This is a genomic window from Novacetimonas cocois (assembly GCF_003311635.1).
Taxonomy (GTDB): domain Bacteria; phylum Pseudomonadota; class Alphaproteobacteria; order Acetobacterales; family Acetobacteraceae; genus Novacetimonas; species Novacetimonas cocois.
Genome location: NZ_QEXL01000001.1, coordinates 1 through 115,343, shown reverse-complemented (window position 1 = coordinate 115,343; position 115,343 = coordinate 1). Strand labels below are relative to the sequence as shown.

At 63.2% G+C, this 115,343-nt stretch carries 102 protein-coding genes, 1 other RNA gene and 1 pseudogene (1 of these 104 running past the window's edge); 35 read left to right on the top strand and 69 right to left on the bottom strand.

Annotation, left to right across the window (positions count from 1 at the left end):
* From rpsC to NJLHNGOC_RS00395, 23 genes and pseudogenes are all read right to left on the bottom strand, one after another.
* A protein-coding gene (gene rpsC / locus NJLHNGOC_RS00505; protein ID WP_110525696.1) for a 30S ribosomal protein S3 crosses the window boundary here: on the bottom strand, nt 1-141 show its 5' portion. 537 nt of this gene lie to the left of the window's left edge; the window shows 141 of its 678 coding nt (coding positions 1-141); it begins with the start codon at nt 139-141; its stop codon lies off the left edge, out of view.
* Between the two features lie 3 nt (nt 142-144).
* Complete coding sequence (rplV, locus tag NJLHNGOC_RS00500) at nt 145-552, bottom strand: 50S ribosomal protein L22 (protein ID WP_110525693.1); 408 nt, start codon at nt 550-552, stop codon at nt 145-147.
* Nucleotides 553-554: 2 nt separating this feature from the next.
* Nucleotides 555-833, bottom strand: a complete 279-nt coding sequence (gene rpsS, locus NJLHNGOC_RS00495; RefSeq protein WP_003621102.1) for a 30S ribosomal protein S19 — start codon at nt 831-833, stop codon at nt 555-557.
* Between the two features lie 12 nt (nt 834-845).
* Nucleotides 846-1,676, bottom strand: coding sequence for a 50S ribosomal protein L2 (gene rplB, locus NJLHNGOC_RS00490; protein ID WP_048858898.1), 831 nt, complete (start codon nt 1,674-1,676; stop codon nt 846-848).
* A gap of 16 nt (nt 1,677-1,692) precedes the next feature.
* Entirely contained in the window at nt 1,693-1,989 is a 297-nt protein-coding gene (locus NJLHNGOC_RS00485) for a 50S ribosomal protein L23 (RefSeq protein WP_206059681.1), read from the bottom strand.
* 35 nt (nt 1,990-2,024) lie between these two features.
* Nucleotides 2,025-2,639: a 50S ribosomal protein L4 gene (gene rplD, locus NJLHNGOC_RS00480; RefSeq protein WP_110525687.1), complete on the bottom strand. Its 615-nt coding sequence runs from the start codon at nt 2,637-2,639 to the stop codon at nt 2,025-2,027.
* Nucleotides 2,640-2,651: 12 nt separating this feature from the next.
* A complete protein-coding gene (gene rplC / locus NJLHNGOC_RS00475; RefSeq protein WP_110525684.1) occupies nt 2,652-3,335 on the bottom strand; it encodes a 50S ribosomal protein L3 in 684 nt (227 codons plus the stop codon).
* A gap of 10 nt (nt 3,336-3,345) precedes the next feature.
* Nucleotides 3,346-3,654, bottom strand: coding sequence for a 30S ribosomal protein S10 (rpsJ, locus tag NJLHNGOC_RS00470; RefSeq protein WP_007282720.1), 309 nt, complete (start codon nt 3,652-3,654; stop codon nt 3,346-3,348).
* Between the two features lie 107 nt (nt 3,655-3,761).
* Nucleotides 3,762-4,952: an elongation factor Tu gene (tuf, locus tag NJLHNGOC_RS00465; RefSeq protein WP_113594624.1), complete on the bottom strand. Its 1,191-nt coding sequence runs from the start codon at nt 4,950-4,952 to the stop codon at nt 3,762-3,764.
* Between the two features lie 94 nt (nt 4,953-5,046).
* Complete coding sequence (rpsG, locus tag NJLHNGOC_RS00460; protein WP_003621106.1) at nt 5,047-5,523, bottom strand: 30S ribosomal protein S7; 477 nt, start codon at nt 5,521-5,523, stop codon at nt 5,047-5,049.
* Between the two features lie 14 nt (nt 5,524-5,537).
* A complete protein-coding gene (gene rpsL, locus NJLHNGOC_RS00455; RefSeq protein ID WP_003621118.1) occupies nt 5,538-5,909 on the bottom strand; it encodes a 30S ribosomal protein S12 in 372 nt (123 codons plus the stop codon).
* 445 nt (nt 5,910-6,354) lie between these two features.
* On the bottom strand, nt 6,355-10,548 hold the full coding sequence (gene rpoC / locus NJLHNGOC_RS00450; RefSeq protein ID WP_113594623.1) for a DNA-directed RNA polymerase subunit beta': 4,194 nt from the start codon (nt 10,546-10,548) through the stop codon (nt 6,355-6,357).
* A gap of 105 nt (nt 10,549-10,653) precedes the next feature.
* The gene (rpoB, locus tag NJLHNGOC_RS00445; protein WP_113594622.1) at nt 10,654-14,826 is read right to left on the bottom strand and encodes a DNA-directed RNA polymerase subunit beta; all 4,173 of its coding nucleotides are present in this window, start codon (nt 14,824-14,826) and stop codon (nt 10,654-10,656) included.
* A gap of 288 nt (nt 14,827-15,114) precedes the next feature.
* Nucleotides 15,115-15,489 (bottom strand): 50S ribosomal protein L7/L12, encoded by a 375-nt coding sequence (gene rplL, locus NJLHNGOC_RS00440; protein ID WP_110525671.1) that lies wholly within the window; start codon nt 15,487-15,489, stop codon nt 15,115-15,117.
* Nucleotides 15,490-15,591: 102 nt separating this feature from the next.
* Nucleotides 15,592-16,110, bottom strand: coding sequence for a 50S ribosomal protein L10 (gene rplJ, locus NJLHNGOC_RS00435; protein ID WP_113594621.1), 519 nt, complete (start codon nt 16,108-16,110; stop codon nt 15,592-15,594).
* Between the two features lie 298 nt (nt 16,111-16,408).
* A complete protein-coding gene (gene rplA, locus NJLHNGOC_RS00430; RefSeq protein ID WP_113594620.1) occupies nt 16,409-17,104 on the bottom strand; it encodes a 50S ribosomal protein L1 in 696 nt (231 codons plus the stop codon).
* Nucleotides 17,105-17,108: 4 nt separating this feature from the next.
* On the bottom strand, nt 17,109-17,543 hold the full coding sequence (gene rplK / locus NJLHNGOC_RS00425) for a 50S ribosomal protein L11 (RefSeq protein WP_113594619.1): 435 nt from the start codon (nt 17,541-17,543) through the stop codon (nt 17,109-17,111).
* 106 nt (nt 17,544-17,649) lie between these two features.
* Nucleotides 17,650-19,278, bottom strand: coding sequence for an efflux transporter outer membrane subunit (locus NJLHNGOC_RS00420; RefSeq protein ID WP_113594618.1), 1,629 nt, complete (start codon nt 19,276-19,278; stop codon nt 17,650-17,652).
* Nucleotides 19,275-20,573, bottom strand: coding sequence for an efflux RND transporter periplasmic adaptor subunit (locus NJLHNGOC_RS00415; RefSeq protein WP_113594617.1), 1,299 nt, complete (start codon nt 20,571-20,573; stop codon nt 19,275-19,277). Before NJLHNGOC_RS00415 ends, NJLHNGOC_RS00420 begins: the two co-directional genes overlap by 4 nt.
* Nucleotides 20,570-23,748, bottom strand: a pseudogene (locus tag NJLHNGOC_RS00410) (efflux RND transporter permease subunit). Before NJLHNGOC_RS00410 ends, NJLHNGOC_RS00415 begins: the two are co-directional and overlap by 4 nt.
* 186 nt (nt 23,749-23,934) lie before the next feature.
* Nucleotides 23,935-25,341: a sensor histidine kinase gene (locus tag NJLHNGOC_RS00405; RefSeq protein WP_113594789.1), complete on the bottom strand. Its 1,407-nt coding sequence runs from the start codon at nt 25,339-25,341 to the stop codon at nt 23,935-23,937.
* Nucleotides 25,328-26,065: a response regulator transcription factor gene (locus NJLHNGOC_RS00400; RefSeq protein ID WP_113594616.1), complete on the bottom strand. Its 738-nt coding sequence runs from the start codon at nt 26,063-26,065 to the stop codon at nt 25,328-25,330. The genes NJLHNGOC_RS00405 and NJLHNGOC_RS00400 overlap by 14 nt, the downstream gene beginning before the upstream one ends.
* A gap of 52 nt (nt 26,066-26,117) precedes the next feature.
* Nucleotides 26,118-27,458 (bottom strand): DNA recombination protein RmuC, encoded by a 1,341-nt coding sequence (locus tag NJLHNGOC_RS00395; protein WP_239021240.1) that lies wholly within the window; start codon nt 27,456-27,458, stop codon nt 26,118-26,120.
* Nucleotides 27,459-27,708: 250 nt separating this feature from the next.
* Between NJLHNGOC_RS00395 and NJLHNGOC_RS00390 the strand changes: the two genes are divergently transcribed.
* Together NJLHNGOC_RS00390 and NJLHNGOC_RS00385 are read left to right on the top strand one after the other, a co-directional pair.
* A complete protein-coding gene (locus tag NJLHNGOC_RS00390; RefSeq protein ID WP_113594615.1) occupies nt 27,709-29,049 on the top strand; it encodes a dicarboxylate/amino acid:cation symporter in 1,341 nt (446 codons plus the stop codon).
* Between the two features lie 43 nt (nt 29,050-29,092).
* Complete coding sequence (locus NJLHNGOC_RS00385) at nt 29,093-30,394, top strand: MFS transporter (RefSeq protein ID WP_113594614.1); 1,302 nt, start codon at nt 29,093-29,095, stop codon at nt 30,392-30,394.
* Between the two features lie 71 nt (nt 30,395-30,465).
* Here the strand turns inward: NJLHNGOC_RS00385 and NJLHNGOC_RS00380 are convergent, their stop codons facing one another.
* Nucleotides 30,466-33,828, bottom strand: a complete 3,363-nt coding sequence (locus NJLHNGOC_RS00380; protein WP_239021239.1) for a DUF3971 domain-containing protein — start codon at nt 33,826-33,828, stop codon at nt 30,466-30,468.
* Between the two features lie 20 nt (nt 33,829-33,848).
* On the opposite strand from NJLHNGOC_RS00380, the gene NJLHNGOC_RS00375 reads away from it, so the two are divergent.
* Entirely contained in the window at nt 33,849-36,905 is a 3,057-nt protein-coding gene (locus NJLHNGOC_RS00375; RefSeq protein WP_113594613.1) for a bifunctional [glutamine synthetase] adenylyltransferase/[glutamine synthetase]-adenylyl-L-tyrosine phosphorylase, read from the top strand.
* Between the two features lie 106 nt (nt 36,906-37,011).
* A complete protein-coding gene (locus tag NJLHNGOC_RS00370) occupies nt 37,012-37,512 on the top strand; it encodes a peroxiredoxin (RefSeq protein WP_113594612.1) in 501 nt (166 codons plus the stop codon).
* A 24-nt stretch (nt 37,513-37,536) separates the two neighbouring features.
* Here the strand turns inward: NJLHNGOC_RS00370 and NJLHNGOC_RS15810 are convergent, their stop codons facing one another.
* From NJLHNGOC_RS15810 to aat, 4 genes are all read right to left on the bottom strand, one after another.
* Nucleotides 37,537-37,836, bottom strand: a complete 300-nt coding sequence (locus tag NJLHNGOC_RS15810; protein WP_408890350.1) for a hypothetical protein — start codon at nt 37,834-37,836, stop codon at nt 37,537-37,539.
* A gap of 172 nt (nt 37,837-38,008) precedes the next feature.
* Nucleotides 38,009-38,611, bottom strand: coding sequence for a hypothetical protein (locus NJLHNGOC_RS00360; RefSeq protein ID WP_239019402.1), 603 nt, complete (start codon nt 38,609-38,611; stop codon nt 38,009-38,011).
* Between the two features lie 86 nt (nt 38,612-38,697).
* The gene (locus tag NJLHNGOC_RS00355; RefSeq protein ID WP_408890400.1) at nt 38,698-39,324 is read right to left on the bottom strand and encodes a hypothetical protein; all 627 of its coding nucleotides are present in this window, start codon (nt 39,322-39,324) and stop codon (nt 38,698-38,700) included.
* Nucleotides 39,325-39,448: 124 nt separating this feature from the next.
* Complete coding sequence (gene aat / locus NJLHNGOC_RS00350) at nt 39,449-40,117, bottom strand: leucyl/phenylalanyl-tRNA--protein transferase (protein ID WP_113594610.1); 669 nt, start codon at nt 40,115-40,117, stop codon at nt 39,449-39,451.
* Between the two features lie 119 nt (nt 40,118-40,236).
* On the opposite strand from aat, the gene NJLHNGOC_RS00345 reads away from it, so the two are divergent.
* Nucleotides 40,237-41,211, top strand: coding sequence for a 2-hydroxyacid dehydrogenase (locus NJLHNGOC_RS00345; protein WP_113594609.1), 975 nt, complete (start codon nt 40,237-40,239; stop codon nt 41,209-41,211).
* A gap of 14 nt (nt 41,212-41,225) precedes the next feature.
* Nucleotides 41,226-41,417: a hypothetical protein gene (locus tag NJLHNGOC_RS00340; RefSeq protein WP_113594608.1), complete on the top strand. Its 192-nt coding sequence runs from the start codon at nt 41,226-41,228 to the stop codon at nt 41,415-41,417.
* Nucleotides 41,418-41,478: 61 nt separating this feature from the next.
* On the opposite strand, the gene NJLHNGOC_RS00335 is transcribed toward NJLHNGOC_RS00340, so the two are convergent.
* The 4 genes from NJLHNGOC_RS00335 to NJLHNGOC_RS00325 form a co-directional block, all read right to left on the bottom strand.
* Entirely contained in the window at nt 41,479-42,321 is an 843-nt protein-coding gene (locus tag NJLHNGOC_RS00335) for an EcsC family protein (protein WP_113594607.1), read from the bottom strand.
* 98 nt (nt 42,322-42,419) lie between these two features.
* Nucleotides 42,420-42,542, bottom strand: coding sequence for a hypothetical protein (locus tag NJLHNGOC_RS16550; RefSeq protein ID WP_275399371.1), 123 nt, complete (start codon nt 42,540-42,542; stop codon nt 42,420-42,422).
* Entirely contained in the window at nt 42,539-42,973 is a 435-nt protein-coding gene (locus NJLHNGOC_RS00330; protein ID WP_113594606.1) for an EVE domain-containing protein, read from the bottom strand. Before NJLHNGOC_RS00330 ends, NJLHNGOC_RS16550 begins: the two co-directional genes overlap by 4 nt.
* Nucleotides 42,970-43,263: a YciI family protein gene (locus tag NJLHNGOC_RS00325; RefSeq protein WP_110525625.1), complete on the bottom strand. Its 294-nt coding sequence runs from the start codon at nt 43,261-43,263 to the stop codon at nt 42,970-42,972. The genes NJLHNGOC_RS00330 and NJLHNGOC_RS00325 overlap by 4 nt, the downstream gene beginning before the upstream one ends.
* A 179-nt stretch (nt 43,264-43,442) precedes the next feature.
* On the opposite strand from NJLHNGOC_RS00325, the gene NJLHNGOC_RS00320 reads away from it, so the two are divergent.
* From NJLHNGOC_RS00320 to NJLHNGOC_RS00285, 8 genes are all read left to right on the top strand, one after another.
* Nucleotides 43,443-44,231 (top strand): heme ABC transporter permease, encoded by a 789-nt coding sequence (locus NJLHNGOC_RS00320; RefSeq protein ID WP_110525622.1) that lies wholly within the window; start codon nt 43,443-43,445, stop codon nt 44,229-44,231.
* Nucleotides 44,228-44,389 carry a heme exporter protein CcmD gene (gene ccmD, locus NJLHNGOC_RS00315; RefSeq protein ID WP_113594605.1) on the top strand — a complete coding sequence of 54 codons (162 nt, stop codon included), beginning with the start codon at nt 44,228-44,230 and terminating at the stop codon, nt 44,387-44,389. Before NJLHNGOC_RS00320 ends, ccmD begins: the two co-directional genes overlap by 4 nt.
* On the top strand, nt 44,386-44,919 hold the full coding sequence (ccmE, locus tag NJLHNGOC_RS00310; protein WP_110525619.1) for a cytochrome c maturation protein CcmE: 534 nt from the start codon (nt 44,386-44,388) through the stop codon (nt 44,917-44,919). Before ccmD ends, ccmE begins: the two co-directional genes overlap by 4 nt.
* A gap of 8 nt (nt 44,920-44,927) precedes the next feature.
* On the top strand, nt 44,928-46,907 hold the full coding sequence (locus NJLHNGOC_RS00305; protein WP_113594604.1) for a heme lyase CcmF/NrfE family subunit: 1,980 nt from the start codon (nt 44,928-44,930) through the stop codon (nt 46,905-46,907).
* Nucleotides 46,904-47,482 carry a DsbE family thiol:disulfide interchange protein gene (locus tag NJLHNGOC_RS00300; protein WP_113594603.1) on the top strand — a complete coding sequence of 193 codons (579 nt, stop codon included), beginning with the start codon at nt 46,904-46,906 and terminating at the stop codon, nt 47,480-47,482. Before NJLHNGOC_RS00305 ends, NJLHNGOC_RS00300 begins: the two co-directional genes overlap by 4 nt.
* Nucleotides 47,479-47,958, top strand: coding sequence for a cytochrome c-type biogenesis protein (locus NJLHNGOC_RS00295; RefSeq protein ID WP_113594602.1), 480 nt, complete (start codon nt 47,479-47,481; stop codon nt 47,956-47,958). The genes NJLHNGOC_RS00300 and NJLHNGOC_RS00295 overlap by 4 nt, the downstream gene beginning before the upstream one ends.
* 7 nt (nt 47,959-47,965) lie before the next feature.
* Nucleotides 47,966-48,688: a c-type cytochrome biogenesis protein CcmI gene (ccmI, locus tag NJLHNGOC_RS00290; protein ID WP_113594601.1), complete on the top strand. Its 723-nt coding sequence runs from the start codon at nt 47,966-47,968 to the stop codon at nt 48,686-48,688.
* A gap of 239 nt (nt 48,689-48,927) precedes the next feature.
* Nucleotides 48,928-49,104, top strand: a complete 177-nt coding sequence (locus NJLHNGOC_RS00285) for a DUF1674 domain-containing protein (protein WP_113594785.1) — start codon at nt 48,928-48,930, stop codon at nt 49,102-49,104.
* A 47-nt stretch (nt 49,105-49,151) separates the two neighbouring features.
* On the opposite strand, the gene NJLHNGOC_RS00280 is transcribed toward NJLHNGOC_RS00285, so the two are convergent.
* Together NJLHNGOC_RS00280 and NJLHNGOC_RS00275 are read right to left on the bottom strand one after the other, a co-directional pair.
* A complete protein-coding gene (locus NJLHNGOC_RS00280) occupies nt 49,152-49,667 on the bottom strand; it encodes a hypothetical protein (protein ID WP_113594600.1) in 516 nt (171 codons plus the stop codon).
* Nucleotides 49,668-49,739: 72 nt separating this feature from the next.
* Nucleotides 49,740-50,909: a serine hydrolase domain-containing protein gene (locus tag NJLHNGOC_RS00275; protein WP_113594599.1), complete on the bottom strand. Its 1,170-nt coding sequence runs from the start codon at nt 50,907-50,909 to the stop codon at nt 49,740-49,742.
* A 114-nt stretch (nt 50,910-51,023) separates the two neighbouring features.
* Here NJLHNGOC_RS00275 and NJLHNGOC_RS00270 point away from each other — a divergent pair, with 114 nt between their 5' ends.
* Entirely contained in the window at nt 51,024-53,720 is a 2,697-nt protein-coding gene (locus tag NJLHNGOC_RS00270) for a M16 family metallopeptidase (protein ID WP_165837809.1), read from the top strand.
* Between the two features lie 206 nt (nt 53,721-53,926).
* On the opposite strand, the gene rpsA is transcribed toward NJLHNGOC_RS00270, so the two are convergent.
* Together rpsA and cmk are read right to left on the bottom strand one after the other, a co-directional pair.
* Entirely contained in the window at nt 53,927-55,642 is a 1,716-nt protein-coding gene (rpsA, locus tag NJLHNGOC_RS00265) for a 30S ribosomal protein S1 (RefSeq protein ID WP_110525595.1), read from the bottom strand.
* Nucleotides 55,643-55,926: 284 nt separating this feature from the next.
* A complete protein-coding gene (cmk, locus tag NJLHNGOC_RS00260; RefSeq protein WP_113594598.1) occupies nt 55,927-56,565 on the bottom strand; it encodes a (d)CMP kinase in 639 nt (212 codons plus the stop codon).
* Between the two features lie 296 nt (nt 56,566-56,861).
* On the opposite strand from cmk, the gene NJLHNGOC_RS00255 reads away from it, so the two are divergent.
* Nucleotides 56,862-57,197, top strand: a complete 336-nt coding sequence (locus tag NJLHNGOC_RS00255; RefSeq protein ID WP_113594783.1) for a TIGR02300 family protein — start codon at nt 56,862-56,864, stop codon at nt 57,195-57,197.
* 61 nt (nt 57,198-57,258) lie between these two features.
* Here the strand turns inward: NJLHNGOC_RS00255 and NJLHNGOC_RS00250 are convergent, their stop codons facing one another.
* The 9 genes from NJLHNGOC_RS00250 to NJLHNGOC_RS00210 all read right to left on the bottom strand — a co-directional run bounded on the left by NJLHNGOC_RS00250 (nt 57,259) and on the right by NJLHNGOC_RS00210 (nt 65,675).
* Nucleotides 57,259-57,663, bottom strand: coding sequence for a dihydroneopterin aldolase (locus tag NJLHNGOC_RS00250; RefSeq protein ID WP_110525588.1), 405 nt, complete (start codon nt 57,661-57,663; stop codon nt 57,259-57,261).
* Complete coding sequence (locus NJLHNGOC_RS00245; protein WP_408890345.1) at nt 57,660-58,469, bottom strand: SDR family oxidoreductase; 810 nt, start codon at nt 58,467-58,469, stop codon at nt 57,660-57,662. Before NJLHNGOC_RS00245 ends, NJLHNGOC_RS00250 begins: the two co-directional genes overlap by 4 nt.
* 11 nt (nt 58,470-58,480) lie before the next feature.
* Complete coding sequence (recR, locus tag NJLHNGOC_RS00240) at nt 58,481-59,074, bottom strand: recombination mediator RecR (protein ID WP_165829302.1); 594 nt, start codon at nt 59,072-59,074, stop codon at nt 58,481-58,483.
* A gap of 28 nt (nt 59,075-59,102) precedes the next feature.
* A complete protein-coding gene (locus tag NJLHNGOC_RS00235; RefSeq protein ID WP_110525580.1) occupies nt 59,103-59,426 on the bottom strand; it encodes a YbaB/EbfC family nucleoid-associated protein in 324 nt (107 codons plus the stop codon).
* Nucleotides 59,427-59,448: 22 nt separating this feature from the next.
* Nucleotides 59,449-61,446: a DNA polymerase III subunit gamma/tau gene (locus NJLHNGOC_RS00230; protein WP_113594596.1), complete on the bottom strand. Its 1,998-nt coding sequence runs from the start codon at nt 61,444-61,446 to the stop codon at nt 59,449-59,451.
* 71 nt (nt 61,447-61,517) lie between these two features.
* Nucleotides 61,518-61,614, bottom strand: an RNA gene (gene ffs / locus NJLHNGOC_RS00225) — signal recognition particle sRNA small type.
* Nucleotides 61,615-61,689: 75 nt separating this feature from the next.
* A complete protein-coding gene (gene ggt / locus NJLHNGOC_RS00220) occupies nt 61,690-63,495 on the bottom strand; it encodes a gamma-glutamyltransferase (RefSeq protein WP_113594782.1) in 1,806 nt (601 codons plus the stop codon).
* A 40-nt stretch (nt 63,496-63,535) separates the two neighbouring features.
* Nucleotides 63,536-64,345, bottom strand: coding sequence for a type I methionyl aminopeptidase (map, locus tag NJLHNGOC_RS00215; protein ID WP_113594595.1), 810 nt, complete (start codon nt 64,343-64,345; stop codon nt 63,536-63,538).
* Nucleotides 64,346-64,544: 199 nt separating this feature from the next.
* A complete protein-coding gene (locus NJLHNGOC_RS00210; protein WP_113594594.1) occupies nt 64,545-65,675 on the bottom strand; it encodes a D-alanyl-D-alanine carboxypeptidase family protein in 1,131 nt (376 codons plus the stop codon).
* A gap of 352 nt (nt 65,676-66,027) precedes the next feature.
* Between NJLHNGOC_RS00210 and clpS the strand changes: the two genes are divergently transcribed.
* Together clpS and clpA are read left to right on the top strand one after the other, a co-directional pair.
* Nucleotides 66,028-66,396: an ATP-dependent Clp protease adapter ClpS gene (gene clpS / locus NJLHNGOC_RS00205; protein WP_113594781.1), complete on the top strand. Its 369-nt coding sequence runs from the start codon at nt 66,028-66,030 to the stop codon at nt 66,394-66,396.
* Nucleotides 66,397-66,554: 158 nt separating this feature from the next.
* Nucleotides 66,555-68,894 (top strand): ATP-dependent Clp protease ATP-binding subunit ClpA, encoded by a 2,340-nt coding sequence (clpA, locus tag NJLHNGOC_RS00200; RefSeq protein WP_113594593.1) that lies wholly within the window; start codon nt 66,555-66,557, stop codon nt 68,892-68,894.
* Between the two features lie 115 nt (nt 68,895-69,009).
* On the opposite strand, the gene NJLHNGOC_RS00195 is transcribed toward clpA, so the two are convergent.
* Nucleotides 69,010-69,579 (bottom strand): YqgE/AlgH family protein, encoded by a 570-nt coding sequence (locus tag NJLHNGOC_RS00195; RefSeq protein WP_408890343.1) that lies wholly within the window; start codon nt 69,577-69,579, stop codon nt 69,010-69,012.
* 245 nt (nt 69,580-69,824) lie between these two features.
* On the opposite strand from NJLHNGOC_RS00195, the gene NJLHNGOC_RS00190 reads away from it, so the two are divergent.
* From NJLHNGOC_RS00190 to NJLHNGOC_RS00180, 3 genes are all read left to right on the top strand, one after another.
* Nucleotides 69,825-70,583, top strand: a complete 759-nt coding sequence (locus NJLHNGOC_RS00190) for an SDR family NAD(P)-dependent oxidoreductase (RefSeq protein WP_113594591.1) — start codon at nt 69,825-69,827, stop codon at nt 70,581-70,583.
* Nucleotides 70,584-70,592: 9 nt separating this feature from the next.
* A complete protein-coding gene (locus NJLHNGOC_RS00185; RefSeq protein WP_113594590.1) occupies nt 70,593-71,495 on the top strand; it encodes a polyphosphate kinase 2 family protein in 903 nt (300 codons plus the stop codon).
* A 113-nt stretch (nt 71,496-71,608) separates the two neighbouring features.
* Nucleotides 71,609-72,097 carry a DUF3465 domain-containing protein gene (locus tag NJLHNGOC_RS00180; RefSeq protein WP_113594589.1) on the top strand — a complete coding sequence of 163 codons (489 nt, stop codon included), beginning with the start codon at nt 71,609-71,611 and terminating at the stop codon, nt 72,095-72,097.
* 169 nt (nt 72,098-72,266) lie between these two features.
* Here NJLHNGOC_RS00180 and NJLHNGOC_RS00175 read toward each other — a convergent pair whose 3' ends face one another.
* From NJLHNGOC_RS00175 to NJLHNGOC_RS00145, 7 genes are all read right to left on the bottom strand, one after another.
* A complete protein-coding gene (locus tag NJLHNGOC_RS00175; RefSeq protein ID WP_113594588.1) occupies nt 72,267-73,145 on the bottom strand; it encodes a TIGR01459 family HAD-type hydrolase in 879 nt (292 codons plus the stop codon).
* Nucleotides 73,142-74,218, bottom strand: a complete 1,077-nt coding sequence (locus NJLHNGOC_RS00170) for a quinone-dependent dihydroorotate dehydrogenase (RefSeq protein WP_113594587.1) — start codon at nt 74,216-74,218, stop codon at nt 73,142-73,144. The genes NJLHNGOC_RS00175 and NJLHNGOC_RS00170 overlap by 4 nt, the downstream gene beginning before the upstream one ends.
* A gap of 74 nt (nt 74,219-74,292) precedes the next feature.
* On the bottom strand, nt 74,293-75,504 hold the full coding sequence (locus NJLHNGOC_RS00165; protein WP_113594586.1) for an L-dopachrome tautomerase-related protein: 1,212 nt from the start codon (nt 75,502-75,504) through the stop codon (nt 74,293-74,295).
* Between the two features lie 92 nt (nt 75,505-75,596).
* Nucleotides 75,597-76,940, bottom strand: coding sequence for a c-type cytochrome (locus tag NJLHNGOC_RS00160; RefSeq protein WP_113594585.1), 1,344 nt, complete (start codon nt 76,938-76,940; stop codon nt 75,597-75,599).
* On the bottom strand, nt 76,937-78,721 hold the full coding sequence (locus NJLHNGOC_RS00155) for a GMC family oxidoreductase (RefSeq protein ID WP_113594584.1): 1,785 nt from the start codon (nt 78,719-78,721) through the stop codon (nt 76,937-76,939). The genes NJLHNGOC_RS00160 and NJLHNGOC_RS00155 overlap by 4 nt, the downstream gene beginning before the upstream one ends.
* A 1-nt stretch (nt 78,722) precedes the next feature.
* A complete protein-coding gene (locus NJLHNGOC_RS00150; RefSeq protein WP_239021238.1) occupies nt 78,723-79,418 on the bottom strand; it encodes a gluconate 2-dehydrogenase subunit 3 family protein in 696 nt (231 codons plus the stop codon).
* 234 nt (nt 79,419-79,652) lie between these two features.
* Nucleotides 79,653-80,600, bottom strand: a complete 948-nt coding sequence (locus tag NJLHNGOC_RS00145; protein WP_113594583.1) for a hypothetical protein — start codon at nt 80,598-80,600, stop codon at nt 79,653-79,655.
* Between the two features lie 499 nt (nt 80,601-81,099).
* Between NJLHNGOC_RS00145 and cbiB the strand changes: the two genes are divergently transcribed.
* Nucleotides 81,100-82,128: an adenosylcobinamide-phosphate synthase CbiB gene (gene cbiB / locus NJLHNGOC_RS00140; RefSeq protein WP_113594582.1), complete on the top strand. Its 1,029-nt coding sequence runs from the start codon at nt 81,100-81,102 to the stop codon at nt 82,126-82,128.
* On the opposite strand, the gene NJLHNGOC_RS00135 is transcribed toward cbiB, so the two are convergent.
* Both NJLHNGOC_RS00135 and cobU read right to left on the bottom strand, forming a co-directional pair.
* Nucleotides 82,115-83,581 (bottom strand): cobyric acid synthase, encoded by a 1,467-nt coding sequence (locus NJLHNGOC_RS00135; protein WP_113594581.1) that lies wholly within the window; start codon nt 83,579-83,581, stop codon nt 82,115-82,117. The genes cbiB and NJLHNGOC_RS00135 overlap by 14 nt on opposite strands.
* A gap of 163 nt (nt 83,582-83,744) precedes the next feature.
* The gene (gene cobU / locus NJLHNGOC_RS00130; protein WP_113594580.1) at nt 83,745-84,287 is read right to left on the bottom strand and encodes a bifunctional adenosylcobinamide kinase/adenosylcobinamide-phosphate guanylyltransferase; all 543 of its coding nucleotides are present in this window, start codon (nt 84,285-84,287) and stop codon (nt 83,745-83,747) included.
* Between the two features lie 53 nt (nt 84,288-84,340).
* On the opposite strand from cobU, the gene cobT reads away from it, so the two are divergent.
* Together cobT and cobS are read left to right on the top strand one after the other, a co-directional pair.
* Nucleotides 84,341-85,399: a nicotinate-nucleotide--dimethylbenzimidazole phosphoribosyltransferase gene (cobT, locus tag NJLHNGOC_RS00125; protein WP_113594579.1), complete on the top strand. Its 1,059-nt coding sequence runs from the start codon at nt 84,341-84,343 to the stop codon at nt 85,397-85,399.
* Nucleotides 85,396-86,163, top strand: coding sequence for an adenosylcobinamide-GDP ribazoletransferase (gene cobS / locus NJLHNGOC_RS00120; protein WP_113594578.1), 768 nt, complete (start codon nt 85,396-85,398; stop codon nt 86,161-86,163). The genes cobT and cobS overlap by 4 nt, the downstream gene beginning before the upstream one ends.
* A 9-nt stretch (nt 86,164-86,172) precedes the next feature.
* Here cobS and NJLHNGOC_RS00115 read toward each other — a convergent pair whose 3' ends face one another.
* Nucleotides 86,173-86,745 carry a histidine phosphatase family protein gene (locus NJLHNGOC_RS00115; protein WP_113594577.1) on the bottom strand — a complete coding sequence of 191 codons (573 nt, stop codon included), beginning with the start codon at nt 86,743-86,745 and terminating at the stop codon, nt 86,173-86,175.
* Between the two features lie 336 nt (nt 86,746-87,081).
* On the opposite strand from NJLHNGOC_RS00115, the gene NJLHNGOC_RS00110 reads away from it, so the two are divergent.
* Both NJLHNGOC_RS00110 and NJLHNGOC_RS00105 read left to right on the top strand, forming a co-directional pair.
* Nucleotides 87,082-88,377 (top strand): restriction endonuclease, encoded by a 1,296-nt coding sequence (locus NJLHNGOC_RS00110; protein WP_133258650.1) that lies wholly within the window; start codon nt 87,082-87,084, stop codon nt 88,375-88,377.
* A gap of 156 nt (nt 88,378-88,533) precedes the next feature.
* Nucleotides 88,534-88,830 (top strand): putative quinol monooxygenase, encoded by a 297-nt coding sequence (locus NJLHNGOC_RS00105; RefSeq protein ID WP_113594575.1) that lies wholly within the window; start codon nt 88,534-88,536, stop codon nt 88,828-88,830.
* Between the two features lie 20 nt (nt 88,831-88,850).
* Here NJLHNGOC_RS00105 and NJLHNGOC_RS00100 read toward each other — a convergent pair whose 3' ends face one another.
* The gene (locus NJLHNGOC_RS00100; RefSeq protein ID WP_239021237.1) at nt 88,851-89,894 is read right to left on the bottom strand and encodes a hypothetical protein; all 1,044 of its coding nucleotides are present in this window, start codon (nt 89,892-89,894) and stop codon (nt 88,851-88,853) included.
* Between NJLHNGOC_RS00100 and NJLHNGOC_RS00095 the strand changes: the two genes are divergently transcribed.
* The 3 genes from NJLHNGOC_RS00095 to NJLHNGOC_RS00085 all read left to right on the top strand — a co-directional run bounded on the left by NJLHNGOC_RS00095 (nt 89,893) and on the right by NJLHNGOC_RS00085 (nt 93,477).
* The gene (locus NJLHNGOC_RS00095; RefSeq protein WP_165837808.1) at nt 89,893-90,687 is read left to right on the top strand and encodes a GntR family transcriptional regulator; all 795 of its coding nucleotides are present in this window, start codon (nt 89,893-89,895) and stop codon (nt 90,685-90,687) included. The two genes, NJLHNGOC_RS00100 and NJLHNGOC_RS00095, sit on opposite strands and share 2 nt — an antisense overlap.
* Nucleotides 90,684-92,090: an amino acid permease gene (locus NJLHNGOC_RS00090; protein ID WP_113594573.1), complete on the top strand. Its 1,407-nt coding sequence runs from the start codon at nt 90,684-90,686 to the stop codon at nt 92,088-92,090. Before NJLHNGOC_RS00095 ends, NJLHNGOC_RS00090 begins: the two co-directional genes overlap by 4 nt.
* 412 nt (nt 92,091-92,502) lie before the next feature.
* Nucleotides 92,503-93,477, top strand: a complete 975-nt coding sequence (locus NJLHNGOC_RS00085; protein WP_113594778.1) for a hypothetical protein — start codon at nt 92,503-92,505, stop codon at nt 93,475-93,477.
* A gap of 190 nt (nt 93,478-93,667) precedes the next feature.
* Here the strand turns inward: NJLHNGOC_RS00085 and NJLHNGOC_RS00080 are convergent, their stop codons facing one another.
* From NJLHNGOC_RS00080 to NJLHNGOC_RS00065, 4 genes are all read right to left on the bottom strand, one after another.
* Entirely contained in the window at nt 93,668-94,681 is a 1,014-nt protein-coding gene (locus NJLHNGOC_RS00080) for an asparaginase (protein ID WP_113594572.1), read from the bottom strand.
* A 39-nt stretch (nt 94,682-94,720) separates the two neighbouring features.
* Complete coding sequence (locus NJLHNGOC_RS00075; RefSeq protein ID WP_113594777.1) at nt 94,721-95,809, bottom strand: anhydro-N-acetylmuramic acid kinase; 1,089 nt, start codon at nt 95,807-95,809, stop codon at nt 94,721-94,723.
* A gap of 314 nt (nt 95,810-96,123) precedes the next feature.
* The gene (locus NJLHNGOC_RS00070; protein ID WP_113594571.1) at nt 96,124-97,389 is read right to left on the bottom strand and encodes an acyl-CoA dehydrogenase family protein; all 1,266 of its coding nucleotides are present in this window, start codon (nt 97,387-97,389) and stop codon (nt 96,124-96,126) included.
* A 47-nt stretch (nt 97,390-97,436) separates the two neighbouring features.
* Nucleotides 97,437-98,534, bottom strand: coding sequence for an MFS transporter (locus NJLHNGOC_RS00065; protein ID WP_239021236.1), 1,098 nt, complete (start codon nt 98,532-98,534; stop codon nt 97,437-97,439).
* On the opposite strand from NJLHNGOC_RS00065, the gene NJLHNGOC_RS16215 reads away from it, so the two are divergent.
* On the top strand, nt 98,533-99,030 hold the full coding sequence (locus tag NJLHNGOC_RS16215; RefSeq protein ID WP_239021235.1) for a hypothetical protein: 498 nt from the start codon (nt 98,533-98,535) through the stop codon (nt 99,028-99,030). The two genes, NJLHNGOC_RS00065 and NJLHNGOC_RS16215, sit on opposite strands and share 2 nt — an antisense overlap.
* A gap of 289 nt (nt 99,031-99,319) precedes the next feature.
* Nucleotides 99,320-99,658 carry a DUF4870 family protein gene (locus NJLHNGOC_RS00055; protein ID WP_133258649.1) on the top strand — a complete coding sequence of 113 codons (339 nt, stop codon included), beginning with the start codon at nt 99,320-99,322 and terminating at the stop codon, nt 99,656-99,658.
* 700 nt (nt 99,659-100,358) lie between these two features.
* Here NJLHNGOC_RS00055 and NJLHNGOC_RS15805 read toward each other — a convergent pair.
* The 7 genes from NJLHNGOC_RS15805 to NJLHNGOC_RS00025 all read right to left on the bottom strand — a co-directional run bounded on the left by NJLHNGOC_RS15805 (nt 100,359) and on the right by NJLHNGOC_RS00025 (nt 109,252).
* Complete coding sequence (locus NJLHNGOC_RS15805) at nt 100,359-100,829, bottom strand: hypothetical protein (protein WP_165837805.1); 471 nt, start codon at nt 100,827-100,829, stop codon at nt 100,359-100,361.
* A gap of 120 nt (nt 100,830-100,949) precedes the next feature.
* Nucleotides 100,950-102,644 (bottom strand): alpha-keto acid decarboxylase family protein, encoded by a 1,695-nt coding sequence (locus NJLHNGOC_RS00050; RefSeq protein ID WP_239021234.1) that lies wholly within the window; start codon nt 102,642-102,644, stop codon nt 100,950-100,952.
* 383 nt (nt 102,645-103,027) lie between these two features.
* Nucleotides 103,028-103,612: a helix-turn-helix domain-containing protein gene (locus tag NJLHNGOC_RS00045; RefSeq protein ID WP_113594567.1), complete on the bottom strand. Its 585-nt coding sequence runs from the start codon at nt 103,610-103,612 to the stop codon at nt 103,028-103,030.
* A gap of 214 nt (nt 103,613-103,826) precedes the next feature.
* On the bottom strand, nt 103,827-105,761 hold the full coding sequence (locus NJLHNGOC_RS00040; RefSeq protein ID WP_113594566.1) for a Hint domain-containing protein: 1,935 nt from the start codon (nt 105,759-105,761) through the stop codon (nt 103,827-103,829).
* Between the two features lie 428 nt (nt 105,762-106,189).
* On the bottom strand, nt 106,190-106,987 hold the full coding sequence (locus tag NJLHNGOC_RS00035; RefSeq protein ID WP_113594565.1) for an N-formylglutamate amidohydrolase: 798 nt from the start codon (nt 106,985-106,987) through the stop codon (nt 106,190-106,192).
* An 88-nt stretch (nt 106,988-107,075) separates the two neighbouring features.
* Entirely contained in the window at nt 107,076-107,945 is an 870-nt protein-coding gene (locus NJLHNGOC_RS00030) for a MurR/RpiR family transcriptional regulator (protein WP_165837807.1), read from the bottom strand.
* Nucleotides 107,942-109,252: a M20 family metallopeptidase gene (locus NJLHNGOC_RS00025; protein WP_113594563.1), complete on the bottom strand. Its 1,311-nt coding sequence runs from the start codon at nt 109,250-109,252 to the stop codon at nt 107,942-107,944. The genes NJLHNGOC_RS00030 and NJLHNGOC_RS00025 overlap by 4 nt, the downstream gene beginning before the upstream one ends.
* Nucleotides 109,253-109,482: 230 nt before the next feature.
* Here NJLHNGOC_RS00025 and NJLHNGOC_RS00020 point away from each other — a divergent pair, with 230 nt between their 5' ends.
* From NJLHNGOC_RS00020 to NJLHNGOC_RS00005, 4 genes are all read left to right on the top strand, one after another.
* On the top strand, nt 109,483-110,079 hold the full coding sequence (locus NJLHNGOC_RS00020) for an isochorismatase family cysteine hydrolase (protein WP_239021232.1): 597 nt from the start codon (nt 109,483-109,485) through the stop codon (nt 110,077-110,079).
* Complete coding sequence (locus NJLHNGOC_RS00015; RefSeq protein WP_239021231.1) at nt 110,072-111,397, top strand: type I glutamate--ammonia ligase; 1,326 nt, start codon at nt 110,072-110,074, stop codon at nt 111,395-111,397. The genes NJLHNGOC_RS00020 and NJLHNGOC_RS00015 overlap by 8 nt, the downstream gene beginning before the upstream one ends.
* Before the next feature lie 141 nt (nt 111,398-111,538).
* Nucleotides 111,539-113,854, top strand: a complete 2,316-nt coding sequence (locus NJLHNGOC_RS00010) for a TonB-dependent receptor (RefSeq protein ID WP_165837806.1) — start codon at nt 111,539-111,541, stop codon at nt 113,852-113,854.
* A gap of 11 nt (nt 113,855-113,865) precedes the next feature.
* Entirely contained in the window at nt 113,866-115,053 is a 1,188-nt protein-coding gene (locus tag NJLHNGOC_RS00005) for an MFS transporter (protein ID WP_113594559.1), read from the top strand.
* Between the two features lie 73 nt (nt 115,054-115,126).
* Here NJLHNGOC_RS00005 and NJLHNGOC_RS16110 read toward each other — a convergent pair.
* Nucleotides 115,127-115,343: hypothetical protein (locus NJLHNGOC_RS16110; RefSeq protein WP_206059674.1), on the bottom strand; the 217-nt coding region annotated here is incomplete at its 5' end.

The following is a 115,343-nucleotide window of genomic DNA, read 5'->3' as shown; positions in this document are numbered from 1 at the left end:
CGACAGCTTGCGACGCAGGTAGGAACGCAGCTTCAGGTCGTCATGCAGCAGGCGCGCATAGTCCGCGTCGGCGTACCAGCGGCTGTCCCAGGTACGGTTGATGCCGAGCCGCAGCCCGATAGGATTGACTTTATGTCCCATGGATCAGGCCGCCTTCTTTCCGGTTGCCGCTTCTGCCTCGGGCTGACGCTCTGCAACGATGATCGTCAGATGGCTGAAAAACTTCTCGATACGGGCCGAACGACCACGTCCGCGGGCATGGAAACGACGCATGACGATCGACTTGCCAACTTCCGCGCGCGCCACCACCAGCTGGTCGACATCCAGCTGATGGTTGTTTTCGGCATTCGCAATGGCGCTTTCCAGCGTCTTCTTGACCTGCTGCGCAATGCGACGCTTGGAGAACGTCAGCGTCGCAATGGCCTGTGCCGCAGGCTTGTTGCGGATCAGACCCGCAACAAGGTTCAGTTTACGCGGGCTGATGCGGATATTCCGCGTGGTGGCCTGCGCTTCGGTTTCCGCGAGCGTACGCGGATGCTTAGGCTTGCTCATGATCAGCCCCGCTTCGCTTTCTTGTCCGAGGAGTGACCCGTGAAGGTGCGGGTCGGCGAAAATTCACCGAACTTGTGCCCCACCATGTTTTCGGTCACCTGCACGGGCAGGAACTTGTGCCCGTTATAGACGCCGAATGTCAGTCCCACGAACTGCGGCAGAATGGTTGAGCGACGCGACCAGATCTTGATCACCTCGTTACGGCCCGACGCGCGCGACGCATCGGCTTTGTTCAGTAGATACCCGTCCACGAACGGGCCCTTCCAGACGGAACGTGCCATCTTGTATGCCCCTTACTTGCCGGTCTTCCGGCGACGGATAATCAGACTGTCCGTACGCTTGTTGACCCTGGTCTTGTAACCCTTTGTCGGCTTGCCCCACGGCGTGACCGGATGACGTCCACCCGAAGTCCGGCCTTCACCACCACCATGCGGATGGTCGACCGGGTTCATCACGACGCCACGGTTGTGCGGACGACGTCCCAGCCAGCGGGCGCGGCCTGCCTTGCCCATGTGCTGGTTCATGTTGTCCGGGTTGGACACCGCACCGATCGTCGCCATGCACTCGGCGCGCACGACACGCAGCTCACCGGACTGCAGCTTGATCTGGGCATAGCCCATGTCCTTGCCCACCAGCTGCGCATAGGTTCCGGCGGAACGCGCGATCTTGCCACCTGCACCGGCCTTGAGCTCGATGTTGTGGATGATCGTGCCGACCGGCACCGCGGACAGCGGCATCGCGTTGCCCGGCTTGATGTCGGCGCGGAGACCGGAAACCACCTGATCGCCAGCCTGCAGACGCTGCGGCGCGATGATGTAGGCCAGTTCGCCGTCCGCATACTTCACCAGCGCGATGAAAGCCGTGCGGTTGGGGTCATATTCCAGACGCTCCACCGTGCCGACGACGTCGAACTTGCGACGCTTGAAGTCGACATAACGGTAGGACTGCTTGTGACCGCCACCGATGAAACGCGAGGTGGTGCGGCCGTGGTTGTTACGACCGCCGCTCTTGTTCTTGCCCTCGGTCAGCCCCTTGACGGGCTTGCCCTTCCACAGCTCCTTGCGGTCGATCAGAACCGTCCCGCGCAGGCTGGGGGTAACCGGGTTAAAGTGCTTCAATGCCATTTCTTGTCACCCCGCGTCAGGACAGCTTGGCGGTCAGGTCAATGGACTGACCATCGGCAAGCTGCACAAACGCCTTCTTCACATCAGACCGCTGGCCGGGACGTCCCTTGAAGCGCTTAGCCTTGCCCTTCTGGATCAGGGTGTTGACACCCAGAACCTTGACGCCAAACAGTGTTTCCACCGCGACCTTGATCTCGAACTTCGACGCGCCCGAAGCGACCTTGAAGGCCACCTGATTCTTTTCGGAAAGGGCGGTCGCCTTTTCCGTGATCAGCGGCGCACGAATGATATCGTACATCGCCTCACGCGACATACGTTCCGCCTTCTTGCGGAGTGCGAGGATGTTGGTCATGCCAGACGCTCCTTCAGACCCTCAAGCCCGGCGCGCGTGATGGCCAGCACCTCGTGATTGAGGATATCATAGACATTCGCGCCGATCGTCGGAAGGATGTCGATCTTCGGCAGGTTGCGTGCCGCACGACCGAAGTTTTCCTCAACCGCCGCATCAACGATCAGGGCCGACTTCCAGCCAAGCACCTTCAGCTTCTTCGCCAGCTCGGACGACTTGCCGGATGCCGTGGCGGCATCGAGAACCACCAGCTTACCTTCCGCCGCCTTTTGCGACAGCGCGGAAATCAGACCGAGGCGACGCACCTTCTTGGGCAGGTCATATCCGTGGTCGCGTACGACCGGACCATGAACCACGCCACCCGTACGGTACTGCGGCGAACGCAGCGAACCCTGACGGGCACTGCCGGTGCCCTTCTGCCGGTAGGGCTTCTTGGTCGTGCCGGAGATTTCCCCCATGCCCTTGACCTTGTGCGTGCCCGCGCGGCGCTTCGCCAGCTGCCAGTGAACGACGCGCGCCATGATGTCCGCGCGCGGCTCGACCTTGAAAATCTCGTCGGGAAGCGTTGCCGTACCGGCGCTTCCATTCTCGAGGGTTTTGATCTCGTAATCCATTGCCCTCTATCCTCAGCCCGCTACCGGGGTCAGGGCAGCCGGATACGGCGCCTCGGCATGACGGGGCTTCTTGATCGCATCACGAACCAGAATCAGCTCATTCTTGCCGCCCGGGACCGAGCCGCAGATCATCAGCAGATTCTTCTCGGGGTCCACGGCGGCCACTTCCAGATTCAGGGTGGTCACGCGTTCCGAACCGAGATGTCCGGCCATTTTCTTGTTCTTGAAGACCTTGCCCGGATCCTGACGGTTACCCGTCGACCCGTGCGAACGGTGACTGATCGAGACACCATGCGAGGCTTCGAGACCGGCAAAGTTCCAGCGCTTCATCGCACCGGCAAAACCTTTACCCTTGCTGGTGCCGGTCACATCCACTTTCTGCCCGACGACGAAGTGGGCGGCAGACAGCGTGGCGCCAACTTCCAGGACGGCATCGTCTGCCACCCGGAATTCCGCCAGCTTCTTCTTCGGCTCCACCTTCGCCTTGGCAAAATGGCCACGGCACGGCTTCGTTACATTCTTGACCTTGGCCTTGCCCGATCCAAGCTGGACGGCGGAATAGCCATCACGTTCCTTGGTGCGGACATCAACCACCTGCAGGTCATCCACCTGCAGGACAGTCACCGGCACATGTGTGCCGTCTTCCTTGAACAGCCGGGTCATTCCCAGCTTTTTTGCGATCAATCCGGTGCGCATCGTCTGGACCTTAGAGTTTAATCTCGACATCCACGCCAGCGGCGAGGTCGAGTTTCATGAGAGCGTCCACGGTCTGCGGGGTCGGCTCGACAATGTCGAGCAGCCGGCGATGGGTCCGAATTTCGAACTGCTCGCGGCTTTTCTTGTCCACATGGGGAGAACGGTTGACAGTGAACCGTTCGATATGCGTCGGCAGCGGGATAGGACCCCGAACCCGCGCACCCGTACGCTTCGCCGTATTGACGATCTCTTTTGTGCTGTTATCGAGCACCCGATGATCGTACGCCTTCAGGCGAATGCGGATGTTCTGGTTGTCCATCTTTCTGTTTCAGTCCAACTTTAACTGGTTCGGGGGAACCCGATCCGCCAATGATATCCCCGGCCAGATCGCTCCGACCGGGGCATCATCACTTCAGTTACTTACAATCACGCAGTGATCGAAGCGACCACGCCAGCACCGACCGTGCGGCCACCTTCGCGAATAGCGAAGCGCAGGCCTTCATCCATGGCGATCGGGGCAATCAGTTCGACATCCATGGCGACGTTATCGCCAGGCATGACCATTTCCGTGCCTTCCGGCAGGTGAACGACGCCGGTGACGTCGGTCGTGCGGAAATAGAACTGCGGACGATAGTTGGTGAAGAACGGCGTGTGACGGCCACCCTCTTCCTTCGTCAGGATGTAGGCTTCCGCCTTGAACTTCGTGTGCGGGGTGATGGAACCCGGCTTCGCCAGGACCTGACCACGCTCGACGTCTTCACGCTTCGTGCCACGCAGCAGCGCGCCGATGTTGTCGCCGGCTTCGCCGCGATCCAGCAGCTTGCGGAACATTTCGACGCCCGTCACCGTGGTCTTCTGCGTCGGACGCAGACCAACGATTTCGATTTCGTCGCCCACGTTCACCGCGCCACGCTCGACACGGCCGGTCACGACGGTGCCGCGGCCGGAGATCGAGAACACGTCTTCGATCGGCATCAGGAACGGACGGTCGATCGGACGTTCCGGCTGCGGGATGTAGTCGTCCACAGCGTTCATCAGGTCCAGGACGCGCTTTTCGCCGAGTTCCGGATCACCGTCTTCCAGCGTCACCAGGGCCGAACCCTTGATGATGGGGATATCGTCGCCGGGGAACTGGTAAGCGGACAGAAGTTCGCGAACTTCCATTTCCACCAGTTCCAGCAGTTCCGGATCGTCAACCTGGTCAACCTTGTTCAGGAAGACGACCAGCGCGGGAACGCCAACCTGACGGGCAAGCAGGATGTGCTCACGCGTCTGGGGCATCGGGCCATCGGCAGCCGACACGACCAGGATCGCGCCGTCCATCTGCGCCGCACCCGTGATCATGTTCTTCACGTAGTCGGCGTGACCGGGGCAGTCAACGTGCGCGTAGTGACGCTTCGCGGTCTCGTATTCAACGTGAGCGGTGGAGATCGTGATCCCACGAGCGCGCTCTTCCGGCGCCGCGTCGATCATGTCGTAAGCCTTGAACTCCGCACCACCAGCCTTGGCAAGCGTCTTGGTGATAGCAGCGGTCAGCGAGGTCTTGCCGTGATCGACGTGACCGATCGTGCCGATGTTGCAGTGCGGCTTATTCCGCTCAAATTTAGCCTTTGCCATCGTTTTCTCCGTTACTTCGGCCTCATGCCGAAAGTCGGGTTAGTAAAGTTCCGTGTCGGAAGCCCAGCCGGTGAATATACCGACCGGCAATCCTTTACCAGCGGTAATGACTGAACGCCTTGTTGGCTTCAGCCATCCGATGCGTGTCTTCGCGCTTCTTGACGGCCGCGCCACGGTTATTGACCGCGTCCAGCAGCTCGTTGGACAGACGTTCCTGCATCGTGTTCTCACCGCGCTTGCGCGAGGCGTCGATCAGCCAGCGGATCGCAAGCGCCTGACGACGCTCGGCCCGAACCTCGACCGGAACCTGGTATGTTGCACCACCCACGCGGCGCGAACGCACCTCGACGGCGGGCTTTACGTTATCCAGCGCGCCGTGGAACAGCACCACCGGATCGGCAGCAGCCCCACCGCGACGACGCAGCACCTCGAGGGCGCCATAGACGATCCCTTCGGCGGTGGACTTCTTGCCGTCGTACATCAGGGCGTTCATGAAACGCGTGATGACGACATCACCAAATTTCGGATCGGGAAGAATCTCGCGCTTAACAGCGCGATGACGGCGACTCATGCCTGGTATTCCTTTTACTTGGGACGCTTCGCGCCATAGAGCGAGCGACGCTGACGACGCTTGGCGATACCCTGGGTATCCAGCACGCCGCGCAGAATGTGATATCGCACGCCAGGAAGATCCTTGACGCGACCGCCACGGATCAGGACGACACTATGTTCCTGAAGGTTGTGGCCCTCACCCGGAATATAGCTCACAACCTCATAACCGTTCGTCAGGCGCACCTTCGCAACCTTACGCAGAGCCGAGTTCGGCTTCTTCGGTGTGGTTGTGTAAACACGAGTACAAACGCCACGCTTCTGCGGACATCCCTGCAGGGCAGGTACCTTGTTGCGTTTGGCTGCGGGCTCGCGGCCTTTCGCGATCAACTGGTTGATGGTCGGCATACGCCTTTCCCGATCCTTACAAATTTCGGCCGGCCAACCCCAAAGTCTGGTTGCCGACTGTCGTTCACAACAAAACCCCAACGAATGAAGATCACTCGTTCGGGCATCATATATGCATCCGGCCTGGGCCACCCGATTCCCGGGAGGCGGTACCGCATGCGAGCATGCTGCATTCGACGGCCAACGACGTCATTCAGACAGGGCTAGCCGAGGGCGCGGAACCTACGAAGAGAATGGCCCAAAGTCAAGCCTTCCCCGAGGATTCGGCCATGCGCATGACATGACCGTTCCACATGGGGCATGAAAATGCCCCGTCAGTATCGTGAAACGGGATGATTCGGCACCTGACGCGCCGAGTCCCGAATCGGGAGTCACTTCATGGATGACGCCCGGTGCAGCACAGAGCTGATGGACGGAGACCTTCGCCCCCATCCATCAGCCAGTATCATTCGGCCGCCTTGGGGGCGACCGCAGGCTTGGCCTGGGCCAGTCGCTGCCGGTCCTGTCCGGCGGCCACGGCCCGCAGCTTGTTCATCACGCTGCCCGTTCCCGCCGGGATCAGGCGCCCGACGATTACGTTTTCCTTCAGCCCGTTGAGCGTATCCTTCTTGCCCGCCGTGGCGGCTTCCGTAAGGACGCGCGTCGTCTCCTGGAAGGACGCGGCGGAAATGAACGACTGCGTCTGCAGGGAGGCCTTGGTGATCCCCTGAAGGACCGGCATGGCCACTGCGGGACGTTCGCCCATGTTCAGGCGCTTCGTGTTTTCCGTCTCGAACTCGATCCGGTCCACCGTTTCGCCAATCAGGTAGGTCGTGTCGCCCGGCTCCAGGATCTCAACCTTCTGGAGCATCTGGCGAACGATCACCTCGATGTGCTTGTCGTTGATCTTCACGCCCTGCAGTCGATACACGTCCTGGATCTCGTTCACGAGATAATCGGACAGGGCCTCGACCCCAAGCACCTTCAGGATGTCATGCGGCACGCGCGGACCATCGACCAGCGGATCGCCAACCTGCACGAAGTCGCCTTCCTGAACCGAGACGTGCTTGCCCTTGGGGATCAGGTAATCCGTTTCCTCGCCCGTCTCGTCGTTCTTCACGATAACCCGGCGCTTGGACTTGTAGTCCTTGCCGAATTCGACGCGACCTTCGGTCTCGGAAATGATGGCGTGATCCTTGGGACGCCGTGCCTCGAACAGTTCGGCCACACGCGGCAGACCACCGGTAATGTCACGCGTCTTCGAACCTTCGCGCGGGATACGCGCCAGCACGTCACCCGCATTCACATGTGCGCCGTTTTCAACCGACAGCAGTGAATCCGGGGACAGGAAGTAGCGCGCGTCGTTGCCGTTCGCCAGCTTCACCACATCGCCCTTGGCATCCTTGAGCTGCAGGCGGGGACGAAGGTCGACCCCCTTGGATGCCTGCTTATAGTCAACGACGACCTTGGACGTCAGGCCGGTGACCTCATCCATGCGCTCGACAAGCGTGATGGAATCGATCAGGTCGAGATATTCGACCGTGCCCGCCTGTTCGGTGATGATCGGCAGGGTGTAGGGATCCCACTCGGCCAGCTTCTGGCCACGCGTGACCTCGACACCATCCTCGATCAGCAGACGCGCGCCATAGGGCACGCGATAGCGCGCACGCTCCGTCCCCTTGTCATCCGTCAGCAGGATTTCGCAGTTACGCGACATCACGATGGGAACGTTCTGGCTGTTCTGAACCACGTTGCGGTTGCGGATCGTCACCTTGCCGTCACGCGACGCCTCGACCATCGACTGCTCCGCGCCACGCTGCGCGGCGCCGCCGATATGGAAGGTACGCATCGTCAGCTGGGTGCCGGGTTCGCCGATCGACTGCGCGGCAATGACACCGACGGCCTCGCCGATATTGACCGGCGTGCCACGGGCAAGGTCGCGGCCATAACAGTGACCGCAGACGCCGACGCGGCTGTCGCAGGTCAGGACCGAACGGATCAGGATGCTTTCCACCCCGGCCTTCTCGATCTGCTCCGCCTGCGCTTCCTCGATCAGGGTGTTGCGCTTGAACAGCACCTCACCCGACGTGGGATCCAGCACGTCGGCCGCCAGCGTCCGGCCCAGCATGCGCTCGGACAGGGAGGCGACGACCTCGCCCCCGTCCATGACGGCGCGGACCGTCAGGCCACGTTCGGTGCCGCAATCGTCCTCGACGATGATGCAGTCCTGCGCCACGTCCACGAGACGGCGCGTCAGGTAACCGGAGTTCGCGGTCTTCAGCGCCGTATCGGCCAGGCCCTTGCGCGCGCCGTGGCTGGACGTGAAGTAATCGAGGACCGACAGGCCTTCCTTGAAGTTGGCGATGATCGGCTGCTCGATGATCTCGCCCGACGGCTTGGCCATCAGGCCGCGCATGCCGGCCAGCTGCTTCATCTGCGCTGGCGACCCACGGGCACCGGAGTGGCTCATCATCCAGACCGAGTTGGTCGGCTTGCCGATTTCCTGCTTGGAAATCTCCTTCATCATCGCGGCCTGCACTTCGTCCGTGCAGCGCGACCATGCGTCGACCACCTTGTTATAGCGTTCGCCCGCGGTAATCAGGCCGTCCTGATACTGCTGCTCGAACTCCTTCACCTCGTTGGCGGTGCGCTCGACCAGTTCCTTCTTCTCCTTCGGCACGATCATGTCGTCCTTGCCGAAGGAAATGCCGGCCTTCGCCGCATGCCTGAAGCCAAGCCCCATCAGGCGGTCACAGAAGATAACGCATTCTTTCTGCCCGCAATGACGGTAAACCGCGTCGATGACGTCCGACACCGTCTTCTTGGTCAGCTGCTTGTTGATCAGGGAGAACGGCAGCGCCGCGCTGCGCGGCAGGATCTGCGCGACCAGCATACGGCCCGGCGTGGTGATCACCGTCTCGCGGGTGACCTTGCCATCAGCATCGATATTCTCGATGCGGGCACGGATCTTGTCATGCAGCTTCACTGCCCCCGTGGTCAGGGCGTATTCGACCTCGCCCACGCTGGAAAACGACGGCGCGCCGGTGACGGTCAGGTGCCCCTGCGCGTCATACTCGTTGCGATCCGGGGTGGCGCGGAATTCCGGGGTCTCAAGGCTCAGGTAATACAGGCCCAGCACGATATCCTGCGACGGCACGATGATGGGCTTGCCGTTCGCGGGGCTGAGGATGTTGTTGGTGGACATCATCAGCACGCGTGCTTCCAGCTGCGCCTCGAGGCTCAGCGGGACATGCACGGCCATCTGGTCGCCGTCAAAGTCCGCGTTGAAGGCGGTGCAGACCAACGGATGCAGCTGGATCGCCTTGCCTTCGATCAGGATCGGCTCGAACGCCTGGATACCCAGCCGGTGCAGCGTCGGCGCACGGTTCAGCATCACCGGATGTTCGCGGATGACTTCCTCAAGGATGTCCCAAACCTCGGGACGTTCCTTTTCAACCATCCGCTTCGCGGCCTTGATGGTCGTGGCGTGGCCGTACTTCTCCAGCTTGGAGTAGATGAACGGCTTGAACAGCTCCAGCGCCATCTTCTTCGGCAGGCCGCACTGGTGCAGCTTCAGTTCCGGGCCGACCACGATGACCGAACGGCCGGAATAATCGACGCGCTTGCCCAGCAGGTTCTGACGGAAACGTCCCTGCTTGCCTTTCAGCATGTCGGACAGCGACTTCAGCGGACGCTTGTTCGCCCCCGTGATCGCGCGGCCACGACGTCCGTTATCGAACAGGGCATCGACCGATTCCTGCAGCATGCGCTTTTCGTTACGCACGATGATGTCGGGCGCGCGCAGTTCGATCAGCCGCTTCAGACGGTTGTTACGGTTGATGACGCGACGGTACAGATCGTTCAGATCGGACGTGGCGAAACGGCCGCCATCCAGCGGCACCAGCGGACGCAATTCCGGCGGGATGACCGGGATCAGCTCCATGATCATCCATTCGGGACGCGATTCGCTTTCGGAAAACGCCTCGATCAGCTTCAGCCGCTTGACCAGCTTCTTGCGCTTGGCCTCGGACGTGGTTTCCTTCAGTTCCTGACGCAGCTCGACCTTTTCCTGGTCACAGTCGATGCGTTCAAGGATCTTCTTGATCGCCTCGGCTCCGATGCCGACCTCGATCCCCTCGTCGCCATGCTCGTCCATGACGTCGAGGTACTGGTCCTCGGTCAACAGGCTGTACTGCTTCAGCGGCGACGTGCCCGGCTCAAGAACGACATAGCTTTCGAAATACAGGATCTTTTCCAGATCCTTCAGCGTCATGTCGACCATCAGGCCGATACGGCTGGGCAGCGATTTCAGGAACCAGATGTGCGCGACCGGGCTGGCGAGTTCGATATGGCCCATGCGTTCGCGACGCACCTTGGCCAGCGTGACCTCGACGCCGCACTTTTCGCAGATGATCCCGCGGAATTTCATCCGCTTGTATTTTCCGCACAGACATTCGTAATCCTTGATCGGACCGAAAATCCGCGCACAGAACAGACCATCGCGCTCCGGCTTGAAGGTGCGATAATTGATGGTCTCGGGCTTCTTGATCTCGCCATACGACCATGAACGGATCTGCTCGGCCGAGGCCAGCTGGATCTTGATCTGGTCGAAGGTCATGGCCTGGCCGGTCTGGCCAAGGATCTTCATGAGTTCATTCATGCGCCGCAAACCCCCTGAGGGAAGAGGACGGGGGCAGAATGACGATCTGCCCCCATCCCTGAAAATAAAACGTATGGACGGGTCGTTACCTGACTCATGGAACGATCAGGTGCCGCTCTGTTCCAGGTCCACGTTCAGGCCCAGTGACTTCAGTTCCTTGATGAGGACGTTGAAGCTTTCCGGGATGCCTGCCTCGAAATCATCCTGCTCACGCACGATGGCTTCATACACCTTGGTGCGTCCGGACACGTCATCGGACTTCACCGTCAGCATTTCCTGCAGGGTGTAGGCCGCGCCGTAGGCCTCGAGCGCCCAGACTTCCATCTCGCCGAAGCGCTGTCCGCCGAACTGCGCCTTACCACCCAGCGGCTGCTGCGTAACCAGCGAGTAAGGACCGATCGAACGGGCATGGATCTTGTCATCGACCAGGTGATGCAGCTTCAGCATGTAGATGTAGCCGACCGTCGTCTTGCGCTCGAACGGCTCGCCCGTGCGTCCGTCGATCAGCTGCGACTGCCCCGACTTGTCCAGGCCGGCCTTTTCCAGCATGGCCTCGATATCGGGGATGGAGGCGCCATCGAACACCGGCGTCGCAATGGGCACGCCCTTGCGCAGGTTGTTCGACAGTTCCAGCAGCTGGCCATCCGTCATGTCGGCGATGGTGGAGGCAAAGGCTTCCTCCCCATAGACCGAGCGGAGTTCATCCAGCAGTTCCTGACGCTTCTCGCCCGTCTTCTGGTAGGTATCGACAAGCTGCCCGATCTGGCGACCGATATTGGCGCAGGCCCAGCCCAGATGGGTTTCAAGGATCTGCCCCACGTTCATGCGCGACGGCACGCCCAGCGGATTGAGCAGCAGGTCAACCGGGGTTCCGTCCTCAAGGAACGGCATGTCCTCCACCGGCACGACGCGGGAGACGACACCCTTGTTGCCGTGACGGCCGGCCATCTTGTCACCCGGCTGCAGCTTGCGCTTCACCGCGACGAAGACCTTGACCATCTTCATCACGCCCGGCGGCAGTTCGTCACCGCGCTGCAGCTTTTCGACCTTGTTGTCGAAACGCGCCTGGATGCGCGACACGGCCGTATCGAACTCGCGACGCAGGACTTCGAGTTCCGCCATCACCGCGTCGGATGCCACCGTGATGTTGCGCCACGCGCCACGCGGATGTTCCGACAGGACCTCGTCAGTGATCAGGGTACCCGAACGGATGCCCTTGAATCCCGCGCCCGCCGTCTGCCCGATCAGATGTTCGCGCAGGCGGTTGTAGAAGGAACGTTCCTGGATGGCGCGTTCGTCATCGCGGTCCTTTGCCAGACGCTCGATTTCCGCGCGCTCGATCGCCATCGCGCGTTCGTCCTTGTCCACGCCACGGCGGGAGAAGACGCGCACGTCAACGATCGTGCCGCTGGTGCCCGGCGGCAGCTTCAGCGAGGTGTCGCGGACATCGGACGCCTTTTCACCGAAGATGGCGCGCAGCAGCTTCTCTTCCGGCGTCATCGGGCTTTCGCCCTTCGGCGTCACCTTGCCGATCAGGATGTCGCCCGGGTTCACCTCGGCCCCGACATAGACGATGCCGGCCTCGTCAAGGTTGCGCAGCGCCTCTTCGCCGACATTGGGAATGTCGCGGGTGATTTCTTCCTGACCCAGCTTGGTATCGCGGGCCATGACCTCGAATTCCTCGATATGGATCGAGGTGAAGACGTCGTCACGCGCAATACGCTCGGAAATCAGGATCGAATCTTCGAAGTTGTACCCGTTCCACGGCATGAACGCGACCAGCACGTTACGGCCCAGCGCCAGTTCGCCAAGTTCGGTGGAAGGACCGTCGGCGATGATCTCGCCCGCCGAAACCTGATCGCCCACGCGGACCAGCGGACGCTGGTTGATGCAGGTGGACTGGTTCGAACGCATGTATTTGCGCAGGCGGTAGATATCGACACCCTGCGTCGCGCCTGCATCGTCGGTGGCACGCACCACGATACGCGCGCCGTCGATCTGGTCCACGATGCCACGACGCCGCGCCACGATGGTCGCGCCCGAGTCATGGGCAACGGCGGCCTCCATTCCCGTGCCGACCAGCGGCGCGTCGGAACGCACCAGCGGCACCGCCTGACGCTGCATGTTCGAGCCCATCAAGGCGCGGTTCGCGTCATCGTTTTCCAGGAACGGGATCAGCGCCGCGGCGACCGACACCAGCTGCTTGGGCGAAACGTCACAGGCCGTCACCTCGTCCGGCAGGACCTGGCGGAAATCGCCGCCACGACGCACGGACACCAGTTCGCCGGTCAGGTTGCCCTGCGCGTCCTGCTTCGCGTCGGCCTGCGCCACGACAAGCTTATCCTCCTCCATCGCGGAGAGGTATTTCCACCCGCTCTGCAGGACGCCATTTTCCACCATGCGATACGGCGTTTCGATGAAGCCGTACTTGTTGACCTTCGCATAGGTCGCAAGCGAGTTGATCAGGCCGATGTTCGGGCCTTCCGGCGTCTCGATCGGGCAGATCCGGCCATAATGGGTCGGATGGACGTCACGGACCTCGAAGCCCGCGCGCTCACGCGTCAGCCCGCCCGGGCCAAGCGCCGAAAGACGACGCTTGTGCGTGACTTCCGACAGCGGGTTGGTCTGGTCCATGAACTGGCTGAGCTGCGAGGAGCCAAAGAACTCCCGCACGGCCGCAGCCGCGGGCTTCGCGTTGATGAGGTCATGCGGCATGACCGTATCGATATCGACCGAGCCCATGCGTTCGCGGATGGCGCGCTCCATGCGCAGCAGGCCGACGCGATACTGGTTTTCCATCAGTTCGCCGACGGAGCGGACACGACGGTTACCAAGGTTGTCGATATCGTCGATCGCGCCGCGGCCGTCCTTCAGCTCGCACATGATCTTGACCGTGCGCAGGATGTCTTCCTTGCGCAGGACGCGCACCGTGTCGGGCACGTCCACGCCAAGGCGCATGTTCATCTTCACGCGGCCAACGGCGGACAGATCGTAACGGTCCGGATCAAAGAACAGGCCGGAGAACATCGCTTCGGCCGTTTCCGGCGTCGGCGGCTCACCCGGACGCATGACGCGATAGATGTCGGTCAGCGCCTCGTCACGCGACGTGTTCTTGTCGATGGCCAGCGTGTTGCGGATCCACGGACCGTTGGTCGCGTCGATCGCCAGCGTGACCAGCTTGGTGACGCCCTGGGCCTCGAGCTCCTCCAGACGGGTCTCGGTCAGTTCGTCGCCGGCCTCGGCAAAGATTTCGCCGGTTTCGGGATTGACCATGTCGAAGGCGACGAAACGGCCGATCAGGCCGGCCGGCCCCACCAGGACATCCTTCGTCGTCTCGGCGATCTTGCGGACCATGCGGGCCGTCAGCTTGGTGTCGACCTGGGCGACGATTTCGCCCGTATCGGCATCCACCAGCGGCTCCAGCAGCTTCTGCCCACGGAATGCCTCGGGGTCGAAGCGGCGGGCCCACCCCTTTTCGCTCTTGATGAACTCGACCTGACCATAGAAGTAGCCAAGGATTTCATCAGGGGTCATCCCCTGGATTTCCATGGACTCGACATCGCCGCCTTCCGCCGCCTTGGCGTCGCGCGCGGCGCGGGATTCCTCGCCCTCCAGGGCGTACAGCAGCGTCGTCACCGGCAGCTTGCGCTTGCGGTCGATGCGGACGTAGATCAGGTCCTTGCTGTCGAATTCGAAGTCGAGCCATGAGCCGCGATAGGGAATGACGCGCGCGGCGAACAGGAACTTGCCCGACGAATGGGTCTTGCCCTTGTCATGGTCGAAGAACACGCCGGGGCTACGGTGCATCTGACTGACGATGACACGCTCGGTCCCGTTGATGATGAACGTGCCGTTGTCGGTCATAAGCGGCATATCGCCCATATAGACGGGCTGTTCCTTGATATCGCGGATCGAGCGCGATCCCGTATCCTCATCCACGTCCCACACGATCAGGCGCAGGATCACCTTCAGCGGCGCGGCAAAGGTCAGCCCGCGCTGGATGCATTCCTCAACATCGTATTTCGGCTCTTCGAGTTCATAGCTGACGAATTCGAGTCGCCCACGTCCGGCAAAATCATTGATCGGAAAGACGGAACGGAACACTTCCTGCAGCCCGGTCGGCGTCCGGCTGTCGGGTGCCACGTTCATCTGCAGGAATGCCTCGTAACTGGCACGCTGCACGTCGATCAGATTGGGCATCGGAGCGATTTCGGGTATACGCCCGAAGCTCTTGCGGATGCGTTTGCGTCCCGTGAACGATTTCGTAATCGCGTTCATCGCCTATCCAGCCCCCATCCACACAGACCTGCTTCCCATCCGTCGCCAGCGCCTTGCGCCACGGAAAAGCACAGATCCAGAAATTCTTTCAGGCCGCCCATCACCACGGACCAGCCCCAGACCCGTCCCTTACATGACTTGAGGACGACCCCTTCTACCGCCAAAGGCACCCGAGACCTTGCGGTCAGGGTGCCTGTAACGCCCAAGGGGGCGGAGATCGCAGCGATCTCCACCCTCACCTGAATATCATCTCAACATCCGCAAGCGGGAATGTTGACAGGATACATCTTATTTGATTTCGACAGAAGCACCGTTGTCTTCAAGGGACTTCTTGATCTTCTCGGCTTCATCCTTGCTGACGCCTTCCTTGACGGTCTTGGGCGCACCCTCAACCAGGTCCTTGGCTTCTTTCAGGCCCAGACCCGTGATGCCACGGATTTCCTTGATGACGTTGATCTTCTTGTCGCCAGCCTTCGTCAGAACGACGTCGAACTCGGTCTTTTCTTCAGCCGGAGCAGCAGCAGCACCAGGAGCAGCAGCAGCAACAGCAACCGGAGCAGCAGCGGAAACACCCCACTTTTCTTCAAGCAGCTTCGACAGCTCGGCTGCTTCCAGAACGGTCAGAGCGGACAGTTCGTCAACAAGTTTGTTCAGATCGGCCATGATTCAGTCTTCCTAATTTATACACTGGTTGGCGCGACACAATCCCGAAATTTCGAAAATGTGCCATTTTGTTGATATTCCGGCGCACCGGAACATAATTGGCTAGGCTGCCTCGCCCGTCTTGGCATAGGCGCCGAAAACCCGCGCAAGCTGTCCGGCCGGCGCCTGGAGCACACCCGCGACGCGCGTTGCCGGCGTGGAGATAAGCCCCACCAGCTGCGCCCGGAGCGTATCCAGGGACGGCAGTTCCGCCAGCGCCTTGACACCCTCGACATTCAGTGTCTGGGAGCCAAGCGATCCGCCGAGCAGAACAAGCTTTTCGTTGGTTTTGGCGAACTCGACCAGCACCTTTGCAACTGCCACGGGTTCTTCCGACCACGAAATCGCGGTCGGCCCCTTCAGCAGCGGCGCGATGCCTTCGAACTGGGTCCCTGCCAGGGCGAGATGGGCCAGCCGGTTCTTCGCGACCTTGTAAGTCGCTCCGGCCGCGCGCACACGCCGCCGAAGATCCGTCACATCAGCCACCGTCAGCCCGTCATTACGGGTGACAACGACCATGGACGTTTCAGCGAACACGGCCGCGAGGGAGGCAACAAACTCCCGCTTCTCCGTACGGTCCAAATCCCGTCTCCATCGTCATCCATCAGGAAACCTGACGGATTGGGTTTACCCTTGGTGCGCACCCGGCATGGGCACGCCCCGGTTCGCCTGTCCTTTGCAAACGGAACAACCAGTGTCAGGCGACATGCACCTGCTGATCCGGCATCCCCGTCTTCCGGCTGCAGCCCGGGGAACAGGTTCCCCGGACAATCAAGGCACAAGGCCGCATCCGGTCATGGACAGGTTCGGAACACGACCCGCGCGAACGCGGGCCGCCTCCTCCATCCCTCCCCCATCAGGGGGCGGGACAATCCTTCATTCAGGATGCGGCGAGTGCCGCCACATCCAGATGCACGCCCGGTCCCATCGTGGACGACAGGGACACCTTCTTGATGTAGGTGCCCTTCGCGCCCGTGGGACGGGCCTTCTGCACCGCGTCGACGAACGCGCGGATATTCTCGGCCAGCTTGCCTTCCTCGAAGGAAGCCTTGCCGATGCCGGCATGCACGATACCGGCCTTTTCCGCGCGGTATTCGACCTGACCGGACTTGGCGGCGGTGACCGCGCCCTTCACGTCCATCGTGACGGTGCCCAGCTTCGGGTTGGGCATCAGGCCACGCGGGCCAAGGATCTTGCCCAGACGACCGACCAGCGCCATCATATCCGGCGTGGCGATGCAGCGATCGAACTCGATCTCGCCAGCCTGCACCTTGGCAGCCAGGTCCTCGGCACCGACGATGTCCGCACCGGCGGCCGTCGCTTCCTCGGCCTTGGGGCCACGGGCGAACACGCCAACACGCAGGGTCTTGCCCGTGCCGTTGGGCAGCGACAGCAGGCCGCGGACCATCTGGTCGGCATGACGCGGGTCAATGCCCAAGTTCATGGAAATTTCGACCGTTTCGTCGAACTTCGCCGTCGCACCCTGCTTCACCAGCGCGATGGCCTCGTCCAGACCATACTGCTTGGATGCATCGACTTTGGCGCGCGCTGCGGCCAGACGCTTGTTCTTCGCCATGGGATCAGCCCTCCACCACATCAATGCCCATGGCGCGTGCCGAACCGGTCAGCATGCGCACGGCGCCATCGATGTCATTGGCATTCATGTCTTTCATCTTCACTTCGGCGATCTCGCGCAGCTGCGCGATGGTCACCTTGCCGACGCTCGCGGCCTTTCCGACGGTGGAACTGCCCTTGTTGATCTTGGCAGCCTTCATCAGGAAGTAGGTGTTCGGCGGCGTCTTGGTAATGAAGCTGAAGGTACGATCCGCATAGGCGGTGATGACCACGGGAATCGGCATCCCCGGTTCCATGCCCTGCGTCTTGGCGTTGAACTCCTTGCAGAACTGCATGATGTTCAGGCCGCGCTGACCAAGGGCCGGACCAACCGGCGGAGAGGGATTCGCCTTGCCGGCGGGGATCTGCAGCTTGATGTAGCCAACGATTTTTTTGGCCATATCCGGGGCTCCTGACTGTTTCACCCGGACCGCGGTTCAGGCGGTCACCCTTGCCTGCATGAGACAGGGGCAAGAGACCTCCCGCGTTCCGATAAGAGGCGCGCACCTACCGTTGATTCGGGGTAGCTGTCAAGCCCTGCGAGGAAAATGCTGGCATGTCGAGGTTCTGCGAATCAGGCCCATTGTCCACGTTTACGCCCCCGGCGCTCTTGGGAATCCGCAGGTGCGAATATTGCAGCGGACCAAAGGGACGGATCTGCTTGTGGTTGGGCAGCTGGCTGGTGTCCCATCCGCCGCCAAGGGCACGGATCAGTTCCACCTGCGCCTGCATGTAGCGGGTTTCGACCTGCACCTCCGCGATGCGGGCGGTCAGGGCAGCAACCTGCGCCACCACCACGTCAAGGTAATTGGTCAGCCCGCCCGTATAAAGCTGCATGGTCATGTTCTGCGTGCGCAGCGAGGCCTTGACCGCATCGCCTTCCTGCGCGGCCTCACGGTCAAGGTCGCGGGTCAGGCTCAGCCCATCCTCCACATCCTTGAAGGCGGCGAGAACGGTGGCGCGGTAACGGTCCTCGGCCTGGCGGTACTGCGACCAGCTGCGCTGCAGTTCCGCGCGCCGCATGCCCCCCTGGAACAGCGGCAGCACCGCCTGCGCGGCATAGTTGTACATGCCGTTGGCGAACTTATCGAGGGTGAAGCCATTATCCATGAACCCCGCCATGGCGCTGAAGGTCACATGGGGATAGAAGGCGGCCCGCGACACGCCGATCGCGCGGTTGGCCTGCGCCATCGCGCGTTCCGCACTGGCAATATCGGGGCGGCGTTCCAGCAGGGTGGAAGGAATCCCCGTGGCGATCTTCACCTTTGGGAAGCGGATTTCAGACGTTGGCGTGATATGGAACGCCGAGGGCGAGACATTCACCAGCACCGCGATCGCGTGTTCCATCACCGCGCGGCGCGCCAGCAGATCGGTATCGGATGCCTGCGTGGCCGAAAGCTGAGTCTGCGCGCGGGAGACGTCAATCCCCGCGGCAATCGCGCCAGCCTGGCGCATCTTGGTGATCTGCACCGCCTTTTCGTAATAGCGGATCGAATCCTGATACACCGCATGCTGCGCGTCCATGCCGCGCAGCTGCATGTAATCATTCGCCAGTTCCGACTGGATGCTCAGCCGCGCCACGGCAAAATCGGCGGCGGAAGCCTGTGCCTGCTGCTGGCGCATGCGCTTGCGGTTGCGGATCGCGGACCAGAAATCCGGCTCCCACCGCACGGTCGCGCCCCATTGCTGCGACGACATGTAGGTCGGGCCCTGGGACCCCGCGCCACGCCACAGCCGGTGCTGCGATGCCTGGTTGTTGGACGCCCCGGCATTGCCGCCGATCTGGGGATAGAGTTCGGATGCCGCCTCGGCCGACAGGTCGCGCGCCTGGGTAAAGGTCTCGGCCGCGGACTGCAGGTCGGGGTTCAGGCGTCCCGCCCGTTCCTCCAGATCGTTGAGAAGGGGATCGTTGAAGACCATCCACCAGTCCCCACGGGGGGCGTCATCGGCGGGCACGCCATAATGCATGAAGCCCTCCCCCTTCCAGTTGTCGGGATAGAAGTAATGCGCATGCTTGTATTTCGGCGCCAGATCGACACACCCCGCAAGGCCCAGAGCCATCATCGCGCATCCGGCAAGGCAGGCCGCCCGCGCCGGCCAGTGGCGGTTACGCATCAATATGGAACTGCCCTTCATCGACGCGCCCCGGTATCCGCCGCCCCCTGATCGGCCGGCATGGCCCGGACATCGTCGTCATCTTTCGTATTTTCCGTAACCGGCGCCTTTGCCATGGCCGAGGCCCCGGCATCGTTATAGCCGGGGGTGGAACCGACCAGATACACCTCCTGCCCTTCCAGCAGGCCGGAGGAGGGATTGTTGACGACCCGATCATGCAATCCCACGCCCGCAAGGATCTGCACCTTGGTGCCAAGGTTCGTCCCCACGGTGACATTCCTGAGCCTGACGCGGTTATGGTCATCGACCACCGCCACCTGCATCCCCTGCGCGCGGAATAGCAGCGCCCCTTCGGGCAGGATCAGGATATCGGGATCGCCCGGCGCGGTGAAATGCACCGTGGCATAGGAATCGGGCCACAGCTCACGCTTGTCATTATCGACCACCAGTTCGGTCGTCACGGTGCGGGTCGCGGCATTGAACGCCTTGGCCGTGGCAAGGAACTTCGCCTTGAACACGCGTCCCGGATACTGCGGCACGGTGATGTCGCCCGTCAGCTTCGGCCCGATGATGTCGGCATAATCCTGCGGCACGGACACGAACACGCGCATGCGGTGCACGTCGGCCACGCTGAACAGTTCGGTCGCCGTCCCGCGGGAGGACACATCGCCACCGCCCGCGTTCACGTAATCGCCCACATCGGCAAGGCGCGACGTCACCACGCCGTCAAACGGGGCGACGATCTGCTTGAACCCGATCAGCGCGGCATAGCGCGAGACCTCGTGACGGGCGGCCTCCACCTCGGCGGCCTGCGCCTCCGCATTGGCGGCCTGCACGTCGACTTCCTGCTGCGAGACGGCCTGCGTGCCCTGCAGCGCCTTCCAGCGTTTCGCCGTGATCTGCGCCAGCTTGTAACGCGCCATCGCCACGTCGAAATTCGCCTTGGAGGCGGCGTACTGGGCATCCAGGCCCGGCGTGTCGATGGTGGCGAGGATTTCGCCCGCTTTCACCTTCGCGCCGATATCCTTGTACCACATCTGCACATAGCCCGAGACCTGGGCATAGATCGGGGCCTGGTACCACGCGGAAATATTGCCCGGCAGGTCCAGCGTGCGCGTCTTTGGCCCATGTTCGGGCGAAATGACCTGCACGCGTGGGATGGATGCGTCGGCGGTCTGGCGGCTCAGGCTTTCGACATGCATGCGCCGTTCGACGATCCCGCCCACCACGACGACGGCCACCACGACCACGCCCAGTCCGACCCAGATCCTGCTGCCGCGCCCGCGCTGGCCCTTGCTATCATCAGCGCCCGTCATGCGCGTTCTCCCTCGGCAGTCGTGGTCTTGGATTTTCTTGAATGAATAAGCGCGAACACGCACGGCACGAACAGCAGCGTGGCGCAGGTGGCCACCATCAGCCCGCCCATCACCGCGCGGCCCAGCGGCGCATTCTGCGAATTGCTCAGCGACATGGGCAGCATGCCGATGATCATGGCCGACGCGGTCATCAGGACGGGGCGGATACGTTCATATCCCGCCTCGATCGCCGCCTTGATCGCATCGCCATGCAGGTCCATCCGCTCCCGCGCGAAGGCGACCACAAGGATGGAGTTCGCCGTCGCCGTGCCCATGCACATGATCGCCCCCGTCAGGGCGGGCACCGACAGGGCGGTATGCGTCAGGAACAGGCTCCACGAAATACCGGCCAGTGCGCCCGGCAGGGCGGTAATGATGATGAAGGGATCAAGCCACGACTGAAAATTGACGACGATGATCAGGTAAACCAGCAGGATCGACATCGCCAGGCCGGAAATGAGCTGCACATAGGCGCCGTTCATGGTCGTCGCCTGACCACGGACATACAGGCTTGAACCACGCGGCAGGGATGCGCGTTCCTCGTTCACCACGCGCTCCACCTCGCGCGAGACGGTGCCAAGGTCCAGCCCCTCGTTCGTGGCATAGATGTTGAAGACCGGCATGATGTTGTAATGCGCGACCTCCCCCGGCGTGCCCGTCTGCACGATCTGGCTCAGCCCGCCAAGGATCTGCGGCGGCAGGTTCTGCGGGTTGCCGTCGCCCCGGTCGATGGGGATCGTCTCCAGGTCGTTCATCGTCTGCAGGAACTGCAGCGGCGTCTGGATGTCCACCAGATGCGACACCCCGGTCTTGGGGTCCAGCCAGTAGGTGGGCGAGACCTGCCCGCTGCCCGACAGGACGGCAAGGGCGTTGTTCGCCACGTCCGATTCCGTAAGGCCGGTGCCCAGCGCATAGGTCCGGCGGGCATTCACGCGCAGGGTCGGGGTATTCATCGGTTCCTGCACCGTGACATCGGTCACGCCGGTAATCTTGCGCAGGCGGCTGGCAAGGTGCTGCGCGAAATCGAAATTGCCATACAGGTTGCGTCCCGACACCTGCACGTCGATCGGCGCGGGCAGCCCGAAATTGAGGATCTTGGCCGTCAGGTCGGCGGGCATGAAGGTGATTTCGGTGCCGGGGAATTTCTCCGCCAGTCCCTTGCGCAGGATGGCGCGGTACTGCGCGACCGGCGCCTCCTCGTCCTTCAGCGTCACGGTCAGGTCGCAGTCCTGCGTGCCGACGGTGGGCGTGGGAATGAATGCCTGGTTCAGCGGACTGAACGGCAGGCCGCAGTTATTGACGATGCCCTCCACCTCGCCGGGCAGCAGGCGTCCGATTTCGTCATTCACCAGCATGGAAATCTTGCCGGCCTCGGCGATCTTGGTGCCGAGCGGCGCGCGCATGTGAATCGCAAGCGCGTTGGAATTGATTTCGGGGAAGAAATCCTGCCCCGCGAAATACAGCAGCCCCAGCGAGCAGAACGCCAGCACCGAGAACAGCGGCACGAAACGCCGGCGCGTCGCCAGCAGGTGCATCAGCAGGTTGCGGTAGCGGTTGCGGAAAATCACGAAATAGGCTTCGAACCCGCGCTGGAACCGCGCAAAGATGCTCTGCGATGGCTGGGCCTTTCCACTGGCCAATGCCTGATGGGCGGCGACCTGCGCGGCGAGCATGTATTTCGCCATCGTCGGCACCAGCGTGCGCGACAGGATGAAGGAGGCGATCATCGCGAAGATGATGGCTTCGGCCATCGGCATGAACAGCCAGCCCGCAACCCCCGTCAGCTGGAACAGCGGCATCCACACGATACAGATGCACAGGGTAGAGACAAAGGTCGGGATGACGATCTGGTTCGCCGCGTCGATGATCGCGGTTTCCAGATCCTTTTNTCCAGATGGGCGTCGATATTCTCGATCATGACGGTGGCGTCATCGACAAGGATACCGACCGCGAGCGCCAGGCCGCCCAGCGTCATGACGTTGATCGTCTGTCCCGCCGCGCCAAGCCCGATGACCGAACACAGCATCGCCAGCGGGATGGAGGTCGCGATGATGACCGTCGATCGCCACGACCCGAGGAACAGCAGCACGACAAGGCTGGTCAGCAGGGCGGCGGTGCCCATTTCCTGCACCACGTCGCGCACCGCCTCCTTCACGAAGGTGGAGGCATCGCCCAGCACGGTGATGTTCACCCCGGGGGGCAGCGTCTTTATGATCCCGGGCAGCAGCGCCTTGATCCCGCTGACCACCGACAGGGTGGAGGCGTCACCGCTTTTCATGATGACGATCAGGACCGCCTGATGCCCCTTGACCAGCACCATGTTGGTCTGGGGCGGGCCGCCGGCATGCACCCACGCCACGTCACGCAGGTAAACGACGGAATTCCCCTCCTGCTTGATCGGCATGTTGTTGAAGGTGTCGATCTCCTCCGGCGAGGCATTGGTCTGCACCATGTAGTCGAAGGCGCCGATCTGCTGGTCACCGGCGGGCAGGACGATGTTCTGCTTGCCCAGCGCGTTGCCGATGTCGGTGGCCGACAGGCCGTGCGCCAGCAGCTTCGTCTGGTCAAGATCGACCATGATGTTGCCGGGCTGACCGCCATACGGGTTGGGAATGGCCGCCCCCGCGACCGACACCAGGGCCGGGCGGATCAGGTTGGACGACATGTCGTAAATCTGCGAGGCGGTCATCGATTCAGACGAGACCTGCAGCGTCAGCACCGGCACGGACGAAGCGTTATAGGTCAGCACCAGCGGCGGGGTCATGCCCGCCGGCATCTGTTTGATGACGGTCTGCGAAACGGAGGTGATCTGCGTCTGCGCCACGGCGGTATCGGTGCCGGGCTGGAAAAAGACCTTCACGATGCCACGCCCGTAATAGGACTGGCTTTCGATATGTTCGATGTTGTTGACCGTCGCAGTCAGCGCGCGTTCGTAATAATAGACGACGCGCCCGGACATGTCCTCCGGCATCAGGCCGGTATAGGTCCAGCAGATGGCGACGACGGGAATGTTGATGCTGGGGAACACATCGGTGGGGGTACGCAGCAGCCCGCGCACACCGAAAACCACAATCAGGATGGACAGGACGACAAACGTGTAAGGCCGCTTGAGCGCGGTAACAACGATACCATTCATACGCGGCTTGTTTCCCCCGGCGCTGGAGCAGGGCCGCCAGCTTCATGTCCCATCGCGGACATGGACGGGAATTCCCCCCCGCCCGCGTCCGGCAATGTGTTCGTGTACATCGTCATAATTTCTCCGTCCCCCTTCGGTGTTAAAATGGGGGACGCCCCAGACAAATGAAATTTCTGTTTAATGTCTTCACGCCGCCTCGTCCGGCGGGGGCAGCGCATGCGATGCGGCAACGAAACAGATTGTAAAAACGGCACCCGGCAGATCGGGGTCGCGCCGCGCGGCGCCAATGCGCAGTACGGCATTGTGAAGCTGCACGATCGCCAGCACCAGACTGAGGCCCAGCCCGCTGCCGGGGACGTGCCGGCTTTTGTCGGAGCGGTAGAAACGCCCCGTCACCGCCTTGCGTTCCTGCGGCGGGATGCCGATGCCCGTATCCTCCACCTGCAGCGACACGCCATCGGCGTCCTCATAGGTCCGGATGGTGACGTGGCCACCTTCGGGCGTGAACTTCATGGCATTGTCGACAAGGTTGGCCAGGACCTCGATCAGCAGGTCACGATCCCCCAGCACCTGCATGACGCCATGTCCGGGGGTGTGGCGCAGCACGATTCCCTTGCTTTCGGCAATGGGTTCGTAAAGGTCGATGATGTCGGCCGCCAGACCGTCGAGGTCCACCGTCCCGAATCCCACCCGGCGGCGTCCGTTCTCGATCTCGCCAATGCGCAGCAGCGCGGTGATGACGGCGAACGACTGATCGAGATCGTCGATGGCGCGCGCGATCACGTTGCGCAGTGCCTCGGCCGAATGCCCGGCGGAACGCGCGCGATCCAGCCGCGCCCGCACCCGCGTCAGCGGCGTGCGCAGGTCGTGGGCGATATCGTTGCCCACGTCACGTATCTCGTCCATCAGGCGTTCGAGGCGATCGAGCATCCTGTTGACGCTGCCCGCCAGGCGCTGCAGGTCGTCGCGCTGCCGACCCGCCGGCAGACGTTCATGCAGGTCGCCTTCCATGATGCGGTCAATGGCCTCGTGCATGTCCTTGACGCGCGCCAGGGCGCGATGGCTCAGCACGATGCCGGTCATCAGGGCGAACAACACGGTCGGCACGATGGAAACCAGCAGCGAGTGGCGCATCATCAGGCGCAGTTCGCTGCGCATGTGCCAGCTTCGCCCCAGCACAAGGAAACGTCCCCCCCGCACGCTGACCGCCAGCATGCGCAGGACGCCGGGGGAATGGTCGGTGTTCTGCAGGCTGATTTCATGGACATGACCGTCGGCCACCAGCCCTTCGGGCCAGTCATGCAGGTCGCCGACAATGTAAAGATGGTCATGATCGAACAGCGTCGTGACATTCATGATGACACGTAGGTCATCCGTCGCGCGGTCGCGGACCTTGCGTTCAAGGTCCTCCTGACTTTCGGTCTGCAACAGGGCGGCTTCGCGGTAGAGCAGCGTGTCCGAACGCCGCGCCTCGAACACCGTGGCCTGACTGTAGCCAAGGAAGAACTGGAACGCGGCGGAGCCGATCATGGCCGCGACAACCGCCAGCGTCAGGCGGAATGTCGCGGTCCGGAACAGTTCATTTAGAAACACGAAGCATGAACCCTGCGCCACGTATGCTCTGGATCAGGGAAGGTCCGCCATTTTCGTCCACCTTGCGCCGCAGCTTGCCGATATGGACGTCAACAAGGTTCGTCTGCGGGATGAAGCGGTAATTCCACACATCCTCCAGCAGCATGTTGCGCGTCAGCACCTGATCGGGGCGGCGCATCAGGTATTCCAGCAGCCTGAATTCGCGCGGCAGCAGGTCGATCCGCTCCCCGTTGCGCGTCACGGTGCGCTCGATCAGGTCCATCGTCAGCGGACCGGCGCGCAGCATTGTCTCGCGCGAGTTGGTGGGACGGCGCAGCAGGGCCTCCAGCCGCGCTGCGAGTTCCTCCATCGCGAAGGGCTTGGTCAGGTAATCGTCGCCCCCCGCCTTCAGGCCGCTGACCCGGTCATCGACCGCCGACAGCGCGGACAGCACCAGCACGGGTGCGCGCACCTGACGTTCGCGCAGGGTTTCGATCAGGCTGAGCCCGTCGAGTTCGGGCAGCATGCGGTCGACGACCATCACATCGAAGTCGTGCGTCAGCCCGACCTCCAGCCCTGCGGAGCCCGAGGATTCGTGCCGCACCCTGAAGTTCCGGCTTTCCAGTTCCTCCGCCACTTCCTGCGCGATCTTGACGTCATCTTCCACCAACAGGACACTGGGCCCGGTCGGGATGACGGGAGAAGCCGCGTTTTCAACGCGATCGGATGTGTCGGGACCTGTCATGACAACTCCGAATATGCGGGAGGATGGATACCCGCAGCTATTAAAATCCCTTTCACTCGAAAGGAAGCGGCACGGCGCGGTGACCGGCCGCGGGCGCATCCTGCCCACCCGCCGCATCGGGTTCCGCCCCCGCCCCGTGCCCGTCGGGCGCCACGGGGTCGTCAGCGGACGCGTCTGGCGCGAAGGACGCGGTGTCCAGATCGCGCAGCTGTCGCGTGACGGCGCCGGTGCGACGCCGGGCCTCGTCGATCGAACTGCTCATGGCCGAGGCATTGCGCGCCAGTTTTTCCAGCACCCCGTCCATACGCAGCATTTCCTGACGCGTTGCCCCCAACAGGCGCGCGATGTCGTCGGTGCGTTTCTCCAGCGCCAGCGTGACATAGCCAAGGTGGATCGTGCGCAGCATCGCGGGCATCAGCCCCGGCCCCATGATGATGACGCGGCTGGTGCGTCCGATTTCATCGATCAGGCCGGGAATGCGCGCGACCTCGGCATACAGCCCGTCGGTCGGCAGGTAAAGGACCGCGAATTCCACCGTGACGGGGGGCAGGATGTATTTGGCGGCGATCTTGCGCGCCTCGATCCGGACCGTCGTCTCCAGCGCGCGGCGCGCGGCGCGTTCGGCGTCGGGATTTACATCCTCCACCGCCTGCAACAGCCGCTCGTACGCCTCGGTCGGGAACTTGGAATCGATGGCGAGCACGGGGGGAACGGAGGCCTTGACGGGCATGCGCACCGCGAATTCCACTACCTCCCGGCTCTTGTCGCTCAGGCGGCAGTTCGCCTCATACGCCCCTTCGGGCAGGACGTCGTCCAGGATGGCGCGCAGCTGCGCCTCCCCCCATCCGCCACGCGTCTTGACATTGGAAAACAGGCGCTTGAGGTCGCCGACCTGCGCGGTCATGGCCGAAACCTCGCCCATTGCCTGCTGCATGGAGGCCAGCTGTTCCAGCACACGGCGGAAGGATGTCTGCATCTGGCGTTCCACCGCCTCGTGCAGGCGTTCGTTGACCGCCTCGCGTATGGCCTCCAGCTGGGTGGCGCTGTCGGCGGTCATGGCGCGCAAGGCCTCCGACAGGCTCAAGCGCATGTCGCCCATTTCCCGGCTGACGATGCTGGCGATGCGGCCCAGCCCCTGCGACGTGTCCTGATGACGCTGTTCCAGACGGGCGGTCAGCACACGCTCGATTTCCGCAAGGCGCGCGCGCTGGGCCTCGGCATCGGCCATGCGGGCGGCACTTTCGCGTTCGACCATGACATACAGCCGCGCCAGCAGGTCCTCCTCCGCCCGGCCGCCATCGCGCTGGCGCAGCAGCGCGAAGAGAAGCAGGCAGGCCGTCACCGCGCACAGCGCCGAGGTCCATATCGCGATCGTGGTCAGCGTGTCGAACAAGACGGATGTCCCCCCAAGCCCATATCCTTCCTCAAAAAAGAACAAAACATGTCCACAGCCTGTAATGCAGATACAGCAGCCCGACCATACATTTTTGGAATATCAGCCCTTCATGCTATGCCGGAACCGTTCCGCCCTCCGGCGGGTCACCAGCTTTTCAATCCCGCACACGCCACGGGCGCGATAGGCTGCCCCTCCATCCTGTTTCCCCGGCATGGCCGGACCGTTTCCTCACCAGGGCCTCAACCGCATGATCCACGTTTCCCCGACGACGACGGCGCCGCGTCCGCGCTCCCTGTTCCGAAGCCTGTATTTCCAGGTGATCGTCGCGGTGATCGCCGGCATTGCGATCGGCCATTTCTGGCCGCAGGCGGGGACCGCGCTGAAACCGCTTGGCGATGGTTTCATACGGTTGGTGAAAATGATCATCCCGCCGGTCATCTTCCTGACGGTGGTGACCGGGGTGGCCGGCCTGTCGGACCTGGGCAAGGCGGGGCGCCTCGCGGGGAAGGCGATGGTCTATTTCCTGACCTTCTCCACCCTTGCGCTGGTGGTGGGGATGCTGGTCGCCAATATCGTGCGGCCCGGTGCCGGCGTGCATGCCGATCCCGCGCTGATGGACGGACAGGCCGTGGCGTCCTTCGCCGCGCAGGCCAAGGCCCATACCTTCAGCGGGTTCATGCTGAACATCATCCCCGACACCGTCATCAGCGCCTTCGTGTCGGGCGATATCCTGCAGGTGCTGCTGATCGCGATCCTGTTCAGCATCAGCCTGTCGCACATGGGGCCGCGCGGGCATGCGATCCTGTCGCTGTTCAAACAGCTGACGGAGCTTGTCTTTGGCGTCGTGCGGCTGGTCATGCTGGCGGCCCCCATCGGGGCGTTCGGGGCCATGGCGTTCACCATCGGCCGCTTCGGCATCGGTTCGGTGCTGGACCTCGCCTTCCTCGTGCTGACATTCTACGCGACCTCGGCACTGTTCATCATCGTCGTGCTGGGGCTTGTCGCGCGCTATAACGGCTTTCGCATCCTGCCCCTTCTGGCCTACCTGCGCGAGGAACTGCTGATCGTGCTGGGGACGAGTTCGTCGGAATCCGCACTGCCGTCACTAATGACCAAGATGGAAAATGCCGGGTGCGCGCCATCGGTTGTCGGGCTGGTGATCCCGATGGGATATTCCTTCAACCTTGATGGCACCAACATCTATATGTCGCTGTGCGCCCTGTTCATCGCGCAGGCAACCGGCGTGGACCTGGGGCTGGGGCAGCAGATATCCCTGCTGCTTGTGGCGATGATCAGTTCGAAGGGGGCCGCGGGTGTGACCGGGGCGGGGTTCGTGACCCTTGCCGCGACGCTGGCGGTGGTGCCGGACGTGCCCGTCAGCGGCATGGCCCTGATCCTGGGGATCGACAGGTTCATGTCGGAATGCCGGTCGCTGACGAACATCATCGGCAATGCGGTGGCCACCATCGTCCTCGCCCGCTGGGAAAGGGAGCTGGATACAAAGCGCCTCCATGCCGCGATGGCCGGCCTGATCCCCGAAGAAGAGGCCGAACGCCCCATCATCGCCGGCAGCGCCGAAAACGCCTGATCCCCCTTCCCCCGCCCTTCATGGACGCAAGACACCCCAATCCATGCACATTCCCCCTTCCCCCGACGTCACGCTGACGACGCGCCAGCGGATACGCAGCATCGTTGCCGGTTCATCGGGCAACCTGATCGAATATTACGACTGGTACGTCTATGCGGCGTTTTCGCTGTATTTCGCCCACGCGTTCTTCCCTCATGGCAGCCAGACGGCGGAGCTGCTGCGCACGGCCGCGATTTTCGCCATCGGCTTCCTGATGCGTCCGATCGGGGGATGGATCATGGGGCTGGTGGCCGACCGCCACGGCCGCCGCTTTGCGCTCAGCATATCGGTGCTGGCGATGTGCGCGGGATCGCTGACGATCGCGCTATGCCCCGGCTATGACAGCATCGGCATCGCGGCCCCCGCCATCCTGCTGCTGGCGCGGCTGGTGCAGGGGCTGAGCCTTGGCGGGGAATACGGGGCCAGCGCCACGTACCTTTCGGAAATCGCCCCCCCGGCGCAGCGCGGATTTTACGCCAGTTTCCAGTATGTCACGCTGGTGGCGGGGCAGCTTCTGGCGCTGGTGGTGCTGCTTTTGCTGCAGTTCGTCATCCTGACCCCGCAACAGCTCGGGGCATGGGGGTGGCGCGTTCCCTTTGGCATCGGCGCGCTGCTGGCGCTTTCGGTCCTGTGGTTCCGGCGCGGCATGGCCGAAAGCGAACAGTTCCGCCACGCCACCCGCGATCCCGGCGCGACAGGCGGCCTGCGCGTGCTGCTGCGTCACCCGCGGGAGGTCATATCGGTCTGCGGGCTGACCCTTGGCGGGACGGTCGCGTTCTATACCTTCACCATCTACATGCAGAAATACCTCGTCAACACGACGGGGCTGAGCCGGGAACAGTCAACGGTCGTCTCCACCACGGCACTTGCGATCTTCGCGCTGGCGCAGCCGGTATTCGGCGCGCTGTCGGACCGCGTGGGGCGGCGGCCGCTGCTGCTGTCGTTCGGGGTCATCGGCTGTATCGTCACCGTTCCGCTGATGCACGCGCTGGGACAGGCGCACTCCCCGCGCATGGCGCTGCTGCTGGTGGTGATCGCGCTGCTGTGCATTTCGGGATACACCTCGATCAACGCGGTGGTGAAGGCGGAACTGTTCCCCACCCGCATCCGGGCACTGGGGGTGGCGCTGCCTTACGCGCTGACCGTTTCCATCTTTGGCGGCACGGCGGAATATGTCGCGCTGTGGTTCAAGGAAGCCGGGCATGAGGAATGGTTTTACTGGTACGTCACGGGCTGCATCGCCTGTTCCCTGCTGACGGTCCTCTTCCTTTTACCCGCGCGTGACAGCATCACGCCCGATACGTAAGGCACGCCCCACATAAATGCGTAGCGGCCCGCCGCACAGGCTGAGGGCACACTGGTTCAGCGCACGCCGGTTCAGTGCAGGTGGGCCAGATTCCGCAGGAAACCGGGCAGCAGCAGGGCATACGGGTTGACGTGCACGCTCGGGTTATCGAACGACCCGCTGATCTGGTACGTGGCCGAGACCACGCCGCCGTTCTTTTCAGGACTGAACAGCCATCCCAGCACGCCGGGCAGATGGCCGGGCGCGGCATTGACGGCAAATGCCGGAATGATCGTCCCGTCCAGATCCAGCGTCGCCTGGTCGAGGTTGATGCGTCCGGCCACCGTCGCCCCCAGCGAGGCATTGCTGACCAGCCCGTCCGTGATATTGACCACGCCGTCGCGGAACGTCAGGGGCACCTTGACATGCTCCACCTGGAATTCCGGCGCATGCGGCGCCTTCATCCAGCCGTAGATGGAGGCATTGTTCACCATCCGCACGATGGAGGGCACCTGCCGCAGGACAAAGGGGCCGGTACTCAGCTGTCCCGAAAACGGCGCGCTGGCGTCCACATCGTCGAATGATCCCTCCAGATCGACCTGCCCGCCTTCCATCTGGTCGCCAAGCTTCATGGCCTTGAGCAGGCTGCCCAGATCGGCGATGTGCATCGACAGGACGCGGCTCTGTCCATGCGGGACCAGCGTCGCGGTGGCGGCGGTCGGGCCTGTCATGGAAAATGTCCCGCGCATCAGGCGGACACCGTCATCCTCCAGATGGCTATGCACGCCCTGGATCGACTGCGTCCTGTTATAGAAGACGGTACGGGCATCGACATTGATGTTCCAGCTGCGGCCCGGCGCGCTCTTGACGCGTCCGCTGGCGGCTTCGGGCATGTGGTATCCCTTTGCCGGCGGCTTCGCGGCCGCTCCATCCGCCGCCTTCTCGTTCTGTTTCTGGTATTCCAGCAGCGGCGACAGGTCGAGCACGCGGGCTGCGACCGATACGCCATAGGGATCCTTTTCCCCGGCCGGGATGGTGATGATCGCGTTGCCGTTCGAACGCCCCACGCGGAACCCGTGCAGGATCAGGCGGCGGCTCATCCCCTCGGCCGTTTCGGCATGCCCGTCAATCAGCAGTTCCGGCCCCACCGCGCGTATGTCCTCGATCGAGGCGACGCGCCCGTGATCGAGGTTTATGACGACAGAGGCATTCGCGTCCTCGCCCACCCGCTTGCTCCAGATCGGGATCGTCAGGGCCGAACGCTTGAGGTCGAGGTCAACGTCCACCTGCGCCTTTCCGCCCGGATAACGGTCATAATCCACATCCAGCGCGGCGCTGCCGCCGAAATGCTCCCCGGTGTCCAGACCGGCGCGACGCACGCCGGCAGGCGTCAGGTATCCCTGTACGCTCGCGCTTTCGACCGCATGGTCGGGCGCCCCGGCACGGAAATCCATGGTATAGAGGATCGTTGACGGAATGCCCGACAGATTGCCCGTCCCCTTGAGCAGCAGCCCGTCGATCGATGCGTCGATCCCGAAGCGCCCGGCATCAAGGGACCGCCCCATCACCACATTGCCCAGATGCACCTGCGCCAGGTCGGTATGCGTGCGCAGGTCGATCTGTGCCAGCTTGACATGGGCATCCAGCGGAAGCGCGATATGCAGCGAGACGTTGGCCCTGCCCGCAGGAGAGGTAAAGGTCATCGGATGGCGCGACAGGACGTTGAGCCGGGGTTCGGCCAGAAGGGCCAGGATATCGCGCGCATTGCCCTGAAGGGTGGTGTTGATGTCCCCCATCTGGACCTTTTTCATCAGGCCGGTAATCAGCATCGAACCCGGCCCGACCTCGATACGCCCGACCCCCGTCGCGTTGACGTGGCGGTCGGTGCGGTCAACCAGCTGGTACGCATGGTCAAAGCTGATCGCGATTTCGTCCGGTCCCTCGAACGTCAGGTGGGCGTCCATGTCATGCAGCGGCGGGATCGGGCGCAGCCAGTACAGCTCCATCCCGTCGGCGCGGATGTCGCCGGTCAGCGATGTCAGGTCGAGGTTGTTCCACCCGTCATGGCTGACCAGCCCCACACGCGCCTGAAGCTCGCTGACATGTCCCTTCGTAATGTTGGTCGTGACCCAGCGCCGCGCGCCCTTCATCGCGCCCGCCGGCCAGAAATCCCCCAGCGTCGAGAAATCGAGCGCCAGCGCCTCGGCCGAGATGCCGATGCCCAGATCACGCGGATGCACGAGGGAGGAGGCATGCAGGCTTGCCGTCGCCGTCAGTGTGGGGCCGCTGCCGTCGTCATCGGGATGGCCCGGCGCGCGCAGGTGCACGACCATCTTTTCCAGCGTGGCGCGGAACGGACCATCGAACGGCGCATCCTGCCCCCCCGGATCGAACGAGGCGACCAGATGCGCCTCCCCGTCGCCAACCAGCAGCTTTCCGCTCCTGCGCGTGGTAATGGCGCCATTGCCGACCTTCAGGTCAACGCCCAGCGTCCGCGGCGTCATGAACTGTCCCGCCCCGCCGGACGCCAGCGACAGCTGCAGCGTCCCGCCCACCGGCAGGTCCAGCGCCGCCACGTCCTTCTGTCCCGGCACGAAGGCCGAGGGACTGACCGGATCAAGCTTCACCGTCCAGTCGATATGACCGGGGGAGACCTCGTTCCCTTCCCCCCTCATGATAAGGCGCTTGCCACTGCCCTCCAGCATGAAACCGGCCGAGCCACTCGCCCCGATCTGCCCGTCATGCGACACGATATGCAGGTTCGCGGAGGCATCGCGCGTCTGCCATACCTGTCCCGAGATGTGGTCGGTGAATTTGATCTGCGCATCCGAGACGATCAGCCGCCGCAGGCGCGACAGATCCACCGGATGGCTGTGGGAATGGCTGTTATCGTCGGGCATGTCGGGACCGAGGTCGATCCCGATTTCCCCGTCCGTGCCCCGTTCCAGCGTCAGGTGGACGTCACTTACCGACAGGTGGCGCAGCACCACGTCCCCGTGGACCAGCGCGGGCGTATTGACCACGACATGCCCGTGACTGATGCGGTTGGAGATGGTGCCATCCGCGTTCATGATGGTCACGTTGCTCGCCCAGACTTCCAGCGGCGCGCGGATCCCCGCATGCAGCGCGTTCCACCCCACCAGCACGCGGCCTACCGTCAGGCGGCCCAGCCGTCCGGTGGGATCGGGCGTATGCACGACCGACAGCGGCGTCATCAGCCGCACGACCGGCGTCACGTCGATCGGCCCGGTGGACAGGCGCAGCGTCAGGACCAGCAGCAGTGCGGCAGGCAGGACGATGCTGGCCAGCAGCGTCCATATGACCACCCGCAGCACCCGCAGCCCGATCAGGCGCAGCCGTCCATCCGGGGCGGGGGGGGGCGGTGACGTATCTTGACCGTCGCGCGTCATGGCGTCCACGTTGCACCCGCGTGCCCGTGCGCGCGATGTCGCCATTGCTGCCCAGGTTGTTTCATATGTCCCAGCGCCCCGTCACCCCGGACACCCGCCCCGGAGAGATTCATCCCGGATGGCGGAACTGCGCATGGCCCCCGGCGGCCGATGCGCGGGCCGCGGGACACCTGCACGAGGACCTGGAAAAGGCGCTGTCCGGGCATGGGCTGGATGCGGCGGTGCTGTCGGTCCCGACGGTGGCGGCAATGGTCCGGGCGATGGGGGGAAACAGCCCCTACCTTTCCGATCTGGCGCGACGTGATGCGGATGCCTTCGCCCGCCTGCTGCGCGCAGGCCCCGAACGCGTGATGGCCGACATCCTGGCGGACCTGCGCGCGGAGGCGCCACAGCAGCCCCGCCACGACATCGCGCACGTCCTGCGCACGGCCAAGCGGCATGCGGCGCTGGCCATCGCGCTGGCCGATATCGGGGGCGCATGGTCGCTGCAGCAGGTGACGCACGCCCTCAGCCATCTGGCCGAGACGACCCTGCATCTCGCGGTCAGACATCTGCTGCGCACGGCCCATGATACAGGCCATCTGGTTCTGCCTGACCCGGACGACCCCGCGCGATGCAGCGGCTTTGTCGTCCTGGCCATGGGAAAATTGGGCGCGCGGGAACTGAACTACTCCTCCGATATCGACCTGATCGTCCTCTACGACCCAGCCTGCCACCCCGAACACGAGGACCTGCGGCGTATCTTCGTGCGCATGACTAGCGACCTTGTCGGCCTGATGGAAGCACGCGATGCAGATGGTTACGTTTTCCGTACCGACCTGCGCCTGCGTCCCGATCCATCCGCCACCCCCATGGCCGTGTCCTTCCCCACGGCGATCACCTATTATGAAAGCATGGGCCGCACATGGGAACGCGCCGCCATGATAAAGGCCCGCCCCGTCGCTGGCGATATCGCGGCGGGACAGCGTTTCCTGGCCGCCATCCACCCTTTCATATGGCGACGGCACCTTGATTTCGCCGTCATCGACGACATCCATGACATGAAAGCACGCATCGACCGCCACCGGAATGCCGGAAAAGGCGGACTGCTGGCGCTTTGTGGGGAAAATCCCGCCTCCGACGACGCCATGCGCGACTGGCTGCTGGGCCATGACGTGAAACTGGGCCAGGGCGGCATCAGGGAGGTGGAGTTCGTGGCGCAGGCGCTGCAACTGGTCTGGGGCGGCCGCAGACCGGACCTGCGCGATCCCACCACGCTGGGCGCACTGCGCCGGCTGGCGCGGGCGGACCTGATTTCGCATGCACAGCACACAATCCTGTCTCGCAACTATCACATGATGCGGCAGGTCGAACACCGGCTGCAGATGCGCGCCGATCACCAGACGCACCGGCTGCCGGAAACGCCCGACAGATTCGATCATTTCGCCATCTTCATGAACGCGGCGGACGGCCCCGCCCTCGCCCACGCCATCGTGCCGAGCATGCGCCATTCGCGCCGGATATTCGAACGGCAGTTCGCCGAACCGGGACACCCCGACGACACCATCGCCCCCGATGACGCGGAAGTGGGAGAGCGCCTGGAACAGGCCGGGTTCCCTGCCGATACCCTCGATAACGCCCGCACCATCCTGCAACGGTGGAACACGAACCGCCTGCGCGCGCTGCGCTCGGACCGCGCCCGCATGCTGCTGCACCGGCTTCTGCCCGGAATATTGCGCGAAATCGGGTCGCGGCGCGATCCGCTGACGGTGCTGCGCCGTTTCGACACGCTGCTGGAACGGCAATGGGCGGGGGTGCAGTTCCTCTCGCTGCTGGAACGCAATCCCGCGCTGGTGCACCGGATCATGACCGTGCTGGACTGTTCCCCCTTCCTTGCCAACCATCTGGCGCAGGCGCCCTCCGCGCTGGATGGCCTGCTTGACGCCAGCACGACGGAGGCGACGGATGACACCGCGCGCGCCGCCGTGGCGCTGGTGCGCCAGCACGTGGCGCAGGACATGGGGACCGAACGCCTGCTGCCGGTCCTGCGCGGTTTTGTCTGCGGAGAGGAATTCCGCCTGTCCGTCGCGCGTCTTGAACACCGCATGAGCGAGGACCGCGCCGCGCGGGTGCGCACCGCAATGGCCGACGCGGTGATGCGCGGCCTTCTGCGCACGGTCACGGCGGAACATCGCGCGCGTCACGGCCACGTGCCGGGCGGCGCGATGGCGGTCGTGGCGATGGGCAAGGCCGGATCGCGGGAAATGATGCCCGGATCCGACCTCGACCTCATGCTGGTGTTCGACCATCCCGACGACGTGATGGAAAGCGTCGTGCCGCGCCACGCGCACACACCCGGCGCGCGACCGCTGGGGGCGGGGACGTATTTCGTACGGCTGGCGCATGCCTTCATCGCCGCCCTGACCGCGCCGGGGGCCGAAGGGCCGCTGTATGAGGCGGACATGCGCCTGCGCCCGTCGGGGTCGAAAGGGCCGGTCGCGGTGTCGCTGGCGTCGTTCCGGCGTTACCACGCGGAATCGGCATGGACATGGGAACGCATGGCCCTGACGCGCGCGCGCGTCGTCGCCGGGCCGCCCGCGCTGGCCCGCCGCCTGCGCGATGCCATCGACGTGGCGCTGGATGGCGGCGCGGACGACGGACGCGACATCGCCGCCGACACGGTGCGCGAGGACGTGCGGGCGATGCGGGTGCGCCTGATGCGCGAACTGCCGCCGCAGGGGCCTTGGGATATCAAGCGCCGGGCAGGCGGTCTGATGGAAGTGGAGTTCATCGCGCAGGGACTGCAACTGCTGTGCACCCGGCGCGACGTGCGCTCCACCTGCACGCGCGTCGCGTTTACGCGGCTGGCGCGCGCGGGCATGCTGTCGGCCACTGACGCGCGGATGCTGCGCCGCGCGGACCTGTTCTGGCGTTCGGCGCAGAGCATGCTGCGCATCCTGATGGGCACCGAAATCCCCGAACGCCTGCCCCCCGCCGCGATGGAAATCATGCAGCGCGAACTCGCCGCCGACAGCGAGGACGACATGCTGGCCCGCATGGACGACATGGCCTGTCACGTGCGTGACGCGTTCAGCCGCCTGATCGCCTCCCTGCCACCCGCGCAGGACATCCAGACTACCTGATTGCGCATGAAGATATTGCACGTCCGCGCAAAGCCCCACACAAACGGCAGGACATGATGCGCGGGCACCCCGACCTTTCCCGCGCGATATTTCCCAAAGGCATTCCATGATGAACGAGACGTCTCTTCCCACCTTTCCCGAACCCGGCGCGCCCGTCCCCGATTTCGACATGCCCGCAAGCCACGGCCGCCATGTCAGCCTGTCGATGCTGCGCGGAAAGCCGTTCGTGCTGTATTTCTATCCCAAGGCGAACACATCGGGCTGCACCAAGGAAGCCTGCGGCTTTCAGGAGGCGCTTGGTGAACTGGACAGCGAAGGCGTCACCGTGATCGGCGTGTCGCGCGACGCGATGCCCGCCATCGAGAAATTCGCCGCAGCACAGCACCTGACCTTTCCGCTGGCGTCGGATACGACCGGCGCGGTGACCGAGGCCTATGGCGTATGGGTCGAAAAATCGATGTATGGCCGATCCTACATGGGAATCGAACGCGCCACCTTCCTGATCGACGGGCAGAGCCGGCTGGTGCAGGCATGGCGCAAGGTAAAGGTCACGGGTCACGTCGCCGCGGTGATGAAGGCGGTTCACGCCCTGCGCGGCGACGGCTGATCCCTTACGCCGTCACACCTTTCGTCAGTATCCCGGCGGTCCGTAATACCCACCCCCGTAAGGCCCCGGCGGCGGGGGTGGCGGAGGCGGTCCATAATAGGCCTGCGGCTGCGGCCTGTAATACATCGGAGGGGGCGGTGGCGGAGGGGGCGGAGGAGGCGGCGGTCCGTAGGCATTCATGATGACGCCATCGACCATGCCGCCCACCATCCCGCCGACAAGGCCGCCCACGAACGCGTCCCCCGCGCCACGATGCGCCTGGGCGGCGGGAACAAGGGCGAACATCAGCCCACCCACCACTGGCGCAACCATCAATGCTCGCATGAAACCACGCATGTTCCTGAAACTCCCTGTTTCCGTGCCGCCAGCAACGGACCACCTGTGACGGCCCGCCATAACGGCGCAGGACCCAGGAAACAGCGCCGTCATGGCGATTTGCAGGCAGCCTGCGCCCCTTTCACGCCATAATGCGCAACGATCCGCGGCAGGCAGGGGGTCAGGGATGGGCGGCGTGGACTTCCTTCAGTCCGGACGGCACGTCGAAAACGGCTGAATCCTGCGGGGTGGTGGCAATGCTTGTGGCCTCCACCATCACCTTGCCGTCACGCACGACCTCCAGCATCACGCCATCATCGGTATAGCAGATCTCGCTTGGACGCTGGTCGGTATCGCTGGTCTGCCACAGGGTGCAGGCATGCCCCGCCACCGTGGCGCTGCCGGTACGCAGCCATGATCCCTCCGCCCGGCGGGACGGATCGACCGAAGCCGCGCCCGGCGCGGGGATCACGGTTTTCATGCGCCGGTCGGGGTCGATCACGGTCAGGGTCCTGTCCCGGTAATCGGTAATCATGTAGGTGCCGGTATTCCCCGGGTCGATACGCTGCGTCATCTTCGCCTCGGACCAGCGCATGCGCTGCGTCATCGTGGCCTGCGCGTCATGGGGGGGATAGATCGTATAGGTCACGTCCACATCATGCTGCGGCGTGACGAACGGGGCTTCCCCTGCCGATGCCGCCGCAGGCTTTTCCCCAGCGGCATCGGCGGCGCGCGCCGCACCATGGACCATGACGGCCGATGCCAGCAGGAGGATACCCATCATCCCCCTGCCTGTCCGTCCCCTGCCCGTCCGTGTCCCGATCGATCCACGCGCAAATCCCATGAAACGGTCTTTCCCTGATATGATGTTCATTTCTGTTCCGATGTCTTTGGGGTGCCGGAGGGGCTGCCGGGCGGCGGGGGCGGATCGACGCGCCGGTAATCGGCGGGGGGCTGGAACATGCTGTCGGCGATCGGTTCATACGAAACGTGCGTCGCCTCCAGCCGTCCCTTCAGCCCGTCGCCATCGACCCCGATTTCGCGCAGGATCACCCCGTCATCCGTCACGCAGGCGACCGCCGTGCCCTGATCGGTGCGCACGTCCCATTCCGTGCAGGACACGCCCGCCACGCTGGACGTACCCTTGCGCGAAAACGACATGGACAGGTCCAGCAGGAACGGGTTGCGGATGCCATAGCGGGCGTCGAGCTGGCTGTAGATCTTCTGCGGGTTGATGATGATCGTGACCTGACGGTTCATGCGGTTGAGAATCGTCTCGCCCATTCCCTGCGGGCTGTCGATTCGCATCAGGCCGCCGTTATAGGCGAACCATGTCCGCACCTTCTTGGGTTCCGGCACGCCGTCGGGCTGCACGTCGTAATCCACCTGCACGTCGCGCGTCGGGGTCAGGGGGGGATGGGCCGCGGGCGGGGACGGATCCTGCGCCCATGCCATGCCACAGCCCGCGCCCGATGCCACCAGAACGGCCAGCGCCATCCGCCGCACGCGTCCGCCCTGCATGCCGGGGATGCGGGCCGCGCCGTCATGCATAAACACTGGATCTGTCATGGCTTCCCCCATCATCGTCTCGCGCTGACCCAAACCCGGCGACCGGGTCATGTCAACCTCCGGCGCGGATCGCACGCATGGCTGCCACGATTTGGGAACTTTTCCCATCATCCGGCCAGCAGGCCGGCATGGCGATGGCATGGCGCAGGCGGCGCTTGTAATCCCCCGCCGGGATCTCGATCCCGCCAAAGGTCGCAAGATGCGCGGTGCCGAACTGCGTATCCAGCAGCCCGTATCCCCCGACCCGCAGGCGCGCCACCAGATGCACCAGCGCCACCTTGGACGCGTCGCGTTCGCGGCTGAACATGCTTTCGCCAAAAAATGCCCCGCCGATGGAAACGCCATACAGCCCGCCCACCAGCCTGCCGTCGCGCCATGTTTCCACGCTGTGGGCGTATCCCATGTCATGAAGCCGGCAGAACAGGTCGATGATCTGGTCATTGATCCATGTCTGCTCCCGCCCCGGCGCGGGTTGCGCGCAGGCGGTGATGGTGGCGTGGAAATCGCGATCGGACACGATTTCAAAGCGGTCGGACATGACGGTCCGGTACAGCCTGCGTGGAACATGAAAGGCATCCAGCGGCAGGATGCCGCGCATCGGCGGGTCGTACCACTCCAGCTCCGTGGCGTCCGCATCGGGCGCCATGGGAAACAGCCCGACCGCATAGGCACGGATCATCAGATCCGGCGTGATCTCCACCACTTCCCCTTGACCCGTCATGTTCTTCGGATAACCCTCCCGTTACGCCAGTTCCAGACCGTGCACCGCGTCATAGGACCAGAGCCGCCTTACAGACAACAGGCCATCTCCCACTCTGCTGCAAGGGAAGACGTTTTACCATGACCTCTCCTCGTCCCCGCCTGCTTCTGACGCAGCGCCAGACGCCAGCCGTCATGGCGCGCGCGCAGAAGGATTTTACCGTTTTCCCGGTGCCCGAAACACAGATGACGACGGCCCGGATGCTTGACGCGGCGGCGCAGTTCCAGCCCGACGCCATCATGGTGTCCACCTCCCTGCCGGTACGGGCGGCGGACGTGGCGCGGCTGCCATCGTGCGTGCGCGTCATCGCCACCGTCAGCGTCGGCACCGATCACCTCGACATTCCCGCCATCGCCGCGCGCGGCATCGCGCTGAGCAATACGCCCGATGTCCTGACCGACTGTAACGCCGACCTTGCGCTGATGCTGATCCTTGCGGCATCGCGACGGGCGGCGGAATACCTCGCGCTGATGAAAAAGGGGTGGGGCCGGGGGCTGGCCATGGATGAAATGCTGGGCTGCCGCGTGACGGGCAAGACGCTGGGGATCATCGGCATGGGACGGATCGGTCGCGCGGTGGCGCAGCGCGCCCGGGGCTTCGACATGAAGATCCTGTATTCCAACCGCCGCCGCCTTCCCCCCGATCAGGAAAAGGGCGCGCGGTATTTCGCAACGCCCGAGGAAATGCTGCCGCATTGCGATATCCTGTCGCTGCACATGCCGGCGTCGGCCGCGTCGGACGGGATGATCGACGCGCGGATGCTGGGCCTGCTGCCACGCGGGGCGATTTTCATCAATGCCGCGCGCGGCGCGCTGGTGGATGAGGACGCCCTGATCGCCGCCCTGCGCGACGGGCACCTGGCGGCGGCGGGGCTGGATGTCTTTCGCAACGAACCCACGCCGGACGCGCGCCTGCTGGAACTGCCCAACGTCTTTGCCACGCCGCATATCGGCAGCGCCACCATGGAGACACGCACCGACATGGAGATGCTTGCCCTCGACAATGTCGAGGCCGCACTGCATGGCCGTCCGCTGCTGACGCCCGTTAGGGCCTGAGGAGGAACATTCCCATGGGAATAGCCGGAATATTCCTGATTTTCGCGGCACTGTGCTACGGGGTGGAGCTCATTTTCCCGTACATGGCCGGCTATTGCGAAACGCTGGAGGTCTTCTACCTGCTTTTCGCGGCCGTGACGCTCGTCCTTCAGATCCTGCGCCGCGATCCACCCCCGCCCCCCGTGACCGCCCCGCCTGCGAAATAGGCTGCGGCCGCGCTGACGCAGGATGGATGGGGACAATCGGTGGAGGGCGAAGCGGCAGGGGTCAGAGCTGGCTGTTTTCCGCCTGTCCCGCGACATGGGTGCGCAGGTCCTGCGCGGTGCGGCGCACTTCGGGCCCGAATTCGCGTTCCAGACGGCGGATGGTGAAATGGGCCTGCGCCACGGCGCGGTAATGCGCCAGAAACGCGGCGTTCAGCGACGCGCCGCACAGGGCGCCGGCCACCGGCATCATCTGCACCGCCAGTTTGCGTGACAGGCCCAGCCCGTAATGGGTCGCGACCTCGCTGATCAGCATCACGACCGGACGTCCCCGCAGCATCGCGCGGGCCGAGAAATAGCCAAGCTCACTTTCCGGATCGCGCGCGGCGAACGGGAACGCGCGCAGGGCGAATACCTCCAGACAGGCGGTGCGCGCGTCGGCAGTGGACAGGTCCTCGCCCTGTTCACGGGCGATGCGCGCGATTTCGCGCATGATGGTCATGGTGGTGAACCCGACATCCCCCACAAGGCCGGGCAGGCCAGTAAACCCGCCCACTGCGCCGGAAACCGCGACCGCAGCACGGACCGCCGGATCGCGCCACTGCGCCATGGCACCGGGTTCGGCGCGCGCGTCCTCGGTCGGGCGCATCCCAAGGACCGCCACGTCAAAGGCACGGGTGATCGCACTTTCCGCCACGGACTGGAGTTTGGTCTGAAACGCCGGCGCCAGCCCGAGGCTGCGCATGCCCAGACGCGCGGCCTGCCCCACGGCGCCCCCCATCAGGTCGGCAAGGCGGACAATGACCCCACGCCCGCTTTCCACCCGCTCAAGCGCCTGCTGGAGTTCGGTCATCGACGTGCTGTCCAATGCCATCGGCGCCAACTCGCTTCCGGTACCTGTACTCATTGCAATGCCCTCTTGCCTGATGGTGCCTGCCGGTTCCCGCGCCCATGCCCTCCTGCATCAGGCGGCATGCGCGCGGACCGTTCTGGTGGTTTTGAACATCATAACATGCCTTTGGCAATTCGCGTGCCGCCGGTCCGCCCCGCGTAAAAAGCCTGACCGCGCAGCAGCGTGGCGGCCTGCGCGGCAGGCGGTGCAACGCCGCTGCGCGCCGCCTTCCTCATGCCGCGTCCGTCGCATCGGCCGCGTCCCACCGCCCCATCCGGCACAGCCGCGTCCAGTGCGCCTGCGACACGGGCACGACCGACAGCCGCGACTGCCGCACGAGGGCAAGGTCCGCCAGCGTGGAATCGGCCTTGATTTCCGCCAGCGTGACCGGACGGGGCATCGGCCCCACCGTGCGGACATCGACACAGATCCAGCGTCCCTGCGGGTCGGTCGGATCGGGATAGGCCGCGCGCGCGACCTCCACCACGCCCACGATTTCGCGCCCGACGTTGGAATGGTAGAAAAATGCCCGATCATCCACCTGCATCGCCATCAGGTTCTTTTTCGCCTGATGGTTGCGCACGCCTGTCCACGGCTCCACGCCATTGGCGACCTGTTCGTCCCATGAAAACGCATCAGGTTCGGATTTTATCAGCCAGTAGTTCATTCCACCCGCGCGCCATCACGAAAAACTGAACGGAACGGCCGGATGACGACGCTTTCGAACAGGTCGGCCTTTGCATACGGATCGCCCGCGGCGAACCCTTCCGCCGCGGCGCGGTCGGCCACGTCAATCAGCAGAAGACTGCCGCACGGACGGTTGTCCGCATCAAGGACCGGCCCCCCCTGGACCAGCCGTTCGCGATAGGTTTCAAGATAGGCCAGATGCCGGGTGCGGGTGGCCTGACGGGTTTCATGGGATCCGGGCTTGTCAGTACAAATAATCGCGAACAGCATGCTTTTCTCCTCTTTGGCTCGGCCCCGCGCATTGTCCGGACAGGACTGGCCGTGTCTTTTTTGACACGATAGTGTAGAGCAGGAAAACAGATGCACACGCAGATGTGCCAAGAGACTGGTTTTTTGCGGATCCCTTTCCCTTATTGACGGGTGCCCCCACGGCACGGATGGACTTAACCTTGAACGCGACGCAGAGCCTTACCGCACGGACAGGCAACCTCTTTCATCGCTATGCCAACCCCGGCCGCTTCCTGCGGCTTGGCGCGCGCCTTCAGCCATGGCTGACATGGCCCGCGCTGCTGCTGTCCGTCACGGGACTGGTGTGGGGACTGTTCTTCTCCCCCGCCGACTGGCAGCAGGGCGACAGCGTACGGATCATGTATGTACATGTTCCCACCGCATGGCTGGCATCCTCAGGATATATGGCGCTGGCGGTATGCTCGCTCCTTTCCCTGGTGTGGCGCCATCCGCTGGCCGATCTTGCCGCCGTGGAAATCGGTCCCGTGGGGGCCTCCATCACCGCCGTATGCCTTGCCACCGGATCGCTGTGGGGCAAGCCCATGTGGGGAACATGGTGGGTGTGGGACGCGCGGCTGACATCGGTGCTGGTTCTGTTCTTCCTCTATCTTGGTCATATTGCCCTGATTCGCGCGTTTGACGAACCACAACGTGGTTACCGCGCCGCCGCGATCCTGGGGCTTGCCGGGGCGGTGGACCTGCCGATCATCAAGTTCAGCGTCCAGTGGTGGAATACCCTGCACCAGCCCGACAGCATCACCGTCACCGGCGCGCCGACCATGTCCACCTCCATGCTGTGGCCACTGGCGATCGTGACGCTGGGCTTCACGCTGGGATTCGGGGCCATCGTGCTTGCGCGGCTGCGCGCCGCCGTGATGGAAAGCCGCATCCGCACCGCCCTGGCCGCGAACCGGGGACGTCAGGACACCAGCACCGGTAACGCCGCATGACACATCTTCCCTATATCATCGCCGCCTACGGCCTGACGCTGGTGGTGGCCGTGACCCTTTCCCTCAACGCCGCGATCCGCCTGCGCCGCGCCCGCGCGCGCCTTGCCACGATCGAACGTCCCGGACGCAACGCGAACACGGCAGGGCGGCGGGCATGACGCGCAAGACGCGCCGGCTGTGGCTGGTGATCGCGTGCCTGATCGGACTGGGTTCGGCGGCCGCGCTGACGCTGAACGCGTTTTCCTCCAACATCGTCTTTTTCATGGCGCCGTCGCAGGTCCATGCGAAACCGCCGCCAAAGGACCGTACGATCCGCCTGGGCGGCATGGTGGTGGCCGGCAGCGTCCGGCGCGAGAAGGTGAAGGATACGCCTGTCGCGATCTTTGACGTCACCGACGGACAGGACGCCGTGACCGTGCGTTACGAAGGCATCCTGCCCGACCTGTTCCGCGAGGGACAGTCCGTGGTGGCCGTGGGCACGATCAATCCCGACGGCACGATGCGCGCGACCGAGGTGCTGGCCAAGCATGACGAGACCTACATGCCCAAGGAAGTGGCCGAGGAACTGCGCCGCACCGGCAAATGGGACCCGCGTTACGGCAAGGCCCCCGACGCCGCAAGCTGGAACACCATGACGGCCAGGGACGCATCCGCGAACACGTCCGGTCCCACGCAGCACGGAAGCTGATAGCAGCCATGAATCCGGAACTTGGAAATTTCGCCCTTGCGCTGGCCTGCGGAATCGCCGCGGGGCAGGCCATCCTGCCACTGATCGGGGCACAGCGTCGTGACCCGCGCCTGATGGGCCTTGCCCCCGCCCTGGCGGTGGGGCAGATGCTGTGCCTGATCACGTCCTTCGCCTGCCTGATCCATGCGGCGATCACCAACGACTTCTCCGTCCAGAACGTCGCGGCCAACAGCGCGGTGGACAAGCCGCTGCTGTACAAGATCACCGGCGTATGGGGCAATCATGAGGGATCGGTCCTGCTGTGGGCGATGATCCTGTCGATCTGCGGGGGCGCTGTGGCGCTGTTCGGGCGCAACCTGCCATCGGCGTTGCAGGCACGCGTGATCGCGGTGCTCGGCGGGGTCGCGGCGGGGTTCGAACTGTTCTGCCTGCTGACCTCCAACCCGTTTGCCCGCGTCTGGCCCGCGCCGATGGACGGGCAGGGCATGAACCCGCTGCTGCAGGATCCCGGCCTCGCGTTCCATCCGCCCATTCTCTATACCGGCTATGTCGGTTTCGCCGTGCCGTTTGCCTTTGCCATCGCCGCCCTGATCGAGGGACGGGTCGACGCGGCATGGGGCCGGTGGGTGCGCCCGTGGGCCGTCGCGGCATGGTGCTTCCTGACCTGCGGCATCGCGCTGGGGTCATGGTGGTCTTACTACGTGCTGGGCTGGGGCGGTTACTGGTTCTGGGACCCGGTGGAAAATGCCTCCCTCATCCCGTGGCTGACGGGCACCGCGCTGGTGCATTCGGCCATCGTGGTCGAAAAGCGCGAGGGACTGAAGATCTGGACGGTACTGCTGGCGATCGGCACCTTCTCCTTCTCCCTGTCGGGCACGTTCCTCGTGCGTTCGGGCATCCTCAATTCCGTGCATGCATTCGCCAACGACCCGGCACGCGGCATCTTCATCCTCGGGCTGCTGGCGCTGGTCATCGGCGGGTCCCTGCTGCTGTTTGCCATGCGCGCGCCGCAGCTGACGACCGGCGGCCTGTTCGCCCCCGTCTCGCGCGAGGGGCTGCTGGTGCTGAACAACATCCTGCTGTGTTCCATCTGCGCCGTGGTGCTGACGGGCACGATGTATCCGCCATTCATGTCCCTGCTGTTCGGCAAGACGATATCCGTGGGCAAGCCGTTCTTTGACGCGACCACCATTCCGCTGGCGATCCCGCTGATGGCGTTCATGGGCTTTGGCCCGATGATGCCGTGGAAGCGCGCGCACATGTGGCCGGTCCTGCGCCGCCTGTGGTGGGCGGCCGGCCTGTCGCTGGTGGCGCTGGTGGTGGCGGTCATGCGGATGCGCGACATCCTGCCCATCCTTGCCACCGCGATGGCGGTATGGGTGATCGCCAGCAGCGCGACCGACGTCATCGAACGCCTGCGCCTGTTCCGTCAGCCCCTGTCCGCCAGCATCCGGCGCGCGCGCAGCCTGCCGCGCGCGGTGTTCGGCGCGGCGCTGGCGCATGCGGGCGTCGGGGTGACGGTCCTTGGCCTTGCCGGCATGTCGCAGGCCAGCCACCGCATTGTCGAGGTGCATATCGGCCAGACCGAAATGCTGGCGGGCGATGCGTGGACCCTGACGGACGTGCGCAATGCGAAGGGTCCCAACTATGACGCGATGATCGCCACGATCGAGGTACGCCATAACGGCCGCCTGATCACGACGCTGCATCCGGCCAAGCGGACATTTGCAAGCCAGCACCAGACCACGACGGAGGTCGCGATCCATACCAACCTGATTTCCGACACCTATGGCGTGCTGGGCGACAAGCATGGCACGGATGCGGACCCCACCTATGTCCTGCGCCTGCATCACAACCCGCTGGCGCCGTGGATGTGGCTGGGCGGGCTTGTCATGGCCATTGGCGGCGCCCTGTCGCTGTCGGACCGCCGGGTGCGCGTGGGTGCGCCACGCCGGGCGCAGGCGGCGAACATGGTGACACCGGCATGAGCGGCAACACTTCCCCCTCCTCCCCCACGCGGCGGCGGCTGCTGATGGCGACCCCCCTTGTCCTTGCGGGGGCGACGGGCGTGGCCTTCTGGCGGATGCTGTCGGGCATGACGCACGGCTCCTTCGATCCGCATGACATTCACGCGCCGGTCCTCAACCGTGCGGTGCCGGACTTCAACCTGCCGGACCAGGCCCCGTCGCAGGGCTTTGGCGCGGCCGACCTGCGGGCGCTGAAGACGCCGGTGCTGGTCAATTATTTCGCGTCATGGTGCATTCCCTGCGTGGCGGAGATGCCGACGCTGAACGCGCTGAAGGCACAGGTGCCGATCTGGGGCATCGCGTACAAGGACAAGCCGGAGCACGCCATGGGCTTCGTGCAGCGCGCGGGCAATCCCTATGCCCGCATCGCGGCCGACCGCGACGGCCTTGCGGCCATCGACTGGGGTGTCTCTGGCGTGCCGGAAACCTTCCTGATCGGGCCGGGGGGGATCATACGCTGGCACACCGCAGCCCCGATTACCGAGGAACTGATCCGCACGACCATCCTGCCACTGGTGGACCGCCTGAAACAATGACAGCCCGTATCCTGCGACGCGCGCTGATCGCGCTGGCCCTGTGCTTCATGCTGGCCCCGCTGGTGGCGGGCGCGGTCGATGACCCGTCCGAAATGCTGCCTGATCCCGCGCAGGAACAGCGCGCGGAGGCCATCGGTTCGCAACTGCGCTGCCTTGTCTGCCAGAACGAATCGATCGAGGACAGCAGCGCCGACCTGGCCCGCGACCTGCGCCACGTGGTGCGCGAACATGTCGCCAAGGGTGAAAGCAACAGGCAGGTCATGGACTGGATGGTGGACCGGTATGGCAATTTCATCCGGCTGCGCCCGCCCCTGACGGCCGGCACGCTGCTGCTGTGGCTGATGCCCATGCTGGCGCTGCTGGTGGGCATGGCGGTGGCGTTGCGCGCGTTCCGCCGCCCCAGGACGACATCATCCCCCCCGCCCCTGACCGACGCAGAGCGTGCGCGGTTGGACGACCTGACCCGACCGCGCTGAGAAAATTATGATCTGGATTGGTATCTGCCTGCTCAGCGTGATTGCGCTGCTGCCCTGTCTTATCTCCTTTCGCAGGACCACCCTGCTGCGCGATGAACGCGAAAGCGCCTTTGCCCTGCATCAGGCGCAGATGGTCGAACTGGACCGCGACCTTGCCGAAGGGCTGATCGCGCCATCCGAACATGACAGCGCCCGGCTGGAAATCCAGCGCCGTCTTCTGGGGTCCGACAGCATGCCGCTCCCCCCCGTGCGCAAGGGGGCGTCCACGCTGGCGATTTCAGGGGCGCTGCTGGCGCTGCCCCTCGTCTCGCTGGGACTTTACCTGACATGCGGCCATCCCTCCCTGCCCGCGCAGCCGCTGGCCCCACGGCTGGTGGCGGCGGAAAAGGCGGACCATCGCAACGACGACCTGATCAACAGGCTGCGTGACAGCCTGCGGCAGATGCCAGTGGATGATCCCAGCCGCTTCCAGGGATATGTGCTGCTGGGACAGGCCGAGGCCGCGCGCGACCATTACGCCGCTGCGGCGCAGGCATGGCGCATGGCCATCGAAAGCAAGTTCGAACCCGAAGTCGCCGCCCGCGCGGCAGAGGCGCAGACAATGGCCGATGGCGGCCACATCTCGCCCGAGACGGCGGACCTTTACCGTCGCGCGCTGGATGCGGCGCCTGCGGATGCCCCATGGCGGATGGCGGTCCAGCAGCGCATCGCCCAGTCGGAGCATCAATAAGCCGGACGACTGGTTTAAACCCATTTTCCTAAAAACGTTTCCGGGTGTCGCCTTTTTCAGAAAGGCGGCATTCTTCGAAGCTTTTTGAAAAAAGCTTCACCAAAAACTTCTTCATGATTATGGGGTGTTTCGTGGGGGACAGCTGAAACGCTCTTTGCGAAGCAGGGCATGATATGGGACCGGCTGCTCACGTCCTTTTGCCCTTGCCGGACATCGCGATTGGATCAACACTTCGTCCCATGAGCGACAAGAACCCCCTCCCCCCCACATCCCTGACATCCGAAAAGGCGCTGGAAGAGGCGGACAAGGCTGTCCTGAAACAGCCCGCCGAACCTGACGAGCGTGGCGGCCCCAAGGGACCGGAACCCACCCGTTACGGCGACTGGGCCGTCAAGGGACGCTGCATCGATTTCTGAAGGCACGCGCGGCTTTTCCCCGCGCGCGACGGGATGATGCTGCGCCATCAGGTCTCGTTGGGCTGAAGCCCCCGGCCAAAGCCCTGACGCGCCCGCTGGCGCGGCGGGGGCATGTGGCATGAAATCAGGTAAATCCCGGCGACGAACACGATCTGCGACAGGGAATTGAACCACAACGCCAGTTCATAGGCCCTGTCCGCCGTAACTGCCTGATAAAGCGCATAAAAGGCGAAGGGAATCGAAATCGGGCGCATCCCCGCCAGCATCCCGCGCAGGGGATTGAGGTAGCCCGGCCGCACCATCCCGCGCATGCGGTGTATGCCGATGTAGAAGATGACCTCGAAACACCATCCCAGCATGTTGGTGACGACGCTGTCGAACGACATGCCCTCCAGCATCAGCAGGGCGGAAATGGACACCGCCGACAGGACGATCGACCCGACCTGAAAATTCATGCCCAGATCCATGGCGGAGACCCGTTCGGGCAGCGCATCGGCAAAAGGCTGGAAAACCCGATCCAGCAGCCATGCATCGAACTGATTGACGCGTTCACCAAAAGACATTGCAGTTCCCGTAACAGTCCAGTCCCGCCATGCGGCGCGGACGCCGCCGCAATGGCGTGTTTGCATGCACGATCATTGTCCGTACACGGCCCGCACGACCGCGTCGGGATACGCGCCGATCATGCCGGCAAGCGCGGTATTGCTCAGCATCACGATGGAAATACCGCATGCCCGGTCCACCGTCCACTGATGCCCGTAAACCCCGCCCCACGTAAAGCTGCCGACCGAAAGCGGCGTGCGCGCTGCGGCGGGATCAGTAATGATGACCCCGCCAAACCCGAAGCGCTTTCCACGGAAAAACGGCCCCATGGGGGCATCGCCAATGGCGTTCGCGCCAAAGCGCATGGCCGTTGAAGGGGACAGGATCGGCCCGCCCCCGGCGCGTATGGCCTCGATGAAGGTCATGAAATCGTCCGCCGTTCCCACCATCCCCGCCCCGCCGGAGGGATAGGACGCACGGTTGCGGACGCGATCGGGCATGAAGTGGATTTCCGAAACCCTGCCATCGGGCAGGATGCGCGGCAGGCGATAGGAATCGGGCATCCGCAGCGGCACGGGCCGGGCATCGGCATAACAGGTCGCCAGCGTATCGCCGGGACCGACGTGAAATCCCGTCCGCGTCCAGCCCCCCAGCCGCGCCCCGATATGACGGTGCACCAGTTCCGGCAGGTCGGCATTTCCCGCCTGTTCCAGCACGCCCCCCATGACATCGAGGCCGAGCGAATAGGTCCATCGCGCGCCCGGCGCGAAAATCAGCGGCACCCCCGCCAGCCGTTCCAGATTGTCCCGCAACGACAGGCCGGGTTCCGCCAGTCCGTCCGAAACCCCGGCGCGCGCATAAGGATTGTCGTCGCGCGGGAACTGGAAGCCGTAGGACAGGCCGCTGCTGTGGCTGAGGAGTCGATGCAGGGGGATTTCCGTTTCCCCCCCATCCGGCAGACGTGGACGAAAAAACGGCAGATAGCGGGAAACGGGATCATCCAGATCCAGCATCCCGCGCTCCGCCATTGCAAGGGCAAGCGCGGTCACCACCGGTTTTGTCAGGGAGGCAAGGCGAAACCGGCTGTCGATGCGCATGGGCACGGCGGCTTCGCGATCCTCCATCCCCACGGCGTGACGCAGGACGACGCGGCCGCCTGTCGCCACGATGACGACCGCGCCCACCAGACGCCCGGACGCGACGGCATCATCCATCACCCGCGCCACGCGTTCGCGCATGGCATCCGCGTGCGCATCCGTCATTCGCCCGCCCTTTCGCATGTCGTGCTGTCCTTCCATACATTAAGTGACATCGACTGCAACGCAAGGACCCGGATGAACTGGTCAGGTCGCAAGAACGGGGATAACCTGTCCGTCATGAACAGATGTCTGCTTCCTTCGCTGTTTTCCCTGCTTATGGCGGGCAGCAGCTTCCTCTGCACTCCGGCATGGGCATCATCGCCGGAGCAGCATGCGCCGGCGTCCCCCACGCAGGTCCAGACCGAAACCCCGGTGCGCGCGACGCTGCCCAACGGCATGCGGGTCATCATCGTGCGCGACCGGCTGGCCCCTGTCGTCACGACGGAAATGAATTACCTGATCGGATCCGCCGCTGCACCGGACGGCTATCCCGGCATGGCGCATGCGCTGGAACACATGATGTTCCGCGGCAGCAAGGGACTGGACAAGGACCAGCTGTCGGCCATCGGCGCGCGGATGGGCGGCAGTTACAACGCGGACACGACCGAAAACACGACCCAGTATTTCTATACCGCCCCGGCGGAAGACCTTGATATCGCCCTGCGTATCGAGGCGTTGCGCATGAACGGCCTGACCCTGTCGGAAGAGGAATGGACGCATGAGCGCGGCGCCATAGAACAGGAGGTATCGCGCGACCTGTCCAGCCCCGGATACCAGTACCTGTCGCGCCTGCAGTCGATCCTGTTCGCCCATACGCCCTATGAACATGACGCGCTGGGAACACGCGAGTCGTTCGATCATACGGATACGGCCATGCTGCGCCGTTTTTACCAGGACTGGTACACCCCCAACAACGCCATCCTGATCATTACCGGCAATGTCGATCCCGATCAGGCGCTGGCGCATGTGCGTGACATCTTCTCCGCCCTGCCCGCGCGCACCCTGCCCGCGCGTCCCACCGTAACACCCGGCCCGGTGCAGCCGCAGATGCTGAGCTTCCCCACCGACTATCCCGTCGGGCTGATCGCCATCGCCAGCCGCATGCCGGGACAGCGGGCGCATGATTACGCCACAGCCCAGATCCTGTCCGATGTCCTGTCGAGCCAGCGCGGCGCGCTTTACGACCTTGTCCCCGAAGGCAAGGCGATGCTGGCCGGCTTTGATTACGCGCCCAAGGCCGATGCCGGGATCGGCATCGCGCTGGCGGCTTTCCCGGCAGGGAAGGACCCGTCCGCCCTGTTGCAGACGCTGCGCGATACGCTGGCGTCGCTGCGCGCGCATGGCGTGCCGTCGGATCTGGTCGATGCGGCGCGGCGCAGGGAACTGGCGCAGCTGGGCTATGCCGCGAACAGCATTTCCGGACTGGCCGAAAGCTGGTCCGAAGCGGTGGCCGTCATGGGACTCGATTCGCCCGATGCGCTGGCCAGCGCCTATGCCGCCGTCACGCCCGAGGACGTCAATCGCCTTGCGCGGGAGGTGCTGGATCCCGCACACGCCATCACCGCGATCCTGACACCCCGTACCTCCGGCCATCCGGTGGCGGGCAAGGGCTTTGGGGGGTCTGAATCCTTTGCCGCATCGCCGGACCATCCGGTCGTCCTGCCGCAATGGGCGCAAAAGGACCTGATGACGCTGACGCCGCCGGTTCCCACCCCGGCACCGTCCAGCTTCACCCTGCCAAACGGGCTGCGCCTGATCGTCCGCCCCGCCCATGTCAGCCATACCATCAGCCTGTACGGTTCGATCCGCATCGGTTCTGCCCTGGAGGAACCCGCAGGCAAGGAAGGTGTTTCCGACGTCACGGATGAACTGTTCCCGTACGGCACCACCACCTATGACCGCGTCAGTTTCCAGAAGGCGCTGGATGATATCGCGGCGACCGAATATGCCGGGTCCCATTTCGGCGTCAGCACCCTGACGCCGGACTTTGAAAAGGGCCTGCGCCTGCTGGCGGACAATGTGCTGCATCCCGCCTTCCCCGAAAAGGCGTTCGGGGTGGTGCGGATGAATACCGCGTCGTCGCTGGCGGGGTTGCTGCAGTCACCGGATTATCTGGTCAGGCGGGCGATCAAATCCGCCATAAATCCCCCGCATGACCCGTCACTGCGCCAGGCGACCCCGGCGCAGGTCATGAAACTGACGCTTCAGGACAGCCGCGATTTTTACGCGACGGCCTATCGCCCCGACATGACAACCATCGTGGTTACCGGTGACATTACGCCGCAAAAGGCACTGGAGATGGTTAGCGCGACCTTCGGCGACTGGCATGCGACCGGACCGATGCCCAAGGTGGACCTGCCCGCCCGTCCCGACAGCCATACCTCCGTCGCGCGGGTCCCGGATCAGTCCAGCCTGCAGGACAGCGTGGTACTGGCCGAAAGCCTGGGCCTGACAGCGCAGAATCCGGAACATTTCGCCCTGGCGCTGGGGAACGAGGCGCTGGGCGGCGGCTTCTCCGGACATCTGTATCGTGATCTGCGGGTGCGGACGGGATATGTCTATACCGTCAGCAGCAACCTGACATGGGCACGCCAGCGCGCGGCCTATTCCATCACGTTCGGGGCGGATCCGTCCAAGGTCGCGCCGGCACGTGACGCCGCGATCCGGGACGTGGCGGACATGCAGGCCCATCCCCTTAATGATGACGAACTGACGATGGCAAAGTCCGCCCTGCTGCATGAACTGTCGCTCGAACAGGCCAGCCTGAATTCGATCGCCGCCGGCTACCTGCAGCTCAGCGGTCTGGGACTGCCGCTGGATAACGCGAACAGGGCCGCCAGGGCGTATTACGAAATGACGGCGCAGGACGTGCAGAAGGCATTTGCCCGCTGGCTGCGTCCCGCCGACATGGCCGAAGTCATCAAGGGGCCATGATCCGGTCCCTGCCCTGACGGGCCTGCGTCCCGTGCCGCCACCGATCGGGCGGCATTACGGGACGCCGCCCATCGGGACAGGCTTCCCACGCACACAGACGGTGCGGCGGATGTCACGTAAGGAACAGATAAAAAAAGGGCGGTGCCAGATGAATGGCACCGCCCTTTTCGTATCCCCCGCCCGGTTGGGCAGGGGATGGATCGATATCAGCTTTCGGCGTTGCGGCGACGGATCGCTGCACCCAGGATATCGCCCAGCGACGCACCGCTGTCGGACGAGCCGTAGTCGGTGATCGCCTGCTTGTCTTCCTCGACCTCACGGCCGCGGATCGTCAGCGCCAGCTTGCGGGCCGCGCGGTCAACCGACACGATCTTCGCATCGACGCGTTCGCCAACCGCGAAACGCTCCGGACGCTGGTCGGCCTTGTCACGGGCCAGCTCGGCGCGACGGATGAAGCCGGTCAGCACGTCGTCAACCTTGACCTCGATGCCGTTGGACTGAACCGCCGTGACGATGCAGGTCACGATGGCGCCCTTCTGCACCTTGCTCAGGGTATCGGCCGCCGGATCTTCATGCAGCTGCTTGATGCCAAGCGAGATGCGTTCCTTTTCCACATCCACGTCCAGGACCTTGGCCTTGACGACCTGACCCTTTTCGTAATGCGTCATGGCGACTTCGCCCGGCTCGTCCCACGACAGGTCGGACATGTGGACCATGCCATCGATGTCGGGCGACAGGCCGATGAACAGGCCGAATTCCGTGATGTTGCGGATTTCGCCCTCGACCACGGAACCAACCTTGTGTTCCTCGGCGAACTGTTCCCACGGGTTGCGCTGGACCTGCTTCAGGCCGAGCGAGATGCGGCGCTTCGCGCTGTCCACATCCAGGACCATGACGTCGACTTCCTGCGAAGTGGCGACGATCTTGCCCGGATGGACGTTCTTCTTCGTCCAGGACATTTCGGACACGTGCACCAGGCCTTCGACGCCCGGCTCCAGCTCCACGAACGCGCCGTAATCGGTGATGTTCGTGACGCGACCGGTATAGCGGGCACCCGGCGGATACTTGATCGCCACGTTTTCCCACGGATCGGCCTCGAGCTGCTTCATGCCCAGCGAGATGCGCTGCGTATCGGGGTTGAAGCGGATGACCTGCACGCGGACCGGCTGACCGATCTGCAGGGCCTCGGACGGGTGGTTGATGCGCTTCCACGCGATGTCCGTGACATGCAGCAGGCCGTCGACGCCGCCGAGGTCCACGAACGCACCGTAATCGGTGATGTTCTTGACCACGCCGTCGAGGATCATGCCTTCCTTCAGGCCCTGGATCAGCTCGCTGCGCTGTTCGGCGCGCGTCTCTTCAAGGACGGCGCGACGCGACACGACGATGTTGCCGCGCGCGCGGTCCATCTTCAGGATCTGAAACGGCTGCGGCACACCCATCAGCGGGGTGACGTCGCGCACGGGGCGGATATCGACCTGGCTGCCGGGCAGGAACGCCATGGCGCCGCCGAGGTCGACCGTGAAGCCACCCTTGACGCGGCCATAGATCGTGCCGTTGACGCGCTGGTTGCTTTCGAACGCCTTTTCCAGGTTCGTCCAGGCTTCCTCGCGACGGGCCTTTTCGCGCGACAGCACGATGGAACCGTCACGATCCTCGTAACGCTCGACAAACAGTTCGATGACGTCGCCCGGCTTTACGTCGGGGGTCACGCCCGGCGGGCCGAATTCCTTGAGCGCAACGCGCCCTTCGCTCTTGAGGCCGACATCGACGATCGCGAATTCGTCCGTCAGGCGGACGACACGACCGGTTACGACGGAACCGTCAAACGCGCTATCGCGGCCCAGGGTCTCTTCGAGAAGGGCGGCGAAATCCTCGCCACCCGCATGTTCGGCGGTAGGCTGTGTTGTGGCTGAAGCCATGAGTTACTTGTAAATCCCGCATCCGGTCGCATTCCGATGGAAGGGACCGGAAAATCCTGCGCCCCGCGTCATGATCCCGTACGACCCTGATCGGAACGTCTTGCCCGGCTGCGATCCATGACACGGTCATGGCATGCCTGACGGCCAACATGAAAAACGTCGCGTCCCGCCACGCATGACGAAACGGCAACATTTCACAGCACAGACACCCGATGACCCGTCCGTGTCAATAAAAACCTAGGGGACAGGGGCGAAATACCAGCCACAAATACCACAAATAAGCGTCAGCGCGTCATGCGGGCAACAATGCGCAGCGCCTCCGCCAGGACCTCGTCCGCGCTCAGGTCATCGGTCTCGATATGGATGGCATCCGGGGCGGCGCGCAGGGGGGCCACGGCGCGCGAGGAGTCGGCCGCGTCACGGGCCTCCAGCTCATGCGCGACGCGGGCGATCTGGGCCTCCCGGTCCGGGGCGTCGGGATCGGCGGTCATCTGTTCCCAACGCCGCCGCGCCCGCGCGGCGAGGGAGGCGGTCACGAACAATTTTACCCGCGCGTCGGGAAAAATCACCGTCCCGATATCCCGCCCGTCCAGCACCGCGCCGTGACGCGTGGCGAAGGCGCGCTGGATATCGACCAGGATACGCCGCACGGACGGCTGCGACGCGACAAGGCTGGCGGCGCGGTCGACCTCCGGCACGCGCAGGTCGGTGCGCGACAGGTCGTCAAGCGTGACCCTGCGGGCCTGATCATCGGCGGTGGTGGCCGGATCCAGCCCTGCATCCAGCATCCGCCGTCCCGTCGCGCGATACAGCAGCCCGGTATCAAGATACGGAAGGTCCAGCGCGCGCGCCAGCCGCTGCGCCAGCGTGCCCTTGCCCGCCGCCGCCGGGCCGTCCACCGCGATGATCAGCGGCGCGGTCATGCCCGCCGCCCCCGGCCGGTCGCAACATAGGTCGAGGCAGGGATGGTCATGGCAGGCATATCAGGGGTCGCCACACCATCATGAAGCGGGAACATACAGGCTGTTTTCATACCCCCTCCAATTCCGGATTCCTGCGTCGGGTGTCAATCCGATATTGACACAAAAACATCCCCTGCCCATTGCATTGCGCGCATCGTTTGACATACGCCGGACAAACTGGCATGGGGCTGCGCCCTTTTGTCACGTTGCGACAGTGGCTTTATTCCTTTGCACAGAACAGGATCGACAGGTTCAAGATGGCCCAGCCCAACCTCGGCACAAAGCGCGTCTGTGTCTCCTGCAGCGCCCGCTTCTATGATCTGAACAGGAATCCGGCGGTCTGCCCGAAATGCGGCACGGAACAGCCGGTGGAACTGCCGCGCGTGCGGCGTCCCGTGGAACCCGCGGCCCCCGTTCCCCCCAAAAAGGCGGCCACGTCCGATGACCTCGATCCCGATACGGATCTGGACACGGACGCGGATGCCGACGCGGATGACGTGATGGAAGACGAAGTCGGACTTGACGATGACGACGATGAAATCAGCAGCGCGGACATCGACCTGAAGACCGACAAGGAAGATCACGACAACTGATCTTCGCCACCACCATCACGACCGCGCGATGCATGGCCCCGATGCCGCGCGTCGCGCAGTCCTATGCCGCGTGGGGATTGCGGCGTTCGATCTCCACGCCCACGGCTTCGGCATCGTCGAAGATATCAAGCTTCTCGACCCGGATCCGGGCCACGCGAATCCGCGAATCGGACAGCATCCCCGCGGCGATCCGTTCGGCCAGCGTCTCCACCAGTTGCACATGCCCCTGCCGCACGAGGCCACGCACCAGAAGCACCACATCCTCGTAGGAGACCGTGCGGGCGAGGTCGTCCTCACCCACGTCCAGACCCGGCGAATCCGTCACCCCGAACGCGACATTGACGCGGATGCGCTGCGTTACTCCCTGCTCATGCGCGAAGACGCCGATATTGGCGTCCAGCAACAGGTCGCGCACAAAGACGCACCGCAGGGCGGGCCGGTCCGGCCACGGGGGAAAAACGTTCATGTGCCGTCATGCATTCCGTTATCGGGCAGGGACCTTGCGGCAGGCGCGGCGGGCGACCATTGCAGGTGCTGTCCCCCGTCAAGCGCCAGCATCTGCCCCGTAACAGAAGGCATGCAGACAAGCGACAGGACCGCATGGGCGATTTCCGCCACCGTCGCGCCATGACCCAGCGGCAGGGCGGCGCACTGACGGGCGAACTGCGCAGGGGTCTGTCGTGGCGTCGGGAGCACGGGGCCGGGACCGATGGCGTTGACCCGGATGCCGCGCGGCGCAAGGGCGAGCGCCATGCTCTGCGTAAGGGACCACAGCGCCGCCTTGGACACGGTATAGCTGATGAAATGCGGCGTAAGCGACCATACGCGCTCGTCCAGCATGTTCAGTACCATGCCCTGCCTGTCCGGGGGCATCTGCCGGCCGAATTCCTGCATCAGGACAAAGGGCGCGCGCAGGTTGGGCTCCAGATGGGCATCCCATCCCTCCCGCGTTGCCGTATCCCACTCGTCCCGCTCGAAAACACTGGCATTGTTGACCAGCACCCCCACCGGCCCCAGCTTTTCACATACGCGCGGCAGAAGGCCACGCGCCTCCTCCTCATGCGACAGGTCGGCCCGCACGAGGCATCCGGCACGGCCCATCGCCATGATGTCCGACAGTGTCTGCCGCGCCGCGTCATGGCTGGCGTTATAGTGGATCGCCACGTCAAAACCGCTTTGCGCCAGTTCCAGGGCGATGGCGCGTCCCAGTCGCGCGCCGCCCCCCGTCACCAGTGCCACGCGCGGTATCGCGGCCGGCACGGGCCAAGACATCGCGTCCACCGTCATGCCGGCCGGCGCGCCATCAGCGCGGCCGCAAGCGTGCCGTCATCAAGGACATCCAGCGCGCCGCCAACCGGCACGCCCTGCCCCACGCGACTGACGGGAATGTTGAACCGCGACAGGCTGTCATGCAGCCAGTGCATCGTCGTGGCGCCATCGACCGTGGCACCCAGCGCCAGGATGACCTCCCGCACGCCGCCGGCCTCCAGCCGGGCATAAAGCGGGGCGACGTTCAGGTCTTCCGGCCCGATTCCATCCAGCGCCGACAGCGTTCCGCCCAGCACCTGATAGACGCCACGATGCACGCCCGCGCGCTCCAGCGCCCACAGGTCGCCCACGTTTTCAACAACGCAGACCAGCCCGCGGTCGCGCGACGGGTCGGCACAGATCGAACACGGGTCGCAGGTATCCAGGTTACCGCAGGTGGAACAGGTCCGCACCGCGCGGGCCGCATGTTCCATCGCCTGCGCCAGCGGCAGCATGCGCGCATGGGGCTGGCGAAGCAGCGCGAGTGCGGCGCGCCGGGCGGAACGCGGCCCCAGCCCCGGCAGCCGTCCCAGAAGGGTAATCAGCCGCTCGATTTCCGCGCCGCCCATCACATCCCCCTGTGGTTCGGGTTTGCGATCAGAACGGGAATTTCATGCCACCGGGCAGGTTCAGGCCGCCGGTCACCTTCTTCATCTCCTCGCTCGCCGTTGCATCGAGCTTCGTGCGCGCGTCGGCACAGGCGGCAAGGATCAGGTCCTGCAGCATTTCCATTTCCTCGGGATCGGCCAGCTTGGGGTCGATCCGGATGGCCTTCATGTCACCCTTGCCATTGAGGGTGACATTCACCATGCCCGCGCCCGCGCTGCCCTCGATGGTCATTGATTCCAGCTTGGCCTGCATTTCTTCCATGCGGGCCTGCATCTGCGTGGCCTGCTTCATCAGGCCGGCAAGATTCTTCATGTTCATTTCTCTCCTTCAGGCGTCAGTCTTCGGGGGGCAGATCGTCTTCATCCACCAGTTCGGCATCCAGTGGCGCGAATTCCAGATCCGGGGCCAACATGGCTGGTGTGATGTCTTCAGGCGGAAGGCCGTAATCGTCAAGCGCATGATCGGTCACCTGCCCCAGCCGCGCGGTGGGAAAGACCGACATGATCGCCTGAACCAGCGGGTGGGAGGCCGCGTCCGCGCGATGGATCTGGATGATTTCGGCCCCCTGCTCCGCCAGGGTGGGCTCGCCCTCTTCCTCGCAGGTGCGGATTTTCCAGGCCGGATCGCCGGTTTCCTTGCGCAGCAGGTTTTCCAGACGCCGCGCAAGCCCCGCGATCGCGCCCGTTTCCACGCGGATCCGGATCTCGGGCGCGGCAAATGACACCAGATGCGTCGAATGTCGCAGATGACCATGCAGCATGGCATCGCGTCCCGAAACGAACGCCACGACCTCCCGCCATGTGCGCAGATGGGGTCGCGTCTCGGGCACGGGGCGGGCGATAACCTCGCTTTCCGCCACGCCATCGACGCGGACGCCGCCATTGGCGACCATGCGCAGCGCCGGTCCCCCCGATGGCGCGCCCGGCGCCACCCGCGCGGCGGCCGTAACCTGCGGCCCCACGGCCTGCGGGACGCCTGCCTGCGACGGTGCATCGGACGCCGGTTGCTCGCGCCCGTCAGGGGCCGGCGCGTCCGGACCGCGTTCGGTCATCCGCCGCACCAGATCGCCCGGCGGCGGCAGGTCCGCCACGTAACACATGCGGATCAGGACCATTTCGGCCGCCTGCCTGCGATCAGGCGCGTGTTCCACCTCCGCCTGTCCCTTGAGGAGCATTTGCCACGTGCGCCCCAGCACCGGCACGGAGACACGATCCGCAATGGCGAGACAGCGCTCACGCTCCATTTCCGGCAGGTCTGATCCTTCCCGCAGGGCCGGAACCGCCTTGAGGCGGGAGACCGTATGGATCAGTTCCAGCACATCGGCCAGCATCACGCCAAGGTCCGCGCCGCGTGCGAACACCTCGTCCGTGATGGTCAGCGCCTGGCCGGGCCGCCCGGCCAGAACCGCGTCGAGCAGGTCGAACACCATGCCCCGGTCGGCCTGTCCCAGCATGCCGCTGACCAGCGTGGCGTCGATCGGCTGCGCATCGGCCTGTCCCTCGCCATCGAGGGTACCCTGCGCGATGGCCTGGTCCAGCAGCGACAGCCCGTCGCGCACCGACCCGTCCGCCGCCCGCGCGATCAGCGCAAGCGCATCAGGCGTAAAGGATACATTTTCCGCCGCCGCCACGCGCCCGAAATGCGCGGCCAGCATGTCCTGCGGCACCCGGCGCAGGTCGAATGTCTGACAGCGCGACAGCACCGTCACCGGCACCTTGCGCAGTTCGGTCGTGGCGAAAATGAACGTCACCTGCGACGGCGGTTCCTCAAGCGTCTTGAGCAGCGCATTGAACGCGTTGCGCGACAGCATGTGGACCTCATCGATGATGAAGACCTTCATGCGTCCCTGGATGGGACGGAAGCGCGTCGATTCGATGATCTCGCGCACATCGTCGACGCCGGTGCGCGACGCGGCGTCCATTTCCATGACATCGGGATGGCGATCGGCAAGGATGGCGACGCAGTTGGGACACACGCCGCACGGATCGGCGGTTGGCCCGCCCTTCCCGTCGGGGCCGGTGCAGTTCAGCGCGCGGGCGATGATGCGCGCCGTCGTCGTCTTGCCCACGCCACGCACGCCCGTCAGCATGAAGGCATGCGCCACGCGCCCCAGCGCAAAGGCATTGCGCAGGATGCGGACGGTCGTGTCCTGACCGATCAGGTCATCAAATGTGGTGGGACGGTACTTGCGCGCCAGAACCCGATAGGGCGTCGCCGTCGCGGCGGGGGCAGGCGGCGCAGGCGCATCACCGAACAGGCCGGGTCCATCATCCACGGGCGGGGACGGCAGATCCTCCTCCCCGGAACGGTCCTGATCCGAAGAAGCGTTCATTGATGCATCCGGGCTAGGTAAACAGCGCGCGCCATTTCCTGCGCGGCAGGCTGGCGGGGCCTTGATCCAGGGTGGAAGACCGGACACATAACCCGAGCGAAACTCACTGCGGCTGCTTCCTTCCGGACCTGACCGGGTTGGCAAGGTACCCGTCTATGGCCGATCTTCCGCGTGCTTCTTAACACAGATCCCCCCGTGGGACACAAGGGGCCTGTCGGAAAAAAACCTCCTGCCCGCAAAAGGTCATTCCCCCACCGCGGCACTGGTGCTGTGGCGCCGGTCGGCACCGCCATAATACCGTGCGTCCCCGGCGGGCGCGTTCAGGCGCGGTCCCCCGACAAGGATCCCCTCGGCCACGCCCCAGTGGGGATAGGACTGGAAGCTGTAACCCTCGCGCCGCAGCGTGTCGATCACGCCGGGCGTCAGGGCCCCCTGCTCCACCTGCACGGCCTCTGGCTGCCACTGTTCATGGATGCGCGGCAGGTCGACAGCGTGCTGGATGTCCAGCCCGTAATCGATCACGCCCAGCACGACCGACAGGACGATGGTGGGAATGCGCGACCCACCGGGACTGCCGATCACCATCACCGGCTTTCCATCGCGCGAAATGACGGTGGGCGTCATCGAGGACAGCGGCGTCTTGCCCGGCGCGATCTCGTTCGCCTTGCTGCCGACGATCCCGAACATGTTGGGCGTGCCCGGCCGGGTGGAGAAATCATCCATTTCATCGTTCATGAACACGCCGGTCCGCCCCGCCACCATGCCCGCGCCAAACCATCCGTTCAGCGTATAGGTCACGGCGACGGCCATCCCGTCCCGGTCGATCACGGAATAATGGGTGGTCTCCTGCCCCTCGGGCGTGGGGACGCCGGGACGGATGGTTGTCGAGGCAACCGCGTGGTCGGTCGGGATGGCCGCGCGGATCTGGCGCGCATATTCCACATCCAGCAGGTGGGCGACGGGATTGGCGACAAAGGCCGGATCGCCAAGGTCCTGCCGGTCGGCATAGGCATGGCGCATGGCCTCCACCTCCCGCGCGACGGCGGGCGCGGTGTATAGACCAAGGCGGTGCATGTCATAGCCCGACAGGATGTTCAGCATCTCGCACAGCGCGACGCCGCCGCCACTGGGCGGGGGGGCGGTGTCGATGTGATATCCGCGATAATCGCAGGTCAGGGTCGGCAGCAGGCGCGGCCTATATCCCGACAGGTCGGCACGCGTCAGAAGGCCGCCACCCCTGCGACTGGCCTCCACGATCTCGGTTGCGGTGCGTCCCTCGTAAAACCCCCTGGTCCCCTGACGCGAAATCCGTTCCAGCACCTGCGCCAGTTCGCGCTGCACCAGACGGTCGCCCGCCTGCAGCCCGGAGCCGTCGGGACGCAGGAAAAAGCGGCGCGCCACCGGATCGCGACGGAAATCGTCATTCCCGTGGGAAATCAGTTCCACATCTCCATCGGTCAGGACAAATCCGTCCCGCGCCAGGGCGATGGCCGGCGCCATGACCTGCCTGCGTGACAGGTGTCCCCATCGCTGCCGCGCCAGTTCCAGCCCGGCGACAGTGCCGGGGATCCCGACGGCTTTCCATCCCTTGGTCGACAATCCGGCAATGACGTTGCCGCTGGCGTCCTGGAACATGGTGGCTGTCGCGGCGGCAGGGGCATGTTCCCGGAAATCGAGGAATATCGCATGCCCGTCCGGCGTGCGCAGGGTCATGAACCCGCCACCGCCGATATTGCCCGCCGCGGGATAGACAACGGCCAGGGCGTATCCCACCGCGACGGCGGCATCGACGGCATTGCCCCCCTGCTGCAGGATGCGCGCGCCAACCTGCGACGCCAGCGTCTGGGCGGAGACGACCATGCCATCGCGCCCGCCCACCGGCGGCATCGACGGCACGGGCGCGGAGCCACCGCCAAACGCCAGCGGATCATCATGCGCCGTCCCGCCCACCGGCGCGGCACAAGCCACGCCATCGGACAGCAGCAATATGGCCGCCAGCAACAGCCCACCGGCCCGGCGCGACCAGCGCAGGGGCTGCCCCGCATCCATTTTCATCTTCCCGACAGACAGGAGCATGCTGCCAACCCGCTCAGCCGGCGGTGTCGTAAGGCGGCTTGTTCAGCCCGGCGGGAGAGTAGGTAAAGACCTCACATCCGTCTTCGGTCACGCCCATCATATGCTCGAACTGCGCCGACAGCGAACGGTCGCGCGTCACGGCGGTCCAGCCATCGTCAAGGATCTTCACGTCCGGACGCCCGATATTGAGCATCGGCTCGATGGTGAAGAACATGCCCGGACGCAGGACGACGCCGTGGCCCGGCCGGCCATAATGCAGCACGTTCGGCGCGGCGTGGAAGGTCCGGCCGATCCCGTGACCGCAGAAATCGCGCACCACCGAAAAACGCCGTTCCTCGGCATAGGTCTGGATCACGTGCCCGATATCGCCCATCGTCGCGCCGGGACGCACTGCCGCGATGGCCAGCATCAGCGATTCATAGGTGGCATCGATCAATTTCTGCGCCTTGATCGACGGCGTGCCGACCGTGTACATCCGGCTGGTATCGCCAAACCAGCCATCAAGGATGACGGTCACGTCGATATTGAGGATATCGCCTTCCTTCAGCACCTTGTCGCCGGGAATGCCGTGGCAGACAACGTGGTTGATGGAAATGCAGCTTGCCTTCTGATACCCGCGATAGCCGATCGTCGCGGACACGCCCCCATGTTCGACCATGTAGGCATGGATCAGGTCGTCAAGTTCCCCAGTCGTCACCCCCGCGCGCACATGGGGCGTAATCATGTCGAGCGTCTTCGCCGCAAGCTGCCCGGCTGCCCGCATGCCGACAAAATCCTCGGGCGAATGCAGGACAATCTTACCCTCGTTCATGTCGCCATCCATGCCGATACCCCTTCGTCGCTAATTCCCGCATGATCGCGCCCCTGCCCTGCGCGCACCGGGCAAGCAGCCCGGCGCCGCGACCCGGCGGGCGCGATGCCATCCCCTGAACGGCGGGAGGTTCTATACCCCCATCGCCCTGTCATGTCATCCACGGGGGCTTCACGCCCATGGACGAAACGCCCGTGGACGAACACTGGCCCTAGCTGCGTGCCCTGTGGGAAGTGGCCGTGCCATGCCGGACCTGCCCCATGCCTACAAGGTGAACATGGGCATGGGCCGGCGCATGCGCATGGGCCGCATGGGTGGAAAGGACATGTCCCGAACGGCGCATGCGAGCATAGGACAGCGGAATGGAGGCATCCGCCACCTGTTCCGGCCCGTCCATGCGCATGCGCGCACTGGCAAGCACCACCCCACGGGCCGTGGCGCGACGGCGCGCGGCCAGCGTGTTGCGCGCCAGGACCAGCGGCCGCTGCACGGGGGCGATCCCCTCGCGGCGGAAGCTGTCGTCAAGCAGGTCCGCCATTACGGCGTTACGCTGCATGTTGGAGGACGCGCCCATGACCACGCCGATCAGACGCACGTTGTCACGCACCGCCGACGTCACGAGGTTATGCCCCGCCACGGCGGTATAGCCGGTCTTCAGCCCGTCCGCCCCCGGATAGGACTGGAGCATCGGGTCGTGGTTGGGAACATAGCGCCCGCGGAAGTAGAAGGCCGGAACCGCGAAGTAATGGTAATATTCGCTGAAATCCAGCGCGATGTGCCGCGCCAGCGTCGCAAGGTCGCGCGCGGAGGTCATCTGCTCCTCGTTCGGCAGGCCGGAGGCGTTGCGGAACGAGGTGTCGTTCATCGACAGGCGTGCCGCCTGCTGCGTCATGATCTGGGCAAAGACCGCCTCGTTACCGCCGCCGAGGAATTCCCCCAGCGCGCAGGCGGCGTCATTGGCCGATTTCGTCACGAGCGCGAGGATCGCCTCCTCCACCGTCAGGTAGCTGCCCGGACGCAGGCCCAGCTTCGACGGCTCCATCGAGGCGGCATGCGCGCTGACGGGCACGACCTGATCCAGCGTGATGCGCCCCGCGCGCAACGCCTTGAACGTCAGGTAAAGCGTCATCAGCTTTGTCAGGCTGGCGGGATAGCGGCGCAGGTCGGCATTCGACTGCGACAGGATGGCACCGGTGCGCGCGTCCATGACGATGGAGCTGATCTGCCCCACGTACTGGGCCCGCGCCTGTCCCGCGCCACCAAGGAGGAATGCCGCCAGACCCACGAATGTCAGAAGGGAAACCTTCATCCGGGCGGCGCGTGCAATGAAAAGGCGCATCATACGATGGGGAAAAGCGGACATGTGGTGATTATCATCCAGTGCTGCGCCATGGGGCGTTGTCCCCGGGCCTCCATCATATGACCAATTGGTTCCGCCCCATCCTAGACAGCGCGGGACGCCAGCGTCCAGAGCGGAATCGGGGAAATACCGTAAGCTGCATGCAACTTTGTATTGCGCGACCGCCCACGTCACGTCACTTCGTCACACGAAACCGCGAGGAGGCGAAAAAATCATGACCAATAATGCCCGCAGCCCCTTTCAACGGGGAATGGACTTCCAATATGGTAAGATCATGTCCGTCAAGAGCCTACCCTTCACTGCCGTCGAACCGTCGCCGCATCGCGCGGGGACCATGCCTGCGCACGCGCATGGCGGAAACACGCCCCCGCGCCGTCCCGACGGCACCGGCGACAACGGCAATGACGACGGGCTGGCGGGCGTTGTCATCAGGACCCGGCCACAGACCCGCAAGCCGGCGATGTACAAGGTTCTGATGCTGAATGACGATTACACGCCAATGGAATTCGTCGTTCACGTTCTGGAAAGGTTTTTCCAGAAAAACCGGGAGGAGGCGACCGACATCATGCTGCATGTCCACAAGCGTGGCGTCGGCGTATGTGGCGTCTTCACCTACGAAGTCGCTGAAACAAAGGTCACGCAGGTCATGGACCTTGCACGCCAGAACCAGCATCCCCTGCAATGCACGATCGAAAAGGACTGAGGCCACGGTCAGGCATTTTTCCCCTCTTGCATTCTTTCATGCGGATTTATGCAAATTTCCTCTGGCATTCTCTCCGCAACGGGACAAAGATCAGGTTGATTGTCCGGTCATGATCCCCGGGGCCGCAACGGCCCCCTCTGGAAAAGGAGCGTCTCGGCATGTTGTCACGTAATCTGGAACAGACGCTTCATCGTGCGCTGACACTCGCCAGCGAACGGCGGCATGAATATGCCACCCTCGAACATCTTCTTCTCTCCCTCATCGACGACCCGGACGCGGTTACGGTCTTCCGGGCCTGTGGCGTCGACCTGGACAAGCTGCGGCATGACCTGACGGAATTCCTGGACAAGGATCTGGCGGGGCTGGCGTCCGACCGCGCCGTCGATCCCAAGCCGACAGCCGCCTTCCAGCGCGTGATCCAGCGCGCGGCCATCCATGTCCAGTCCACCGGCCGGGACGAGGTCACGGGGGCAAACGTCCTTGTCGCCCTGTTCGCCGAACGCGAAAGCCATGCCGTCTATTTCCTGCAGCTGCAGGACATGACGCGCCTGGACGCCGTCAACTTCATCTCCCACGGGATCGCGAAGGCCCCGGAACGCTCCACCCGTCGCCCCGTCGCCGGCACCCCGTCCGAAGGACCGGACCCGGAGCGCGAGGAAACCGGCAAGGGACGGCAGAAAAGCCAGGACGCCCTTTCGACCTACTGCGCCAACCTCAACGACAAGGCTGGCGAGGGGAAGATCGATCCGCTGATCGGGCGCGATTCGGAAATCGAACGCACGATCCAGATCCTGTGCCGCCGCACCAAGAACAACCCGCTGTACGTGGGCGACCCCGGCGTGGGCAAGACCGCGATTGCCGAAGGGCTGGCCAAGCGCATCGTCGAAGGCGACGTGCCGGAGGTCCTGCTCAACTCCACCATCTATTCCCTCGACATGGGCGCATTGCTGGCGGGCACGCGCTATCGCGGTGATTTCGAGGAACGGCTGAAGGCCGTGGTGACGGAGCTTGACAACAATCCGGGCAGCATCCTGTTCATCGACGAAATCCATACCGTAATCGGCGCGGGCGCCACGTCAGGCGGTGCGATGGATGCGTCCAACCTGCTCAAACCCGCTCTGGCGGCAGGCACGCTGCGCTGCATCGGCTCCACCACCTACAAGGAATACCGCCAGCATTTCGAAAAGGACCGGGCGCTGGTGCGCAGGTTCCAGAAAATCGACGTGGCCGAACCGTCCGTCGATGACGCGGTCAAGATCCTGCGCGGGCTGAAGGTCAATTACGAAAAGCACCACAAGGTCCGTTACACCGATGACGCGATCCGTGGGGCGGTGGAACTGGCGGCGAAGTACATCCATGACCGCAAGCTGCCGGACAAGGCCATCGACGTCATTGACGAGGTGGGGGCGTCGCGCATGCTGGTGCCCGAAAACCGGCGGCGCAAGACCATCACCCTGAAGGATGTCGAGGATATCGTCGCCAAGATCGCCCGCATCCCGCCCAAGAGCGTGTCGTCGGACGACAAGGAGACGCTGCGTTCCCTCGAACGTGACCTCAAGGGCATGGTCTATGGGCAGGACAAGGCGATCGAGGCACTGACGGCGGCGATCAAGCTGTCGCGCGCGGGTCTGCGCGATGCGGAAAAGCCGATCGGCAACTACCTCTTCTCCGGCCCGACGGGCGTGGGCAAGACCGAGGTGGCAAAGCAGCTGGCCAGCACGCTGGGCATCGAACTGATCCGCTTTGACATGTCCGAATACATGGAACGGCATTCGATTTCGCGCCTGATTGGCGCGCCGCCGGGCTATGTCGGGTTCGATCAGGGCGGACTGCTGACCGATGCGATCGACCAGCACCCGCATGCGATCCTGCTGCTTGACGAGATCGAGAAGGCGCATCCGGATCTTTACAATGTCCTGCTGCAGGTCATGGATCATGGCCGCCTGACGGATCACAACGGCAAGACGGTCGATTTCCGCAATGTCATGCTGATCATGACGACCAACGCGGGGGCCGCCGACCTGAGCAAGGAAGCCATCGGTTTCGCCCGCAACGGGCGGGAGGGTGAGGACGAGGAAGCCATCAAGCGCATCTTCACCCCCGAATTCCGCAACCGCCTGGATGCGATCATTCCCTTTGCCCACCTGTCGCCCGAAGTGGTGGACCGTGTGGTGGAGAAGTTCATCTTCCAGCTGGAAGCCCAGCTGGCGGATCGCAACGTGATGATCGAGATTTCGTCGGCCGCGAAGGAATGGCTGGCGGAACGTGGGTACGACCGGCTGTATGGCGCGCGTCCGCTGGGTCGCGTCATTCAGGAAAACATCAAGAAGCCGCTGGCCGAGGAACTGCTGTTCGGCAAGCTGGTCAAGGGCGGGGTCGTCAAGATTTCGCTCAAGGATGGCAAGCTGGACTTCGACTACATCTCCCACGATCCCGCCGCCTCCGCGACGGAAGGGGATGAAGGCGACAACGAAAAAGAGTCTGAAACCGCGGACTGAGCCTTTTCCATCTGGAACGGGCCGCAACAGGGAACAGGGACCGGAAACGGTCCCTGTTTTCATATGTGCTCCCCTTTTTCGGTCCGTGGCGTGCTGCCGGCCGCAATGTTCTCGGTCAGGCGTTCCCGCTGCATGAACTGAACCATGCGGGATCGATATTCACGCTTGCCAGTGCCTGCCGCCATTTGCCGGTGTGATCGGGGCTGAAGATGATGTCTTCGGTTGCGGGGGCAGACACCCACGCATTGTGGTGCAGGATTTCGTCTTCCAGCTGCCCGGCCTCCCAACTGGCGTGCCCCATCGCCAGCAGGGCGTGCTGTGGCCCTGCCCCGTCCGCGATGACCCGCAGGATATCGAGGCTTGCGGTCAGGATGGTGCTGTCGTTGACCGCCATGCTGCCGTTGCCTTCCCAGTCAGCGGAATGCAGGACAAACCCGCGTGAGCTGTCGACCGGCCCGCCAGCGCAGATCCCGATCCGGCGGCGCGGTGGCACGGGGGCCACGCCAAGCTGCTCCAGCACGTCATCAAGCATGGGCTGGGACAACCGGCGATTGACCACCAGTCCCATGGCCCCGTCTTCCGCCGAATGCGCACACAGGTAGATGACGCTACGCGCAAAGGGCGTATCCATAAGGGCCGGGGTCGCCACCAGCAAATGTCCGGTCAGGTTGTGACCTGATGTCATGGATATCTTAGCCATGCCTGAGGATAGAACCAGATTCCCGCTGCTTTGCAACCATTTCATGGAAAATCCGCCATCCTGATGCGTAATCCATGCATGTGGGGTCGTTCGTCATGGTCATGTCGCGCATGTGTGTTCCTGAACATGCGCGCCCCCGTAAACATGCCCCGTGAATTTGAATATGTTGACCAGGAGCATCACACTGTTCCCCTCCCCCTGCATCCCAACAGACCGAAAGGAAGCATCCGATGCCCAAGATTGCCCTTGTCACCGGCGCCACGTCCGGATTTGGAAAGGCCATCGCCACGCGTCTCGTGCGTGACGGATATCATGTGATTGCCACCGGTCGCCGTCAGGAACGGCTGGACACGCTGGCGGCACAGCTGGGAAAGGCGCTGCTGCCGTTCCGCCTCGACATGATGGACAAGGCCGCGATCCAGTCCCTGCCCGATGCCCTGCCCGAGGAATGGCGCGCGATCGACATACTGGTGAACAATGCGGGCCTCGCACTGGGAATCGCAAAGGCGCAGGAGGCGGAGATCAGCGACTGGGAACACATGATCGCCACCAACGTCACGGGAATGGTGGAACTGACGCGCACGCTGCTGCCGGGCATGGTCGCGCGTGATCGCGGGCATATCGTCTCGCTGGGCAGCACGGCCGGGATCTATCCCTATACCGGCGGGAACGTGTATGGCGCGACCAAGGCCTTTGTCGAACAGTTCATGCGCAACCTGCGCTGCGATCTTCTGGGCCAGAACGTGCGGGTCACCAATATTGCGCCCGGCCTGTGTGGCGGCAGTGAATTCAGCCAGGTGCGCCTGCGCGATAATGCCAAGGCGGCGGCGGTGTATGAGGGGACGCACCCCCTGATGCCCGATGACATTGCCGAAACCGTTTCATGGATCGTGGGATTGCCACCACACGTCAACATCAACCAGATCGAAATGATGCCGACCTGCCAGGCGGCCGGTGGCCTGGCGGTGGCCAAGGGCATGAAGGACTGAGCCGGATTCATGGAGGACAAGACCGAAACGGAAATCGAGCTGGCAACGCGTTTTCGCATTACCGATGGAACGAACTTCAGGCTGTCCGCCTGCCCCACCCGCGCGGCGGAAGATTGCGGACTGGAAAAGAAAACCGGCAAGCGACGGCTGTATGAACGGATCGGGCGGCTGTCGGAACTTCAGTCACGCCTGTACGCCAATGGCGAATGGTCGGTGCTGATCGTGCTGCAGGCCCCCGACGCGGCGGGCAAGGATGGCATCATCAAGCACGTGATGTCGGGCATCAATCCAGAAGGGGTGAATGTCACGTCCTTCAAGCAGCCCGGCCCGGTGGAGCTTGCCCATGACTATCTGTGGCGCGAACATCTGGCGCTACCGGCGGGGGGGCATATCGGCATCTTCAACCGCAGCCATTACGAAGAAGTGCTGGTCACGCGCGTGCATCCGGAAATCCTGGAAAACCAGAAAATCCCGCAGCAGCTGCGCAAGTCCCCTACCCTGTGGGACGACCGCTGCCGCGACATCCGTCATTTCGAGGATTACCTGGCACGGCAGGGCACGGTCATCCTGAAATTCTTCCTTCACCTTTCCAAGGACGAACAGCGCAAGCGTTTCCTGTCGCGTATCGACCATCCCGACAAGAACTGGAAATTCTCCATCGGCGACATTCATGAACGCCAGTACTGGGACAGTTACCAGAACGCCTATGAACAGGCGATCCGCAACACGGCGGACGTGCATGCGCCGTGGTTCGTCGTTCCGGCGGACCAGAAATGGTTTGCGCGCCTGGTGGTGATCGAGGCGATCATTGCCGCGCTGGAGCAGCTGAATCTGAAGATGCCGAAACTGGACGCCGCCGGGCGGGCGGAACTGAAAAAGGCACGCCAGCAGCTTCTGTCGGAAAAGAAATAGAAAGCCCTGACCGCATATAACGCATGCGTGAGGAAGTCATTGACGCACGCATGCATCCAACGCAAGGAAGACAGGCACGGACACAAAAGACACACAAAAGACGAGGACAGTGAATGTCAGCACGCCGAACCCTGCTGCGATCCCTTTGCGCAGGCGCCATGATGGTCACGACGTCGCAGCTTGTCGCCAGCAATGCGGCGCTGGCGTGGGACTCCGTCTCGCCAAGCTGCGACAATCGCCGCTTCCTCGAGGATCAGGCCCGGTTCGAGAATGAGGAACGCCACACGCGCCATGCCGACCTGCCGGAACATGTCTGCGGGCGGGTGATCGCCGTATCAAGGGCACGGCGGACACGCAGTGGCTGGCACGGATATTTCTATGTCGATGTGGGGTCGGACATCTCGATCCGCATCGTCTCCGACCTTGACCAGATGAACGCGCCCCAATGGCCGTGGGTGGCAAAGGGCGATCAGGTGGATGTTGTCGGTCGCTATTACTTTGACAACCTGCGCAGTCAGGGGATCGACTGGACGCATCACGGCACGGGACGTAGCTGGCGCATCCCCGGATATGTCATCGTCAATGGACGCCAGTATCAGTAAGAGACTTTTTCGGACAGGAAACCGTTTAAAACCAACCTGTTGAAAATGACAAAAGTTTCCGGGTGTCGCCTTTTTCCAAAAAGGTGACGTCTTTCGAAGCTTTTTGAAAAAGCTTCACCAGAAACTTCCTGCCCCTTTCATCTGGCTGCCCGCTGGTGGTGCAGACCCGTCACCAGCGGAAGGACGGCACGCAGGCCGCAGGGTCCAGTCCCGCGCCGTGGGCTTCCTCTACTGCCAGATCATAATCGGCGTCCCTGTCCTTTTCCCAGCTTCCGCCCAGCATTTCCTGATGGATGCCGCCAAGGACCCAGCACCCGTCGACACCCGCGCCCTTTGCACCGCGCATGTCGGTCGCGAGGGAATCCCCCACCGCAAGAATACGCGACAGGGGCAGGTCCATCATCCGCGCCACCCGTTCATAGACCTCCGGATGGGGCTTGCCGATCCAGCGTACCTCCCCGCCCTGACTTTCCTCGTACCGGCTGGCCAGCGCTCCTGCGCACAGCAGGCGACGGTTGCCACGGATGACCTGCTGATCGGGATTGGCGCAGATCATCTTCAGCTTATGCGCCGCGCATTCCTGCAGGACAGGCAGGTAGGGCGTGATGTCTTCTTCCCCACGGTCGGAATCCGGCCCGGTATTCAGGACGAAATCCGCCTGTGCCGCGTCCTCCACCACGTCAAGGTCCAGCCCCGTGAAAAGGTCCACATCCTTTTTCGGGCCAAGGTGCAGCATCCGCCGCCCCAGTCCCGCGAACCATGGATCGGTGCGGGACTGCAGCATCAGGCGCGTGCATTCCCCGCTGGTCATCAGCCCTTCATACAGATCGTCGGTCACGCCCATGGCCCGCAGCCCCTTGCGCACCGTCACGGCCCGACGCGGCGCGTTCGACAGCAGGATGACCCGCCGTCCCGCCTGTTTCAGGTGACGCAGGCAGTCGATGGCACCGGGATAGGGGGCCACGCCATTATGGATGACGCCCCATAGATCCACGATATACCCGTCATAATCCCCCGAAAGGGGACCAATTCCCGTGCTTTCCTTCATGCCAGGGCAGTTCCTTTCGCATCAGACAGCGTCTCGAACCCCTGCTGGCGCAGTTCCTTCAGCGTCTCGTGCTTCAGCCGCGGCAGGATCGACGGTCCTTCATAGGCATAGGCGGTATAAAGCTGCACCAGGTCGGCACCCATGCGCACGCGCTCCACGATGTCGGCCCCGCTTTCGATGCCGCCACACGCCACCAGCGTCAGCCGCCCCTGCGCCGCGCGCGACACATGCGCCAGCGTATCGCACGCCATCGGCGTCAGCGGACGTCCCGACAGGCCGCCGCTTTCATTGGCATAGGCGCTGCGCAGGCTGCGGGGACGCGAAATGGTGGTGTTGGTCACGATCAGGCCCTGCGCCCCGCCCCCGATCACGGCATCGACCACGGCGGGGATGTCATCGCGCGCCATGTCGGGCGACAGCTTGACCAGCAGCGGCGGCCGTTCGGGATGCGCCGCCGCGATCGCATCAAGGATGGATTTCAGGCGCGAGGCCTCCAGCAGGTCACGCAGGCCGGGCGTGTTGGGGGAAGACAGGTTGATGACGATGTAATCGACGTAATGCTTGATGCGGCCGACCAGCATCGGATAGTCGCGTTCGGGGTCGGCGCCGGTCTTGTTGATGCCAAGGTTCGCGCCCACGGGCACGCGCGCGCCGAAATTGCGGCCCGACGGGCTGACGCGCTGCAGCCGCGCCAGACGCACGGCAAAACGGTCAATCCCCTGATTGTTGAACCCCATGCGATTGATGATCGCCCGGTCCTCGTTCAGGCGGAACAGGCGCGGGCGCGGGTTGCCCGGCTGCGGACGCGGCGTGACGGTCCCCGCCTCCACGAAGCCGAAGCCGGAGCGCGCCAGCGGACGCACCACCAGCGCATTCTTGTCAAAGCCCGCGGCGATGCCGATCGGGTTGGGGAAACGCAGCCCCATGGCACGAACCGACAGGGCGGGATCGTCCCGGGCAGGATCGGACACGCCTCCCAGTCCCAGTTGCAGGGCATTGAGGGCAAGCTGATGGGCGTCCTCGGGATCAAGACGCCGGATCAGGGGCATCATCGTGCGCGACAGAATATTCATGACGGGATTCTTGCCGCAATTCACGCCAAAGGGAAAGAGTTAGCGCACATGCGGGCGCCGTCTTTGCAATGCGCCTATTTCACATGCAGCGCGTCCACGGCGTCGGGGGGATCGGCGGGAAAGCGGATCAGGTAATAGGGGGGCACCCGCAGGTCATGCCCGCCATTCAGCCCACCAAGGCGGTTCCATTGTCCCAACGTGCAATAGACATCATTGCCATCGACAAAAATCCCGTCCGGGGACAGGACGCGTGGGTCGCGCACCATGGTGTCGAAAGACCCGTCCACGTTACGGCGGAAAATGGCGTCATGTTCGAAATTGGTGGTGTAAATGCGTCCCTGCCCATCGGTGGCAAGCCCATCGGCCACGCCTTTTTCGCCTTCGTCACGCACGGCCTGCGCCAGTTGCGCCTCCGTCGTGGAAAAGTCCGACAGCACGGCGGTCGGGATGCTGTACAGGCGCCGGCTGGTCAGGGGACAGAAATACAGCGTGCGGCTGTCGGGCGATAGGGTGATCCCATCTATTCCGCCCCAGACGAAGCCCGGCTTGTGCCGGGGGGGATCGAAGACCAGCGGCCGTCCCTCCACCACCGCCATGAACCCGCGTTCCGCCTGGGCGGCGGGATGGGTCGCCAGCACCCGGCGCTGCCGTCCGGTGGCGATATCGACCACCACAAGCGCGGGCGACAGGCCGAACGATGAATCCGTGACATAGACGGTGCCCGCCGCCCCGTGCGTCAGGTCAACGCGCAGGTCGTTCATATGACTGTCCGGCAGGACGATGCCGGGGCGCAGCACGATATTGGCAAATATGGTGTTTTTTTCGGGATCGATGCCGATCACCTTCGCCGCGCCGGGGGCCAGCGACTGTCCCGCCAGCTTGCCGTCGTCAATGCACCACAGCCGCCCGCGCGTATCGGTCGTCATGCCGTGTACCGACATCAGGCGCTGCTGCGGCGGCCGGTCCGAGGGCATGCTCCATTGCGTATCGGGATAGGCATGCAGCCCGTCGGCGCGCAGTTCGGCAAGCGTCACGCCGGCATGGTTGATGGCATGGCGGGGAAAGCCGACAAAAATCCGCCGTCCCGGCGTGACCGCGATGCCCGACGGGCCGGGACCGTCGAAACGGGCCACGATTTCAAAGGGCCCCGCGGAATTGAGGCCATAATCACGGTTCATCCGGCCCGTGGCGGCCGGCGCGGCACGGGCCGCCTGTCCTGCGCCCGCCATGGCAAGGGCCGCGACCCCCACGGGAACTGCCGCGCCCAGTAATGAACGACGTTTCATGACCGTACCCTCCCTTGCTGCCTACAGTGAAGAAGCATGACGGGATGGACAACCACCCCGTGGCCGCCAGATCGCCCGCCATTCCTTCACATTCAGTTCAGGGGCTGACGCGCGGAAGACGTCGCGTCCTCCTGCCCCTGCGTGGCTTCCTGTATCGAACGTCGCACCGCCGCCACGTCCGACGCGCTGACGGGTTGCGCCGCGTTGCCCCATGACTGCCGGATGAAGCTCACCACATCGGCCACCGTCCGGTCGTCCATCCGCGCGGCAAAGCCGGGCATGACGAAGGAAGACGGCGCCTGATGGGTGGCGTGCAGCACGCTGCCGGTCAGCACGATGCGGATCAGCGACGTGGCGGAGGCATCCATGACCACCGGATTGCCCGCAAGCGGGGGAAAGGTCGTAGGATATCCATGCCCGTCGGTGCGGTGACAGGCGGCACAGCTGTCGACATAGGCCCGCGCGCCACGCGCCGACAGGTCCCCCGCATGCAGGGCGCGGCCGGTTACCGCGTCATACTGCCACGTCGCCTGCTCCGCCCGCGCGGGGGGCAGGGATTTCAGGTAATGAGCGATCGCACGCAGGTCCTCTTCCGTCATGTGCTGCGTCCCGTGCCTGATGGCGTCGGTCATGCCGCCAAACGCTGCCGCATGCGTCACGCGCCCGGTGCGCAGGAAGGTGACGATGTCATCCTCGCTCCACCGGCCCAGCCCGACGCGTGCCTCCCCCCGCAGGCTGACGGGGTTCCAGCCGTCAACCGTGCCGCCACCCGACAGGAACAGCGGCCCGTCCGCCGCCGTCAGGGCCTTTTCCTGCATCGCGATGCCACGCGGCGTATGGCACGCCCCGCAATGGCCCGGCCCTTCCACCAGGTATGCCCCGCGCGCCAGCTGCGGATCGGCAAAAGCGCGCCGGACCTGCTGACCTGCCTGGTCCTCCGACGGGACGAACATCATCCGCCATGCCACCAGCGGCCAGCGCATCGAAAGCGGCCATACGATGTCATTGGGCGCGACCGGTGTTGCGACGGGGGTAACGCCTTTCATGAAATAGACATACAGCGCATGGACATCCGCATCCGTCATGCGCGCATAGGACGGATAGGGCATGGCGGGATACAGCGTCGCCCCGTCGCGCCGTATGCCCTGACGCACCGCGCGGGCGAATTCCGCCTCGCTATAGCTGCCGATGCCTGCCTTCGGGTCGGGTGTTATGTTGGTGGAACGGATCGTGCCCATTGGCAGGTGGAACGCCAGCCCCCCGGAAAAAGGCGCATGCCCCGGCAGGGTATGGCACGCGCCGCAATCGGCGGCACGGGCGACATATTCCCCCGCCGCGATTTCCGCCCGTTCATCGCGCGCCGGTTCGGCGGATGCCGCGTGCAGCCCCCATCCGGCAAACCCGGCAAGCAGGCCGATGACGTGCCGCCCCCTCACAGGGACACCAGCGGGCCGGGATTTTTCAGATAGGTCTGGCGGATATGATATGCCGACCAGTAGGCAAGGGCCGCGACCATTCCGGTCGGGTTATATCCCGTCCCCTGGGGAAAGGCGTTCGCGCCAATGACGAAGACGTTCGGCACGTCCCATGACTGCAGATACCGGTTCAGCGCGCTGGTGGTGGGATCGGTGCCCATTACCGCGCCCCCGCCAAGATGGGTTGTCTGGTATTTTCGCGTATCGAACGGCACGCCGAATTCCCGCTTTGTCAGCTGCACCTGCCGCGCGTCCATGGCACGCGCGACCTCCCCGATGCGATCGACGACGTAACGGTTCATCCGGATATCGTTGTCTTTCCAGTCAAACGTCATGCGCAGGAGCGGCAGGCCATAGGCGTCCTTCCATGTCGGGTCGAGATCGAGGAAGACATCGCGATAGGCCATGTTTGCCCCATGCGCGTCGATCCGCAGGGAATGGCGATAGGTATCGACCATCCCCTTTTTCCACGCGCTGCCCCAGCGCGGCGTGCCGGGCGGGCCACCCGCCTGCGCGGCGGCAATGGCCTTGACCCCCGCCTGGTTCACCCAGACCGGTGATCCCCCGACAAAGCCCAGCGGCCCATGATCGAAATTTTCGCTGTTGAAATCGTCAAAGGCGACGCCGCCGCCACCTGTCCCGACGAACTGTTCGGTCTCGATATTTTTGTTAAGCCAGACAAAGCTGGTCGTGACGTTCTGATAGACGAAGTTCCGTCCCACGACCCCTTCGTTCGCGACAGGATCATAAGGTTTGCCAATGCCCGACAGCAGCATCAGCCGGACATTGTGGAACTGGAACGCGCTGATGATCACCAGTTCGGCGGGCTGCGTCCAGGTCCGTCCGTCCCGGTCAACATATGTCACGCCGGTGGCGCGGGTTTTCGTGCTGTCCATTTCGACGCGCAGCACATGGGCATGCGTGCGCAGTTCAAACAGCGGGTCACGCCGCAGGACCGGCAGGATGTTCACGTTCGGCGATGCCTTGGAATACATGTAACAGGCATAACCGCTGCAATATCCACAGAAATTGCATGGCCCCATCTGCGCGCCATAGGGATTGGTGTACTGGGCCGACGCATTGGCCGCAGGCAGGGAATAGGGATGGAATCCCGCCTCGGTCGCGGCCTTGCGAAACAGGTGCGCGGTATAGACATCCTTGAGCGCGGGCAGCGGGAACGGCTGCGAACGTGACGGGGAAAAGACATTTCCCTTTCCCACGACCTGACCGTTGATCATGTAAGGTTCGCCCGACGTGCCGAACACCTTTTCCGCGCGATCGAAAAACGGTTCGAGTTCGTCATAGGTGACGCCGTAATCCTGAAGGTTCATGCCTTCGGGAATAAAGGATTTTCCATATCGTTCGATCACCTTCGAACGCAGGATCAGGTCATCGGGGGGCATGCGGAAATGCACGCCGGACCAGTGCAGTCCCGCGCCGCCCACGCCCTCGCCCGGCAGGAACGCGGCCATGCGCCGGTACGGCAGGGCGCGCTGGTGCATATTGTTCCTGATTGTAACGGTATTTTTCGAAAGATCCTGGAACAGGCGGTAACGATAGTTGCCCTCCAGTTCGTCAATGGAACCGGGATAGGCCCCCTCGACGGCGGTGCTGCGGTCGGGACCGCGTTCCAGCATGACAACTTTCTGTCCCGCCTCGGTCATTTCCTTGGCCATGATCGAACCGGCCCAGCCGCCACCGATGACGACAACATCAACAGGTTTCAGTCGCGTTGCATCCATGTCAGGCGGTTTCCCCGGAAATTGAAACACTGCCCAGCGGGTATGTCACCCCGTACTGATCCACCCAGTCCATGAAGTCGGCCCGTGCGCCGGGAAAGCCGATCATGGTCCACGATTTCAGCCCGACATTGCCGCCATGCACCGGATCGGCAAACGCACCTTCCATTGTATTGGACAGCAACTGTTCGAAAAACATATCCGACGGAATATCGTCAAACGCCATTTCCCCCTTTTCCATCATCGTCAGGATTTCATCCTGACGCGCGGCGGGCAGGCCGGCAAAATCCGATCCTTCGTGATGCAGACACCATGCATTGGCACCGGCGATCCCCCGGCGATAGAGTTCGCACGGCGCATGAGGCAACTGGTATCCAAGGTTTGCCGGCCCCTCGACAAACGGTTCATGCATGTACCACAGCTGTCCCCGGCCATAGGGCGTATCCATCTGCAGGTCGATGAAACGCGGCACGCCAAGCGCGACCGCATCAGGCCCCAGCGCATCGCCGGGAATCAGGCGCGCGCACGCCGCGTTCAGGAATTTCCATTCGGCATCATTGAAAAACACGGGCGTATGGGGCGGGGCCGATGGCGCCGCGTGCCCGCGCACCACGACGCCGGGCGTCGCGACAAGGGCCGAGGCACCCGCCATTACCTGCATGAATGTGCGACGGGAGGGGACGGCATGCGATCTGTTCATCGGGATGTCATGTCTCCATCATTACAATGCATAATGGCATCACCCGGACGGTGGCATGACTGCCGCCTGCCCGGATGCGGCCCGGTGGATGATTTTACCATCCTGAACCACCTGTCCCGAAAATGAAACGACCCGCCACGAAGGCGGGTCGCATCAATGGACGGGCCTGGACGACGCGCGGGCTTTCCCTGACGGGATCGCGCGCCACCAAATACGCCCCGGCATGGGGCCGTATTACTTGTCCTTGCGCTGCGCGGCCAGACGGTCCAGACGCGCCTGCTTGCGCAGGGCACGCGCTTCACGCCACGCTTCCACGGCGGAACGCTTAACTTTCGGCGCACGCTCGGCGGCCTTGGCGGGAGCGGCCTTTTTCGGTGCCGTCCGGGGCGGAGCCGCCCTGGACTTTGCTGGCTTACGCGCCGGGGCATCGGCCCTGTTCACTTCTTCGGCAACTGCCTTCTTGCGGCGCGCGGTCGCGCGGACACGCACGGGGGCGGGGGATACTTCCTCCACCACCTTCTCCGCCACGGGCTTTCTGGCGCGCGCCACGCGCTTGCGCGCCGGGGTTTCGACGACCTCTTCAACAACAACGGCTTCGACCGGGGCCTTGGCCTTGCGGGTACGACGTGCCGGGGCCTTGGCCCTGACGGCTTCCTTCACCGGCTCGGGCACTGCGGCGGCGGCGCTGCGTTTACGGGTCTTCCTGACGGGGGCGGCAACAGGTTCTTCAACCGGTTCCGGCGCCACGGCCGCCGCGCGACGGCGGCGCGTCTTCACCGGGGCTGATGCTTCCGCCACCGGGGCCGGGGCTGCGGCCGCGCGCTTGCGGCGCGTGGTGGTTTTCTTTTCCACGGGCGGTTTCGCAACAGGTTCCGCAACCGCGGCAGCCTTGCGACGTCCCCTGCGCGCCGGGACGGGGACGACTTCCACCACCTCTTCGATCAGTTCGACCTGAACCGGATCGACCTTCACAGGGGTTTCGGATTTCTTCGCGCGCGTCACGCGTTTTTTCGAAGCCGTGGCTTTCTTTGCCACTTTTTCCACGGGCGCCTCAGCCTCTTCCACGGCTGGCGCGCGCTTGCGCGATGCCGTGGTGCGACGGGCGGTGCCGCCGGCCGATGCCCTGGCGGTTTCCGCCGTGCGCCGTCCCTTGCGAACGGTTGCCTTTTTGTTGTCTGCCATACACTCCACCCTTAAATAAATGTATGTATCCCATCACCAACCCGGCGCATGACATCGCAATCGGCACTGCCCGCGCCGTTCCCGACCGGATGCAGGCAGACCGCCCGACGATGACTTCCATCGCTGACTACCTGCTGTTGGGCTGACATTACAAAACACGCAACTGGGACGTTATGGATATACCACGATATTCCTTCATTTCGACGCGAAACCTGACAATGTCAAGCGAATGTCGAATAAATTGGCGGTTTTTCTTAATATCAACCGTAACGATCCTGCCTACGGACGCATGATATGACATCCGCGCCAAACGGTGCGGTATCGTTGAATTTAAATATATCCCGTTATCATTACTTCAATTTTCAGAACATGAATTTCCACATCCATCCATGAATGCCGCATGACGGCCACACGCTGGCGTCAGACATGCCATGTGTACAGGTGGGGAGTATTCATCCCCTGCCTTGACCCAATGGCGTCGGCGCAATATTGCGCGCCCATGAACATCCTGCCTTTCCTTGCCCGCAACGTGGCGATCACCTGCATTGCCGCCGCGTGTGACGCCATTGCGGGTTATCCGCAATGGCTGGTCCGCCGGATCGGCCATCCGGTGATGTGGACGGGACGGCTGACGGATGCTCTGGACCGGCGGATGAACCGCGACATGGATTGCGATCGTTCAAGATTCAGAAACGGTTTTTTCGCAATATCCATCATCGCGACGGTTCCGTGCGGCAGTGTGATACTGCTGCAGGCCGCAGCGTCACGCCGCCTTCCGCCGCCACTCATGCTCCTTGCCGGCGGCATCGGGGCCAGCGCGCTCAGCGCGCAACGCTCGTTATGGGAACATGTCCGGGCGGTCAGCATTGCCGCGCGGGACGGACTGCCACAGGCACGCGCCGCGGTTTCGCACATCGTCGGACGCGATCCGACGCAGCTTGACGAAGCCGGGGTGATGCGCGCGGCGATAGAAACCCTGGCGGAGAATTTTTCGGACGGCGTTGTCGCCCCCCTGCTGTGGATGGTCATCGGGGGACCGGCGGGGGCCGCATTTTACAAATCGGTCAATACGGCCGACAGCATGATCGGCCATCGCACCCCGCGCCATGACCGTTTCGGCTATGCCGCGGCGCGTCTGGATGACCTCGTCAACCTGCCTGCCTCCCGCCTGTCCGCGCTATGGATCATCCTTGCGGCCATGACGATGCCGGGCATGGACGCGCGCGGGGCCTGGCGCATCGTGCGGCGCGATGCGCGGCGCCACCGCTCCCCCAACGCGGGATGGCCGGAGGCCGCGATGGCGGGCGCGCTGGGGGTGCGGCTGTCGGGGCCGCGTTCCTATCATGGGGTGGTATCGCATGAACCATGGGTGGGCGATGGCAGCGCCCGCGTGACGCCGCGCGACCTTGAACGCGCGCTTGCCCTCTATCGCCGCGCCTGCGTGGTGCAGGGCGTGGTCCTGATCACGCTGGCCCTCATGACACGACGCGCGTGGCGCAAAGGCCGAAAGCCCGTCATGCGGGGGTGACGGGTCGCGCCAGTTCCAGCAGGGCATCGATATCGACATGGCGTTCCAGATGATCCGCCAGCCTGTCGAGTGCCTCTTCCACCGTGCCGTCATGGTCACGGCCGTCCGATCCCGCGCCCAGCCGCGCCAGCAGGCACCGCCGCGCCGCGCCATCGGCCAGCAGCCCGTGCACATATGTCCCCCACACGCGCCCCGAACGCGTCATCGCGCCATCGGCATGGGTATGCAGGTCGATCATGGGCCGCAGTACGTGATCCGGCCCGTCGGTCACGCCCATATGCATCTCGTATCCCCGCACCCGCGCGCCTTCGGGCAGCAGTTTCCCCGAAACGTTTTCCAGCCGCTTTTCCCCTGACAGGACCGTTTCAACATCCAGCAGCCCAAGCCCGGCAACCCGGCCGGGTGTTCCTTCCACCCCGTGCGGATCGGCCACAGACCGTCCCAGCATCTGGTAACCGCCACAGATCCCCAGCATATGCCCCCCGCGCCGGACATGGGCGTGCAGGTCGATGTCCCATCCCTCCCGCCGCAGGCTGTCCAGATCGGCAAGTGTTGCCTTCGACCCCGGCAGGATCACAAGGTCGCACGGGGGCAGCGGCTGCCCGCGCGCCACGATCGTCAGGGCGATGTCCGCTTCGGCACGCAGGGGGTCGAGGTCATCGAAGTTCGCGATCATGGGCAGCCACGGCACCGCCACATGCACACTGCCATGTCCCCCGCGCCCCGCACGCAGGTCGGCCGCGTCCTCCGCCGGCAGGTCGCGCACCCGTTCCAGAAACGGCACCAGCCCCAGCGGCCGCCAGCCGGTATGGTCCGCGATCGCCGTCATGCCCGCGGCGAACAGGGACGGATCCCCCCGCATGCGGTTGACGATGAAACCGTGTATCCGCGCGGCATCCTGCGCCGGCAGCACCGCGCGCGTGCCGACAAGGCTTGCGATCACCCCGCCCCGGTCGATATCGCCGATCATGACGACATCCACGTCCGCCGCCTGCGCGAAGCCCATGTTCGCGATATCGTTATCCCGCAGGTTGACCTCCGACGCGGAGCCCGCCCCTTCGACAAGCACGAGATCACATTCACCGGCCAGCCTGCCAAAGGAAGACAGCACCACCGGCATCAGGTCGCGCCGGAAGGATGTGAAATCGCGGGAATGGACCTGCCGTCGCACCTGCCCGCGCACCACAAGCTGCGATCCCGTCATGCCCTGCGGTTTCAGCAGGACGGGATTCATGTCCACGCAGGGTGCCACGCCACAGGCACGCGCCTGCAATGCCTGGGCGCGTCCGATTTCACCCCCGTCGGGGGTAACGGCGGCATTGTTGGACATGTTCTGCGGCTTGAACGGACGCACGCGCAGGCCCCGGCGCACACAGGCCCGCGCAAGGCCCGCGACCAGAACCGATTTCCCGACGCTCGACCCCGTGCCCTGCAGCATCAGCGCGCGCGCCATCAGGCTCCCTCCCCCGTCCGCGCCATTACGCCATCGCGGAAATGATGTCCGGCCGGCGTCATTCCCGGCATGCGGCCACCGCCTCTTCCCGTCACGGCGCGCGCCTGCCTTCCACCATGGCGGCGCATCCTTTCACGATGATGGCGGGGTTTGGGGAAACGGGTCATTTCATCTCCATCGGCAGGCCAGCCACCATGAACACCACGCGCCCCGCCTCCCGCGCAATGGCCTGATGCAGCAGTCCCGCCTCGTCACGGAAACGACGCGCCAGCGCATTGTCGGGCACGATGCCAAGTCCCACCTCGTTCCCCACCAGCACGGTGGGGCCGCCCCTGCGACGCAGCGCCGCCAGCACCCCCCCGGTCGCGGCCGCGACATCATATCCGCCAAGCAGGAGGTTCGTCAGCCACAGCGTCAGGCAGTCCACCAGCACCGGCCACGCGCCCGCGCCGTCAAGGACGGACGCGATATCCACCGGCTCCTCCACCGTGTGCCAGCCCGGCGGACGGGTGGCGCGGTGATGGGCCACCCGCTCGCGCATTTCCGCGTCATGGATGCGCGCGGTCGCGACATAGGTCCACGGCGCGGGCCATTTTCCGACAACCCGTTCCGCGAAACTGCTTTTTCCTGAACGCGCGCCCCCCAGAACCAGCACGGTCCCGGCCATGCCGACCGCCGCGCCCGCCGCTTCAGCCAAAGCCTGCATTTGACCCCTCCCCCATCTTGCATCGCGCGGCATAAGACCACACAAATGCGGTCATGCCATCCCGTGTATCCCGCGCTGCCACCGCAGCATCCCTTCCGCAGCGCCTGACCTCGATGGCGCAGCTGCGTGCCGCATGCATCGACCTGCCACCCGCCGACAGCAGCGTCGATGCCCCCATCGCGGAGCGCGAGCGCACGCTGACCAAGCCCGCCGGCAGCCTTGGACGGCTGGAACGCCTGACCGCGTGGCTGGGACGGTGGCAGGGCCGCACAAGCCCGCGGCTGGATCACGTGCGCATCATCGTCTTTGCGGGCAATCATGGCGTCGTGGCGCGCGGGGTTTCGCCCTGGCCCGCCAGCGTCACGGCACGGATGGTGGAGAATTTCAACGCGGGTGGCGCGGCGATCAACCAGATTGCAAGGGTCGGCGGCGCGGAACTGCGGGTCGTGCCGCTGATGGATCTGCGCCCCACCACCGATTTCACCCGCGCCCCCGCCATGACGGAAACGGCGTTCCTTGACGCCGTCACGACGGGGATGGAATCCGTGGAGGAAGATACCGACCTGCTGTGCCTTGGCGAAATGGGGATCGGCAACACGACGGCGGCCTCCGCCATTGCGGCGGGGCTTCTGGGCGGGCACGGGGCGCAGTGGGCGGGACGCGGCACCGGGCTGGACAAGGCCGGGGTGGTGCACAAGGGCAGCGTGATCGACCAGGCGCTGGCCCTGCATGAAAGCATGCTGGACGATCCCCTGCTGGTCGCGCAGGCGATGGGCGGCCATGAACTGGCGGCGATCATGGGCGCGGTCCTTGCCGCGCGGTGGCGCGGCATCCCGGTCGTGCTGGACGGTTTTGTCTGCACCGCCGCTGCCGCCCCCCTTGCGCGCATGCACCGTCAGGGGCTGGACCATACCGTGCTGTCGCACTGTTCCGCCGAAAGCGGCCATGCGGTGCTGGCCCGTGCACTGGGCCTGTCGCCGCTGCTGGATTTCGGCCTGCGCCTGGGCGAGGCCTCGGGCGCGGCGCTGGTCATTCCCCTGCTGCGCAGCGCCGTTGCCTGCCATAACGGCATGGCGACCTTTGATCAGACACGGATCAGCAGCCGTTCATGACCCGCCTGCTGGCATGCCTGCGCGCGGACATCGTCTGCGGGGTGGGGCTGCTGACGCGGATGCCGGTGGGATGGCTGGCGCGTGACGGCCTGCCCTATGACATGACGCGCTGCGTATGGACGTGGCCCGTCGTGGGGGCCTTCTGCGGCATGGCGGGCGCGATGGTGTTCGTGGGGCTGATGCGGTTGGGCATCCCGCCCCTGCCGTGTGCCGTGGCAGGTGTTGCGGGGCAGATCCTGCTGACGGGCGGCCTGCACGAAGACGGGCTGGCGGACATGGCGGACGGGTTTGGCGGCGGTGCGACCCGCGCGCGCAAGCTGGAGATCATGCGCGACAGCCGCATCGGCAGTTACGGCATGATGGCGCTGGCGCTGGTACTCATGGCCCGCGTCGGGGCGATTGGCGGGATTTCCCCCGCACTGGCGCTGCTGCTGCTGCCGGTCACGGGCGCGCTGGCACGCACGGCGATGGCGGTCATGCTCGCCCGCCTGCCCCCGGCCCGTACGGATGGGCTTGCCAGCCGCATGGCACATGTTCCGGCAGGGGCGCTGCTGGCATGCCTGCTGCTTGTGGCAGTACTGTCATGGTGGCTGCTGGGCGTGTGGCGCGCGGCGGGCGCGGTGGTTGTCACGGCGATGGTCGCGGGCACAATGATCCGCCTGGCCCGGCGGCAGATCGGCGGACAGACGGGCGATGTGCTGGGCGCGTGCGCGTGCCTTGCGGAATGTGCGCTCCTGATGACGGTTCCCGCCTTTTCCTTCTGAAGGCGGGGATCAGCCGTTGCGACCGGCATGCGCCAGCCGGGGCTGCATGACGTGGACGGAACCCATGGGTGGCGCATCATCCCCCGGCAACGCGGCCACGCCGCCACGCGCCAGCGCGCGCAGCAGGCGCAGCGGGCCGCCATGCGTCACGACCGCGCAGGGACGGCGCTGTTGCATGACATCATCCCAGAATTCCGCCACGCGGGCCCGCAGGGCGCGGGCATTTTCGCCATCGGGGAAGGTATATCCCTCGACATCGCGCGCCCATGCGTCCAGCGCGGTGCGCGGCACGTCGCGCCACAGCATGCCCTCCCACCTGCCGAAATCGAGTTCGTGAAGGCGCCCGTCAATCCGGATTTCCAGCCCCAGCGCCGTCGCGATGCGTTGCGCCACCACGCGACAGCGCGTGGCGGGAGAGGAAAATATGACCTCGCACCCGATACCGCGCATGACGGCCTTCATCCCGTCGGCCACCTGTTCCCACCCGGCCTCCAGCATCATGTCGGCGCGTCCGTAACAGCGTCCCAGCGCGTCGCGGACGGCGGGATGCCGCGCAAGCGCCACCAGAAATTGATTGTCCATGCGCCCCTGTCCCGATAACGCCCCCAGAAAACGGCCCCAAGTTCCGACAGGAACGCCCGCCGCGCCATACCGGCGGGCATGGGGCAGATATCCGGTGGACACATGCCCGCGCGCGAATATCCCCCATAACGCCGGATGGCGGGCGGGCGGCGTTGCGCACTCGCTTAAATGTTATATGCGCGACAGGTGGCGCGCGCCCTGACAAACGGGCCTTACGGCTGCTTTACAGATATCGATATCTTCTGCATATCTGCGTTGTTTTCATACAAATCGCCGAAAATCATCTATATGCTGCCTATCGTCCCACGTGATGGGTGGGACAAGACGGAGAAAAACATGCGGGTATGGGCATACGCCTGTCTGCTTCTGTGCCTGCCTGTCCATGCTCAGGCCGGCAGCATTTACAAGGTGAAGCACCCCAGCGTGGCGTGCGGCGACGATGCTGCCCTCAAGAGCCTGAATGACCGCACCAATCCGCACCAGAACGATCCGCGATGGCGACACACCATCATGGCGCAGGGCCAGTGCTATGCCGTGACGCCGGACATGCGATGGGAAAAGATCGCAAACCGAAACGGCCTCCCCCTCCTGCGCCACAGCCCGCCCGTGCCGGGCATGCCGCCGCTATATTTCATGACGGCCGACATTGCCGATCTGAGCCCACCGCCCGCCAGCAGGACGGCCGACGCGCCTGCCACCCCGCCACGAACCACACCGGACGCCGCGGCAGGCGCGGACGACGACAGGACCGGCACAGACACGCCCGCCGAATCTCCTGCCCCCGCGCCCGACGCGCAGGAGCAGCAGGGCCCCGTCATCATCGCCCGCACCGATCCGCCAGCGCCCACGGACCTGTTCTTCATGACAGGTGGTTTTCAGAAAGTGGGATCAATGCTGCTCTCCGCGTTGCTGATAATGGGGGCGGGATGGATCTTGGTAGTTCTTTATCGTGCGATCATGGCATTCGTGGGGCGACGTGCAGCCCTGCGACAGGCACGAACAGTTGTCGAGCGCAATGCCGGGCTGCTGATCCAGCGCCGCCTTCACGCGCATGAGGGACAGGCCGCCCATGGACAGTCCCCGGACCGGCAGTGGCAGCGCGAGGTCAGCCGTTTCTGCCGCACCACCGTGATCCCCGCGCTGGCGCACGAACAGCGGGAGCATTACTGGACGGACATCGAAAAGAAGGTTCTGGCCAGCATCGACGCCGTATCAAGCCGGCCGCCACCGCCGCGCCCCGACCTGCGCCTGATCACGACAGCCGAGCCGTATCGACCGGGCATGACCTGCGTCCAGTATGTCGCGTACTGCATGGAACTGCTGGAAAAAGCAGGGTGGAACGCCCGCCTGCCGGGAAATGTCGAACATGCGGGCACGCTCATCTCCGCCAGCAAGGACGGCCTGTCGATGGTCGTGCAGTGCTGGACCGAGCGCAGGCCCGTGGAAGAGGCGATCATCCACCAGTGCGTGGCGGCAAAGGCCAGCCTGTCGGCGCGCATCGCTGTCGTGGTCTCCGCGGCACCCTATACCCAGCAGGCCATACAGGCGGGGAAAAGCAGCCGCGTCTTTGTCCTGCACCATGAAGAGCTTCAGAAATTCGCCTCCCAGGTGGAAGCGCCGCAGGTCGCCTGATCCCTGCCCGCCCGCTCCCCTGCATGCCGGGGCCTGATGGCTTCCACGGCTCAGCCGGTAACATTGACTTTACCACCATCCGGGCCATAGGCACGAAAGGGCCCGCCGCTTCCGCGGGGTCGGCCCCCTGTCCCGATATTGTGTGGAGCGTTCTTCATGAGCAAGGAAATCACCGTCGTCGCCATCGTGGAGGCCAGGCCCGGATGCGAGGCGCAGGTCGAAGCCGCGATTGCCGCCTGCGTCCCGCCATCCCGCGCGGAAAGCACCAATTTTTCCTATGTCGCGCATCGCGACGGCGCCAATCCCGCGCGGTTCGTGTTCGTCGAACGCTGGGCCAGCCGCGAGGCCCTGGCGGAACATGAAAAGACGCCGCATTTCCAGGCCATGGCCAGAAGCTTCGCCACGCTGCTGGCAAAGCCGCTGGAGGTCATGATCCTCGACCCGATCGACTGATCCTGCGCCGGCCTGCAGCCTCAGTTCCTGGCCTGCGTGGCGGCCAGCGCGTTGAAGCACAGGGATATCCCCTTCGCCTGCTCCGGCTGCGCGTCCCAGAATGTCGTGTCACTGGCACGCTTCTGCCCCGTGATGCGCGCGGCGCAGTAATCAAAGACCGCGCGGCTGTCACGCAGGCCAAGGCAATGCAGGATATTGGAAAAACTGACATCGTCCCCCTGCGCATGGGTGGCGCGCGCCGTCACGTACGAACCGCAGCGTTTCAGCGCGTCGGGCGACGCCTTGAGCTGGAGGATCTGGCGGTAGGCATCCTCCTCGCGCTGGATGCAGACCTGTTCCCCCGGGACGCCGGCCGGATGGGTCAGCCTGCAATGGGCCTCCACCTCCCCGCGCACATATCCCCCTTCGTCGGAGGAATGGGCCCAGTTCGTATCCGTCGTGCGGCGATAGACCAGCACCGCAGCACGCCGCGCCGGGTCCACAAGGGCAAAGTCCAGCGGACGTGACCCGCAGTACAAGGTCATGTGGTACGTATCGGACTGATCCCGTGGCGCCGTGGTGTCAAAGACGAGATAGAGCGGATGCAGCGGCGCGGGGCAGAGTGGCCGCCCCGACGGCATGGGCGGGTTTTCCTCATCCAGAACGCGATAGACCAGCCCGTCCTCCAGATCCGTGTTCACAAGCTGGGTGTCCATCCTGCTGCCATTAGTGAAATCCAGCGACGTTTCCGACACCCGGACATCCCCCGTCATGCGCGCCGTGCGGGCATCGGTCGCGCGCAGCACGAAATAATGGGGCGCGTCGGCCGCCAGTTCACTGGCGTCGAAACGCTCGTCCTCCGCCCGGGCCGCGCCCAGCATCCCCGCAAGGACCAGAATCATACAGAACAGTCCGCGCAACACTACCGCACCCCATAAACCGCGCCATCGCGCATCGTGCCGTGATGACGCGGCCCCCGCGGGACGGCGTCGCACATGCCCTGCCTCGATACCGTACAGCATCATGGGGCACAATTTGTTGTCGTCCCCCCGCGTCGCGGCCTGTCGGGCGCTCTTGTCAGACATGACGATGTCTGACAAGTTCAACCGCAACCCGGAACAACACGACAGGGCAATGAACGAAGTTTTTCCCGTGTATATCGAACGCGTTACGCTGCGCGCGGTCATGGCGCACCTTCTTGTGCCGGGAACCTGCCTGAGCGAGGGGCGGCTGGCCGATGCCTTCGGGGCGTCCCGCGCCACGGTGCGCGAGGCGCTGGTCCGGCTGGAGGGACGCGGACTGGTGCGCGTGGTCGCGAAACGCGGCTGGTTCATCCCCGAACAGGGCCGCGGGGAAATCCGCGCCACGTGCGAGGCACGGCGGATCATCCAGATCGGCATCCTGCGCCTGACGGTTCCCCTGCCCCCCGACAGGGCGGCAGCCGGGCTGCGCCACCTTGCCCGGCAGCGCGCCGCGATGGAGGATGGCGACATCAGCCACCTGTCCTTCCTGCTGGCGGATTTTCACGTTTGGCTCGCCCGGCTGCTGGACAACCCGATCCTGACGGAAAACATGCGTTCGCTCATGGCCCGCAGCAGCCTCGCGCTGCCCCGGCCAACGCTGCATGACGCGCGGATCATTCATGGGGAATACCATGCCCTTGTGCATGCGATGACGGCGGGGGACCTGCCGCGCGCGCAAAAGCTGCTGCTGACGCGTATCGAAAGCGCGCAGGCACCGGCCGCGTCCCCCCACGCACCGTCCAGCCCCCCCGACCTGAAGACAGCACTTGCCCCTGTCCTTCGCCGTATCAAGCGGGAAAAGGCCCATTCGTCGCCTGCCCCCAACCCATATCGACAACCGGAAACAAGAGTATGAAGCAACTGGACCCCACCTCCGAAGATAACGTGCATATCCTGCCGGAAGCGGAAGACGAGGGATATCACAAGGGCCTGGGGAAACGTCAGATCCAGATGATCGCGATCGGCGGGGCGATCGGCACGGGCCTGTTCCTGGGCGCGGGATCGCGCCTGCAGTCGGCGGGACCATCCCTTGCGATCGTGTACCTGGTGTGCGGGGTTTTCTCATTCCTGATCCTGCGTGCCCTGGGCGAACTGGTGATGTATCGCCCCACCTGCGGAAGCTTCGTTTCCTATACGCGTGAATTCCTGGGCGAGAAGGCATCCTATGCCGCCGGGTGGCTGTCGTTCATGAACTGGGCCATGACGGGTATCGTCGATATTACCGCCGTGGCGCTGTACATGCATTTCTGGGGCACGTTCGAACATGTGCCGCAATGGGTGTTCGCCCTTGCCGCGCTGGGAATTGTCACCAGCATGAACATGATTGGCGTCAAATGGTTCGGGGAGATGGAATTCTGGTTCTCCCTCATCAAGGTCGTGGCGCTTGGGCTTTTCCTTGTCGTCGGGGCCGTCGTACTGGGGCTGCGCACGCCGGTGGGGGGACACAGCACCGGATTTCACCTCATTTCCGAAAATGGCGGCCTGTTTCCCCACGGCCTGCTGCCCGCGCTGATCCTGACGCAGGGCGTGGTCTTTGCCTATTCCGGGATCGAGCTTATCGGCACGGCGGCGGGCGAGTGCGAGGACGTGCGCACCTTCCTGCCACGCAGCATCAACAGCGTGATCTGGCGCATCGGCCTGTTCTATGTCGGTTCCGTCATCCTGCTGGTCTGCCTGCTGCCATGGACGGCGTATCATGCGGGGGTCAGCCCGTTCGTCACGTTCTTTCAGGCGCTGGGCATTCCGGGCATCGACACGGTCATGAACATCGTCGTCCTGACGGCCGCGCTGTCCAGCCTGAATTCGGGGCTTTATTCAACGGGCCGCGTCCTGCGCGCCATGTCGCTGGGCGGGACGGCGCCGCGTTTCCTGTCCTATATGAACAGCAACTCCGTCCCCGCCGCGGGGATCGGGCTGACGGTTGCGATCTACCTGCTTGGCGTCGTGCTGAATTACATCGTGCCCAGCCAGGTCTTTGAAATCGTCCTCAATTTCGCCTCTGTCGGCATCATCAGCACATGGGCCTTCATCCTGCTGAGCCAGATCAAGATGCGACAGGCCATCAAACGGGGCGAGATCGCGCCCACGGGCTTTCCCATGCCTGGCGCGCCCTTTACGTCATGGCTGTCGCTTGGCTTTTTGATGTGCGTGCTGCTGCTGATGCTGTGCGATTATCCCGCCGGCACCTGCACGATTGCCGTCATCCCGCTGATCTGGGGCGTCCTGGCGCTGGGCTGGCGGATGATACGCCGCTCGTAACGCTGCGCCCCTGCCGGTCACGACGGGGGAAATAGCTGCCATACATTTTGAAGGTATTGTTCCGGCGGCTGTTTTCCCCTTTTTTGGTCCCGGCAGGGCAGGCCACCGTGCGTGGCCCGGCCATGCCGCCCCGTGACAGGGAGTGTCCGGGGCGACGGAGCTGAACATGTCGCGGATGCCGGGAACCATCATGATGCCGTAAAATGGAACGGGACCACGCGGCCCGAACTGTCACCATCATGAATCCCACGAACACGCCCGCCATGTTTATGCATGGATCCTGCGCGTGCCCGGCGAAACCGAGTCCCGCACGTTGCCTGCACACACAACCGACGGCCTTTTCCTTCCTTCCGAACGCCGTCGCCCCACCCGTGAAAAATACCGCCCCCGCCTCACGTCATGGCTGGCGGTCATGGGCTGCCTGCTGCTGCATGTCCCTGCCGCCCACGGGGAAAATACCGGCAACAGCAGCGAAGGCGGGTCGCAGGCCCTCTCCCGCACTTATGAGCAGTGGTATACCGGCTCCCTCGTCTCCCCTTCCGGCGCGCTGACCAAAAAGGGCGTATTCGCGTTCGAGCCCTATTTCGCCTACAGCACGCCCACCGGCTACCTCGACAGTGGCGGGCGGGACGGCCCCCTTCATTCGGGGATACGGGACATTTCGAACTTCACCCTGTACAAATACGCGATCACCAACGCCATCAGCATCCAGACCACCCCGACCATCAGCTATGGCTGGCGCAGGCATGGCGACACCACCAGTGGCGCGAAATTCGGGGACCTGCCCGTGGATGTCATGTGGCGTTACCTGAATGCGGATCCCACCCGCTATATCCCGGCGCTGAGCATCTTTGCCGGGATCGCCTTTCCCACCGGGGATTATACCAAGCTGGGCCGGACGGAAGACGGGATCGGAACCGGCGCCTATACGTTCCGCCTCGCCCTGACGGAACAGTCCACCTATACCCTGCCGGGTCATCATGCGCTGCGCCTGCGGATATGGGGCACGTTCCGCCGCGCCCTGACAACGGCGCACATCGCCAATACCAGCAGTTACGGCACGACACAGGGATTTCACGGAACGGCGCGCCCCGGCATGTACGGGGAAAGCGGCTTTTCACTGGAATATGGCATCAGCCAGAAATGGGTCCTTGCCCTCGACCTTGCGCGGGACTGGGCCGATGGGGCCAGCATCCACGGCCATGACGCGCGGGGCAGGCTGATCCATACAGTGGGCGAAGGATCGGGCGACTGGATGATCGCGCCTGCCATCGAATATAACTGGTCCCCGCGTTTTGGCGTCATCGCGGGCGTCACCGCGATTTTCGCCGGACACGACACGGCGCGCGTCCTGTCGCCGCAGTTCGCCTTCAACAGCGTTTTCTGAGAGGCTGTTTGAAACAGCCTGCCGATAATAAATGACAGGAGTTTTTGGGTGCCCCCTTTTATCCAAAAAGGCGGCGTCCTTTCGAAGCTTTTTACAAAAAGCTTTACCAAAAACTTTTATGATTTCAGGGGATTGTCAGGGGCGCGCTGTTCAAACAGTGCCTGAAGTCACCGGAAATACCGTGCCCACATCAGGAGATATCGAACATCTCCGCAATCCGTTCCATCGTCATGTCCATCGCCAGGCACAATGTCAGCAGGATACGCGCCTGACGCGGGCGCAGCCGGCCCGCAGCCACGATCCCGCGCTGACGCAGGTCCTGTCGCGGGATCGTCGCCCCGCATGATCCCTGGCTCGACATGACCACCGCCACGTCCTGTGCCCGCACGGCGTCCAGCGCGTCATTTTCCCCCGGCGCGCACATCCCGGGCAGCATGCTGGCGACCACGATGCCGCGCGCGCCTGCCGCATGGAACGCCGCGATCGCCGCCCCGTCCCCCCCGGAATAGCTGTAGCAGATGTCCACGCGCGGCCAGCCGTGGGCGATGCGCCCAAGGACGGCGCTGTCGATATGCCGGCGGCCCAGGGGCTGGCGGGCGAAATGGACCTCATCCCCCTCGATCACGCCCAGCGGCCCGAAATCGGGGGAGCGGAACGTATCAAGCCGGTAGGTCGCGGCCTTGGTCACACTGGCGGCGGCGTGGACCTCGTTATCCGCGACGACCAGTACGCCCTTGCCACGCGCCTGCGGGCAGGCCGCCACCAGCAGCGCGGCATGCAGGTTGGCCGGTCCGTCCGCGCTGATCGCGCTGGCGGGGCGTTGGGCGCCGACAAGCACGACCGGGCGATCCGCGCGCAGCACGAGGTCAAGGAAGAACGCCCCTTCCTCCAGCGTCGTGGTGCCATGTGTCACCACGATGCCCGCCATGTCCGGGTTTTCCGCCAGCAGGTCGCGGATACGACACGCAAGGGCAGCCCATTGCGACATGTCCAGATGGCTGCTGTCCTTTTGTGAAAATGTAATCTCACGCACCCGGAAACGCGCGCGCACGACAGCAGGCAGCGCCGACAGCAGGTCCGATGAATCCAGATCCTGTCCTATTTCGGCATAATCCACCGTGTCACACGGGTTGTCGGAATAACGCGCGATCGTCCCGCCCGTGGAAATGACCGTCACGAAAGGCAGGGAAGCAGCATCAGACATGAAATGGCACGATCCGTTATGGAAAATACGGGCGTTTCTTTAGACCGCGCCAGCAGCGCCGACAATACGCCCACCCGTCAGCGGATGGCTGACCCCGGTGGTTTCTGGCGCGGAAATCGGCAGGCCCAGCAGGGAACGCACGGCCAGGAAGCCAAAACACTCCGCCTCCAGCGCATCCCCGTCCCATCCCAGTTCCGCGACGGACGCCACGATGCCGGGCAGGTGCTGGCGCAGGCCCTGCATGATGGCCGGATTATGGGCCCCGCCGCCACAGACATACCATGCGCGCGGCACCTGTGGCAGCGGCGTGCCGGCGATGGCCGCCACGGTAAATGCCGCAAGCGTCGCGGCCCCGTCCCGTGCCGACAGGCGGGAGACCATCGCCAATGCGCGGTGAAAGGACTGCCGGTCGAGGGACTTTGGCGCGGGCCTGTGAAAGAACGGATCGGACAGCAGATCGCGCAGTATCGCCTGATCCACCTGCCCCGCGCGGGCCAGTCGTCCGTCAATATCGCACGGGTGCCCGGTATGGATACGCGCCCAGTCATCCAGCAGCGCATTGCCCGGCCCGGTGTCGCAGGCATGGACGCGCCCGTCCGTATCCAGCAGCGTCACGTTCGCCACGCCACCGATATTGACGATGGCAACCGGCCGTTCCTCCGCCCCCAGCAGGGCGGCGTGATAGAACGGGACCAGCGGCGCCCCCTCGCCCCCCGCCGCGACATCGGCGCTGCGGAAATCATGGACGACGGGAATTCCCGTCTCGCGCCACAGCAGGGCCGCGTCCCCGATCTGCCATGTCCGCTGCGCCTGCGGCTGATGCAGGATCGTCTGTCCATGGAAACCGATGACATCGACATGTGGAAATCCCGCCTTCTGCCGCAATGCCTGCACGGCTTCGCCATGCCGGAGGGTCAGTTCACGTTCCATCGCCTTTACCTGTGGCGCGTCAGGCGACAGTGCCGGCGCCCGGTCCAGCAGGTCGCGCAGCCCCGCGCGCAGTTCCGGTGCATAGGGAAGCGAGAGCGAGGGACCACGTTTTCCAACCCTGTGGCCGTCCGTTTCGACCAATGCCGCATCGACGCCGTCAAGTGACGTGCCGCTCATCAATCCTATTGCACGCAGCATCTTTTCATCCCCTGCCCTTCCGGTCCGCATGCGACATTGATGCACCACCCGTCATGATGAAAGCATGGCCCATATGTGGACAGTTCGGCATTCCCGAAAGGATTTTTCCAGCCCCCCTGCAGCACGCACAACAGAGGCAAGACAATCGAAGCGACGACACCATTGGAAAATCGTAAAGATTTTTGGTGAAGCTTTTTGCAAAAAGCTTCGAAAGAACGTCACCTTTTAAAAAAGGCGACACCCAAAACTTTTATTACTTTCCCGTCAGCATGTTATCTTTGCTCAGCATTAAGGCACGACCGTCACAATGGCGGTTACTGGTAAGGCCCCGGTTCCGGCGTCCAGCCCGTCAGGAGATGACGTCCGATTTCTGCATTTTTCCAGTCCACCGGATCATGCAGCGACAATGTGCGCGCATCGCGCCAGTACCGGTCAAGGCCATATTGCAGGTCGGTCCCGCGCGCGCCCGTGGCCGCAAGGATGTCGGATGTCGCCCGCAGCGCCGCCCCCGTCGCGGCCGAACGCGCGGCGCTGACGGGAATGGCGACCGCGCCGCGCGCGATGCCGCCACGTTCATGCAGGTCCAGCAGGTCCCCGCATTGCCGGACCGCGCAATAGGCCACCGACAGGTCCGCCCCGATTTCGCCAATGCGGCGACGGACATACGGATCATCCGTCGCGCGTTCGACCTGCGCCGCCCCCCATGGACGGCTGTGCCGGGCCACGAAATCACATCCGGCGCGCAGGGCCCCAATGCCCGTTCCAATCAGGATCGCGCTGAAACCCGCCTGATAACGCAATGACGTATGCACCGGCAGCACGCTTTGCGGGGCAATGGCGTTCCATTCAGCCCCGACGCGCACATCGTCAAGGATGACGGTGCCGGAATCCGTCGCCCGCTGTCCTATCCTGTTCCAGTCCCGCAGGATGCGCAGGCCCGGCGTCGCGCGTGGCACAAGGTCAAGACGCAGCCCCGCACGCACGTCATCATGATCCCGCGCCGCCAGCGGGTCGAAGGACGTGATGGCGATCAGGTCCGCCCCTGCCGCCCCGGTGGCGTAGATCTTGCGCCCGCGCAATACCCACTGACCATCCGGCCGGGCGACGGCCAGCGTCTGCATGAAACTGTCCGCCGTGGGGCCATTTTCGGCAACCGCCATGCCGATGATCGCATGGTCGGAACGGATACGCTCCGCCAGGCGATGACACAGCGCGGGCGTAGCATAGGAAAAAATCTCGCGCACCAGATCATCATGCACCTTGTAGATCTGGGCCACGGCGGGATCGGCCATGGCGATGCGCACCATGACCTCCAGCGACAGGGCCTGTCCCGCCCCCATGCCGCCATAGGCCCGCGGGACGGCCAGCATCAGCAGCCCCGACTGTTTCAGCAGCGATATCGCATGGGTCGGGTAACGGCCGGTCCTGTCATTATCGGCGGCATGCGGCGCGATGGTGGTGTCGAGTATTTCCTGCAGGCGTAACAGCAGCGGCGCATCCGCGCGCGACAGAACACAGGGCGGAAACAGGTCGCCCAGCAATGGCGGCAGCATCACCCCGTCGGGAAGAAAGGACGTCATGACCCAAGGTTACAGGCAGGCGTCATGACGGTTCAATACCCCCGCCCCTAGCCACCGGCCCTGCGTCGGGCGGACGCGCGCTCCTCGCTCAGGGAAAGCATCCATATCGTGAACCCGCCCATCGCAAGCGCGCAGCCGACCCAGCCGACGGATCCCCAGCCCCAGCCCGCGGAAATCGCCAGACCGCCCAGCCATGGGCCGATGGCGTTGGCAAGGTTGAAGGCACTCTGGTTCATTGCAGCGGCAAGGGCCTGCGCATTGACCGCGACGCTGAGCAGGCGTGACTGGATGACGGTCCCCAGCCCCCCGCCACACCCGATCATGAACACGATGGGCATCATGCCCCAGACGCTGTGGATGGACCCCGGAAAGCCCGCCAGCGCCGCCGCGTTCACCAGCAGGGTGCCCCCGATGGTCGGCATCATCTTGCGGTCGGCGGCCCATGCGCAGGCCATCGTGCCCACCGTCATGCCCACGCCAAAAACCGCCAGCATGACCGGGATCATGACCGGCTTCGCATGCGTCACCTCCTGCATGATGGAGGCAAGATAGGTATAGACGCAGAAAATGCCGCCAAAGCCGATGACCCCGATCCCCAGCGTCAGCCATACCTGACGGCTGCGCATGGCGCGCAGTTCGGTCAGGGCATCGGCATTGGGACGCGCGGGATCGGCCGGCACGAACAGGATCACCAGCAGCATGGTGCAGAACGCCATCGCGGCAATCAGCACGAACGCCCAGCGCCACCCCACCAGCAGACCCAGCCCGTTGGCCATCGGCACGCCCGCGATGGTCGCGATCGTCAGGCCCAGCACGACACGGGCGACGGCCTGCGTGCGCTGCCGTTCAGGAACCAGCGAGGCCGCCACGATTCCCGCCGTCCCGAAATAGGCCCCGTGGGGCAGGCCGCTGATGAAGCGGAACAGCAGCAGCCATGAAAAGGACGGCGCGACAGAGGTCAGCGCGCTGCCCAGCACATACAGCGCGGTCATGCCGATCAGCATCAGCTTGCGGCTGGCCTTTGCCCCGATCAGGGCGATCAGCGGCGCGCCCACGCATACGCCCACGGCATAGGCGACAATCGCATGCCCCGCCTGCGGCACACTGACATTCATGTCGTGGGAGATCATGGGCACCAGGCTCATGGCCGCAAATTCGGCCGTGCCGATGGCAAACCCGCCCATCGCCAGAATGAAAAAGATCCATGCAGGATGTATGGATGCACGTCCGGAATCGGACGCCCCCGTCACCCGGGCAGTCAGTGTTTCGGTCATGTATCTGCTCTGTATGGAAAGAAATATAGTACCGGACCAGTCCGCCGGTCGTCTTTTATCGCCGATACACCCACACCCCATGCAGGACAAGCCCCATCCCGGAAAGGATGAAGACCCGGCCGGCCCTGCGCTTTTCCTGTCACCCGGCCAAGACGGCCATCGCCCGTCATCCGTGATCGGGGCATGGGGCCGTTTCCTGCCGGATGTCCGCCGGACATCATCCGCGCATCCTTTGCAATGGAAGGGGAAACATGGCGGCCGGACCTTCCGGCACGAAGGTCATCCGGCAGGCGATCCCGGTTTCGCAACAGATTATAATTTTGTTATTTGCGATAATATTTTTTTAAGTATCGCCATCCCCATATGATAGGGCAGCCTGTGCGGCAGTCATGGCCGCAGGAAACACACGCGCCTTTTATCCCGTGGCAGGACGCATTCAGGGCATAAGGACATATAATCGTTTTATGGTTTTCTGTTATCAGATATTAAAATAATATTATTAGACCGAATGGTATGGATGATTTTCCATTATTCGCATCGCGTAATATATGTCAGACACCCCCAAGCAAAGAGAACAGGGCGAGGCAGAAATGGATTTCAACGCGCATAACGGGACGGGAATGCCCCCATCGCAAGGGGAAGCTGGCGGCAATTCAATGGTTAACATTGTCTATATCCTGTACCTGATCGGGTTTTTCATTCCGGGAACCAGTGCGCTTGGAATAATACTCGCCTATATCAACCGGGATGATTCGCAGGAGCCCTATACCTCCCACTTCCGATTCCAGATTTCGATTTTCCTGACGGGACTGGTCTATTCGGTGGTGGGACTGCTGCTATATCTGTTCAGTCTTGCGGTTACCGCCATTTCGGGCGGAATAGGCGCGGTTTTCTTTGTTTTTCCGCTTCTGCTGATGCTGTGGTGGGCAGGATGGACGATTTACAGCATCATCCGTGGCCTGCGCGCACTGGGCCGCAACGAACCCATTTACTGAAGATACGGCACGAAAACCCTCAAAGCCGATCGATGCGGCCCGATCGTCATTCCCCGATGGAAGAAAACGCCCCTGAAAAAGGCGTCCGATAGCATTGAGGGAAAAATAATAGAAGTTTTGGGGTGCCACCTTTTTTTCAAAAAGGCGGCGTTCGCGGGCGCGTCCTGAAAAAACATTACCAGAAACTTCTTATAATTACGGGATCCCCAAAGACGGACCGTTTGAAACGGCCGACAAGGAACCGCGCAGAACGATCCGCGCAACGTCATGCGGACCAGGCTCCTGAAACCGCAAGGTCGAAGGATGCCGCAACGCCGTCCGGGCGCGGCCCCATCAGCAGGGCCCGCGCCGGACAGCAGCCATCATGATACGGCGACCCGCACACCATTTACAGGACGATCCTTCGCACAGACCTGTCGCGGCAGACCGTTAACAGTCGCCATGTCAGGGCCGTATCCGGGGTGGAAATGGGCAGGTTGTAATCTATCCGTCCAACAGAGGCATTATCGCATGCCTTGTTTCCGGAGGACGATCTGCCTGCCTGCGGTATTCCAGTGGAATGACCGGGCGTGGGCGGATCGTGGGCCACAGCGTGGGGATATCATGCCCGCCGGAAACCGGCGGCTTTATCGCGCATCAACCGCTGCGGGGTGCCTGCCTGTGGCAGGACAGGGTCAAGGTGGGGGTAACAACCCCCGCCTTAGGCAACGCGATCGGAAATGATGGTCGCAATCATCAGCGCCGCAATCATGGGCAGGAAAGACACCATGGTCAGCGACGACATGGCATGGACAGAGTTGGCAAGCAGTTCGCTCAGATTCTGGATCAGCATTTTCTTTTCTTTCATATCTCTCGATGTGGAGTGACGCGGTAAAAACACGAAACGCCGTTTCACTGCAACGAGGAAATAATGGAGATCCGTTTTCATGACGGTTTCATAAATATTCCAGAACAAATATTTGATTACAAAACAAACACTACCCTGAACTCTTCCCATGACATGCAGGGACCGTCCGAATATTTGTGATAAAAATAGAGGCAGGATTGATTTCCATCGAAATCCATCGCCTTCGTCCTGCATGAAGAGCAGGCAAATGCCCAAACAATAGGCATTGCGTTCACGTTTTCGTGAGGTATTTTGGGATTTCCAGAATGCTGGAAATTGCGTCACCCGTCAGGAATGACGCAAAAATATACAGGCGCACCAGATCGCCGTGCTTTTCAATAAGATAGCGCCATCGACAGGAAGCGCAATGCAAAATCGTCCCCTGCCGATGGATATCAGGAAAAATCAGCCTTCGCCAAAGGCTCCATAATCATAACGACGCACCACGCCCCCGAAGGAGGCGATTCCCGTCGGGCCATCCATGGGTTCGAACGCCAGTTCGATAAAGACCAGATGCCGGGGGTCCTCCGCCTGCCTTAACGCGGCCTCCAGCTCATCGGCATTGCCTGCCCGCAGGCAGACTGCCCCGCCCGACGGGCCCAGCACATCCGGCAACGCGGCGTAATCCCAGTTGGCGATATCATTATAGGCCGCCTTTTCCCCCAGGATCATGCGTTCGATCGTGTATCCCCGGTTGTTGAGCAGGAAAATCACCGGCCTGTGCCCGGCACGCAGGATGCTGGACAGTTCCTGTGCCGTCATCTGGAATGACCCGTCACCGATAAACAGCAGATGCCGCCGTTCCGGGCTGGCGTTGAGCGCCCCCAGCAGCGCAGGCAGGGTATAGCCAATGGCCGCCCATATGGGTTGCGACACGAAATGGCATTCCGCCGGCATGCGCATATGCGTCAATGCCACCAGCGACGTTCCATTATCGGCCAGCACGACGTCGCCTGTCCGCAGGAATGTCTGGATACGCGCCCAGAATGCGGGCTGCCCCCATTCCGCCGTCCCGATCGCCTTGCCCGGCACCTCCGTTGTGGTGACAGGCGTAGTCTTCGTGGTTGGGGAAGAGGATGCGCGCGCCGCCAGATGGGCAAGGACACCGTCCAGCAGGTCGGCCGCCGCCACGCCCATGAACGCATCCGTGCCGCAGCGTACGTCAAATGCCCCGATATTGATAAAGGCATCGCTGTCGAAAGACTGCGAAAAATACCCTGACGTTGCATCCACGAAACGCACACCCAGGCCGATCACGCAATCCGCCTGCCGGACCAGATCATACAGCGCGGGCGAAGACGCCTTGCCGCCATATATTCCCTGATAATGCGGGCTGGTTTCACACAGGGCTGCCTTGGATGTCGCAAGGGTGGCAAACGGGATGTCCAGCATTTCGGAAAGCTGCCGCACCCACGCGCCAAGATCGTAACGCCGCACCAGCGCGTCCAGCAGCAGGACCGGCCGGGTGGCCTGTTCCAGCCGCCGCACGATTTCCGCCACGGCCGCCTGCAGCTGTACGGGGTCGCTGCCGGGTTGTGGCGAAATGTCACTCCCTGCCGGGGCGGCTATCGAAACGCAGCATGTATCGGACGGAAGCTGCAGGTACACCGGCTGCTTTTCACGCCATGCCGCGCCCAGCACCCTGTCGATCTCAACCGCAGCATCCTGTGGCACCAGACGGGCCTGCGCCACGGTGAACTGCCTGTAGCAGTTCATGACATTTTCATACCCGCCATCCGCCAGCGTATGATGCAGCAGCGCGCGCTGCGCGATGGCGTGGAGCGGCGGGATGCCCGAAATCATGATGACCGGCACCCCTTCGGCATAAGACCCCGCAATGGCGGACAGGGCGCTGAGGTCCCCCACCCCATACGTGGTCAGGACCGCGGATATTCCCGACAGGCGGGCATCCCCGTCGGCGGCATAGGCCGCGTTGAGTTCATTGCAGTTGCCTATGAACGTCAGGCCCTCGGCCTGTTCAATCAGTTCGAGGAATTCCAGGTTATAATCCCCCGGAACGCCATATATCCGGCGCACTCCCAACTGCTGGAGACGTTCGATCAGGTAGGTCCCCACCGATTTGCGCATCGTCATCTTCATGCCTCGTTTAAATCTTTCGATATGCCATGTATCGAAAGCATCACCTTCGGCCCGACTGCGCAACCTTTTTCAATATCAACAAATATAATATATTTGTCTTATTTATTTAAAAATCATATCTTTTGCATTGCACCGGGATCGACTTCCCACGATGCATTCTGAACTTGGGATGTTTCTTGTCTTTCATTCCTGCGTTTTGTTTTCTTTAATTACAAAAAAACGTTCTGGAAATTATTATTCCCACTTCCTGTCTCGAAATTCCCGCCTTACCAACCATCCTGCTTTCGGGGAAAGCATGGCATGGCTTTCGGGAACGCCGGTATCAGGCCCCCTACCCTTTTGGAAAAACCAGAAACAGAACCGCGCCATGTGTGCACCCGGTTTTACGGGGCAATGACCTTTCCCTCTTTTCGGGCAAGCATTTCCATACGTTTTATCGCCTGCAACCTGTGTTCCATGGGAAGCGACCTGTAGAGTTCTATGATACTGGCTTCGTCTTTCGTGATCTCGGCCCGCACTTTTTCCTCGCTCCGGCCATTGAGGAAGACTTCCTCGCTAATGCCAAAAATCCGGGCGATACGGGGGATATGCCTGCTGATCCTGTTGGGACGTCCCGTTTCCCAAAATCCGACGGCCGTTCGGGAAACACCCAGCAGGTCGGCAAAGGCCTGCTGACTTAATCCGGCGGCCCTGCGCAGAAGCTGGATACGTTGTCCGATCTCGCGGGACGGGGAAAATCCATGGATGCTGGCCGCGCTCATCCCGTCACTGGATACAGCCTGACTCTGCTGGATCCACTTGCGAAATCCCATGACCGTTGTTGTCCGGTATGTAACGAAGGCGCGTCGTGTCGTCTGTTTATGGAATACGACGTGGTTTTCCCGAACCTCATCAATAGCACGCACTTCGCCACGGGGCGGCGCACCGGTCCAGACCTGGGCGACTTTCAGGATAAAAGATGTCGTCATGCTTCCTTGAAGACTGTCTGAAAACGGATCATTGCGAAAATATCACACGTTTTCTGGCGCTGCCCTTTCGCAGAATGTAACGTTCCATGAAGCTTTCCACGAAAATCTCCATCAGAAACTTCTTTATGATTCCTCGATGTTTCGTGGCGGCCCTTGAAACGGTTTCTTATGCAGCGTTCCCCCGCGCCCGTTCAGGCACGGGGGAATATCCTGCTCAGGCCGTCAGACGATCGACGTCCACGACGCAAGGCCCGTTATCCTGAACAATGTAGGGACCACCAGCCAGGATTTCGAGGCAGAGCAGCCCCATCAGCGTGGGATGCCGCTGTCCCAGATGAAGGACAGCCTGCCCGTCCGTCCAGCGACAGGGAACATTGGCGGGGGCATACCGGCCGTCATGCCATCCCTCCGAAGGATCCTGTGCAAGATGGGTGGCAATGGGATGCGCCACGTTGCCTTCAAACAGCTTGATTTCCTTGATCAGAACGCCGAGTTGACGACGATCATCGACATAGGGACCGATCGTGTCGGACGGTCGGCTGGTCCGGGACATGATGCGCACATTCTCGACCCCCGGCGGGATCATGAAAAATGCGTATCCATTCGCCTCGCGCATCTTGCGGATGATGCTGCCTGTTTCCGTCATGAGGTGCAGATCGGCATCTTCACTGACGATGGGCGCTTCGGATGCAATGGCGTGGCCTGCCTGCTGCGCACGGGCTTCAATCCTGTGGAACAGCGGTTCGACCACCTGCCGCGATACGGTCAGGGGAGCCGCGGCATCCCTGGCCCATGACCGGACAGGTCGGCCCCCGATGCTGACGATATTGCCACTTTGCCGGAAATTCACGCGATTTCCTGTATCGAGATAGCTTTCGGTCAGCATGCCATCCGCCCTGATGACCGAATGTTCTTCCGTTTCGATATGGTAGTATTCGTAGGACGTGATCGACCTGTCGTAAAAAACGGACCGATTGTTGACGAGCATGCGGGCCGGCACGAAACCGCCATCAAGGAACAGGCAGTGTTCAGCCGTAATCAGCATGTCCTTGTAAGGAACGCCTTCGGCAATGGCGTCCCTGAGGATCCGGACAGGATATCCTGCCTCATCATCCGGAAGGCCGGGACGGACCGTTTCATGTTTCCGCCCGGCCCATATGACCCGGCGGGCCTGCCTTTGATCCCCGGCATAGGCGATGACTTCATCACCAATCCGCAGATCCTGCACCGCGCGTTCCCCGGACGGGGTTTCAATCATGGAATTTTCGAGGAAGCAGACCCCGACATAGGTATTGTCACCGGCATAGGTCACCTGCAGGGGATTACTGGCGACATCCGTCCCGCTGGTTGAATATTTACCATCAGGCAGGGTTACGCCATCAGCAAGGTTGACGGAATATTCGGCAACCGTCTGGCCACTGGAATTCAGCAGGTTGATGACCCTGCCATCCGATCCGCTGCCGCTGATTGTATAGGAGGAAATGGCACCGGTCGTGCCCTGCAGCTCGATCGTGTCTTTCGAGGGGTCATAATTGTTCAGGGTGGTTGTACTAAGCGTTCCGGACGACAGCAGGCTGATGACCGTGCCGCCCCCATTAAGGATCAGCGTCCCGCCGCCCGTGCCGAAATTGACCGTGCCCCCTTCAAGGACACTGGCAAGGGCAGCGCCCGTATTGAACGTGCCGCCATATTCAATATTGACCGTTGAACCGGTCAGCAGGCCGACGAGGGAGCCGCCGCTGTTGCCTGTAAGCGTCGCCGTCCCGCCAACCACATTGATCGTGGTTCCCGAAATCGCGTCGACAAGGCCGGACAGGGTGTTGTCCCCCCCTATGTAATAGGTATTTGCCTCTGCCGCGCCAACTCCGATATCAATATTACCGGTAGATCCGGGCGCGCTTATGATCGTCTGGTTACTGGCCGCACTTATCAGGGTGTCATAGTCCTGGGTCCCGGTCAGGACATATCCGCCCGAAAATACCTGCGCCAGACCGAGAAGGTCCACCCCCGGGTTTATGTTTTCACCCGTATATACTACGGACCCATTGGGCGCTGTAATTGTAACATCCCAGTCGTTATAAATCAGCAAACCAGAATATGGCTGCGTGATATCGTAAGTTACGCCCGAAGCTGTAGTGTATTTTGTCATATCTGATACCTTTCCCGCCGGAACTGCCTGAACCGTGCTGCCTGCTGAAGCTGGTATCGGAATTATGTTCCGCAAAAGTGAGCAATCGGTAAACGGACATGTCTATGGATACAACTCAGGGCATGCCGCAACACGTGACGGCAGGCTGCGATTGGCCTTCCCTGCGGCAGCACATAACGCCCGCACCATCAGGATGCCCCGCGCGGACGGTTCAAAAGGGAACTCCGTAACGCCCCGCCCGGGCGATTCTGCCCAATGGGCGGAAAACCTGCCGTCATCCGCAGGACGCGTCATCGGGCAGGATGCACCAGTGGCGGGTAAGTTCCATACGTTACGGAAAAAGCGATACGCCCCCGAATGTCCCTGTTTCGGGGTACGGGATCATTCCTTGAGGTGGTGGATATGACGTCATTTCATGCCCGACTGATTCAATCAACGGCCCCCTGATCATCAAAGGTCTGTTCAACTTCACGGGCGGCGGTTGTCAGAAATGATGCCCATCGCGTAACGCCTGTTTCATCCGCCACCAGGTCCTGCCGGATTTCCACCAGACAGGCGGGAAGATCACGACCGTCGCCATGCACGGGAACGGCATAATCCTCATCCAGCTCGATCTGGTAAGGAAAATTCTCCGCAACCGGGAAATGGGATGCCTTGTGAAGCGCCTCTATGAACAGCCGGCCGTAAGACCGCGCATGACCGAAAAGAATGCCCGCGGCCCAGGGACGCCTTTCCCCCTTGAAGACGGGGGTAAACGTATGGATGCCAAGCAGTAACGTACGTTTTTTCCTCGCGACACGTTCATCAAGGATGGCCGTTACCGTTTCATGGAACGGGCAGAACCATTGTTCATGCCGTTTCGTGCGCTCTTCCATGGAAAGGGCCGCATTGCCGGGAATGACCGTGGTTTCACTGATTTCGGGGATCGAACTTCTGCTGTGCAGCGGCCTGTTGAGGTCGATCACCAGTCGCGACACCGTTCCCAGCACCAGCACCGCATCAAGGCGATGCGCCAGCGCGATGGCCATGTCCCGCGCGCCGATATCCCATGCAATATGCCGCAGCCGTTCCGCCTCCGGCAGTCCCAGATCGCCGTATGCCGGTGGGATATGCGATGAGGCATGTTCGCATAAAATCACATAAGGCGAACGCCCTTGCGCATTGATGACCTGGACTGCCCCGATTTCCGACTGCGCGGATGTATCCGGTCCATTTGTATTGTTCATGCTTGACCTTATGCATGTCGCACGACGTCACATACCGTCATGACCAGGCCATGCCATGCGCGGTTTCCGGTATGGAATGTCATGCTTGTTAAAACAGGGTTTTTCCGTACTTTTCCCGAATTTCCTCGATATCTTCCAACCGCGACTGCACCCGGCTTTCCTGATCCGCCATCATGGCGGCCAGCAGGGTCTCGATCTGGACAAGGCCGGGAACCAGGGTGTCGAAAGGGGATATGGTCTCGATCGGGGCGCTGAGCGTTATGTCAGCGAAGTCCGCGATGGGGGACTGCCACATGTCGGTAAACAGGAGAATCCGCGTGCCACGATCGCGCGCCGCGCGGGAAAATGCGATGATGTCATCCTGATACCGGCGATAATCAAAAACCGCCAGGGTATCGTTTTCCGTGAAATCGACCAGTATATCGACAAGGTCCGCCGGACCGCCATCAATGTGCGTCACCCCCGGCCGCGCCTGGATCAGGTGCCCGCACAGCAGCTTGGCCAGGGATTTGCTTGAACGCCCGCCAAGGCAATGGACGTAACGCCGGCGCCGGCCCAGAAGGTCGAGCGCCGCGCGGAAATTCGGCGGAAGGTACCCGTCGCGCATCGCCGTCAGATTGGCGATGATCCCGTCGATGAACAGGTTATGCACATTGTCGGAACGAAATGCCTCGGCATCCTTGCTTCGCAACACATGCAGTGGCGAAAACCGGTTGTTGTCCAGTTCCGCCAGCATGGCCGTCTTCATGTCCTGGTAACTGTCGAACCCCAGTTTCGATACCGCGCGCATGACGGTCGGGTCACTGACGTGCGCCTGACGCGCCAATGCCGACATCGGCCCCATGACCGCCAGCGGATAATTGTCGATAAGGACCCGGACCACTTTCAGTTCCGAACGGGTCAGATCAGCGCTGCGGGCGATCAGCTGATCGCGGATTGATATGTTGCCGTCCATCATGCGTCGTGAATACCACACCATTTCATAATACTGCCTGCCAGCACCTTCGTCGTCTCCGCGATGCTGTCAATCTCGACATACTCGTCCATACCATGGGCGTTATTGCCGGAGCAGCCATAGATGGCGCAGGGGATGCCATGCGCGGCGTAATGGGCTGCGTCGGACGCGCCGACGAAACCGGTGATATCAACATCCAGTCCCAGGCTTTTGCGTCCCGCCGCCAGCGACTGGACAAGGGGATGATCGACAGGCGTGTTCATGGGTTCGAAATGCAGGCCGCCCAGTTCCCAGATGACCCTGGGCGGATTATGCCGCAGCCAGTCGTCGGATTGCGCGAAACGGTGGACGAATGCCTCGAACGCCTGCCTGACATCGGCGGTCTTTTCATTTGGAAGAAATTTCAGATCGATATCAATGGCGCAGCAGTCAGGCGTTATGGCCGGGTTTTCCATCATGGCCGGCACGCCGCGTTCATCGGCAAAGGCGCCCCCGCGAATGACACCCGCATGCAGCGTATTCATGCCGGGCGGCATCAGGGGATGGCTTTTGGTCATTGCCCAGTCATGTTCAAGATCGCGCATGGCGATCAGGAATTTTGCCGCCAGATCGACGGCATTGACGCCCGGCGTGCGCTCCAGCCCCGGTGGCTGCGGGTAAAGGGAGGTATAGCGCCATGCGGAATGCGCCGTCCGTCCGGGAATGACCACGCGGACCCATTCCAGACCGCCCTCCGCCGGCAGGATCCGGCCGTAGGATGTTTCCGTGATGATGCCGGCCCGGCATTTGGGAAAACGCGCCGCGGCGTCGATCGCGCCGAAGCCGCCGGCCTCCTCGTCAACGACGCAATGGATATCGACGCGCCCACGCGGCCGGTAACCCGCCTTGAGGACGGCGCGCAGGGCGGCGATCATCGCGATGACGCCGCTTTTCATATCTGTGGCGCCCCGTCCCCACAGCCGCCCGTCATGGATGTCCCCCGAAAAGGGATCCATCGACCACCGTGCGGCCTCGCCCGCGGGAACCACGTCGATATGTCCATTGAGCATCAGAGACGTTTCATCTTCCCCCGGCAGGGAGGCAATGAGATTCGGTCGGCCGGCAAAGACATCATAACGCGTTGTCCCCAGCCCCATCCCGTCGAGAATTTCAGCCAGATAGGCCTGTACGTCCGCCTCCCGGTTCAGGCCTTCCCCGCGCTGGAATTTGGGGTTTACGGATGGAATGCGCACGATCGCCTGACTGTGTCGCACGGCCCAGTCCTGTTCCGCGTCAATCAGGGCACATACTTTTTCAAACGCTGCGTGCATCGGGCTGTCTCCATTTCCCCTTGACCCGTCGTGCGACGGATTTTGCGTGGGCAGACTGACAAGCTGTCAGGAATGTAAGATATTCCACATTATCTAATATAATGTCCATCATGAAATTGTATTGACACCGTATCGACCCGTACGCCATCGTATCTTCAGGGGCTACGGAACCATGGTCCATATCCACGCACAATTACGGATAGATGTTGATGAGACAACGGAATTCAAAAATGCGAGTGGGACGGACCGCGCTGCTTCTGGTGGATATGCAGGTTGTCTGGATGTACTCCGCTTCCGGCACCGATAACGACTATTTCACCCACCGCAATGCCACGGTTGCCGTTCCCAACCAGATGCGGCTTCTGCAGACCGCGCGACAGATGGGGGTGGATGTTCTGCATACCATCATCCGCAGCCTGCGTTCCGACGGGCGGGACCGTTCCCTCGACCACAAGCTGACACCGATCCATATCGCGCCGGATGACCCGCAGGGCGCGATCATCGCTGAACTTTCCCCGATCAAGGATGAGATCGTTCTTCCGAAAACTTCTTCTGGCGTCTTCAACTCCACGAATATCGACTATCTCCTGCGCAATCTCGGGACGGATCACCTGATCGTCGCCGGACAGCTGACCGACCAGTGCGTGGACATGGCCGTGCGCGATGCTGCCGACAGGGGTTACCGCGTTGTCCTGCCCGAAGACGCATGCGCGACATACACCGCCGCGCGCCATCATGCGGCGCTGACGGCCTTTGGGGGATATTGCATGGTGACGAATACCGACGATGTCATTCATCGCATGAAAGAGATCATGCCTCATGAGTAATGACATCCACATGACAACGGCGCTCGGGGCGTTGCTGACCAATGATCTGGTCGGGATCACGCGTGGTCGTTTCTTTCCCCTGCCCGCACGCAGTGCCGCGATGGAAAAGGGATGCGGATGGGTGCCCGCCAATCTTGGCCTGACCCCTTTTGATGAAATCGCGGCTGACAATCCGTGGGGATGCACCGGCGACCTGCGCCTTCTTCCGGACCCGCAGACGCGGTTTCTGTCACGCCGCCTGGGGGATGGCGCCCTTGACGGGATGCTGTGCGACATCACCACGCTGGAGGGAACGCCCTGGTATGGTTGCGGACGCTCCTTCCTCAAGGCGGCGCTGTCGGATCTGGAAAATGAATTCGGCCTGGTCCTTCAGGGCGCCTTTGAAATGGAATTCCAGATACAGGGTGCGTCATGGGGGACGGCGCCGGCCTTTTCCCTGCAGGCCATGCGGCGCGCGGACACGATGTGCCGGGATCTGGTTGACGCATTGACTGATATTGGCGCGGCACCGGAAATAATACTTCCCGAATACGGACAGGATCAGTTCGAACTGGCCTGCGCCCCCAGACCCGGCCTGCAGGCGGCGGACAAGGCGGTCCTTGTGCGTGAGGTCGTGCGCGAGGTCGCGCGCCTGCATGGACATCGCGCCACGTTCACGCCAAAGCTGCAGCCCGATGGCGTCGGCAACGGGCTGCACATCCATTTCTCGTTCCTTGATGCGACAGACGGAACGCCGGTTACTTACGATCCCGCGCATCCACATGGTGTCTCCGCGCAATGTGGGCAGTTCGTGGCCGGTATTGTCAGGCATATGCCGGCATTGATGGTGATGTGTGCGCCAACGGTCGTGTCCTATCTACGGCTGGTTCCCCATCACTGGAGTGCTGCCTACAGCAGCTTTGGCGCGCTGAACCGCGAAGCGGCGCTGCGGATATGTCCGATCGCGCCCCATGCCGATCCCGCCCGCGCGTTCAACATAGAATTCCGGCCGACAGACGGAACGGCCAGTCCCTACTGGGCCCTGGGGTGCCTGGTCCGCGCGGGACTGGAGGGATTGCGCCAGCGCCTGCCGACCCCGCCGCTGCTGTCCGGGGATCCTGACGCCCTGTCGGAGGCCGAACGCGCACAGTCGGGAATAACACGCCTGCCCGCCACCCTTGGTGCGGCGCTGGACTGCTTTCTTTCGGATCATGTTGTCCGGCAGTGGTTTGATCCTGTCCTGATCGAAGGGATCCGCACTGCCAAGAAATGCGAGATGGATAAAACCCGGGACTGGAGCCCGGAGAATATCTGCGAACAATACGCACGTATATATTAAATAGCATCAGGATATTTCCTGATAATATTAGAAATACCCAGAAAACAGGACAGAGTTCCCATGTCAAGGAACATAGAAAAAGGTTACAGTTCTTTTTCGCATATTCTTGGGTCTGTACCGATTCCCGCCCTGATTTTCGGGTTGGTCGCTGCGGAATGCGGCAAGGCGCGCGCGGCCGGAAATCCGCAGCGCAATCCGACGATGGATCAGGCCGCGCCCCGCCCCACGGGAAAAACGACACCCGGAGCCAATGTAAAAGCTGCTGACAGGAAAACCCTCCCCGAGGAAATAAACGTCACGGGCCAGAGCCATAAGCGCGAGCTGATAAAGGTACCACAATCCATCAGCAGCTATTCCGGCGCGGAACTGAAGCAGCTGAATGTCGCGCGTACCACCGACCTTCTGGGCATGACGCCGGGCCTGTACATGACGACAAGCTCGTTATCGCCCACGCAGGAATCAACGCAGCTGGTCATCCGTGGCGTCGGCACCAATGCACAGCTGGAGGCCGCCACCGGCACCTATGTTGATGGCGTCTATATGCCGTCCCTGAACTTTGACGTGGGCTTTATGGATCCGCAGCGTGTGGATATTTACAAGGGACCACAGAATACACAGTTTGCCCGCAATGCGGAGGCCGGGGTCGTCAGCATCGTAACGACGCCGCCCAGTGAAAAAAGGATACGCCGCGCGGAAGTTGGTTATGACAGCTTCAATACATTCCGGACGCAGCTCTATTTCAGCGGCAAGATCGCACGGAATCTGTATGGCTCCATCCTGGCGGATTACAGTCGTTCCGATGGTTACATAAATAACAAGGGAAAATCGAAATTTCCCTTTACCGACCCTTATTTCCCCGGCGAAAATCTGGTTGCGGAATATGGCAACCACATCAACCTCAACCGCTATACGGGCGTGGAACAGAAAGGTGGTTTCCGCACGGTCCTGCGTTATACGCCCACCGATAACCTCGATATCCGGCTGATCGGTGATTACCATCGCGACAATGGCAATCAGAACGGCGCAGGCCCCCTGAACAGCTGTCACTGCTATACCGTCAATGGCGATCTTGCCTATCAGTCCAACAGTGTTGATTACGGCGCTGCCATTGTCGCAAGTTACACGCTGCCCTACATGAAGCTTTCCAGCATCACATCATGGCGTGAGGCGAATTCGGATATCCCGCTGGACTTTGTCGGCGATGCGCGACTGCAGAACAACCTGCAGGACATCTATTCCGAACAGCAGTCAAAGATGCAGGAATTCCGTATCGAGTCCAACGGGTCACGACGCTTTACATGGAATGTCGGGTTCAGTGCCTACAAGGATCGGGAATATACAAACCGCTTCTATGTTCTTTCGGATCTGGATTCCCCGGACGGCACGCTGCATTCCCTGTATTCCGGCATCTGGAATTCCCAGGTCGTCTCCCTGCGTCGCACCGGCTACGCCGGATATGGAGAGGTGGGATATGCGATCACGCCCAGACTGCATCTGGATGCGGGACTACGCTATGTCTGGGAAGATGTCAGCGCGGCGGGGCTGGAACGTTATGTCATTCCGGCCAACAATGTCCTGACGTCCCCCCTGTCCAGTCTGGGATCATGGGCCTCTTTCAATACGGACGTGCCCAGCAGCCATTCCTGGGGCAAGGCGCTGCCTTCCGCCACGCTGCGATATGACATCAGGCGGGGAACGTCCGTCTATCTCCGTTACGCACAGGGCTACAAATCCGGCAGTTACCAGAAAGCGCCGGTTGTTCCCACCGATGTCAGCCCTGTCGCGCCCGAAGAAACCAGCACCTATGAAATGGGGATCAAGTCACAGGTCAACAAGCGCCTGCGTCTCGAACTGGCCGGATATGACATTGATCTGAAAAATCAGCAGGTACAGTCAACGGTTGTTCGGGACGGAATTACCTCGAACGCCATCACCAACGCCGGGGCAAGCCGGATTACGGGTTTTGAGGCCAGCGTGGCGTGGCGTCCCATCCATCAGTTCGAAATCACAGCCAACGCGGCCTATACCCCAAGCAAGTTTCTGGATTACGTCATTCATCCCGGCGTTGGAAAGGCACCCGTGGTGCGGACAGGTTCCTCCCTGCCCAGCACGCCTGACTGGACGGCAAGCGTCCGTGGCGACTATACCGTACCGATTGGTCCAAAAAAGAGCCTTGTGTTCCAGGCCAATTTCCGATGGGTTGACAGTACCTATGTGGGCACGAACGCGACCTCTGCCGATCCGATCCTGAATATTCCCTCATGGAATCAGCTGGACCTGAAGGTCATGTACAGGGGAGAATACTGGTCCGCGTCGCTTTACGGAAACAATGTTCTGAACCGGTATATCATCCTTTCCAAGTTCAACACATTCTTTGCCCAGCCGGCAGGCAGTTACATTCATGATGTCGTCGCCCCGCCCGCCAATGTCGGTTTCGACGTAACCGCCAATTTCTGAGACATGATGCCATGCCCAAGCAGGATAGATACCCGACGTCAGGCCTTTGCGGACTGATCGCCATCGCAGTCTTCGCGGGTCTGGCGAATGCAAGCCTTTTATGTGCACCGGTCATCGCCACCCAGCTGATGACCGAACTCGGCCTTGATGCGCGCAGGGTCGGGCTGTTCTTCTCGATGGAATTCGGGGGGTACTGTCTTGCAGGGCTTGGCGGTCGATGGCTCCTGCCCAATCTACCGTGGCGCCTGATCGTTCTGGTATCGGTTGCTGTCGTCGTCATGGGGGACCTGATCGCGATCCTGTGCCTCCATTACTTCATCGCACTTCTTTTCGTGCGTCTTATTACGGCAACGTTCAGCGCAATGCTTGGGATTGTTGCGATGAGCAGCGCAAACAGACGCGCGGATAGAGGACGTGCCTATGGCATCTATATTCTGGGTCAGTGCATGACAGGCGTCATCGGCCTTGCCCTGCTGCCCGCGCTATTCACGCATTACGGAATAAAATCATATTTCATCCTGCTGCCCATGTTGTTCATCGTCCTGTCCTGGATGGGCCTGTTCCTGGCGCAGGGTGGCACCAGGAACAGGCCCGTAAATGAGGGACATGTTTCGATTTCAGGATTTCCCGTAGTCCTGCGTCGCATTGCTGTCCTGTTGTTCTACATGGGGCTGAGTGGCATATGGACATTTTCAGGCGCAATCAGCGCACGTGCAGGGATCAGCGCCCTGCATGGCGGCGCGCTGATGTCAGGTGCCGCGTTTGCCGGGGTCATGGGATCGGCCTTGGCAGCCTGGTACGGTCGCAGGCCCAATATACATGGTGCGATGTTCGTGGGGTACGGTATGCTGATCGGTGCCCTGCTGGTTCTGATGTTGCCGACCGTGGGAGCATTCATCACAGGTATCGTGAGTTTCAAATTTGCATGGACGTTTGTCATTCCGTTCATTTTTGCCACGATTGGACAACAGGACAGTAAAGGCGAAGTCATAGCCGAGGTAAATCTTCTGGCCGGACTAGGGCTTTCTGTTGCGCCATGGCTTTCGGGACAGATCGTGGCCTTTGGAAACCTTCCGACCCTGCTTCTGGTTGAATGCGTTCTGCTACTGATTTCCGCAGGCAGCGTGTACTGGATGCAGATATATTCCAGAAGCAATATTCCCGACATATCGACGATGGCGGAAAATATCAGGAATTGATTACTGCCGCCTGCCTAACACCGCCAGTTCGCATCAGGCGTCCAGATAAACATTATGTATCGTCAGAGATCTTTTACCTGCCTTTATCGGCACGGCATGCATACACCCCCCCAATCCCCTGTGCATCCTGCGCGGCGACCTGGCGGCGATCCTGCAGTTCGCGGCGCACAAGAAAAACGCCACGGTCCATCCGGACAGTGGCGTTCTTGATGCGTTCGTATCGCAAGTATCTATCAGTGGTTGCGGGGGCAGGATTTGAACCTGCGGCCTTCAGGTTATGAGCCTGACGA

Bases quoted from the DNA above. Each gene is read 5' to 3' on its own strand.
- NJLHNGOC_RS00355 (WP_408890400.1), bottom strand. From the start codon at position 39,324: ATGGCGCTGGCCGTTCTGGTGGCATCGGGCGCGGGCTGTGGCATGGCA.
- cobT (WP_113594579.1), top strand. From the start codon at position 84,341: ATGCCATCCCGTGTATCCCGCGCTGCCACCGCAGCATCCCTTCCGCAG.
- NJLHNGOC_RS00150 (WP_239021238.1), bottom strand. From the start codon at position 79,418: ATGAACAGATCGCATGCCGTCCCCTCCCGTCGCACATTCATGCAGGTA.
- NJLHNGOC_RS00415 (WP_113594617.1), bottom strand. From the start codon at position 20,573: ATGACGGGCGCTGATGATAGCAAGGGCCAGCGCGGGCGCGGCAGCAGG.
- NJLHNGOC_RS00070 (WP_113594571.1), bottom strand. From the start codon at position 97,389: ATGACGTCCTTTCTTCCCGACGGGGTGATGCTGCCGCCATTGCTGGGC.
- tuf (WP_113594624.1), bottom strand. From the start codon at position 4,952: ATGGCAAAGGCTAAATTTGAGCGGAATAAGCCGCACTGCAACATCGGC.
- NJLHNGOC_RS00275 (WP_113594599.1), bottom strand. From the start codon at position 50,909: ATGACGGATGCGCACGCGGATGCCATGCGCGAACGCGTGGCGCGGGTG.
- NJLHNGOC_RS00325 (WP_110525625.1), bottom strand. From the start codon at position 43,263: ATGCTGTTCGCGATTATTTGTACTGACAAGCCCGGATCCCATGAAACC.
- NJLHNGOC_RS00255 (WP_113594783.1), top strand. From the start codon at position 56,862: ATGGCCCAGCCCAACCTCGGCACAAAGCGCGTCTGTGTCTCCTGCAGC.
- NJLHNGOC_RS00080 (WP_113594572.1), bottom strand. From the start codon at position 94,681: ATGTCTGATGCTGCTTCCCTGCCTTTCGTGACGGTCATTTCCACGGGC.
- clpS (WP_113594781.1), top strand. From the start codon at position 66,028: ATGCCTGCGCACGCGCATGGCGGAAACACGCCCCCGCGCCGTCCCGAC.
- rplV (WP_110525693.1), bottom strand. From the start codon at position 552: ATGAGCAAGCCTAAGCATCCGCGTACGCTCGCGGAAACCGAAGCGCAG.
- NJLHNGOC_RS00135 (WP_113594581.1), bottom strand. From the start codon at position 83,581: ATGGCGCGCGCGCTGATGCTGCAGGGCACGGGGTCGAGCGTCGGGAAA.
- map (WP_113594595.1), bottom strand. From the start codon at position 64,345: ATGGATGGCGACATGAACGAGGGTAAGATTGTCCTGCATTCGCCCGAG.
- NJLHNGOC_RS00300 (WP_113594603.1), top strand. From the start codon at position 46,904: ATGAGCGGCAACACTTCCCCCTCCTCCCCCACGCGGCGGCGGCTGCTG.
- NJLHNGOC_RS00090 (WP_113594573.1), top strand. From the start codon at position 90,684: ATGAAGCAACTGGACCCCACCTCCGAAGATAACGTGCATATCCTGCCG.
- NJLHNGOC_RS00370 (WP_113594612.1), top strand. From the start codon at position 37,012: ATGATGAACGAGACGTCTCTTCCCACCTTTCCCGAACCCGGCGCGCCC.
- NJLHNGOC_RS16215 (WP_239021235.1), top strand. From the start codon at position 98,533: ATGGCCGCAAATTCGGCCGTGCCGATGGCAAACCCGCCCATCGCCAGA.
- NJLHNGOC_RS00075 (WP_113594777.1), bottom strand. From the start codon at position 95,809: ATGCTGCGTGCAATAGGATTGATGAGCGGCACGTCACTTGACGGCGTC.
- cobS (WP_113594578.1), top strand. From the start codon at position 85,396: ATGACCCGCCTGCTGGCATGCCTGCGCGCGGACATCGTCTGCGGGGTG.
- NJLHNGOC_RS00385 (WP_113594614.1), top strand. From the start codon at position 29,093: ATGCACATTCCCCCTTCCCCCGACGTCACGCTGACGACGCGCCAGCGG.
- aat (WP_113594610.1), bottom strand. From the start codon at position 40,117: ATGACGGGTCAAGGGGAAGTGGTGGAGATCACGCCGGATCTGATGATC.
- NJLHNGOC_RS00285 (WP_113594785.1), top strand. From the start codon at position 48,928: ATGAGCGACAAGAACCCCCTCCCCCCCACATCCCTGACATCCGAAAAG.
- NJLHNGOC_RS00400 (WP_113594616.1), bottom strand. From the start codon at position 26,065: ATGACAGGTCCCGACACATCCGATCGCGTTGAAAACGCGGCTTCTCCC.
- NJLHNGOC_RS00025 (WP_113594563.1), bottom strand. From the start codon at position 109,252: ATGCACGCAGCGTTTGAAAAAGTATGTGCCCTGATTGACGCGGAACAG.
- NJLHNGOC_RS00335 (WP_113594607.1), bottom strand. From the start codon at position 42,321: ATGAGTACAGGTACCGGAAGCGAGTTGGCGCCGATGGCATTGGACAGC.
- NJLHNGOC_RS00180 (WP_113594589.1), top strand. From the start codon at position 71,609: ATGTCAGCACGCCGAACCCTGCTGCGATCCCTTTGCGCAGGCGCCATG.
- NJLHNGOC_RS00195 (WP_408890343.1), bottom strand. From the start codon at position 69,579: ATGACATCAGGTCACAACCTGACCGGACATTTGCTGGTGGCGACCCCG.
- NJLHNGOC_RS00380 (WP_239021239.1), bottom strand. From the start codon at position 33,828: ATGGCGACATCGCGCGCACGGGCACGCGGGTGCAACGTGGACGCCATG.
- NJLHNGOC_RS00420 (WP_113594618.1), bottom strand. From the start codon at position 19,278: ATGAAGGGCAGTTCCATATTGATGCGTAACCGCCACTGGCCGGCGCGG.
- rpsJ (WP_007282720.1), bottom strand. From the start codon at position 3,654: ATGGACAACCAGAACATCCGCATTCGCCTGAAGGCGTACGATCATCGG.
- NJLHNGOC_RS00245 (WP_408890345.1), bottom strand. From the start codon at position 58,469: ATGTCTTGGCCCGTGCCGGCCGCGATACCGCGCGTGGCACTGGTGACG.
- rplD (WP_110525687.1), bottom strand. From the start codon at position 2,639: ATGGATTACGAGATCAAAACCCTCGAGAATGGAAGCGCCGGTACGGCA.
- NJLHNGOC_RS00390 (WP_113594615.1), top strand. From the start codon at position 27,709: ATGATCCACGTTTCCCCGACGACGACGGCGCCGCGTCCGCGCTCCCTG.
- NJLHNGOC_RS00020 (WP_239021232.1), top strand. From the start codon at position 109,483: ATGCGAGTGGGACGGACCGCGCTGCTTCTGGTGGATATGCAGGTTGTC.
- NJLHNGOC_RS00345 (WP_113594609.1), top strand. From the start codon at position 40,237: ATGACCTCTCCTCGTCCCCGCCTGCTTCTGACGCAGCGCCAGACGCCA.
- rplA (WP_113594620.1), bottom strand. From the start codon at position 17,104: ATGGCGAAGAACAAGCGTCTGGCCGCAGCGCGCGCCAAAGTCGATGCA.
- recR (WP_165829302.1), bottom strand. From the start codon at position 59,074: ATGGGCGGCGCGGAAATCGAGCGGCTGATTACCCTTCTGGGACGGCTG.
- NJLHNGOC_RS00110 (WP_133258650.1), top strand. From the start codon at position 87,082: ATGCGGGTATGGGCATACGCCTGTCTGCTTCTGTGCCTGCCTGTCCAT.
- NJLHNGOC_RS00210 (WP_113594594.1), bottom strand. From the start codon at position 65,675: ATGATGCGCCTTTTCATTGCACGCGCCGCCCGGATGAAGGTTTCCCTT.
- ccmI (WP_113594601.1), top strand. From the start codon at position 47,966: ATGATCTGGATTGGTATCTGCCTGCTCAGCGTGATTGCGCTGCTGCCC.
- NJLHNGOC_RS00040 (WP_113594566.1), bottom strand. From the start codon at position 105,761: ATGACAAAATACACTACAGCTTCGGGCGTAACTTACGATATCACGCAG.
- cobU (WP_113594580.1), bottom strand. From the start codon at position 84,287: ATGCAGGCTTTGGCTGAAGCGGCGGGCGCGGCGGTCGGCATGGCCGGG.
- NJLHNGOC_RS00185 (WP_113594590.1), top strand. From the start codon at position 70,593: ATGGAGGACAAGACCGAAACGGAAATCGAGCTGGCAACGCGTTTTCGC.
- NJLHNGOC_RS00250 (WP_110525588.1), bottom strand. From the start codon at position 57,663: ATGAACGTTTTTCCCCCGTGGCCGGACCGGCCCGCCCTGCGGTGCGTC.
- cmk (WP_113594598.1), bottom strand. From the start codon at position 56,565: ATGACCGCGCCGCTGATCATCGCGGTGGACGGCCCGGCGGCGGCGGGC.
- NJLHNGOC_RS00015 (WP_239021231.1), top strand. From the start codon at position 110,072: ATGAGTAATGACATCCACATGACAACGGCGCTCGGGGCGTTGCTGACC.
- NJLHNGOC_RS00100 (WP_239021237.1), bottom strand. From the start codon at position 89,894: ATGTCTGACAAGAGCGCCCGACAGGCCGCGACGCGGGGGGACGACAAC.
- NJLHNGOC_RS00065 (WP_239021236.1), bottom strand. From the start codon at position 98,534: ATGAGCCTGGTGCCCATGATCTCCCACGACATGAATGTCAGTGTGCCG.
- rpsG (WP_003621106.1), bottom strand. From the start codon at position 5,523: ATGAGTCGCCGTCATCGCGCTGTTAAGCGCGAGATTCTTCCCGATCCG.
- NJLHNGOC_RS00045 (WP_113594567.1), bottom strand. From the start codon at position 103,612: ATGACGACATCTTTTATCCTGAAAGTCGCCCAGGTCTGGACCGGTGCG.
- NJLHNGOC_RS00050 (WP_239021234.1), bottom strand. From the start codon at position 102,644: ATGAAGATGACGATGCGCAAATCGGTGGGGACCTACCTGATCGAACGT.
- NJLHNGOC_RS00330 (WP_113594606.1), bottom strand. From the start codon at position 42,973: ATGAACTACTGGCTGATAAAATCCGAACCTGATGCGTTTTCATGGGAC.
- NJLHNGOC_RS00005 (WP_113594559.1), top strand. From the start codon at position 113,866: ATGCCCAAGCAGGATAGATACCCGACGTCAGGCCTTTGCGGACTGATC.
- NJLHNGOC_RS00375 (WP_113594613.1), top strand. From the start codon at position 33,849: ATGTCCCAGCGCCCCGTCACCCCGGACACCCGCCCCGGAGAGATTCAT.
- rpsA (WP_110525595.1), bottom strand. From the start codon at position 55,642: ATGGCTTCAGCCACAACACAGCCTACCGCCGAACATGCGGGTGGCGAG.
- NJLHNGOC_RS00270 (WP_165837809.1), top strand. From the start codon at position 51,024: ATGAACAGATGTCTGCTTCCTTCGCTGTTTTCCCTGCTTATGGCGGGC.
- NJLHNGOC_RS16550 (WP_275399371.1), bottom strand. From the start codon at position 42,542: ATGAGGAAGGCGGCGCGCAGCGGCGTTGCACCGCCTGCCGCGCAGGCC.
- NJLHNGOC_RS00035 (WP_113594565.1), bottom strand. From the start codon at position 106,987: ATGAACAATACAAATGGACCGGATACATCCGCGCAGTCGGAAATCGGG.
- NJLHNGOC_RS15810 (WP_408890350.1), bottom strand. From the start codon at position 37,836: ATGCGAGCATTGATGGTTGCGCCAGTGGTGGGTGGGCTGATGTTCGCC.
- NJLHNGOC_RS00175 (WP_113594588.1), bottom strand. From the start codon at position 73,145: ATGAAGGAAAGCACGGGAATTGGTCCCCTTTCGGGGGATTATGACGGG.
- rplK (WP_113594619.1), bottom strand. From the start codon at position 17,543: ATGGCCAAAAAAATCGTTGGCTACATCAAGCTGCAGATCCCCGCCGGC.
- NJLHNGOC_RS00105 (WP_113594575.1), top strand. From the start codon at position 88,534: ATGAGCAAGGAAATCACCGTCGTCGCCATCGTGGAGGCCAGGCCCGGA.
- NJLHNGOC_RS00190 (WP_113594591.1), top strand. From the start codon at position 69,825: ATGCCCAAGATTGCCCTTGTCACCGGCGCCACGTCCGGATTTGGAAAG.
- ggt (WP_113594782.1), bottom strand. From the start codon at position 63,495: ATGGATGCGGGGCAGCCCCTGCGCTGGTCGCGCCGGGCCGGTGGGCTG.
- NJLHNGOC_RS00085 (WP_113594778.1), top strand. From the start codon at position 92,503: ATGGGCTGCCTGCTGCTGCATGTCCCTGCCGCCCACGGGGAAAATACC.
- NJLHNGOC_RS00030 (WP_165837807.1), bottom strand. From the start codon at position 107,945: ATGATGGACGGCAACATATCAATCCGCGATCAGCTGATCGCCCGCAGC.
- NJLHNGOC_RS00360 (WP_239019402.1), bottom strand. From the start codon at position 38,611: ATGATGGGTATCCTCCTGCTGGCATCGGCCGTCATGGTCCATGGTGCG.
- ccmD (WP_113594605.1), top strand. From the start codon at position 44,228: ATGACACATCTTCCCTATATCATCGCCGCCTACGGCCTGACGCTGGTG.
- rpoC (WP_113594623.1), bottom strand. From the start codon at position 10,548: ATGAATGAACTCATGAAGATCCTTGGCCAGACCGGCCAGGCCATGACC.
- NJLHNGOC_RS00295 (WP_113594602.1), top strand. From the start codon at position 47,479: ATGACAGCCCGTATCCTGCGACGCGCGCTGATCGCGCTGGCCCTGTGC.
- ccmE (WP_110525619.1), top strand. From the start codon at position 44,386: ATGACGCGCAAGACGCGCCGGCTGTGGCTGGTGATCGCGTGCCTGATC.
- rplL (WP_110525671.1), bottom strand. From the start codon at position 15,489: ATGGCCGATCTGAACAAACTTGTTGACGAACTGTCCGCTCTGACCGTT.
- NJLHNGOC_RS00170 (WP_113594587.1), bottom strand. From the start codon at position 74,218: ATGAATATTCTGTCGCGCACGATGATGCCCCTGATCCGGCGTCTTGAT.
- rpsL (WP_003621118.1), bottom strand. From the start codon at position 5,909: ATGCCGACCATCAACCAGTTGATCGCGAAAGGCCGCGAGCCCGCAGCC.
- NJLHNGOC_RS00055 (WP_133258649.1), top strand. From the start codon at position 99,320: ATGGTTAACATTGTCTATATCCTGTACCTGATCGGGTTTTTCATTCCG.
- cbiB (WP_113594582.1), top strand. From the start codon at position 81,100: ATGAACATCCTGCCTTTCCTTGCCCGCAACGTGGCGATCACCTGCATT.
- NJLHNGOC_RS00145 (WP_113594583.1), bottom strand. From the start codon at position 80,600: ATGGCAGACAACAAAAAGGCAACCGTTCGCAAGGGACGGCGCACGGCG.
- NJLHNGOC_RS00340 (WP_113594608.1), top strand. From the start codon at position 41,226: ATGGGAATAGCCGGAATATTCCTGATTTTCGCGGCACTGTGCTACGGG.
- NJLHNGOC_RS00305 (WP_113594604.1), top strand. From the start codon at position 44,928: ATGAATCCGGAACTTGGAAATTTCGCCCTTGCGCTGGCCTGCGGAATC.
- NJLHNGOC_RS00095 (WP_165837808.1), top strand. From the start codon at position 89,893: ATGACGATGTCTGACAAGTTCAACCGCAACCCGGAACAACACGACAGG.
- rpoB (WP_113594622.1), bottom strand. From the start codon at position 14,826: ATGAACGCGATTACGAAATCGTTCACGGGACGCAAACGCATCCGCAAG.
- NJLHNGOC_RS00280 (WP_113594600.1), bottom strand. From the start codon at position 49,667: ATGTCTTTTGGTGAACGCGTCAATCAGTTCGATGCATGGCTGCTGGAT.
- rpsS (WP_003621102.1), bottom strand. From the start codon at position 833: ATGGCACGTTCCGTCTGGAAGGGCCCGTTCGTGGACGGGTATCTACTG.
- NJLHNGOC_RS00485 (WP_206059681.1), bottom strand. From the start codon at position 1,989: ATGTCGCGTGAGGCGATGTACGATATCATTCGTGCGCCGCTGATCACG.
- NJLHNGOC_RS00230 (WP_113594596.1), bottom strand. From the start codon at position 61,446: ATGAACGCTTCTTCGGATCAGGACCGTTCCGGGGAGGAGGATCTGCCG.
- rplB (WP_048858898.1), bottom strand. From the start codon at position 1,676: ATGGCATTGAAGCACTTTAACCCGGTTACCCCCAGCCTGCGCGGGACG.
- NJLHNGOC_RS00155 (WP_113594584.1), bottom strand. From the start codon at position 78,721: ATGGATGCAACGCGACTGAAACCTGTTGATGTTGTCGTCATCGGTGGC.
- NJLHNGOC_RS00235 (WP_110525580.1), bottom strand. From the start codon at position 59,426: ATGAAGAATCTTGCCGGCCTGATGAAGCAGGCCACGCAGATGCAGGCC.
- NJLHNGOC_RS00115 (WP_113594577.1), bottom strand. From the start codon at position 86,745: ATGGACAATCAATTTCTGGTGGCGCTTGCGCGGCATCCCGCCGTCCGC.
- NJLHNGOC_RS00165 (WP_113594586.1), bottom strand. From the start codon at position 75,504: ATGAAACGTCGTTCATTACTGGGCGCGGCAGTTCCCGTGGGGGTCGCG.
- rplC (WP_110525684.1), bottom strand. From the start codon at position 3,335: ATGCGCACCGGATTGATCGCAAAAAAGCTGGGAATGACCCGGCTGTTC.
- clpA (WP_113594593.1), top strand. From the start codon at position 66,555: ATGTTGTCACGTAATCTGGAACAGACGCTTCATCGTGCGCTGACACTC.